The sequence below is a fragment of the Roseibium sediminicola genome, from assembly GCF_023156505.1.
GTDB classification, from domain to species: Bacteria; Pseudomonadota; Alphaproteobacteria; order Rhizobiales; family Stappiaceae; genus Roseibium; species Roseibium sediminicola.
In genome coordinates this window covers 1-90,600 of the sequence record NZ_JALNMJ010000023.1, presented here as the reverse complement: position 1 = coordinate 90,600, position 90,600 = coordinate 1, and the positions used below count along the sequence as shown (strand labels likewise).

The 90,600-nt window shown below is 62.0% G+C and carries 88 protein-coding genes and 1 riboswitch; of the genes, 42 read left to right on the top strand and 46 right to left on the bottom strand.

Annotated elements, in window-relative coordinates:
* Positions 1-128: 128 nt before the first annotated feature.
* Positions 129-875, bottom strand: coding sequence for an orotidine-5'-phosphate decarboxylase (gene pyrF, locus M0H32_RS24370; protein WP_248158577.1), 747 nt, complete (start codon positions 873-875; stop codon positions 129-131).
* 66 nt (positions 876-941) lie between these two features.
* On the bottom strand, positions 942-1,790 hold the full coding sequence (locus M0H32_RS24365) for an SDR family NAD(P)-dependent oxidoreductase (protein WP_248158574.1): 849 nt from the start codon (positions 1,788-1,790) through the stop codon (positions 942-944).
* Between the two features lie 327 nt (positions 1,791-2,117).
* Between M0H32_RS24365 and hisB the strand changes: the two genes are divergently transcribed.
* The 8 genes from hisB to coaA are packed head-to-tail and all read left to right on the top strand — an operon-like array spanning position 2,118 to position 7,074.
* The gene (hisB, locus tag M0H32_RS24360) at positions 2,118-2,711 is read left to right on the top strand and encodes an imidazoleglycerol-phosphate dehydratase HisB (RefSeq protein WP_248158571.1); all 594 of its coding nucleotides are present in this window, start codon (positions 2,118-2,120) and stop codon (positions 2,709-2,711) included.
* A 13-nt stretch (positions 2,712-2,724) separates the two neighbouring features.
* Entirely contained in the window at positions 2,725-3,225 is a 501-nt protein-coding gene (locus M0H32_RS24355) for a DUF2628 domain-containing protein (RefSeq protein WP_248158568.1), read from the top strand.
* Positions 3,222-3,875, top strand: coding sequence for an imidazole glycerol phosphate synthase subunit HisH (hisH, locus tag M0H32_RS24350; RefSeq protein ID WP_248158566.1), 654 nt, complete (start codon positions 3,222-3,224; stop codon positions 3,873-3,875). The genes M0H32_RS24355 and hisH overlap by 4 nt, the downstream gene beginning before the upstream one ends.
* Before the next feature lie 23 nt (positions 3,876-3,898).
* A complete protein-coding gene (locus M0H32_RS24345) occupies positions 3,899-4,186 on the top strand; it encodes a DUF1330 domain-containing protein (RefSeq protein ID WP_248158554.1) in 288 nt (95 codons plus the stop codon).
* Positions 4,187-4,192: 6 nt separating this feature from the next.
* The gene (gene hisA, locus M0H32_RS24340) at positions 4,193-4,936 is read left to right on the top strand and encodes a 1-(5-phosphoribosyl)-5-[(5-phosphoribosylamino)methylideneamino]imidazole-4-carboxamide isomerase (RefSeq protein WP_248158551.1); all 744 of its coding nucleotides are present in this window, start codon (positions 4,193-4,195) and stop codon (positions 4,934-4,936) included.
* Positions 4,933-5,712 (top strand): imidazole glycerol phosphate synthase subunit HisF, encoded by a 780-nt coding sequence (hisF, locus tag M0H32_RS24335; protein ID WP_248158549.1) that lies wholly within the window; start codon positions 4,933-4,935, stop codon positions 5,710-5,712. The genes hisA and hisF overlap by 4 nt, the downstream gene beginning before the upstream one ends.
* 21 nt (positions 5,713-5,733) lie before the next feature.
* On the top strand, positions 5,734-6,057 hold the full coding sequence (locus M0H32_RS24330; RefSeq protein WP_248158546.1) for a phosphoribosyl-ATP diphosphatase: 324 nt from the start codon (positions 5,734-5,736) through the stop codon (positions 6,055-6,057).
* 51 nt (positions 6,058-6,108) lie between these two features.
* The gene (coaA, locus tag M0H32_RS24325) at positions 6,109-7,074 is read left to right on the top strand and encodes a type I pantothenate kinase (protein WP_248158543.1); all 966 of its coding nucleotides are present in this window, start codon (positions 6,109-6,111) and stop codon (positions 7,072-7,074) included.
* Positions 7,075-7,292: 218 nt separating this feature from the next.
* Here the strand turns inward: coaA and M0H32_RS24320 are convergent, their stop codons facing one another.
* The 4 genes from M0H32_RS24320 to M0H32_RS24305 form a co-directional block, all read right to left on the bottom strand.
* Entirely contained in the window at positions 7,293-8,981 is a 1,689-nt protein-coding gene (locus M0H32_RS24320; RefSeq protein ID WP_248158541.1) for a methyl-accepting chemotaxis protein, read from the bottom strand.
* A 179-nt stretch (positions 8,982-9,160) separates the two neighbouring features.
* Complete coding sequence (locus tag M0H32_RS24315; protein ID WP_248158535.1) at positions 9,161-10,999, bottom strand: VHL beta domain-containing protein; 1,839 nt, start codon at positions 10,997-10,999, stop codon at positions 9,161-9,163.
* A gap of 98 nt (positions 11,000-11,097) precedes the next feature.
* A complete protein-coding gene (locus tag M0H32_RS24310; protein WP_248158526.1) occupies positions 11,098-11,655 on the bottom strand; it encodes an ActR/PrrA/RegA family redox response regulator transcription factor in 558 nt (185 codons plus the stop codon).
* Positions 11,656-11,677: 22 nt separating this feature from the next.
* A complete protein-coding gene (locus M0H32_RS24305) occupies positions 11,678-13,075 on the bottom strand; it encodes an ActS/PrrB/RegB family redox-sensitive histidine kinase (protein ID WP_248158523.1) in 1,398 nt (465 codons plus the stop codon).
* Between the two features lie 196 nt (positions 13,076-13,271).
* Here M0H32_RS24305 and secB point away from each other — a divergent pair, with 196 nt between their 5' ends.
* On the top strand, positions 13,272-13,775 hold the full coding sequence (gene secB / locus M0H32_RS24300; protein WP_248158520.1) for a protein-export chaperone SecB: 504 nt from the start codon (positions 13,272-13,274) through the stop codon (positions 13,773-13,775).
* Positions 13,776-13,845: 70 nt separating this feature from the next.
* Here secB and M0H32_RS24295 read toward each other — a convergent pair whose 3' ends face one another.
* On the bottom strand, positions 13,846-14,235 hold the full coding sequence (locus M0H32_RS24295; RefSeq protein ID WP_248158516.1) for a YraN family protein: 390 nt from the start codon (positions 14,233-14,235) through the stop codon (positions 13,846-13,848).
* Positions 14,235-15,146, bottom strand: a complete 912-nt coding sequence (gene rsmI / locus M0H32_RS24290) for a 16S rRNA (cytidine(1402)-2'-O)-methyltransferase (RefSeq protein ID WP_248158513.1) — start codon at positions 15,144-15,146, stop codon at positions 14,235-14,237. The genes M0H32_RS24295 and rsmI overlap by 1 nt, the downstream gene beginning before the upstream one ends.
* A gap of 248 nt (positions 15,147-15,394) precedes the next feature.
* Here rsmI and M0H32_RS24285 point away from each other — a divergent pair, with 248 nt between their 5' ends.
* Complete coding sequence (locus M0H32_RS24285; protein WP_248158510.1) at positions 15,395-16,567, top strand: penicillin-binding protein activator; 1,173 nt, start codon at positions 15,395-15,397, stop codon at positions 16,565-16,567.
* A 297-nt stretch (positions 16,568-16,864) separates the two neighbouring features.
* Entirely contained in the window at positions 16,865-18,091 is a 1,227-nt protein-coding gene (coaBC, locus tag M0H32_RS24280; protein ID WP_248158508.1) for a bifunctional phosphopantothenoylcysteine decarboxylase/phosphopantothenate--cysteine ligase CoaBC, read from the top strand.
* A gap of 10 nt (positions 18,092-18,101) precedes the next feature.
* Here the strand turns inward: coaBC and M0H32_RS24275 are convergent, their stop codons facing one another.
* The 3 genes from M0H32_RS24275 to M0H32_RS24265 form a co-directional block, all read right to left on the bottom strand.
* Positions 18,102-18,890 (bottom strand): DODA-type extradiol aromatic ring-opening family dioxygenase, encoded by a 789-nt coding sequence (locus M0H32_RS24275; protein WP_248158506.1) that lies wholly within the window; start codon positions 18,888-18,890, stop codon positions 18,102-18,104.
* Positions 18,891-19,065: 175 nt separating this feature from the next.
* Positions 19,066-19,647: an OmpA family protein gene (locus tag M0H32_RS24270; RefSeq protein ID WP_248158499.1), complete on the bottom strand. Its 582-nt coding sequence runs from the start codon at positions 19,645-19,647 to the stop codon at positions 19,066-19,068.
* A 22-nt stretch (positions 19,648-19,669) separates the two neighbouring features.
* A complete protein-coding gene (locus M0H32_RS24265) occupies positions 19,670-20,089 on the bottom strand; it encodes a hypothetical protein (RefSeq protein WP_248158498.1) in 420 nt (139 codons plus the stop codon).
* Between the two features lie 176 nt (positions 20,090-20,265).
* On the opposite strand from M0H32_RS24265, the gene dut reads away from it, so the two are divergent.
* From dut to cysK, 3 genes are all read left to right on the top strand, one after another.
* The gene (dut, locus tag M0H32_RS24260; RefSeq protein ID WP_248158496.1) at positions 20,266-20,715 is read left to right on the top strand and encodes a dUTP diphosphatase; all 450 of its coding nucleotides are present in this window, start codon (positions 20,266-20,268) and stop codon (positions 20,713-20,715) included.
* Between the two features lie 270 nt (positions 20,716-20,985).
* A complete protein-coding gene (locus M0H32_RS24255) occupies positions 20,986-21,648 on the top strand; it encodes an HAD family hydrolase (RefSeq protein WP_248158489.1) in 663 nt (220 codons plus the stop codon).
* A 136-nt stretch (positions 21,649-21,784) separates the two neighbouring features.
* Complete coding sequence (cysK, locus tag M0H32_RS24250) at positions 21,785-22,744, top strand: cysteine synthase A (protein ID WP_248158487.1); 960 nt, start codon at positions 21,785-21,787, stop codon at positions 22,742-22,744.
* Between the two features lie 41 nt (positions 22,745-22,785).
* Here cysK and M0H32_RS24245 read toward each other — a convergent pair whose 3' ends face one another.
* The 4 genes from M0H32_RS24245 to M0H32_RS29560 form a co-directional block, all read right to left on the bottom strand.
* Positions 22,786-23,745: an agmatinase gene (locus M0H32_RS24245; RefSeq protein WP_248158485.1), complete on the bottom strand. Its 960-nt coding sequence runs from the start codon at positions 23,743-23,745 to the stop codon at positions 22,786-22,788.
* Between the two features lie 466 nt (positions 23,746-24,211).
* Entirely contained in the window at positions 24,212-24,802 is a 591-nt protein-coding gene (locus M0H32_RS24240; protein WP_248158482.1) for a GNAT family N-acetyltransferase, read from the bottom strand.
* Between the two features lie 9 nt (positions 24,803-24,811).
* Positions 24,812-25,129, bottom strand: a complete 318-nt coding sequence (locus M0H32_RS24235; RefSeq protein ID WP_248158479.1) for a heavy metal-binding domain-containing protein — start codon at positions 25,127-25,129, stop codon at positions 24,812-24,814.
* 103 nt (positions 25,130-25,232) lie between these two features.
* Positions 25,233-25,355 (bottom strand): hypothetical protein, encoded by a 123-nt coding sequence (locus M0H32_RS29560; protein WP_282449525.1) that lies wholly within the window; start codon positions 25,353-25,355, stop codon positions 25,233-25,235.
* 205 nt (positions 25,356-25,560) lie between these two features.
* On the opposite strand from M0H32_RS29560, the gene M0H32_RS24230 reads away from it, so the two are divergent.
* A complete protein-coding gene (locus M0H32_RS24230) occupies positions 25,561-26,601 on the top strand; it encodes a zinc-dependent alcohol dehydrogenase family protein (protein ID WP_248158477.1) in 1,041 nt (346 codons plus the stop codon).
* Between the two features lie 45 nt (positions 26,602-26,646).
* Here the strand turns inward: M0H32_RS24230 and M0H32_RS24225 are convergent, their stop codons facing one another.
* The 7 genes from M0H32_RS24225 to M0H32_RS24195 all read right to left on the bottom strand — a co-directional run bounded on the left by M0H32_RS24225 (position 26,647) and on the right by M0H32_RS24195 (position 32,795).
* Complete coding sequence (locus M0H32_RS24225) at positions 26,647-27,375, bottom strand: hypothetical protein (RefSeq protein ID WP_248158474.1); 729 nt, start codon at positions 27,373-27,375, stop codon at positions 26,647-26,649.
* Positions 27,376-27,405: 30 nt separating this feature from the next.
* On the bottom strand, positions 27,406-27,951 hold the full coding sequence (locus tag M0H32_RS24220; protein WP_248158472.1) for a hypothetical protein: 546 nt from the start codon (positions 27,949-27,951) through the stop codon (positions 27,406-27,408).
* A gap of 109 nt (positions 27,952-28,060) precedes the next feature.
* On the bottom strand, positions 28,061-29,587 hold the full coding sequence (locus M0H32_RS24215; RefSeq protein WP_248158469.1) for a YifB family Mg chelatase-like AAA ATPase: 1,527 nt from the start codon (positions 29,585-29,587) through the stop codon (positions 28,061-28,063).
* A gap of 122 nt (positions 29,588-29,709) precedes the next feature.
* Positions 29,710-30,240 (bottom strand): GNAT family N-acetyltransferase, encoded by a 531-nt coding sequence (locus tag M0H32_RS24210; RefSeq protein WP_248158467.1) that lies wholly within the window; start codon positions 30,238-30,240, stop codon positions 29,710-29,712.
* 15 nt (positions 30,241-30,255) lie between these two features.
* Entirely contained in the window at positions 30,256-30,486 is a 231-nt protein-coding gene (locus tag M0H32_RS24205) for a hypothetical protein (RefSeq protein ID WP_248158465.1), read from the bottom strand.
* Between the two features lie 112 nt (positions 30,487-30,598).
* Entirely contained in the window at positions 30,599-31,792 is a 1,194-nt protein-coding gene (locus M0H32_RS24200; RefSeq protein ID WP_248158463.1) for an MFS transporter, read from the bottom strand.
* Positions 31,752-32,795, bottom strand: a complete 1,044-nt coding sequence (locus M0H32_RS24195) for a hypothetical protein (RefSeq protein ID WP_248158460.1) — start codon at positions 32,793-32,795, stop codon at positions 31,752-31,754. Before M0H32_RS24195 ends, M0H32_RS24200 begins: the two co-directional genes overlap by 41 nt.
* A gap of 158 nt (positions 32,796-32,953) precedes the next feature.
* Here M0H32_RS24195 and M0H32_RS24190 point away from each other — a divergent pair, with 158 nt between their 5' ends.
* Positions 32,954-33,862 carry a LysR substrate-binding domain-containing protein gene (locus tag M0H32_RS24190; RefSeq protein WP_248158456.1) on the top strand — a complete coding sequence of 303 codons (909 nt, stop codon included), beginning with the start codon at positions 32,954-32,956 and terminating at the stop codon, positions 33,860-33,862.
* Positions 33,863-33,890: 28 nt separating this feature from the next.
* Here the strand turns inward: M0H32_RS24190 and M0H32_RS29670 are convergent, their stop codons facing one another.
* On the bottom strand, positions 33,891-34,742 hold the full coding sequence (locus tag M0H32_RS29670; RefSeq protein WP_248158453.1) for a LytTR family DNA-binding domain-containing protein: 852 nt from the start codon (positions 34,740-34,742) through the stop codon (positions 33,891-33,893).
* Between the two features lie 76 nt (positions 34,743-34,818).
* On the opposite strand from M0H32_RS29670, the gene M0H32_RS24180 reads away from it, so the two are divergent.
* Positions 34,819-35,925 carry a linear amide C-N hydrolase gene (locus M0H32_RS24180; protein WP_248158450.1) on the top strand — a complete coding sequence of 369 codons (1,107 nt, stop codon included), beginning with the start codon at positions 34,819-34,821 and terminating at the stop codon, positions 35,923-35,925.
* A 71-nt stretch (positions 35,926-35,996) separates the two neighbouring features.
* Positions 35,997-36,830, top strand: a complete 834-nt coding sequence (locus M0H32_RS24175) for a cyclase family protein (protein ID WP_248158447.1) — start codon at positions 35,997-35,999, stop codon at positions 36,828-36,830.
* Between the two features lie 213 nt (positions 36,831-37,043).
* Here the strand turns inward: M0H32_RS24175 and polA are convergent, their stop codons facing one another.
* Positions 37,044-40,028, bottom strand: coding sequence for a DNA polymerase I (polA, locus tag M0H32_RS24170; RefSeq protein WP_248158444.1), 2,985 nt, complete (start codon positions 40,026-40,028; stop codon positions 37,044-37,046).
* 144 nt (positions 40,029-40,172) lie between these two features.
* A riboswitch (cobalamin riboswitch) is annotated at positions 40,173-40,397 on the top strand.
* 32 nt (positions 40,398-40,429) lie between these two features.
* Here polA and M0H32_RS24165 point away from each other — a divergent pair.
* From M0H32_RS24165 to M0H32_RS24155, 3 genes are all read left to right on the top strand, one after another.
* Positions 40,430-40,600 (top strand): CbtB domain-containing protein, encoded by a 171-nt coding sequence (locus M0H32_RS24165; RefSeq protein ID WP_248158441.1) that lies wholly within the window; start codon positions 40,430-40,432, stop codon positions 40,598-40,600.
* A gap of 1 nt (position 40,601) precedes the next feature.
* On the top strand, positions 40,602-41,300 hold the full coding sequence (locus tag M0H32_RS24160) for a CbtA family protein (protein WP_248158438.1): 699 nt from the start codon (positions 40,602-40,604) through the stop codon (positions 41,298-41,300).
* A 76-nt stretch (positions 41,301-41,376) separates the two neighbouring features.
* Positions 41,377-41,901, top strand: a complete 525-nt coding sequence (locus M0H32_RS24155) for a hypothetical protein (RefSeq protein WP_248158435.1) — start codon at positions 41,377-41,379, stop codon at positions 41,899-41,901.
* A gap of 455 nt (positions 41,902-42,356) precedes the next feature.
* Here M0H32_RS24155 and M0H32_RS24150 read toward each other — a convergent pair whose 3' ends face one another.
* The 3 genes from M0H32_RS24150 to M0H32_RS24140 all read right to left on the bottom strand — a co-directional run bounded on the left by M0H32_RS24150 (position 42,357) and on the right by M0H32_RS24140 (position 44,384).
* Entirely contained in the window at positions 42,357-42,719 is a 363-nt protein-coding gene (locus tag M0H32_RS24150; protein ID WP_248158433.1) for a DUF1636 family protein, read from the bottom strand.
* Positions 42,716-43,747: an acyltransferase family protein gene (locus M0H32_RS24145; protein WP_248158430.1), complete on the bottom strand. Its 1,032-nt coding sequence runs from the start codon at positions 43,745-43,747 to the stop codon at positions 42,716-42,718. The genes M0H32_RS24150 and M0H32_RS24145 overlap by 4 nt, the downstream gene beginning before the upstream one ends.
* 124 nt (positions 43,748-43,871) lie before the next feature.
* Positions 43,872-44,384 carry an FxsA family protein gene (locus M0H32_RS24140; RefSeq protein WP_248158426.1) on the bottom strand — a complete coding sequence of 171 codons (513 nt, stop codon included), beginning with the start codon at positions 44,382-44,384 and terminating at the stop codon, positions 43,872-43,874.
* Between the two features lie 237 nt (positions 44,385-44,621).
* Between M0H32_RS24140 and M0H32_RS24135 the strand changes: the two genes are divergently transcribed.
* The 10 genes from M0H32_RS24135 (at position 44,622) to M0H32_RS24090 (ending at position 60,050) form a co-directional block, all read left to right on the top strand.
* Positions 44,622-45,350 carry a Tim44/TimA family putative adaptor protein gene (locus M0H32_RS24135; RefSeq protein WP_248158424.1) on the top strand — a complete coding sequence of 243 codons (729 nt, stop codon included), beginning with the start codon at positions 44,622-44,624 and terminating at the stop codon, positions 45,348-45,350.
* Positions 45,351-45,463: 113 nt separating this feature from the next.
* Positions 45,464-46,576, top strand: coding sequence for a murein transglycosylase A (mltA, locus tag M0H32_RS24130; RefSeq protein WP_248158418.1), 1,113 nt, complete (start codon positions 45,464-45,466; stop codon positions 46,574-46,576).
* A 3-nt stretch (positions 46,577-46,579) separates the two neighbouring features.
* The gene (locus M0H32_RS24125; protein ID WP_248158416.1) at positions 46,580-47,149 is read left to right on the top strand and encodes a Smr/MutS family protein; all 570 of its coding nucleotides are present in this window, start codon (positions 46,580-46,582) and stop codon (positions 47,147-47,149) included.
* 4 nt (positions 47,150-47,153) lie between these two features.
* Positions 47,154-47,525, top strand: coding sequence for a helix-turn-helix domain-containing protein (locus M0H32_RS24120; protein WP_248158413.1), 372 nt, complete (start codon positions 47,154-47,156; stop codon positions 47,523-47,525).
* A 210-nt stretch (positions 47,526-47,735) separates the two neighbouring features.
* The gene (locus M0H32_RS24115) at positions 47,736-50,570 is read left to right on the top strand and encodes a [protein-PII] uridylyltransferase (protein WP_248158410.1); all 2,835 of its coding nucleotides are present in this window, start codon (positions 47,736-47,738) and stop codon (positions 50,568-50,570) included.
* 32 nt (positions 50,571-50,602) lie between these two features.
* On the top strand, positions 50,603-52,165 hold the full coding sequence (murJ, locus tag M0H32_RS24110; protein WP_248158388.1) for a murein biosynthesis integral membrane protein MurJ: 1,563 nt from the start codon (positions 50,603-50,605) through the stop codon (positions 52,163-52,165).
* Positions 52,166-52,286: 121 nt separating this feature from the next.
* A complete protein-coding gene (gene trpS, locus M0H32_RS24105) occupies positions 52,287-53,366 on the top strand; it encodes a tryptophan--tRNA ligase (protein WP_248158385.1) in 1,080 nt (359 codons plus the stop codon).
* A 419-nt stretch (positions 53,367-53,785) separates the two neighbouring features.
* Positions 53,786-56,200 carry a hybrid sensor histidine kinase/response regulator gene (locus tag M0H32_RS24100; RefSeq protein WP_248158382.1) on the top strand — a complete coding sequence of 805 codons (2,415 nt, stop codon included), beginning with the start codon at positions 53,786-53,788 and terminating at the stop codon, positions 56,198-56,200.
* Positions 56,201-56,489: 289 nt separating this feature from the next.
* The gene (gene olsB / locus M0H32_RS24095) at positions 56,490-57,428 is read left to right on the top strand and encodes a l-ornithine N(alpha)-acyltransferase (protein ID WP_425607362.1); all 939 of its coding nucleotides are present in this window, start codon (positions 56,490-56,492) and stop codon (positions 57,426-57,428) included.
* Positions 57,429-57,791: 363 nt separating this feature from the next.
* Complete coding sequence (locus M0H32_RS24090) at positions 57,792-60,050, top strand: transglycosylase domain-containing protein (RefSeq protein ID WP_248158378.1); 2,259 nt, start codon at positions 57,792-57,794, stop codon at positions 60,048-60,050.
* Between the two features lie 380 nt (positions 60,051-60,430).
* Here M0H32_RS24090 and M0H32_RS24085 read toward each other — a convergent pair whose 3' ends face one another.
* The 3 genes from M0H32_RS24085 to rocF form a co-directional block, all read right to left on the bottom strand.
* Positions 60,431-60,982 carry a hypothetical protein gene (locus M0H32_RS24085; protein ID WP_248158376.1) on the bottom strand — a complete coding sequence of 184 codons (552 nt, stop codon included), beginning with the start codon at positions 60,980-60,982 and terminating at the stop codon, positions 60,431-60,433.
* A 311-nt stretch (positions 60,983-61,293) separates the two neighbouring features.
* Complete coding sequence (locus M0H32_RS24080; protein WP_248158375.1) at positions 61,294-62,379, bottom strand: ornithine cyclodeaminase; 1,086 nt, start codon at positions 62,377-62,379, stop codon at positions 61,294-61,296.
* A gap of 10 nt (positions 62,380-62,389) precedes the next feature.
* Positions 62,390-63,331 (bottom strand): arginase, encoded by a 942-nt coding sequence (gene rocF, locus M0H32_RS24075; protein WP_345779360.1) that lies wholly within the window; start codon positions 63,329-63,331, stop codon positions 62,390-62,392.
* Positions 63,332-63,460: 129 nt separating this feature from the next.
* Between rocF and M0H32_RS24070 the strand changes: the two genes are divergently transcribed.
* Entirely contained in the window at positions 63,461-63,922 is a 462-nt protein-coding gene (locus M0H32_RS24070) for an Lrp/AsnC family transcriptional regulator (protein WP_248158374.1), read from the top strand.
* 246 nt (positions 63,923-64,168) lie between these two features.
* A complete protein-coding gene (locus M0H32_RS24065) occupies positions 64,169-65,086 on the top strand; it encodes a methylated-DNA--[protein]-cysteine S-methyltransferase (protein ID WP_248158373.1) in 918 nt (305 codons plus the stop codon).
* A gap of 77 nt (positions 65,087-65,163) precedes the next feature.
* Here M0H32_RS24065 and M0H32_RS24060 read toward each other — a convergent pair whose 3' ends face one another.
* From M0H32_RS24060 to M0H32_RS24035, 6 genes are all read right to left on the bottom strand, one after another.
* Positions 65,164-65,547 carry an endonuclease domain-containing protein gene (locus M0H32_RS24060; RefSeq protein WP_248158372.1) on the bottom strand — a complete coding sequence of 128 codons (384 nt, stop codon included), beginning with the start codon at positions 65,545-65,547 and terminating at the stop codon, positions 65,164-65,166.
* 11 nt (positions 65,548-65,558) lie between these two features.
* Positions 65,559-66,824 (bottom strand): hypothetical protein, encoded by a 1,266-nt coding sequence (locus M0H32_RS24055; protein WP_248158371.1) that lies wholly within the window; start codon positions 66,822-66,824, stop codon positions 65,559-65,561.
* Between the two features lie 32 nt (positions 66,825-66,856).
* Positions 66,857-68,173 (bottom strand): bifunctional folylpolyglutamate synthase/dihydrofolate synthase, encoded by a 1,317-nt coding sequence (locus M0H32_RS24050; RefSeq protein ID WP_248158369.1) that lies wholly within the window; start codon positions 68,171-68,173, stop codon positions 66,857-66,859.
* Positions 68,174-68,310: 137 nt separating this feature from the next.
* Positions 68,311-69,270 carry an acetyl-CoA carboxylase, carboxyltransferase subunit beta gene (accD, locus tag M0H32_RS24045; RefSeq protein WP_248158368.1) on the bottom strand — a complete coding sequence of 320 codons (960 nt, stop codon included), beginning with the start codon at positions 69,268-69,270 and terminating at the stop codon, positions 68,311-68,313.
* 88 nt (positions 69,271-69,358) lie between these two features.
* A complete protein-coding gene (gene trpA / locus M0H32_RS24040; RefSeq protein WP_248158366.1) occupies positions 69,359-70,192 on the bottom strand; it encodes a tryptophan synthase subunit alpha in 834 nt (277 codons plus the stop codon).
* A gap of 136 nt (positions 70,193-70,328) precedes the next feature.
* Positions 70,329-70,511, bottom strand: a complete 183-nt coding sequence (locus tag M0H32_RS24035; RefSeq protein WP_248158359.1) for a hypothetical protein — start codon at positions 70,509-70,511, stop codon at positions 70,329-70,331.
* Positions 70,512-70,730: 219 nt separating this feature from the next.
* On the opposite strand from M0H32_RS24035, the gene M0H32_RS24030 reads away from it, so the two are divergent.
* The gene (locus M0H32_RS24030; protein WP_248158357.1) at positions 70,731-70,946 is read left to right on the top strand and encodes a hypothetical protein; all 216 of its coding nucleotides are present in this window, start codon (positions 70,731-70,733) and stop codon (positions 70,944-70,946) included.
* 75 nt (positions 70,947-71,021) lie between these two features.
* Here the strand turns inward: M0H32_RS24030 and M0H32_RS24025 are convergent, their stop codons facing one another.
* The 5 genes from M0H32_RS24025 to M0H32_RS24005 all read right to left on the bottom strand — a co-directional run bounded on the left by M0H32_RS24025 (position 71,022) and on the right by M0H32_RS24005 (position 76,469).
* Positions 71,022-71,192 carry a DUF1127 domain-containing protein gene (locus tag M0H32_RS24025; protein ID WP_248158355.1) on the bottom strand — a complete coding sequence of 57 codons (171 nt, stop codon included), beginning with the start codon at positions 71,190-71,192 and terminating at the stop codon, positions 71,022-71,024.
* A gap of 373 nt (positions 71,193-71,565) precedes the next feature.
* Complete coding sequence (gene trpB / locus M0H32_RS24020) at positions 71,566-72,771, bottom strand: tryptophan synthase subunit beta (RefSeq protein WP_248158582.1); 1,206 nt, start codon at positions 72,769-72,771, stop codon at positions 71,566-71,568.
* Between the two features lie 35 nt (positions 72,772-72,806).
* A complete protein-coding gene (locus tag M0H32_RS24015; protein WP_248158354.1) occupies positions 72,807-73,463 on the bottom strand; it encodes a phosphoribosylanthranilate isomerase in 657 nt (218 codons plus the stop codon).
* A 242-nt stretch (positions 73,464-73,705) separates the two neighbouring features.
* Complete coding sequence (locus M0H32_RS24010; RefSeq protein WP_248158580.1) at positions 73,706-73,993, bottom strand: GIY-YIG nuclease family protein; 288 nt, start codon at positions 73,991-73,993, stop codon at positions 73,706-73,708.
* A 196-nt stretch (positions 73,994-74,189) separates the two neighbouring features.
* Complete coding sequence (locus M0H32_RS24005) at positions 74,190-76,469, bottom strand: NADP-dependent malic enzyme (RefSeq protein ID WP_248158352.1); 2,280 nt, start codon at positions 76,467-76,469, stop codon at positions 74,190-74,192.
* 133 nt (positions 76,470-76,602) lie between these two features.
* Here M0H32_RS24005 and mutS point away from each other — a divergent pair, with 133 nt between their 5' ends.
* Positions 76,603-79,317, top strand: coding sequence for a DNA mismatch repair protein MutS (mutS, locus tag M0H32_RS24000; RefSeq protein WP_248158350.1), 2,715 nt, complete (start codon positions 76,603-76,605; stop codon positions 79,315-79,317).
* Positions 79,318-79,339: 22 nt separating this feature from the next.
* Here the strand turns inward: mutS and M0H32_RS23995 are convergent, their stop codons facing one another.
* Positions 79,340-80,446, bottom strand: coding sequence for a hypothetical protein (locus M0H32_RS23995; RefSeq protein WP_248158348.1), 1,107 nt, complete (start codon positions 80,444-80,446; stop codon positions 79,340-79,342).
* 299 nt (positions 80,447-80,745) lie between these two features.
* Between M0H32_RS23995 and M0H32_RS23990 the strand changes: the two genes are divergently transcribed.
* The gene (locus M0H32_RS23990; RefSeq protein WP_248158346.1) at positions 80,746-81,933 is read left to right on the top strand and encodes an MFS transporter; all 1,188 of its coding nucleotides are present in this window, start codon (positions 80,746-80,748) and stop codon (positions 81,931-81,933) included.
* Here M0H32_RS23990 and M0H32_RS23985 read toward each other — a convergent pair.
* Positions 81,930-82,451: a DUF2244 domain-containing protein gene (locus tag M0H32_RS23985; RefSeq protein ID WP_248158344.1), complete on the bottom strand. Its 522-nt coding sequence runs from the start codon at positions 82,449-82,451 to the stop codon at positions 81,930-81,932. The two genes, M0H32_RS23990 and M0H32_RS23985, sit on opposite strands and share 4 nt — an antisense overlap.
* Positions 82,452-82,473: 22 nt before the next feature.
* Here M0H32_RS23985 and nth point away from each other — a divergent pair, with 22 nt between their 5' ends.
* Both nth and M0H32_RS23975 read left to right on the top strand, forming a co-directional pair.
* Entirely contained in the window at positions 82,474-83,286 is an 813-nt protein-coding gene (gene nth / locus M0H32_RS23980) for an endonuclease III (RefSeq protein ID WP_248158342.1), read from the top strand.
* Complete coding sequence (locus tag M0H32_RS23975) at positions 83,283-83,831, top strand: GNAT family N-acetyltransferase (protein ID WP_248158340.1); 549 nt, start codon at positions 83,283-83,285, stop codon at positions 83,829-83,831. Before nth ends, M0H32_RS23975 begins: the two co-directional genes overlap by 4 nt.
* On the opposite strand, the gene irrA is transcribed toward M0H32_RS23975, so the two are convergent.
* Complete coding sequence (irrA, locus tag M0H32_RS23970; RefSeq protein ID WP_248158338.1) at positions 83,832-84,263, bottom strand: iron response transcriptional regulator IrrA; 432 nt, start codon at positions 84,261-84,263, stop codon at positions 83,832-83,834. It abuts the gene before it with no gap.
* A 341-nt stretch (positions 84,264-84,604) separates the two neighbouring features.
* Between irrA and fabA the strand changes: the two genes are divergently transcribed.
* The 3 genes from fabA (at position 84,605) to fabI (ending at position 87,296) form a co-directional block, all read left to right on the top strand.
* A complete protein-coding gene (gene fabA / locus M0H32_RS23965; protein WP_248158335.1) occupies positions 84,605-85,111 on the top strand; it encodes a 3-hydroxyacyl-[acyl-carrier-protein] dehydratase FabA in 507 nt (168 codons plus the stop codon).
* A 135-nt stretch (positions 85,112-85,246) separates the two neighbouring features.
* Positions 85,247-86,470 carry a beta-ketoacyl-ACP synthase I gene (gene fabB, locus M0H32_RS23960; protein WP_248158333.1) on the top strand — a complete coding sequence of 408 codons (1,224 nt, stop codon included), beginning with the start codon at positions 85,247-85,249 and terminating at the stop codon, positions 86,468-86,470.
* Positions 86,471-86,480: 10 nt separating this feature from the next.
* Entirely contained in the window at positions 86,481-87,296 is an 816-nt protein-coding gene (gene fabI / locus M0H32_RS23955; RefSeq protein ID WP_248158331.1) for an enoyl-ACP reductase FabI, read from the top strand.
* A 229-nt stretch (positions 87,297-87,525) separates the two neighbouring features.
* Here fabI and M0H32_RS23950 read toward each other — a convergent pair whose 3' ends face one another.
* A complete protein-coding gene (locus tag M0H32_RS23950) occupies positions 87,526-88,023 on the bottom strand; it encodes an SH3 domain-containing protein (RefSeq protein WP_425607361.1) in 498 nt (165 codons plus the stop codon).
* Between the two features lie 289 nt (positions 88,024-88,312).
* On the opposite strand from M0H32_RS23950, the gene M0H32_RS23945 reads away from it, so the two are divergent.
* On the top strand, positions 88,313-89,299 hold the full coding sequence (locus tag M0H32_RS23945) for a 2-hydroxyacid dehydrogenase (RefSeq protein ID WP_248158325.1): 987 nt from the start codon (positions 88,313-88,315) through the stop codon (positions 89,297-89,299).
* Positions 89,300-89,555: 256 nt separating this feature from the next.
* Here M0H32_RS23945 and dnaQ read toward each other — a convergent pair whose 3' ends face one another.
* On the bottom strand, positions 89,556-90,269 hold the full coding sequence (gene dnaQ / locus M0H32_RS23940; protein WP_248158324.1) for a DNA polymerase III subunit epsilon: 714 nt from the start codon (positions 90,267-90,269) through the stop codon (positions 89,556-89,558).
* Between the last annotated feature and the right edge of the window lie 331 nt (positions 90,270-90,600).

Genomic DNA, 90,600 nt, shown 5'->3' with positions numbered 1-90,600 from the left:
GACGAAACGAAGACGTTCCTCCATTTTGGACACCTCTTGCCACGGCATCTACACCTCCCGAAAAACGGAAAGTGTTACCTATGTGTCCGGAACGTTCTGTCACCTATGTCTCAGGTCGGGCAATGAATTCAGGCCGCCGGGCTCATGTCCTTGAGCGCGTCCTCAATTTCCGCCACCACCGCATCGGCCGCCGCACCCGGATCGCCTGCCTGGCTGATCGGGCGGCCGACGACGAGATAATCGCTGCCGGCCTCGATGGCGTCTTTCGGCGTCATGACCCGGCGCTGGTCGCCAGCGGCGCTGCCGGCGGGGCGGATGCCCGGCGTGACGATCACCAGCTCGTCGCCCAGGATCCGGCGCATCTTGGTGGATTCCGTTGCCGCGCAGACAATGCCGCCCATGCCGGCCGCGCGGGCATCCCTCGCCCGTGCCTCGACCACATCGGCGACCGGGCCGCGATAGCCGGCATCGATCAGGTCCTGTTCGTCCATGGAGGTCAGCACGGTCACGCCAAGAAGACAGAGATCCGGATTGCCTTCCTCGCGAAGGCCTTTCACGGCCGCGCGCATGGTTTTCGGATAACCGTGCAGGGTCATGAAGGTCATGCCCATCTTGGCGACATTGCGGACAGCCTTCTCGATAGTGTTGTCGATGTCGTGCAGCTTGACGTCCAGAAAGATCTTCTTGCCGTCGCGCGCCAGATCGCGGGCGAATTCCAGCCCGCCGGCAAATTGCAGCTCCATGCCAATCTTGTAGACCCCGATCTTGCCCTCGGTCTGCTTCACCAGCCTTTCGGCTTCAGCGACCGTGGGCACATCAACAGGCAGCATCAGGCGGTCGAGGGCGGTCTTCGGGGCGAACGGGCTCATCGGCATCGGCGTATCTCCTGCGGCAAGGGAAGGCGCCCCGTTCCTAGCACCAAGGAATCCAGCGCACCAGAGTTACTTCTTGCCGGTTTTTTCGAATTCCGCGAACGCGTCCTTGTAGTCCGCATGCCAACGGCTCAGAGGCGGCCGGTTCTCGAGAATGTCGCCGATGGCCCATTCCGCGCGGCGCTTGTCGCGGGTGGTGTCGACATCATTGTCCGGGCAGAGAATATAGAAATCGCCCGCCGACATGCGTTCGATGAAATAATCGACCGCCTGCTCGCTGGTCCAGGCGGCGGCCGGCTTTTCCGGAATGAAGCTGGCGATCATGCCGGTATAGGTGAAGCCGGGCACGAACAGATGCACGGAGACCGGCGCGCCTTCTTCGCGCAGCTCATGGGCCAGCTGCTCGCTGAGCACTTTCACCGCTGCCTTGGTGACATTGTATCCCGGATTGCCCGGCGGTGTGGTGATGCCCTGCTTGGAGCCGGTGTTGACGATCACCGCCGGACGCCCGGCCTCGATCATGCGCGGTGTGAAGGCCTGGACCCCTCTGAGAACACCGAAGAAATTGACATCCATCATCTGCGCCCAGTTGTCGAACTTGTCCCAGGTCTTGGTGGGTCTGCTGATCCCGGCATTGTTCATCAGCACTGCGACGGGGCCGTTGGCGAAGGCCTTGTCCGCGAGCGCTTCGACCTGCGCCTTGTCCGAGACATCGGTCGGGACAGCCAGAATGAGAGCACCCGCCTTGGCCGCCTGACCGACCGTTTCGACGGCCGCATCAAGCGTTTCTCCCGGCAGATCCGCCAGGATCACGCCGAGGCCGGCTTCGGCAAACCGTGTGGCGGCAACCAGGCCAACGCCGCTGGCGGCGCCGGTCACGACGGCAACACCGCCATCTGCAACAGCTTCCTTGAACATGTCTGTCTCCCGGGAATGGCAATTGCCGTTTGAACGCGCTTGCCTCCACTACAGCCTCATCCTGAGGAGGATCGCAAGATCCGTCTCTAAGGATCGGCACCCGCACTCTGCGTTTGAGGCCGATCCTTCGAGACGCCGTTACGCGGCTCCTCAGGATGACGTGGTGTTTTAGGCGGCTGCTTAAAAAAATGATTTGATTGTCCGGCCCTGGCAAAACTTCCTTATCGGTCAATCCGTACCATCCTGCGGCGAAGTCGCTATTTTCTTAGCCGTGTCAGGCTGCTACAACACCGCCGGCTCCTCTTATGACTTCAAGGACATCAGCCCATGCGCACTGCGAGTGTATCGCGCGATACCAAGGAAACCCGCATTTCGGTCGAGATCAACCTGGACGGCACCGGCGCCTATGACATTGCGACCGGCGTCGGGTTCTTCGACCATATGCTGGAGCAGCTGGCGCGCCATTCGCTGATCGACCTGAAGATCCGCGCCGACGGCGACACCCACATCGATTTTCACCACACGGTCGAGGACACCGGCATCGCGCTCGGCCAGGCGATTTCCAAGGCCCTGGGCGACATGGCGGGCATCACCCGCTATGCCGACACCCATCTGGCCATGGACGAGGCGCTGACCCGTTGCGCGCTCGACGTTTCCGGCCGGCCGTTCCTGGTCTGGGACGTGGCGTTCGATCGCGACAAGGTCGGCGACTTCGACACGGAGCTGTTCGAGGAGTTTTTCCGCGCCTTTGCCATGAATGCCGGAATCACCCTTCACATCGCCACGCTTTACGGCTCCAATTGCCATCATATTGCCGAGACCTGTTTCAAGGCGGTCGCGCGGACCCTGCGCAAGGCGGTGGAGATCGATCCGCGCCAGGCGAACCGGGTACCGACGACCAAGGGCCAGCTCGGCGGTTAGGCAGGATCCTGCAATGAGCACTTATGTTGTGATGGCACCGCCCGAATTCGACGATGTCGCGGGCGATCCGAACCAGACCGACCGGCTGGAATTCGTTCCGGACGGGTTTTCGACGCTTGCCTTCCTGTTCTCGCTGATCTGGATGCTGGTGCACCGCATGTGGCTGGTTCTGCTCGGCTATCTCGCCGTGACGCTGGTGGTCGAGCTGCTGGCACTTGCCGTCAGCGAGGAGGCCATGGCCGTGGTTGCCTTTGTCATCGCCATCCTGTTTGCATTCGAGGCGCAGGCGCTGCGCCGCTGGTCTCTGGAACGAAAGGGCTGGCGCGTCGTCGGCATTGTCGATGCCGACAGCAAGGCCTCCGCCGAGCTGCGGTTCCTGCACAAGGCCGCCGACCATCTCTCTCCCGAACGCATGCGCCAGTCGGTCCGGCGCCCCGCCCCCAGCCCGATCGTCCCGAGGATCGGCAGCGAACAGGTTGTCGGCCTGACCCTCGGCCCGGAGAACCGTCAATGACCATTGCGATTATCGATTACGGCTCGGGCAATCTGCGCTCGGCCGAGAAGGCGTTCGAGCGCGCGGCCCGCGCCCACGCCCACGTGCCGGACGTGATTGTCACCTCCGATCCCGAGCGGGTGCTGAAGGCGGATCGCATCGTTTTGCCCGGCGTTGGCGCCTTTGCCGACTGCAAACGCGGCCTCTGGGCCGTGGAAGGCATGCCGGAAGCGCTGGAGGAAACGGTTCAAAAGCAGGGCAAGCCGTTTTTCGGCATCTGCGTCGGCATGCAGCTGATGGCCTCGCGCGGCCTGGAATTCGAGACGGTCGAGGGCCTCGGCTGGATCGACGGCGATGTCGCCGCGATGACCCCGGCCGACCCGAGCCTGAAAATTCCGCATATGGGCTGGAACACGATCAATGTGGCGCCCGAAAGCCACAAGGTGTTCGGCGGCATCGACACCGGTCCGGACGGCTTGCACGCCTATTTCGTGCACTCCTTCCACTTTGCCTGCGCCCATGACGCCGACCGGCTGGCAACCTTCGACTATGCCGGCACGTTCACGGCCATGGTGGCCAGGGACAACATGATCGGCACCCAGTTCCACCCGGAAAAAAGCCAGCGGCTCGGTCTCGAGCTGATCGCCAATTTCCTGGACTGGACCCCTTGAACAACGACCCTGGGAGGGACCCAATGAGCAAAGGTTACTGGATTGCCCGCGTCGACGTGCGCGATGCGGACGGCTACCCGGCCTATGTCGAGACCGCAAAACCGGCGTTCGAACGCTTCGGCGCCAACTTTCTGGCCCGTGGCGGCAAGACCAACGCCATCGAGGGCCCGGGCCGGGCGCGCAACGTCATCATCGAGTTTCCGAGCTTCCAGCACGCGGTCGATTGCTACAATTCGCCCGAATACCAGGAAGCGGTCAAAATCCGACAGCAAGTTGCCGATGGCGAAATCGTCATCGTGGAAGGAATTTAAGACGTCATGATCCTCTTTCCCGCCATCGACCTGAAGGATGGCCAGTGCGTGCGCCTGAAACTGGGCGACATGGACCAGGCGACCGTCTTCAACGACGACCCGGGCGCCCAGGCAAAAGCCTTCGAGGACCAGGGTTTCGAGTGGCTGCATGTGGTCGATCTCAACGGCGCCTTTGCCGGCGAGAGCGTCAACGGCGCGGCGGTCGATGCCATTCTGGCGGCGACGAAAAACCCTGTGCAGCTTGGCGGCGGGATCCGCACGCTCGAGCATATCGAGACCTGGCTTGCAAAAGGCATCTCCCGGGTGATCCTCGGCACGGTGGCGGTGCGCGATCCGGCGCTGGTGAAAGAGGCTTGCCGCATGTTTCCGGGCAAGGTTGCCGTCGGCATCGACGCCAAGGGCGGTTATGTCGCCGTCGAAGGCTGGGCGGAAACCTCTGAACTGACGGCCGTCGATCTGGCCAAACAGTTCGAGGATGCCGGGGTGTCGGCGATCATCTACACCGATATCGACCGTGACGGCGTCCTGAAGGGCCTCAACATCCCGTCGACGCTGGACCTTGCGAAATCGGTCTCCATTCCTGTGATCGCCTCCGGCGGTCTTGCCTCGATCGACGACATCCACCGCCTGCTGGAGCCGGACTGCGCCATCCTCGAAGGTGCGATTTCCGGCCGGGCGCTTTACGACGGACGTCTGGATCCGGCGGAAGCGATGGACCTGATCCTGGCGGCGCGAAGGAAAGCCTCATGACCCTCAAAGCCCGTGTCATTCCCTGCCTGGACGTGAAGGACGGCCGTGTCGTCAAGGGCGTCAACTTTGTCGACCTGGTCGATGCCGGCGATCCGGTAGAGGCCGCCAAGGCCTATGACGCGGCCGGGGCCGACGAGCTCTGTTTCCTCGACATCACCGCCAGCCACGAAGGCCGAGACACGATCTACGACGTTGTCCGGCGCACGGCGGAGGCCTGTTTCATGCCCGTGACCGTCGGCGGTGGCGTGCGCACCGTCGAAGACATCCGCAAGCTGCTGATCGCCGGCGCCGACAAGGTCTCGATCAACACTGCCGCCGTCACCAATCCGGACTTCGTGCGTGAGGCGGCGGAAAAATTCGGCGCGCAATGCATCGTGGTTTCCATTGACGCCAAGCAGGTCAATGCGCCGGGCGCGCCGGAGAAATTCGAGATTTTCACCCATGGCGGACGCAATCCAACCGGCATCGATGCCATCGCGTTTGCGAAAAAGGTCGTCGAACTCGGGGCCGGCGAACTGCTGGTGACCTCCATGGACCGGGACGGCACCAAGTCCGGCTACAATATCGCGCTGACCCGGGCGATTGCCGATGCGGTGCCGGTACCTGTGATCGCTTCCGGCGGCGTCGGCACCCTGGATCATATGGTTGAGGGCATCCGCGACGGCCATGCCACCGCGGTTCTGGCGGCGTCGATCTTCCATTTTGGCGAATACACCATTCACGAGGCCAAGCAGCACATGAACGACGCCGGTGTTCCGATGCGTCTCGACGCGTAGCCGGGTTAAGGGACTAGCCGAATGACCGACTTCACATTGGAACAACTCGACGCCATTGTTGCCGCGCGTGCGAACAGCGACGACGAAACGTCCTATACGCGCAAGCTCGTCAACAAGGGCGTCGCCAAATGCGCCCAGAAGCTGGGAGAAGAAGCGGTTGAAGCGGCGATTGCCGCCGTTCAACGGGACCGGGAAGAGTTGACGGCCGAGGCCGCCGATGTGCTTTATCATTTGCTGGTGGTGCTCAATATCTCGAATGTCCCTCTTCAGGATGTTATGAAGGAGCTTAGCCGCCGCACGGGACAGACCGGACTGGAAGAAAAGGCGTCCCGGCCGCAGGAGTGATCTTCACCACTCCTCGATAAAGGGTTCCGGCGAACAGGGACTGCGCGAGACATGGATCAGAAAGTCGCAACCGCCCTGGACATGGATCTGTCCCCTTATCAGGTGTTCACCGAGCGCCAATGGTCGCGTTTGCGCGCGGACACGCCGATGACCCTCGACGCGCATGAGGTGGCCCAGCTGCAGGGTCTGAACGCGCCGGTGTCCATCGAACAGGTCGAAACCATCTACCTGCCGCTGTCGCGCCTGCTGGCCTTCTATGCAGAGGCGACGATCAGCATCTATCAGGCGACGCAGAACTTTCTCGGCACAAGGGACAACAAGACGCCGTTTATCATCGGCGTCGCGGGCTCGGTCTCGGTCGGCAAGTCGACCACCTCACGCGTGCTGCGCGAGCTTCTGGCCCGATGGCCGGCCAGCCCGAAGGTCGATCTCCTGACCACGGACGGGTTCCTGTTTCCCAATGCGGTGCTGGAAGCCGAGGGCCTGATGTCGAAAAAGGGCTTTCCGGAGAGCTTCGACCGGCCGCGGCTCTTGAAATTCCTGTCCGACATCAAGGCGGGCAAGCGTTTTGTGCGCGCGCCGGTCTATTCCCACTTTTACTACGACGTCATGCCGGGCCACACGGTCACCGTCGACCGGCCGGACATCCTGATCGTCGAGGGGCTCAACGTGCTGCAGACGCGCGAGTTGCCCAAGGACGGCCGTGCGGTACCGTTCGTGTCCGACTTCTTCGACTTCTCGGTCTATATGGACGCCGACGAGGATCTGCTGCGCAAGTGGTATGTCGACCGCTTCATGCGGCTGCGCGAAACCGCCTTCCGCGACCCGGGCTCCTATTTCCATAAATATTCGCGCATCACGGACGAGGAAGCGGTGGAGACCGCCAACCGGATCTGGAGCGACATCAACCTGGTCAACCTGCGCGAAAACATCCTGCCGACCCGGCCGCGTGCCGATCTGATCCTGACCAAGAACGCAAGCCACCGCATTTCAAAGGTCGCCCTGCGCCGGATCTGACGGGAACGGAAAACCCGCGGCTGGCAACGACCTCGAGTTGATGAGTTTCCAAACAAACAAACGTCATCCTGAGGAGCCGCGTGAGCGGCGTCTCGAAGGATCGGCCGCTTGTTATCGTCTTCGCGGCGGATCCTTCGAGACGGGCCTGGCGGCCCTCCTCAGGATGACGTTGAATGGGTGGCAGGCACTTTTCTAGATGCCTGTCACAAGCGTCAGGCTTAAGCCACCGAGCGCTTGCGCACTTCCTGGAGGAAGGTGCCGACCTGGTTGCGCAGCATGCCGGCGTTTTCCTTCAGCTGCTGTGCGGAACTGTCGACCTTTTCCGCCGTGTCGCGGGTGTTCTCGGCGGCAGCGGCGACGGTCTCGATATTGGTGGTCACCTCGACGGTGCTGCGCGAGGCTTCGGTTGCGTTGCTGGCAATTTCCTGGGTCGCGACGCCCTGTTCCTCGACCGAGGAAGCGATCGACGAGGCGATCTCGTTCATGTTGTTGATGATCTCGGTCACCGAGGAAATCGCGCTGGCCGCATGACCGGTTTCGTCCTGGATCGCGGTGATCTGGCTGGAGATTTCCTCGGTCGCCTTGGAGGTCTGGTTGGCCAGTTCCTTGACTTCCGCCGCCACGACCGCGAAGCCCTTGCCGGCTTCGCCCGCGCGGGCTGCCTCGATGGTCGCGTTCAGGGCCAGGAGGTTGGTCTGTTCGGCGATCGCCTGGATCAGTGTCACGACCTCGCCGATGCGGCTGGCGCTTTCCGACAGGCCATGCATGCGCTGGTTGGTGGCCTGCGCCTCATTGGCGGCGCGGGAGGCGATTTCGCTTGAGGACTGCACCTGGCGGCGGATCTCGTTGACAGAGGCTGACAGTTCCTCGGCGGCGGCGGCCACGGTTTCAACGTTGTGGGCGGCCTGCGAGGACGCGTTGGAGACCAGGCCGCTCTGTTCCGTGGTCTGCGCTGCGACGCCGGTCATGTCGGCGGAGGCGGCCTGCAGGTTCTGCACCGAGCTGTCGATGATATTGAGCATGTCCATGATCTGGCGGTCGAAATCGCCGCTGAGCTGCTGGATTTCGGCACCCTTGCGCGCGGTGTCTTCCTGCGCGGCGTTCTGCTGGTCCTCCAGGGCACGGCGCTCGGTTTCGTTGCGTACGAAAATTTCCATGGCGCTTGCCATCTGGCCGATTTCATCGCCGCGGTCTGTGCCTTCGATGTGAATATCCGTGTTGCCGTCCGCCAGTGTGTTCATGTTGTTGGTCAGGGCCCGCAGCGGCCGGACCGTGTTGCGCACGGCAACGATGGCGATGGCGATGGCGATCAGGGCGCCGACAAGGGCGAGTGCGATGATGGTGGTGGCGGCCTCCCAATAGGCCGTATCCATGTCATCCACATAGACGCCGGTGCCGATCATCCAGTTCCAGGGTTTGAAGCCCGCACCCCAACCATATTTCTCGATGGCGACCTCACTGTTGGCCCGCGGCCAGTAATAGAGCAGGGAACCACCACCGGCATTGGCGAGCTGGATCATTTCCGCGATGATCCGGACACCGCTCTTGTCGGTGAAGCCCATCATGTTGGTGCCCACCAGCGATGCCTTCGGGTGCACCAGGTTGGTGCCGTCGACATTGTAGACAAAGAGGTAATTGTCACCTTCGAAACGGATGGCGCCGATGGCGGTCATGGCGGCGTTCTGAGCCTCTTCCCGGCTCATCTTGCCCTGTTTTTCAAGGTCATGGTAATGCGCGGCAATGGCAACCGCGCCATTGGACATGTCTTCGATTTTGGCCATGCGTTCGGCGAACATTGCCGAATAGAGGCTGTTGAGGCTGACAACGCAAATGGCTGCCGTGAACAGCAGGATGGTCGCGATCGGAAGGCTGATTTTCCAGGTAATGGGCCAACGGGCGAAAGACATGGTCTTGGAGTTCCTCTAGGGCTATGTCCCCAGAGGATCGCGCTAAATAATTGACCAATTGCTTAAACGTTGAGCTTTTCCGGGAAACTATCTCCATTCTTCCGGTCAGGAGACAGTTTGCCGCAGAGTTCCCGCAACTATTGCGAGAATTTGCTACAGATAAGCAGCTGCTAATAGGTTCATCTGCGGGCGCAGAACACATCCCGCAGGCCGGGGCGCGACCAGGTGGCGTTCTGAAGCTGGCCTTTCAGCACATGACCTTGCGATTCGAAATAGAAGGTATTGGCGCCACCCTGGCGCTGCAGGGTAACGGCGCCATAGCCCATTTCGGCGACGGTGGCCGACTGCATGTCGGGTGAAAACACCACATTGAGGTCAATGCCGGCGGTGCACAGATAGTCGGCGACATTGGCCCGGGCCGTCTGCTGTTGCTGGAAGACCGGCTGGTTGGAGCCCTCAATCGCACCGGGCGGCGTCGGACCGGCCGGGAAACCGTTGCCGGGCTGGCCGTCAAAGCCGCCATTGGGATTGCCCCAGGTGTCGTTGTTCGCGCCGAACCCGTCATTGCCCGGGACACCGCCGGGAACGCCGAAGGTCTTCGGCCCCTGGATCACGACTTCGCGGAACGGGGTGCGCGTGACATAGATGCCCCGGCACTCGCCGCCGGCGCCGCGCACGGTCCAGGCATGGGAGACGTAGGTTTGCTGTTCCAGGATCTGGCCCGGCTCCAGGCGGGCATAAGGCCGCTCGCCGCCCCGGTAATCGACCCAGTGTACCTCGATCGGCTGCTGGCTGGCATTGCGGAAGACGATCTGTCCGGGGCGGGTCGCCTCAACGGAGCGCACGCGGCCAAGTTCGCTGCAGGACAGGTCGGACCCCGGCTCTTCAGCGCCGTAGGCGTCATCGGAAACAATCTGCTGCGGTTGCGCGCATGTGGCCACGAACAGGCGCACCGGATTGGCGCTGCCCTTCAGGGAAACCGCATGTGCCGGCAGGCCTTCCACGGCAATCGACAATTCGGACTGGCGGATCATGGCCTCCCACAGCGGGTCGGTCATCTCGATATTGACTTCAGGCAGCGACACGCCGGCTTCATTGGCGGTCGAGGAGCCGAAGGCGTTGTAGATGTTCTCAAAATCGCCGGCTGTGATGCGCACGGCCTGCGGCATGCCTTCCAGAAGTCCTGCCGGAGCCTGCTGGAACGTGATCCTCGCGAAGCCGGACTGGGTGCTGCAGTCGGCGCGGAAGTCCCGGTCGTCCGTCTGCGGAACGCCATGCTCCAGCAGCGACGGCGATCCGGGCTGGGTGCCGGGTTCGGCAAGCCACTGGCGGGCCTCGTTCGGCGTCACCAGCACAGGCTGGGCATTGGCACCGGCCCCTGAAATGGCATTGCCGACGGTGGTTTCGAAATCGGCCCCGGGCAGCGACGCGGTCTGGGAACCATCGTTTCCGGGAACGGAAATGGGCGTGTCGACCGGTTCCAGCGGCTCGAGGCCACCGCCGTCCTGAGGCGGATCGAGTTTGGTGATCGTGCTTTCCGTCTGCGTCGCGGGTGGCAGCACGGTCGTTTTCGGCGTTTCGCTCGGTGACGTGGTGACCGGACCGGCGGCGGTGCCGGTGTTGGTGCCGACGACACGGGCGACCGCGCCGGGCTTGCCGTCGTTGGAAACATCGACGACCAGCGTGCTGCCGGAGCAGATATTGGCATCCCGGTGAAGCACGCGGCTGTTTTCCAGCGTGACTTCCAGCTTGACGTCACAGCCCGGCCGCTTGCTGTCGCTGCCCTGTGTATCGACGACAACACCCTTGTCGTCCCGGCTGATGATCGGCCTGTATCTCTTGTCGATGGTGATCGACCGGATGCCTGGCTCCGGCGGCTCCACATTGATGCGTATGGTCTCGGGCGCGGATTGCGCCAGAACCGCAGAAGCGGAAACGATCAGAAGGACGCTCGCCGCGGCCAGCAGTCCGGACTTCAGCATGGGGGCAGAATTTGATTTGGCAGCAAGACGCCGCATAAGCGATCTCCGTGGGAGCGCAAGTCTATCACCGTTTGGCAATACTTAGGCAAAGTGGCGGTGAAAGGGCAAGCCTGCAATCGCACGAGACCACGCCATCAGCGCGGCGCACGCTTGGCCAGGATCCGTTGCAGTGTGCGCCGGTGCATGTTGAGCCGCCGCGCGGTCTCCGAAACATTGCGGTCGCAGAGCTCGTAAACCCGCTGGATGTGTTCCCAGCGAACGCGGTCGGCCGACATCGGATTTTCCGGCGGTTCGGCCTTTTCTTCGGGCTTGCGTGCCAGCGCGGCAACAATGTCGTCCGGATCGGCGGGTTTCGCGAGATAATCGATGGCCCCGAGTTTGACCGCGGTGACCGCGGTGGCGATGTTGCCGTATCCGGTCAGCACGATCGCGCGGGCATCCGGGCGTTTCTGGCGGATCTGTTCGATGACATCGAGGCCGTTGCCGTCTTCGAGGCGCATGTCGACGATCGCGAAGGCCGGCGCGGCGCGGGCGATCTTGACGGCCGCGTCCTGAACGCCGTCGGCGGTGTCGATCGCAAAGCCGCGTTTTTCCATGGCGCGCGCGAGACGCTGCTGGAACGGTTTGTCGTCATCGACGATCAGGAGGCTCATGTCCTCCGTGGTGCTCGGGGCTGATGTCTGGTCCGTCATGTCGTCTTACCGGTTTTTAGTCTTACGTCTCGACTTGCGCTCCGGATGAGGCATCCGGTGAAGTATGTACATTTTGTGGCTCTTTGCCGTTATGGGCCGAAAATGGCGTTTCGTCCACTCCGCCATCCTGCTCATAGACAGAGCGCGGCCAGCTGACGCGGATATGGGCACCGGTCTCGGGCGGCGCCACATTTTCCAGGCTCAGCTTGGCGCCGGTGCGCTCCAGCAGCGTTTTGGCGATGAAGATCCCGAGTCCCAGCCCGCCGCCGGTGTCCCGTTGCAGGGATTTGCCGCGTACGGAAACATAGGGGTCGCCGATCTTGCCCAGAATGTCGACGGAAAAGCCCGGGCCGTCATCCTTGATCGAGATTGACAGGGCTCCGGCATCCCAATTGGCGGTGACATCCACGCGCGAAGCGGCGAAATCGACGGCGTTTTCGACAAGATTGCCGAGGCCGTAGCGGATCGCGGCATTGCGCGTGCCGACCGGCTCGGGGCCGGTTCCGGTCCAGTCGGAATGGATCGCCACGCCTGTGCCGCGATGCGGGTCGATCACATCTTCCAGAAGCTGCGAGACGGGCATCCGCTGATAGGTGCGGTCCGTCTCGCTGGAAAGGCTCGTCAGCTGGCGCAGGATGCCGCGGCAGCGCTCCGCCTGGGAATGGATCAGGTCCAGATCCTCGGCCCGCGGATCGTCCGCCTCGAATTCGTCGGCCAGCTCCTTGGCGGCCAGATAGATGGTCGCAAGCGGCGTGCCGAGCTCATGCGCGGCCGCCGTTGCCAGGCCGTCGAGCGCATTCAGATGCTGTTCGCGGGCGAGCACCAGTTCGGTCGCCGCGAGCGCATCGGCCAGCTGACGGGCTTCCTCGGCGACCCGGAAGGCATAGATCGCCATGAAGCCGAGCGTGGAGACCAGCGCGATCCAGATACCGACCGAATAGACGACGGGAAGCGAGAAGTCGCTGCCGACCGGCCAGGGGAGAGGCAGGTGAAAAACAGCCAGAAGGCTGGCGCAGATGGTCGCCAGGATGCCGAGAATGAAGGTGTAGCGCGCCGACAGGCCTGTCGCCGACACCATCACCGGCGCCATCAGCAGGAAGGCGAAGGGATTGCCGAGACCGCCGGTCAGGAAGAGCAGCCCGCTCATCTGCAGAATGTCGTAGGCCAGCTGCAACATCGCGGCGCGTTCCGACAGGCGCATCGCCGACGGCCAGCGGATTTTGAGAAAAATGTTCAGCCACGCAGACAGGGCCACCATGGCAAAGGCGAGGCCGGCCGGCATCGGATAGCCAAGCCCGACATGGACCACCAGAAGCGCCGCGGATTGCCCGCCGACCGCGAGCCAGCGCAAACGCACCAGCGTGTCGAGCTTCAGACGCCGATGCGGCAGGATGATGTTGGACGTCGGTTGATCTGGCATGATGTCCGGAACTGGAAAGCAAACTCTCCCCTTTTGGAGCGGATTCCGGGTTGTGGCAAGCCGTGGCTCTTGTATCCGAAGGTTCTAGATGCTAGCCACCCGCTAAACGGTTGTCCGGATCACGCGGGCCGGCGGCCATCCGGAGGGACTTGTCGTCCACTGTATCCAGTTCAGCACCGCGAAACGGAATGAGATCATGACCGACACCAATGACGGCGGCGCAGAGCCGCAGGCAGAAGGCGCCGCTGCGCCGGGCATGCATATCCTTGGCCAGTACATCAAGGACCTGTCCTTCGAAAACCCGAATGCACCGCGCTCCCTGGCTCAGGGCGAACAGCCGAAGCTCGACATCAACGTCAATGTCGGCGCCCAGCAGATGGGAGACGATCAGTTCGAGGTCATCCTGACGCTGACCGCCAAGGCGGAACGTCCGGACATGGTCATGTTCAATGTCGAGCTGGTCTATGCCGGCCTGTTCAAGATCACCGGCGTGCCGAAAGAGCATATGCATCCGTTTGTGATGATCGAATGCCCGCGGATGGTCTTCCCCTATGCCCGCAACATTCTCTCTGAGGCGACCCGCAACGGTGGTTTCCCGCCGCTGATGCTCGACCCGATCGACTTTGCGCAGCTGTACCGCCAGAACATGGCGCAGCAAGCCGCGGCCCAGAAGGAAGCCGGCGAGCAGAAGCCGAACTAAGGCTTTTTGATTTCGCGATTTTTCGGACCCGCGCTGGCCTCCGGCGCGGGTTTTTTACAAGAAAAGCGCTTTAATCCTGGGCCTCGAAGGCATTTACGATCCGCTCCGGCAGCGCCCAGGGGCGGATGATGACGACATCGAAGCGCAGGGTGTAAAAGCCTGCCTTGGCGTGCTGGGACACGAAGATCTTCGCCGCCCTGACGATCCGCCTCTGGCTCGCCGGCGTGACGGCTTCCAGCGCTGCGCGGCGGCTCTTGCGCGCCTTGACCTCGACAAATGCCACCGTCTTGCCGCGTTTGGCGATCAGGTCGATCTCGCCGGCTTTTGTCTTGTAGCGGTGTTTCAGAACGCGCCAGCCGGTCAGGCGCAGATACCAGGCAGCGAGGGTTTCGGCGTTGAGGCCGAGCGCATGGGCGCGCCGGCGCTTGTCGGTTGCCGGATTGTCCCGCCGCCAGCCCATCAGCCGCCATCCGCCTTCAGTTCAAGCGCACGTTTGTAGACCTCACCGCGTTCCAGGCCGGTGGCCTTGGCCACCTTCTTGGCGGCGGCGCTCACCGGCATGTCGGCTAGCGCTTCACGCAGCAACGCGTCGAGATCGTCCGCAGTTGCTTCCGGTTTTTCTTCCGGCGGCCCGACCAGGATCACGATCTCGCCCTTGACCTGGACATCGTCGAAGCGCTCGGCGAGCTCTTCAAGGGTGCCGCGCTCGAAGGTTTCGAAGCGCTTGGTCAGCTCTCGGGCCACAACGGCCTCCCTGCCAGCGCCGAGTTTCTCGGCCATCAGCGCCAGAGTGGCCCCGGTCCGGTGCGGGCTTTCAAAAAACACCAGCGTGGCGGGAATGCCCGCCAGGTCTTCGAGGCGCCGGGTCTTGGGCCCGCCCTTTTGCGGCAGGAACCCGGCGAACAGCACCGTGTCGCTGGGAAGGCCCGAGGCGACGAGGCTCGCCAGCGGCGCGGATGCGCCCGGAATCGGGATGACCTTGAAGCCCTCGGCCAGCACATCGCGCACCAGCCGGTAACCGGGATCGGAGACCAGCGGCGTGCCGGCATCGGACACCAGAGCCACCGCTTCCCCCGCGGCCAGTGTCTCCAGGATCTTGGGACGCTGCTTGTCGGCATTGTGCTCGTGATAGGCCATCAGAGGCGTCTTCAGCGAAAAGCGCTGGGTCAGGGTTGCCGTCACCCGCGTGTCCTCGCAGGCAATCACGCGCGCGGCCGCCAAGGTTTCCAGAGCCCTGACGGTGATGTCGCCGAGATTGCCGATCGGCGTCGACACGATATAGAGCGCGGGCTCCAGATTTGGCGCGGTAAAGGCATGTTCGGCGAGGCTGTAGCGATTTTTGTCCGCTGCAGCGGCGGAATCGATGCCCATGAGAGGTCCTTTCGCGCCCGGGTATCGGGCGGCAGATCCGTTTGGAGTGATGTCGTTGTCCTTGCGCTACCGCCGCAGGACAACCGATGCAAGGCAAATCCACTATTGATGCGGGCGATATGCCCTTGAAAGACCGCTAAAACTGGACAGGACGGCAACGAATACGTAAGTCTTTTTGAAAGGGTGGATTGACAGATATGGCAAGTGGAATGCAGGGCGACGGGCTGAGGCAACGCAGACGGATTTTCTTGAAAACAGCACTGGCAGGCGCCAGCACGATGCTGCTCGGCGGCTGCATGGGCTCAACCCTCGGCTCTCTGCCGGGCGACCAGGTTCAGCCCGGCGTGCAGCCGCAAATCACCGGTGAGGTGATCGGCACCGGCGGTGTCCGGGTCGGCCTGCTGTTGCCGCTGGCGAGCGCCGGCGGCAATGCCTCGATCGGGACGGTGTTCAAGAATTCCGCTGCCCTTGCCTTGCAGAATTTTCCAAGCGCCGACTTGCAGCTGCTGGTGAAGGACACCGGTGGCACCGCGGAAGGCGGCCGCGCGGCGGCTCAAGCCGCCATCGCGGAAGGCGCGGAACTGATCCTCGGCCCGGTGTTCTCGCCGGCCGTTGCCGGCGCCGCCCAGGCGGCCCGCGCCACAGGCGTGCCTGTGATTGCCTTTTCGACCGATACGTCGGTTGCCGCACGCGGGGTCTATCTGCTCAGTTTCCTGCCGGAAACCGACACCAAGCGCATCATCGGCTATGCCGCCAGCCAGCAGAAACGTTCCTATGCCGCGCTGATCCCCGAAGGGTCCTACGGCGCGGTTGTCGAGGCGGCGTTCCGCCAGGAAGTCGGCCGCACTGCGGGCCGGATCGCGACCATCCAGCGCTACAAGCTCAACGGATCCGATACTTCGGATCTGGTTGCCAAGACGGCAGGGTTGAAATCCGTCATGGGCAATATCGATGCCCTGTTCATTCCCGCGGGCAGCGGCGTGCCGGCCGTGGCCGTGCAGACCCTGGTCAGCCAGGGCGCCAATCTGGGCAATGTCAAGATCCTCGGCTCCGGGCAGTGGGATTCGCCGCAGATCAAGAACAATCCGGTTCTCGCCGGCGCCTGGTTTGCCGGACCGGAGGACAAGGGTTTTCTGGCCTTCGCGCAACGCTACCAGAGCACCTACGGGTCCGCCCCGCCGCGCAATGCCAGCCTGGTCTATGACGGCGTCACGCTCGCCGCGGGCCTGATCCGCTCCGCCGGCCAGCAGCGCTTCGAGCAGCGCATCCTGACCAATCGGGACGGCTTCATCGGCATTGACGGCTTGTTCCGCTTCCAGTCCAATGGCCTCAACGAGCGCGGTCTGGCCGTCTATCAGGTGACCGGCAAGGGCACCCAGGTGATTTCCGCCGCGCCGAGAGATTTCCGCACCGGTTTCTAGGGTCAGGACTCATTAATTTGATCGAAATGGCGCAACAAACAGCAACGAGTTGCAAGGAAAAGCGCGAAAAGCGGGCTATACGCCCGGTTGAGCGGTTTGACGCAGCAGATCGAAGCCGTTTTTGCGTCCCTCCGGGATAGGGTGAATTTGCCCGGCAACGTCGTTGCAAATCTTGGGAAACCGGAAGGTTTCCTGCAGCTTTGCGCCTCGTATCCGAACACATTCATCCCTACCATTTCACTCAAATTAGTGGGTCCTGACCCTAGGGTCACCGCTTTCATCAGGAGTAACGAGTAGATGTTGAGCGGCAAAGAGATCGTGCTGATCATCAGCGGCGGCATCGCGGCTTACAAATCCCTCGACCTGATCCGGCGCTTGAAGGAACGTGGCGCGCGGGTGATCCCGGTGATGACACGCGGCGCGCAGGAATTCATAACGCCGCTGGCCGCCGGGGCGCTGTCAGCGGAAAAGGTCTTCACCAGCCTGTTCGACCGGGAGGCCGAACACGATGTCGGCCATATCCGGCTCGCCCGGGACCACGACCTGATCGTGATCGCGCCGGCGACAGCCGACCTGATGGCGAAGATGGCCCATGGCATTGCCGACGATCTGGCCACCGCCGTGCTGCTGGCAACCGACAAGCCCGTGCTGCTGGCTCCCGCGATGAACCCGAAAATGTGGCAGAACCCGGCGACCCAACGCAATCTGGCGGTGTTGCAGGAACGCGGCATGGCAGTCTGCGGCCCGGCCAGCGGTGAAATGGCGGAAAAGGGCGAAGCCGGCACCGGCCGCATGAGCGAGCCGCTGGAGATCGTCGCCGCTGCCGAGGCCGTGCTCAGGGATACGGCAATCGAGGCAGGCAACCTGCCGCTGGCCGGCCGTCATGTGCTGATCACGTCTGGGCCGACCCATGAGCCGATCGACCCGGTGCGCTACATCGCCAACCGGTCCTCCGGCAAACAGGGCCATGCGCTGGCAAAAGCCGCCTTCGAGGCGGGGGCGCGGGTGACGCTGGTCTCGGGCCCGGTCACCTTGCCCGATCCGGCCAATGTCAATGTCATCCATGTGGAGTCCGCCTCTGCCATGCTGGCGGCGGTCGAAAGCAATCTGCCGGCCGACATTGCCATCATGGCGGCCGCGGTTGCCGACTGGCGGGTGGCGTCGGAAGGCACGCAGAAGATCAAGAAGGACGGCAGCGGCAGGCCGCCCGCCCTGGAGCTGACCGAAAACCCGGACATTCTGGCCACCATCGGCCATCACGGCAGCCTGAGGCCGAAACTCCTGATCGGCTTTGCCGCCGAGACCCAGAACCTGATCGACAATGCGCGCGGCAAGCTGGAGCGCAAGAAGGCCGACTGGATCGTCGCCAATGATGTCAGCCCAGAAACCGGCATCATGGGCGGCGACGCCAACACGGTCCGCCTTGTCAGCCGAACGGGTGTCGAGGACTGGCCGGAACTGGACAAGACGGAAGTGGCCCGCCGGATCATTGAGCGCGCGGCAGAGGCATTGGCGGTGAAATAGCTGGCTTTTTTCAGGCCGCGAACTTGAAATAGCTCATGCTGATCGAGCCGTATTCGTAGCTGCGATGAAGCAATTGTGCCTTTGCGTCCGAACCGCCCGCGCCGAAGGCGAAGAACAATGGCAGCAGGTGCTCGTCCGTCGGATGATTGCGCCGGAAGGCCGGCGCGCGCTCCAGATCGTCGAAATAACCGATCGAGCCGAATTTGAGCCCGTCATCGAGCCAGCGGTCGAAATCGGCCGCCCAGGCCGGCGTCGGTGACCCTTGCGGTCCGAATTCGAGCAGATTGTGCGTCGTGCTGCCGGACCCGGCCAGCAGAACACCCCTGTCCTTCAAGGGCGCCAGGGCTTTACCCAGGGCATAGACCGAAGACGGGGTGCTGCCAAAGGGGAGGGACAGCGCAACCACCGGAATGCTGGCGGTCGGATAGGCGAGCGACAGCGGCACCCAGGCGCCATGATCCAGCCCCCTGTGGCTGTCCAGTTCGACCTCGTGACCGGCGGCCTCCAGAAGACGCGCCGTCTCGTCGACATGCGCCTCGTCGGCTTCGGCCGGATAGGAAATGTCATAGAGCGGGGCCGGAAAGCCGCGGAAATCGTGATAGGTGCGCAAGGGGCCCGGCGCGGACAGTTTCAGGCCCTCCGTCTCCCAATGGGCGGAGAGGATCACGATCGCCCTGGGAATCGGCTGCGACGCGGCAAACCCTTTCAGAAACCGGCTGGCGGCTGTGTCTTCAAGGGCGAGGGTCGGCGCACCATGCGCGAAAAAAACAGGCGAAATGCTGACAGGCGCTGCCGCCATGGAGCCACTCCTTGCAGAATCGGTGTCCCTTAAAAATACGCCTTTTCAAGCGTGGTATTAGATCCGAATTTAGAGAAAGCTCGTTCAGTATTTTCGAACAGTCGTTAAAAAATCCAAAAACTGTTCAAGCGCACCGCTTAGCGCTCGGCAAGCGGTGCGCGTGTGGCAGGGCCGGTTACCGGTAGCCCAGATTGATCAGCTGGACACGCCGGTTGACGGCGGCATCGGGATCGGAGGGATCACGCAGCTGTTCCTCGCCCAGTCCGACCGCAAAGAGCGTATCGCCCGGCACACGGAACGTTGTCACAAGCGCTTCACGCACCGCGATCGCCCGCTTCAGCGAAAGCTCCAGATTGTATTCCCGGGCGCCCTTGGCGTCCGTGTGGCCAACGATGAAGAACGTCTGCCCCTGGAGATAAGGCGTGTGCAGCGCGTCCGCAATCAGGCCGACAGTCTCATAGGATTCCGGCTTGATGCGGGCGCTGTCGAAATCGAAGGTGATTTCAACATTGAACTGTCGCAAGGAGGCCAGCTTGTCCGCCAAAGGCAGGCTCTGGGGCGCGTTGGCGCCCGGATATTTCTCGATGTTCTCCAGGGCGGCCTTCTGCAGCTCGTCGGCGCTGAGCTCGACTTCCTGCTGGGCACCCTGAAGCGAATTGATGATTTCGTTGCGGCTCAGTTTGGTTTGCGCCGTCGCGCCGCTCGCGGAGACGGCAAGAAGGGCGGCCGAAACAGCGGCCAAAAGGATTCTGGTCATAAAACTCTCCCTTGGGGCGCTGTTAGCGGTAGCCGGCCAGATCGATGGCCGTGTTGCATTTCTGGCTGACGGAGGGCTGTGCCTTCAGGAGACAGCGCAGGATGTGGCCGGCGCCCGGTTTCACGCCCTTGCAATATTGCGCGGCATCACGCTCGCAGATTTTCGGTGCGGCTGCCTGGGCGGCGAGGCGTTCCTGGATTAGGGCCACAACGGTGACCCGGTCGGCATTGCATTTCTGCGAGACCTTGGCCTGGTTCTTCTCAAGACACTGCATGATCTCGTTATTGGCGAGCGTCGCAGACTTGCAATGGCTTTCGATGTCCTTGCCGCAGCTGGCCGCCAGGATCTTGATCGCGTCGGCGAAACCGACAGTTTGCGCGATGGCTGAAGGGGTTGTTGCCAGCAAAACGCCGGCGGTGAGGGCAAATATCAATTGTCTCATGTTGCAAATCTCCCGAACACGGCAACATTACGATGCGGCAGAGTGTTTCAGGAGAACCTCACGACTGCAAGTAGATCCCTGATTTCAATTCCAAAAAATCATTCAGGCTCGGCAACCTTGACAGCGGACCGCGAATGTCGTCACTCGCCGGAAACACTCACTGCCGGATGCCTTCAATGACCGTCACGCTGGAACTGAAACGCCTGGACCATGGCCGGGACCTGCCCTTGCCCGCCTATCAGTCGGAGCTTGCCGCCGGGCTTGATCTCACCGCCGCCGTCGAAACGCCGGTGACACTCGCTCCCGGTGAACGGACCCTGGTGCCGACCGGCCTGGCCATGGCATTGCCGGCGGGCTACGAGGCCCAGGTCCGCCCCCGGTCCGGCCTGGCCGCCAAGCACGGCATCACGGTCCTGAACACACCCGGCACGATCGACGCGGACTACCGGGGCGAGGTCAAGGTCATCCTGATCAATCTGGGCGACGCGCCCTTCGAGATCGTCCGCGGCGAACGGATCGCCCAGATGGTGATCGCACCGGTGCTGCAGGCGGAGATCCACGAGGTCGAGGCCCTGTCCGAAACTCTCCGGGGCACCGGCGGCTTCGGTTCCACCGGCCGCAGCTGACCTAAGAGTCTGGCCCATAAATGAAGTCGAAATGGCACAACCCCGATAGGAAGGGTGCGCGGAGCGGGCTTATTGCCCGATCAAGCGCGCTGACGACACGGGGTGAAGCCATTTCCATGTCCTTCGGATTTGACCGAATTGGTCTTCCCCTGCGTCGCAAAAGGCTTGAAAATGAACCACATTTCCTACGCTTTCGCTCCTTGATGAAGACCAATTCGCCTCAAACCATTTCAGCTTCATTTATGGGCCAGACTCTAAGGACGTAAGCTTATGACCCCCAGTCTCGTCATTTTCGATTGCGACGGCGTGCTTGTCGACACGGAACGGCTCACCAACCGCAACATGGCCGAACTGGTCACGGAACTCGGCCACGCCATGACCGGCGAGGACTGCCAGAAGCAGTTCATGGGACGGACGCTGGAGGATGTGCACCGGCGGGTCGAGGCGCTGATCGGCCGGAAACTGCCGGCGGACTGGCCGGACCAGGTGCGCAGGCGCGATCTGGAGAGTTTTGCGGCGGGCGTGCCGGCGATTAGGGGCATTGAGGCGGTGCTCGACCGGCTGGACCACGATAACCTGCCTTTTTGTGTCGGCTCCTCCGGCCGCTACGAGAAGATGCGTACCACCCTCGGCAGTTCCGGCCTGTTGCCACGGCTCGAGGGAAGGCTGTTTTCGGCCGAGGATTGCGCGAATGGAAAGCCGGCGCCGGATGTCTTCCTGCTTGCCGCGCGCAAGATGGGCCATGCGCCAGAGACTTGCGTTGTGATCGAGGACAGCGTTCCGGGTGTGATGGCGGCGCGCGCGGCCGGCATGCGGGTCTATGCGTACGCCGAGGATCCGGCCTGTGACCGGGCAGCTCTGTCGGCGGCCGGCGGCATCCTGTTCGACGAGATGGCGCAGCTGCCGGAGCTTCTTCTTTCCAACAGCCGGTAGTTTTCTGGAAAAAGGTTTCGCGGGAAGCAGTCGCAAAGGCAGTTTGCGCCTCTTAAAACTTTCAGGACGCCGTATTATGTTACCGCTTTCAGCAAAGAATTGAGCCGGATGCTCCGGCCGATCAGGGAGACCAGTCATGAGCAAGAAGACCAGCGGCCGCGGCAAGATCTATGCCTCCATCACCGACACGATCGGCGATACTCCGATTGTCCGGCTGGACCGCCTGGCCAAGGCCCATGGCGTCAAGGCCAACCTTCTCGCCAAGCTTGAATTCTTCAACCCGATCTCCAGCGTCAAGGACCGGATCGGCGTTGCCATGATCGAGGCGATGGAGGCCGCCGGCCAGATCGAAGCCGGCAAGACCACCCTGGTGGAGCCGACCTCCGGCAACACCGGTATCGCGCTCGCCTTTGTCGCCGCGGCCAAGGGTTACCGGCTGATCCTGGTGATGCCGGAAACCATGTCGGTCGAGCGCCGCAAGATGTTCAAGATCCTGGGCGCGGAACTGGAACTGACCGAAGGTCCGAAAGGCATGAAGGGCGCCATTGCCCGCGCCGAGGAGCTGGTTGCCGAAATCGATGGCGCGGTGATGCCGCAGCAGTTCGAAAATCCGGCCAACCCGGAAATCCACCGCAACACCACGGCCGAGGAAATCTGGAACGACACCGACGGCACGGTTGATGTCTTCGTCTCCGGCATCGGCACCGGCGGCACCATCACCGGCGTTTCCCAGGTGCTCAAATCCCGCAAGCCGGACCTTCACGTGGTTGCCGTGGAACCTGCCGACAGTCCGATCCTCTCCGGTGGCCAGCCCGGCCCGCACAAGATCCAGGGCATCGGCGCCGGCTTTGTCCCGGCCATCCTTGACACCTCGGTCTATGACGAGGTCCAGACCGTCGCCAACGAGGACGCTTTTGCCATGGCGCGCGAAGTCGCCAGGACCGAAGGCCTGCCGGTCGGCATTTCTTCCGGCGCGGCGCTGACCGCCGCCATCCGGGTCGGCCAGCGCGACGACATGGCGGGCAAGAACATCGTCATCATCATTCCGTCCTTCGCCGAGCGCTACCTGTCGACGGCGCTGTTCGAGGGCCTCTAAGTCATACTGCCCCGCGAATTCTTCCGGTTTGCGGGGCGGTTTCATTTTTTCCGGTGATGCAGTACCCGGCCGATCGTATTCATCAGGATCTGAGCCGCCAGGATGCTTGTGGAACCGGTCGGATCGTAGTCCGGCGCCACTTCCACCAGGTCGATGCCGACAATGTCACCGCGTTTGGCCAGGCCGTCGATCAGCTCCAGCACCTCGTAATAAAGAAAACCGCCATGGCTGGGCGTGCCGGTGCCCGGGGCGATCGACGGATCGAAGGCGTCGATGTCGATGGTGAGGTAATAGCGTTTGCCTTCCGGGATGCGCGCCAGAAGGCCTTCAGTGCCGAGCTTGCGCACATGGCGCACCGACTGGATGTCCGAGCCCATGCGCCTTGCGTCCTCATAACCGTCCCGCGACGTTGACGAGACATTGCGGATGCCGATCTGGGTGAGCCCTGTCACGTAAGGTTTTTCGGCCGCCCGGCGCATCGGGTTGCCGTGGCCGTAGCGCACGCCATGGCGCTCGTCAACAAAGTCGAGATGGGCATCGATCTGCACCACATGGATCGGGGCTTCGCCGTCGAAGGCGTTGATGCAGGGAATGTTGATCGAGTGATCGCCGCCGAGCACCACCGGCAGGGCGCCCGCGGCGAGGATCTTGCGCACACCGAACTCGATGCGCCTGTGGCTCTCGATCGTGTCGGTGTGCACGATATCCGCGTCGCCGAGATCGACCATCCTTGTGGTTTCCGCCGGCAGGTAGGTGATGTCGTCCTCGAAATCATAGGCCCCGGCATGGCCGAAGGAAAACAGCGTCGAGGCTTCGCGGATTGCCCTTGGCCCCATGCGCGCTCCGGAGCGCCATTGGGTGCCGAAATCGAACGGCGCCCCCAGAACGGCAACATCCGCGTCGATCGCGTCCCAATCCGGCTGATAGGGCGACTTGCCGAAGGTGCAGATGCCGACAAAGGGCAGATTGAGCCGCCCGCCTTCATAGCCGTGTGAGGACATTTTTAGCTCCCGCTGGATGGTTTCCGGCACTAGTTCCCCGAATCTGAAGTTCGTCTTATTTCCCGGCACACTCGGAACGAGCTTCAGATTCAAAAGGGTGACTAGCAAGCATATGTTTCTAGTGTGGTTTTCGAATTTGAAATTCACTTCGATGGTCGCTGCAACAATGAGGCGAATTTCAAATTCACCACACTACAGCATCAAACTTGAAGGTGTGAAAGGCGGCATAAGGTGTGTCGTCGCGATAAACCGATTATCAGGGCCGAGGCATCACTCCAATACTCAGTGTCACCCCGTGCGAGCGAAGCGAGACCCGGGACCCACTCATTTCCAGAGAGTGGTTTGGGAGGCGTTCGCTTAAGTGATAGCGCTATGGCTTCAGCAGGCGGACCTGCGAGTAGGCCCCGGATCTGCGCTCCGCTTGTCCGGGGTGACAAGCAGGTTGTGACTTCGCAAAGAGCCCGCCCTAAACCGTCCGCTCCATCCGCGTTGCTGACGAAAAACCGAACAGGACTTCCAGAACCCCGGTCTTTTCCTCGCTAACAGCCTTGAAACCGGCACGTTCATAAAGGGCTCTGGCACGCGGATTGGTGTTGATCACATCCAGGCGGACACGGGCGAGACCGCGCTCGCGCGCTTGCGCGCAGACCGCCTCAAGCAGGGCGCTACCGACACCCTGACCACGGGCTTCTTCGGCAACGAAAATCCCATCCATGAGCAGGCAATGCGGTTCCGTTTCCCGTTCCAGGACGTCCAGCAGAAGCCCGCGGCATGTTCCGCCCAAGGTGCCATAGACCGCAATCATGTCCTCGAGGCCGCCTGCCACGAGCGCACCCTGATCCGTCTTGAAGCCGGCAAGCCCGAGCAGGCGACCGTCCGGCGACAGAGCGCCCAGCGCAAAGCCCGGATCGATCACCCGGTCGAGAAACCTGAGCGCTTTTTCCTCCGGCCCCATGACTGTGCCAAGCTTTCCGGAAAAGGCCCGCCAGAACAGGCGAACGGCAACGGGCCGCTCGGTCTCGGGAAAACCGGGAACGATCCGGAAGGCCTGGCGCATTGTCAGCGATCAGCGCACGATCACCGCTGTTCCGGTGGCGCTGACCATCAGCATAGAGCCGTTCTGGCCGACGGTTTCATAGTCGAGATCGACGCCGATGACCGCATTCGCGCCCATCGCCTGAGCCTGCTGGCACATTTCCTCAACCGCGATCTTGCGCGCCTTGGCGAGTTCTTCCTCATAGGCGCCCGAGCGGCCGCCGACGATGTCGCGGATCCCGGCAAAGATGTCCTTGAAGAGGTTCGCCCCGAGGATCGCCTCACCGGTCACCAGGCCCTTGTAGTCCAGATCCCGGCCTTGAATGGTGTTGGTGGTGGTGACCAGCATATCGGTTCTCCTCAAAAGATGTGACGATTACAGAGATGGGATGCGGCCCTTGCCGTTGCAAGGAAAGTGCGCCGGCGCAGCAGAATGCGCGCAGCCCTGACCTTCAGAAGATATGCGAGAAAATGGCCGCCAGCGTCACGGCGATGCCCGTGGCAACCGCAAGCGTGTAGATCGTCCAGCCGGTCTGCGTGTCCGTGGTCTTTTTCGGTTTCACTCCGTCCGACATGAGGTCCTTCCGGTCCGGGCGAGGTCTTGGGTGTGCGGCGGCAGTGTGTCAGGCAGATCCTAACAAGTCGCTTATCCGCCGCGTGTCCCGCCCGGCGTTTGGCCTTGGGGACCAATAAAGGCTGGTGGACAGGCCGTGACAATGGCAAAGCTCGTAAGGACCATATCGTTCAAATCCATTCGTTCAGTCTCCGACAGGAAATCCTATGAGAGCCGTGCTTTATGAAACCTTCGCGCAGGCCCCGAAGCTCGCAACGGTGCCCGATCCAACACCGGAGGCCCATGGCGTGGTGCTGAAGGTCGAGGCGACCGGGGTTTGCCGCAGCGACTGGCATGGTTGGATGGGCCATGATCCGGACATCACGCTGCCGCATGTGCCCGGGCATGAACTCGCCGGCACCGTTCTGGCGACCGGCAAGGATGTCCGCCGCTGGAAGGAAGGCGATCGGGTCACCGTGCCCTTTGTCGGCGGCTGCGGTGCCTGCCCGGAATGCCATGCCGGCCACCAGCAGGTCTGCGAGCACCAGTTCCAGCCCGGCTTCACCCATTGGGGGTCGTTTGCCGAATATGTCGGCATCCACCAGGCCGACCTCAATCTGGTCGCCCTGCCGGAGACGATGACTTTCGCCACCGCCGCCAGCCTCGGTTGCCGCTTCGCGACCTCGTTCCGGGGCGTGATCGACCAGGGCCGGGCGTCAGCCGGCGAATGGGTCGCCGTTCATGGCTGCGGCGGTGTCGGCCTCTCGGCGGTCATGATCGCCGAGGCCGTCGGTGCCCAGGTGGTTGCCATCGACATTGCCGAGGACAAGCTGGCCCTGGCAAAGGACCTCGGCGCTGTGGCAACGGTCAATGCCGCAGCAATACCGGATGTTGCCGGGGCGGTGATCGAGATCACCGGCGGCGGCGCCCATCTTTCGATCGATGCTCTGGGCCACCCGACCACCTGCTTCAATTCGATCCAGAACCTGCGCCGCCGCGGCCGTCATGTGCAGATCGGCCTGATGCTCGCCGATCACGCCACGCCTGAGATCCCGATGGCCAAGGTGATCGGCTGGGAACTGGAGATCTTTGGCAGCCACGGCATGCAGGCCCACCGCTATGGCGCCATGCTGGATATAGTGAGAACAGGCAAGCTGAAGCCCGATCGCCTCGTCGGCAGGGAAATCAGCCTGGAACAATCCATTGAAGCACTGACGGGGATGGACCGGTTTGAGGGCGTCGGGGCGACGGTGGTGACGCGGTTCTGAGGGGGCGGATAAGGCAAAAGCGCCCTGTCCGCTCTTGAATGGCCATCAAGACTTTTTAAGCAGATCTGTTGGTGTTGAAGTGGTCCCGAGAAAATCTGCTTCTTTCACGATCAGAAGATCATTGCCGTCAATATTCACCATGGCGCCCGACCATTTACCTAAGAGCACGCGATCACCTGCCTTCACATCGATGGGAACGAAGTTTTCCGATTTAGCTTGGACGTCGCTGATTACGTGCCATACCGCAGCAGCTGAGGTGTCAACATGCTTGGGGCGGGGCAGGTAACCGACACTGCTTGCAACTTGAGCTGTACCGTCTGTGCGGAAAATCAGGGTTTTCACGGGCTCAACAACCCAATTTGATTCCACGCCTGGCAACACATTCTCGACATAAGCTACAAATGGCTCAGCTTCGTTTTCTATTGAGTATAGGTCAGCGGTCTGCGCAACCGATTTTGAGATTTCAATCTCCCTTTGAATTTCGGCCGCAAAATCGTCTTGAACACCTTCGAAAAATACGTCCAGGACATCTTGCCCAATCCGGCTGAGAGCATTGCCGATCCGCTGTGCGCCGACTTTACGCAGCACACCGAATGTCGAAAGATTGCGACCTAGTACAAAGATTTCGTCTTCGAAGGGGCCTTCGTCCAATACGGAATGTGCCAACAACGCTTCCAGCGAGCCCACGAAGTCCGCAAGCTTTTCATCATCCTTTGCTGCGATGTCATCCGCTAAGGACCGGAGTTGTTTCGGGGATGCGTTCGCTAAGTCCATGAGATGTTTACCTCTGGGCAGAATATAACGCTATTCAGTGCCTATATGTAGTCCCATTTCCATAAAGAGGGAGTGAACGGCCGCCAGGTGGGCATCGGTTTGATGTGATCGGACGCCATATCGTCCTGACAACCGGTTGATCTTCCAATGGAAGGAGTCATTGTCCTCAGGCCTGAATCGTATTTCTCCGCCTATGCGTGCGGCGCGTTTGCCGGCAAGCAGCGAAGGGTGCCCCAAACGTCCAATGCGCCCTCCGTTGATTTCGTGATTTAGGCGATTTGTGACCAGACTTTCGCGAAAATACGGCATCAAATAACTGCCATCATGACCGTCGATGAGTTCTTCAAAAGCGATGAAGATGTTGCCGGGTTCATCCATCACCCATAGAATGACGACTTTGCGGTGTATCACTGCCGGTATCTTCAAGAACAGTGCGCTTTCAAAGTATTTCTGCAGGCTGGCAGCGGTGTCTTTGGTCAGTTGTTGGAGAGAGTTTGGCTGAAATTTGAGTTCCAATTTGGATATGGGTCGTTCTGTTTCTAGACACGGGCCATAAAGAGTATCCAGTTTCGTCATAAGGCTTTCTCGCAAACATAAACGGGCTTGATCTTGATGCTTCGAAAAATGTCTGAACAGACCAAAGACTTGGCTACCCATGTCCTGGATTTGAGACCTACGGATCATTTCAAGCCGCCCGCCGCGACACGTCCTGACCGCGGTAGCTCATCGCTTCGGCAAGATGAATGCGGCCGACCTGGTCGACGCCGTCGAGATCGGCGAGGGTGCGCGCGAGTTTCAGAACCCGGTGGTAACCTCGGGCGCTGAGGGCCAGCCGTTCGGCGATGTCGCGCAGGAAGGCGAGGCCCTTGTCGTCCGGCTTGGCCATGGTCTCGACCACGGAGGCCGGGGCCTGGGCGTTGGTGCGGCAGGCAACGCCGAGCTCCAGGAAACGCTGCAGCTGGATGGCCCGCGCTTCGGCGACCCGGGCGGCGACCTTTTCGGAGCTTTCGCTTTCCGACGGGCCGATCAGATCGGCGGCGGTCACCGCCGGCACCTCGATCCTGACATCGATCCGGTCGAGCAGCGGCCCGGAGATGCGCGCCTGATAGTCGGTGACGCAGCGCTCGCCACGGCGGCATTGATGGCCCGGTTCGCCGGCATGGCCACAGCGGCACGGGTTCATGGCCGCAACCAGCTGGATCCGCGCCGGATAGGAGACCCGGTGATTGGCCCGGGCAATCACCGCTTCGCCGGATTCCAGCGGCTGGCGCAGGCTGTCGAGCACCTGGGGCGTGAATTCCGGCAACTCATCGAGGAAGAGCACGCCGTTATGGGCCAGCGATACTTCGCCCGGCCGGGCCTTCAGTCCCCCACCGACCAGCGCGGCCATGGAGGCGGAATGATGCGGAGCCCGGAACGGCCGCCGGTCGGTGAGCTTGCCCTCCGCCAGTTCACCGGCGAGCGAGGCGATCATGGAGACTTCCAAAAGCTCGCGCGGGGTCAGCGGCGGCAGGATCGACGGCAGGCGGCTCGCCAGCATGGATTTGCCCGAGCCCGGAGGCCCGGTCATCAGGAGATTGTGGCCGCCCGCCGCGGCGATTTCCAGGGCCCGGCGGGCCGTTTCCTGGCCCTTGACCTCGGCAAGGTCCGGCAGGGATCCGGGATGGCCCTGCAGCCGGGCAACCGGACGGGACAGCACCTGGGTGCCCTTGAAATGATTGGCGAGCTGGATCAGCGAGCGCGGCGCCAGGATATCCATATCCGGGTCGGCCCAGGCGGCCTCGCTGCCGCTGGCTTCGGGGCAGATCAGGCCCTTGCCGATCGCGCTCGCGCCCATGGCGGCGGGCAGCACGCCGGCGACCGGCGCCAGCGTGCCGTCGAGGCCGAGTTCGCCCAGAACCGCATAACCTTCCAGAAACTCGCCCGGTATGGCGCCGATGGCGGCCATGATGCCAAGCGCGATCGGCAGATCGTAATGGGAGCCTTCCTTGGGCTGATCGGCGGGGGCGAGATTGACGGTGACGCGCTTGGCCGGCAAGGCGAGGCCAGAGGCGGAGAGCGCTGCGCGCACCCGCTCCCGGCTTTCGGCGACCGCTTTGTCCGGAAGGCCGACGACATTGAAGACGACCGCGCCCGGGCCGACATGGACCTGCACATCCACCGGCACCGCTTCGATGCCCTGAAACGCAACCGTCGTGACCCGGCTGACCATGCCCCGCCCTCTACCTGAAGATGCAAGTCAGGCAATCATATATTTTCGGGAGTTTCAAGAACAAAGATGGAACAATGACAGGAATGCCGGTGAAAGACGTGGCCGGCCGCACACGGAGGCGCTCACTCCGGTGTGAGCGTCAGGCATTTGCCGGTGGCAGTCGGCAGGTCGCGCCAAGTCCGGAACCCAAGGGCGGAATAGTAGCCGCGCCCGGCAAGGTTCGACTTGCCGATGGTCGCGTCGATCCTGGACAGCCCGGCGCGTTTTGCGGCTTCAAGCGTTTGCGAAAACAGCAAGCTGCCGACGCCCTTGCGTCCCGAACACAGGCTGACATAGGTGCCGATGACGCCCCAGCCCGCCGGCAGGTCGTAGGCGTTGCCCTGTCTGGCCAGCTTCAGGGACTGAAAGCCTTTCAGGCGGCCGTTCGGCGCAACAGCGACGGTGCAGGCCAGCGAGTCCGGATGCTCGATATAATATGCGCGCACGTGATCGGGATCGCCGGGCCGGTCGCTTTGCCAGGATTCGAGAATTTCTGACAGAATACGGCTCATGGCCGTTGCATCGGCGCTTTCAGCCGGACGGACAATCATGAATGTCTCAAAACACCAGGTATGGACGCCAGAAACCGGACCGAAGGCGGTCCACCGCGTCATGGATCAAGCTTCAGGTCAGGACACCAGAACACGCAGGCGCCGGCTCGGCTCCTTCGCGCTCTCCGCGCGCGCAAGCACAACCTCGAGATAGGTCGGCACCTGGAAATCGTCTGAAGGGGTCAGCCGATTGACCTCCAGCCAGTCGGAAACCAGCTCAAGCAGCCTGTCCGGGTCTTTTTCGAACATGGCCCGGCACAACTCCATGTCGAGGCGTGCACCGGGATTGGTGGAGGGGGCGATAATCATGGATCCATTCACAATTCTTCAATCAATCATAGCGTGCTACAACCATGCATGCAATTTTTGAGAAATGCCAGCAAATTGGGGTTATGCGCCGTGTCGAGATCATAACCAGCTGTTATGCCTGCGCCTCCGTTCCGGCGGAAGTCCGGACCAGCGCCAGCGCGCAACAGGTCAGACCGGCGGCAAAAAACAAGGCGGACTGGCCGGTTACAGGGATCAGGAAGCCGCTCACGATCGGTCCGACGCCTTGCCCAAGCGAGAGCAGGAAAAAGGTGAAACCGAAGCCGATGGACGGCGCGGCGCGGAAAATCCGCATGCTCCACATGCCGAACAGAGCCGTCATGACGATGAAACCCGAGCCGAAACAGGCGGCGGAGAGGAAGATGCCGAGCTTCGTTTCCACCAGCAATGGCAATGTACCGATGGCACCGCCCACCAGAAGGGCCAGCAGGAGGTAGGCCCGGCCGAGGCCCCAGCGATTGACCAGGCCGCCGGCGAAACAGCCGGTGACACCGGCGATGCCGAGCACGATCCAGAACTGGACCGCGTCGCGCGGATTGCCCGTCAATGTCGTCAGCAGGTCGACCGCGTAGGTCCAGTAGATGGCCGAGACGATGCCGAACAGGAAGGCCGACAGGAACAAGGTCCGGGCCGAGCGCTCCATCAGGATCCACAAAGAGACCTTGCGCGGTCCGGTCTCCAGATGCGGGCTGCGCCGGGGCAGGGCGAAGCCGTTCCAGACGGTGATGGCGAGCGCCAGGCCGGCGAAGACCAGCCAGGCCAGCCGCCAGTCGCCGCCCGCATAAAGCGCCAGCGGACCGGCAAAGGCGACGCCGAAGCCGGTGCCGGAATTGATCCAAGCATAGACGACATTCTGGCGGCCCGTTTCCGTATGCCGGACGATGACATCCGAAAACGGCGGATAGGCCAGACCGGGACTCGTACCGGCGATGAAGACGCCGACGGCCAGTGCCAGCGGTGTCGGCGACCAGGCGATCAGCGCCATACCGGTGGTCGCGGCGATGCCTCCGAGCAGGATTGGCAGGCGCGGCTCGAACACCGTCGACAGCCAGGATCCGGCAAAGGTCGCCGCCAGATAACCCATATAGGACAGGCCGGCGATCAGGCCGATCATCTCGGATGAAAGACCGAATTCCAGACGGATATCGGGCAGGAACAGGCCGAAACAATACCGCGCAAGACCATAGGTGGCGGCCACGATGGCAAGACCCGCCGCCGTCAGGCCGCGGGTCCGCGCGAGGCTCATCTCATACCCGGCGGGAGAGCTGGAAGTGAAGTGTTTGGTCATCCGTGGAGCTCTCGCCGACAATCGTGAAATGGCCACCCTCCTGCCGGTAGTGGCGGTACTGATCGAGGGTAAGTTTCAGGCAGAAGTTGGAAACATGCAAGTTTCTTGCACTGATTGAACCGGCATATTCTTCAGCCAGAATGGCCACTTGCGCGCTCTGGCCGTCGCGGAAGGCGACCGGCAGCAGAAAGAACCGGTTGAGTGTCGGCAGATTGCGGTCGACGGCCCGCTCAAAGGCGATGCGCGAGAACCTCTGCATTGCCGGATGGGCATAGAAGCCGGAAATCTTGTCGACCTGACCGGTGGTGTAAAGCTGGCTTTCGGAGAGCAGCAGGTCACCCGGCCGGGCGATGCCGGCAAGCCAGTCATTGACCACGAAGGGATCGTCATTGCCTTCCTGGAAGCCGAGCATGGTGATGACAGCGCGCGGCGCGCCCTGTTCAACCGCGTCGGCAAGCCGGAACTCCTCGAAGGACGAGGTGACAAAGGTCAGGGGCGTTCCCGGCAGGATTTCCGCCAGCGCGGCCTTCATGGGGCCGGCGGATTTCGGATTGATGTCGACGGCGATGTAGCGGTCGATGACAACGCCCAGCCGCAGCAGCGTTTTCAGAATGAAGCCGGTCTTTATCGGTTCGGGACCGAGCTCGACATAGATCAGCGGCTTCCCACCGAGCGTTTCGGCAATGGCCACGCAGCTTTCTTCCAGCGCTTCGCGGAAGGAACGTCCGGTCTTGGCGAGACGGCCCAGGGTAGGCGAGGCGATGCCGCCTTCGTTGAGCTGGCGCATCAGCTGGAACACCTCGTCCAGATGTCCGGTCGCAGTCTCCTGTGACCCGGCATTGGTGTATTTGACCCGGTTGTCCTGGGTCAGGATGCGGTCAAGACTGAATTCGGTATGAGCGGCGATCGCCCGGTGGACTTTTTGCTGCAAAGAGGTTTCTGCGGAAAAACGGTGGTGGTCTGGCCGATGCTCCGGCTGGCCAAAGGAAAGCGCTAAAGTCATGGCGGCTACCTGTTTTGACAAGGAGACTCCCGGATTACGGGATTTTTTACCCCTGTTTAAATTTATAATTGAAGCGCATCATAATAGAACGTTATGCTTGTCCAGCGCTGACCTGGTGGAAGAGTTAACGGAGCAGGCGCTAAAACGGAGGCAGGGAATTGACCATCGGCCGTTTTAACATCGAGTTGCTGGAAGCGTTTGTTGCCGTGGCCGAAGCCGGCAACGTCACCCACGCGGGGACCCGGCTCAACCGCACCCAGCCTTGCGTCAGCACCCAGCTGCGCCGCCTGGAGGACAGGGTCGGCAAACCCCTGATCGAGCGCAACGCGCGCACCATGAACCTGACCCCCGCGGGCCGGATCCTCTATCAGCACGCCACGGAAATCCTGCGCTCCCACGAGGAAGCCCGTCTGCGCCTCTCCGCGCCCGAACTCACCGGCACGGTCCATGTCGGCCTGCCGGAATGGTACGCCACCGGCCAGCTGCAGTCGATCTTCTGCAATTTCGTGCGCATCCATCCCAATGTGAAGCTGGAAATGACGGTCGCCGACAGCGCCACCTTGCATGAAATGCTCACCAACAACGAGATCAACCTGGCAATCGCCCTGGTCACCGCCTCCAAGGCGTTGCCGGACGAAGTGGTCGAGGAGCCGTTGCACTGGGCCGTCAGCGACACCTGCCAGCTGACCGATCCGTTGCCGCTGATCCTGTTTCCGCAACCCTGTCCATTCCGCGAGATGGCCTTCAGCGCCCTCGCCCGCGCCGGCCGGCAATGGTATGAGCGCATCACCACCACCAGCGTCGCCGCCGCCCAGGTTGCGGTCCTGTCCGGCGCTGGCATCTGCTGCCTACCGACGGGCGCGCTCCAGGACGGCATCAAGGTTCTGAAGGAACAGGACGGTTTTCCGAAACTGCCGGCAACGCAGCTGGCCATCTACACGCAGTCGACCACTCAATCGCCGATCGTCGATTATCTGGAAGAGCATCTCAACGACCTCCTGCAAAACGCCATCGCGCCGCGCTCCGTGCTGGCGGGCAAGATCTCGCCGGAACTGCGGGTGGTGTGAAGGTCTGACCGGAGGACGCGCTGCCGAGCTACACCGTTCCAGTGCCGGAAAATGACGTCCGCTTCCGATTGGCGCGGGCACTGGTGGATCCATCCGGATTGCTCAGAGCCGCCTTCACCGCCGGGTCAAAGGATCGGCCAATCGGAATGAAATCTCCGCCCGATAGCGTCAGTCCGGCCCGGCCATTCTGCCGTGCGCGGCCGGTAACGGTGTGCAGGGCAACCCAGTGGGACCGGTGGCACTGAATGCCCGATTCCGGCTCGGTCTCCTTGATGGCATCGCGAAATCGCAGGGCGATAAGCTCCCGTCCCTTGTCGGTGACCACCTCGACATAGTGGTCCTGTGCCGACAGGCGCATGAGGCGACCCCGTTTGGCCGGTGGCAGACGCCGCAGAACCACCGGCGTGTCGCCGGAGTTCTGTTGTTGCGCCGAAGACACGGGCGGTTCGGCCAGATGGAACACGGTGACGATGGCACCCATCACCGCTGCGCATTGCAGATAAAGAACCGGCAGGTCGTGGTGAAACGGGTTGAAGCCGAAGGCGAGGCTCACGAGGGCGACAACCAGTGAGACAGGCAGCGCGGCCAGCAGCGCGATTGCGGCAAGTTCCAAAGGGGCAGGCACCTGCCTTTGACGCAGAAACCGCTCAAGGCCCGATGCGGATGCGTGGCCGACGGCAGCCGTTAGGCTCGCGACCGCGCTCCAATAAAGGAAACGCAAGACTGTCGGATAGGCGTCAAAGGTGCCGAAGGGCCCAACAAGGCCGGCCAGTCCGGCGAGTGTCACAAGCAAGGCCAGGCTGCGGCGGGACGCGAACGGGGCGACGAGGTCGTGCCGAATTTGCGTGACATGCGTGTTGTTCACGAAACTGAGCTGCACTTGGCGAAATCTCCATTGGTCTTGGCGCTCAAACGGATCATGGCTGAGACCCTAATCCAACCGAGATGAGGAAACCATGACAGGTCTCAAATCGCGCCGCCGATCCGCCATGCCACTGCTGCTGCCGGTGATCCTTTCCCTACACTTTTTAACCGCCGCTCCGGCCGGGGCCTGTTCCACTTTGGCTTTCCCCGACCCTGAGCAACCGGTTCTGGCCTTCAACTTCGACTTTGCCGAGACTGGCGCCGGGTTCCTGATCGTGAACGTCGAAGGGATCGAGCGCCGCTCGGTCATGGACGGCAATGGCGCACGCTGGTCGGCCCGCTACGGCAGCGTTACAGTCAACCAGGTCGGACCTGGCATGCCGACGGCCGGGATGAACACGGCAGGCCTCGCGATCACGCTGATGTGGAACGAGGCCGCGATTTACGGTGGTTCAACCGATGCACCGACGGTGAGCGAACTGGAATTCATCCAGTTTCTGCTCGACACGTCCGGGTCGGTGGAAGAAGCGCTGGCGAAGCTAGAGACGGTCCGGATCGAGGGAGTGGTGCCGATCCACTATTTCCTGTTCGATCGGACGGGCGCCGCCGCAATCCTCACTCCGGCCCAAAATGGGCTTCAGGTTCACACAGGCGACAGCCTGCCGGTGCCGGCCCTGACCAACACCAGCTACGCTGCGGCGATCGAGCACATTGGTAAAATGCAGGGCTTCGGAGGCAAGGTGCCCATGCCGGAGGAACAGAGGCCGGGTGAAACCAACAGCCTTGACCGCTTTGCAATTGCCGCCGGTCTGACCGGAGCGGCAAAAACCTCATTCGACCCGCAGAGTGCCTTTGCCGCGCTGGACCGACTGGCCAATCGGGAAACGCGCTGGCAGGTGGTGTTCGAACCGCAAAGCCAGGCGATGCGGCTGCGTTTGAAAGGACATGCTGAAGATCTGGTGATTGATCTCGGTTCTCAGAATTTTGCCTGCCGGGGTGCTCCGGTCGGCGCGGCCCTGAGCACACTGACACCGGACACGTTGCAGGACGTGCTGCAGCCCCTTGAGGGCAGCGGCCTGGCGGCCAGCCTTGCCGAGGTGCTTGGTTCCATGTCCGAGACCGCCCATCTCGGCCAGCCCGAGGTCGCCCGGGGCCTGGCCGCCGGGTTGATCGCCGCCAGCAGCTGCACGCCTGAGTAATTGCTGCTAATCTTTGCAAGGCAGCTGGTCAGCGCCATTGGCAGAGTGCCGTCTCAACCGGAGGAGTTTTCATGTGCGATCTATGCGTCATCCAGTCGGTCAAGCAGCGCATGCTGTCTCGCCGCGATTTTTTCAAGGCAACCGCGGTCGGCTCCGGTGTAGCGGCAACGGCCGCTCTGACAAGCACGGTGACCGGTGCCCTTCCGGCAATGGCCCAAGCACCGTCGACAATCGCCGATATGACCCATGAGCTTCATGCAGCGTTTCCGACCTTTGGCGGCGAACCGCAATTCGAGTTGAGCCAGGTCTTCGACATTGCCAAGGACGGCTACAATCTCTTCGAGCTGAAGGTGAACGAGCACACCGGCACCCATCTGGACGCGCCCTTGCATTTCTCGGCCGACGGCATGTCGGTTGCGGAAATCCCGGTCGAGAACCTGGTCGCGCCGCTCTGCATCGTCGACATCAAGGCGAGGGCCGCCGAGAACCCGGACGCGCAGGTCACACCAGACGACCTGAAAGCCTGGATCTCCGCCCATGGCGACATCCCGGCCGGTGCCTGCGTTGCCATGAATTCCGGCTGGGACGCCCATGTGGCGACCGACAGGTTCCGCAACGCGGATGCCAATGGCGTCATGCATTTCCCGGGCTTTCACGCGGAAGCAACGCAAATGCTGATGGAAGAGGCCGATGTGGTCGGCATTGCTGTCGACAGCCTGTCGCTCGACCACGGCATGTCGCAGGATTTCGCCGTGCATTATTCCTGGCTGCCGAGCAACCGCTGGGGTCTGGAATGCATCGCCAACCTCGACGCCCTGCCGGTCAGCGGCGCCACGCTGATCGTCGGCGCACCGAAGAACAGGGGCGGCACGGGCGGCCCGAGCCGGGTGATGGCGATGGTGTGACGATTGCCTCTTGAGGACACTTCCAACCTTGAAGCAACCCTACCGCCGTCATCCCGGGCGCAGCGCAGCGGAGACCCGGGATCGGGGAGCCGGGGCGTGTCGATAGAGGAAGATCAGGAGGCTAAAAGCACTTGCCTCTCCAGTCCCGCCGCGCGCTTCGCTTGGCCTGGATGACGCCGGAGAGGACGTGCCTTTGTGAAAATGTCGAGGCGCCTAATGCGCCTCGTCCCAATTGTCGGCCGCCCTGGCATCGACCTGCAGCGGCACGGTGAGTTTCAGCGCCGGGTCGCAGGCGTTTTCCATGACGTCCCTGATCACCGGAATGGTGTCCTCGACCTGGCCTTCCGGCACTTCGAAGATCAGTTCGTCATGGACCTGCAGCAGCATCTGCGCGTCGAGCTTTGAGTTCGCCAGGCGGTCCTCCATGCGCACCATGGCACGGCGCAGGATGTCGGAGGCCGAACCCTGGATCGGGGCGTTGATCGCCGCGCGTTCATAGAAGGCGCGCATATTCGGGTTCTTGGTGTTCACCTCCGGATAATGGGCCTTGCGGCCGAAGATCGTGGTGACATAGCCGTTGGCGTGCACCTGTTTCTTGGTCGCTTCCATATAGTCCTTGATGCCCGGGAAGCGCTCGAAATAGGTCTTGATATAGTCGCTTGCCTCACCGCGCGGGATGCCGAGCTGGTTGGCGAGGCCGAAGGCGGAAATTCCGTAGATGATGCCGAAATTGATGGCTTTCGCCTGGCGGCGGACCATCGGGTCCATGCCCTCGATCGGCGTGCCGAACATCTCGCTCGCCGTCATGGCGTGAATGTCGAGCCCGTCCTCGAACGCCTGTTTCAGCTGCGGGATGTCGGCCATATGGGCCAGCACGCGCAATTCGATCTGGCTGTAGTCGGCCGAAATCAGCTTGTGGCCCTTTTCGGCGATGAAGGCCTTGCGGATCTTGCGGCCTTCCTCGGTCCGGACCGGGATGTTCTGCAGGTTCGGCTCCGAAGAGGACAGGCGCCCGGTCGTGGTCGCCGCCAGCGCATAGGACGTGTGCACCCGGTTCGTCTCCGGGTTGATGTAGCCGGGCAGCGCATCCGAATAGGTCGATTTCAGCTTGGACAGCTGGCGCCAGGAGACGATTTTCGACGGCAGTTCATGACCCTCGGCGGCCAGGTCTTCCAGCACCTGGGCCGAGGTCGACCACGCGCCGGTCTTGGTCTTCTTGCCGCCGGGCAGGCCCATCTGGCCGAAGAGAATGTCGCCGAGCTGTTTCGGTGAGCCGATGTTGAAGCTTTGGCCGGCGAGCTCGTAGATTTCCGATTCCTTGGCGGCCATGCCTTGCGCAAAATCGCCGGAAAGCCGCGACAACATCTGCCGGTCGACGGAAATGCCGCGCTTTTCCATGCGCGCCAGCACCGGCACCATCGGCCGTTCCAGGGTCTCGTAGACGGTCGCCATCTTGTCGCTCGCCAGCCGCGGCTTCAGGATCAGCCATAGGCGCAGGGTGACATCCGCGTCCTCGGCGGCATAGGCGGTCGCCTTGTCGATCGCCACCTTGTCGAAGGTGATCATCGACTTGCCCGAGCCGCAGACCTCCTTGAACGGGATCGGCTTGTGATCGAGCCAGCGCTCGGAGAGCTCGTCCATGCCGTTGCCGCCCTTGCCGGCATCGACGGTGTAGGAGAGCAGCATGGTGTCGTCATAGGGCGTGATGTCGACGCCGTAGCGGGTCATCACCAGCCAGTCATATTTGAGGTTCTGCGCGATCTTCAGGACCGAACGGTCCTCCAGCATCGGCTTCAGCACCTCGATCGCGTCCTTCAGCGGGATCTGGCCCTCGACCAGGCCGCCGCCGCCCAGAAGATCGCCCTCGCCGTCCACATGGGCAAGCGGCACGTAGCAGGCCTTGCCCGGTTCGGTCGACAGCGACAGGCCTACCAGCTCCGCCTGCATGGCATCGAGCGAGGTGGTTTCCGTGTCGAAGGCGATATAGCCCTTTTCATAGGCCGCGTCGCACCATTCCTTCAGCCGGTCGAGGCTGGTGACGGTTTCATAAGCGCTGGAATCGACCGGGATCGCCTTGATGCGCACCGCGCGTGCATCGGCGACCGTCTGTGGCACCATCAGCCCGTCGGGTGCCGGCGCCGCGTCGCCCGGCGTCTTGGCGGCTTCCGAGCCGCTGCCGGTGGCGGCGCGTTCCATCATCCGGCCCTTGTGGTCGGGCACGTCCCAACCGGGAACCTGAAAATCGGCCGCGTCCACATTGGCAAGGTCCGCGCCTGTTACTTCCGCAACACGCTTGGTGAGTGTGCTGAAGCCCATCGCCTTCAGGAAGCCGACCGCCTTTGGTCCGTTGATTTCGGTCACGGAGAGATCGCCCACGGGCACGTCCACCGGAACGTCCTGTTTGAGCGTCACCAGTTCCTTGGAGACTCGCGCCTGATCGGCGAATTCGATCAGGTTTTCCCGGCGTTTGGTCTGCTTGATCGTGTCGGCCTGCGAAAGCAGGCTCTCCAGATCGCCGAATTCGTTGATCAAGAGGGCTGCGGTCTTCAGGCCGATGCCCGGCACGCCGGGCACATTGTCGACGCTGTCGCCCGCCAGCGACTGCACCTCGATGACCTTGTCCGGTCCAACGCCGAATTTTTCAAAGACTTCCGCCTCGCCGAAGACCTTGTTTTTCATCGTGTCGATCATGCCGACTTTCGGCCCGATCAGCTGCATCAGGTCCTTGTCGCCGGAAACAATGGTGACGCGGGCACCCTGATCGGCGGCCTGGCGCGCATAGGTCGCGATCAGGTCGTCGGCCTCGAAACCCGCCTGCTCGACGCAATGGACGGAGAAGGCGCGCGTTGCCTCCCGGATCAGGCCGAACTGCGGCACCAGGTCTTCCGGCGGTTCCGGCCGGTGGGCCTTGTATTCCGGATAGATGTCATTGCGGAAGGTCTTCGCCGAATGGTCGAAGATCACCGCAAAATGCGTCGGCTCGTCGCCCTCTTCCGGGGTCAGGCCCTCCTGCAGCAGCTTCCACAGCATGTTGCAGAAGCCGGAGACGGCGCCGACCGGCAGCCCGTCCGGCTTTCGTGTCAGCGGCGGCAGCGCGTGATAAGCGCGGAAGATGAAGGTGGAACCGTCGACCAGGATCAGGTGGTCATCGGCGGTGAGGGCGGGGGAGGAATCTTGCGTCGACATGGCGCGGATCATGCCCGGAGCCTCGCCCGGAGGAAAGGCCTAAAGTGACAAATTTTAGGCCTCGAAAACCGGCTCCTGACAGGACTGGGGCGCGGTGCCCGGCTCCGGAAAACAACGCAATGTCGCATTTGTGCTTTCGCGGAAAAGGCAAATGGTCCATTATATCCTCTGCTTGGTTTTCCGATCGGCACAAAGTGCCGGGAAACGAACAGGGAATTCGGACACGGCGGACCCAATTAGGGCGCTGGATGCCGAAGCCGCCCCCGCGACTGTATGCGGTGAGCGTTGACCCATTGCACCACTTGCTCGTCGAAGCAGGGAAGGTCGGGTCAATTGCCACGACCCGCGAGCCAGGAGACCTGCCAGGCAAGACCCGAAACACGGCCGTCGGGTGTGACGGCAATGAGGACAACATGACGACTCAAACTGTTAAATCGACCCTTTCCGCCACCAAGATCGTATCGCTGGCTTTTGCCGCCATTCTCGGTGTGGCCATCATTTCCGTCACGGGTCATGTGCAGGCCGGCGCCCTGCACGACGCGGCGCACGACGTGCGCCATGCGACCGGTTTCCCCTGCCACTAAGATGCTGACACGTCTTCTGGTCAGCGGCCTGTTCGCTGGCGCTGGAGCGGGGCTGATTGCGGCCCTGCTGCAGCTTTTTTTCGTTCAGCCGGTGCTGCTGCACGCCGAACTCTATGAATCCGGCGCGCTGGTGCATTTCGGGGCGGAGGCGGTCAGTGCCCACCAGGATCTCGGCGGCTTCGAGCCGGTGCGAGATGGCCTGAGCATCGTTTTCACCATGCTCACCTATACCGGCTATGCCTTCATCCTGCTGGTCGGCATGGCGCTTGCCGAAATGCGCGGTGCCAATGTCAACGGCCGCAACGGCCTTCTCTGGGGCCTCGCCGGCTTTGTCGCCTTCCACTTTGCGCCGGGCTTCACCCTGGCGCCTGAAGTGCCAGGCGTAGCCGCCGCCGATGTGGCCTTGCGTCAGGTCTGGTGGTGGGCAACCGTGGTCACGGCGGGTGCCGGCCTCTGGCTGATCGCCTTCGGCCGCAACTGGCTGGCCTGGGGCGCGGCAGCAGTCCTGCTTCTGGCCCCGCATGTCGTCGGCGCGCCGGAACCGGACACGTTCACCGGACCGGTCCCGACCGAAATCGGCGCTCTGTTCGCCAGCCGCGCTCTTGGTGTCGGCATGGCCGCCTGGCTTCTGCTCGGCTGTTTTGCCGGGTTCTTCTGGCAGCGCGAAGGCGCCCGGGACGGCGCCCGTCAGCCGGCCTGATCCGGCAGACACATCGAAAGAACGGGCGGGACCAAGGTTCCGCCCGCAGTCTTTCCAAGGAAATACTGGACATCTTATGGAACGTTCCCTCGCCCTTTTTGTCATCGGGCTGATCTTTGGCGGCGGCATCGGTTTTGTCACGGCGGCAGGCTATGGCGTCACCTTTGACGGCCATGACCATACCGACCCGGCGGCGCATCAGGCGCAGGCCGCCAGTACGCAGTCCCACGACGCCCATTCCGGTCACACCACGACCGGCCACAATCACGATGAGCTGGTCTCCGTCGCCGCCGGCCCCGACGCACCGGCACTGACAATCAGCGTCTCTCCGGACCCGGCCAGCGGCTACAACCTGCATCTCGTGACCCGGAATTTCACCTTCGCGCCCGAACGTGCCAGCCAGGACCACGTCGCCGGCGAAGGCCACGCGCATGTCTATGTCAATGGCGAAAAGATTGGCCGGCTTTACGGCTCCTGGATGCATCTTGCGTCCCTGCCGGACAATGCCGAGGTGGAAGTGACGCTGAACACCAACGACCACCGCATGCTCGCCGTCGACAACCAGCCGCTCAAGGCGTCGGTAACCGTCAGCGCGGACTAAAGCATTTCGAGATTTGTTTGAAACAAGCAATGCCGACTTTTGCGTTCGAGGCAGAGCCGAGAGGCAGCTAAAGTCGGCTCAGACTTTTCTCGAAATGCTGTAGGTAAGCGAGCCTGGATTTGCCGTTCACTCCCTATGCCAGAAGAGGACGGTGGCTACATTTGCAATTCCAGGTCTAAGCTGCTGAAAAAAAATCACTTTCGGTGTCATCCCGGCAAGCGCAGCGCGCGCCGGGCCCACTCGCAGTTCCGCATGCCAAAACGTGTGCCGCGTCTTCTTGGAGGGCCTTCACTGCAGCTCTCTGCAAACGAGTAGGCCCCGGGTCTCACTTTGTTCGCCCGGGGTAACACCGATGTTTGCGGCGTGCCTGTTTCCCAAGCGATTGATCCCGTCCTTCGGGGAAAGGCGGTCTCGAAGGGTGACGCGCCTTTTGGTCTTGCAAAGCTGAGAAAACCCTAGACGGCATCATCCGGCTTCATCGCCGGGATCCGGGCCCGGAGGCAAAAGCGGAGACGGCCGCAGGAGCGGGCGTCCTCGATCCAACCGTCCTTTGCGCCCAGATAGGTGCGGGCTGTGGCGACGATGTCGTCAATGTCGTCTGGAAACCGGAGACCGGAAAAGACGAAAGTCGCGCGGTCCTGGCCCTGAAAGGCCAGCGACACGGGCTGTTCGCAGGCGCCCATGCAATCGACGGTGCCAAGGTCCAGGTCGCGATCGAGCCCAACATTCTCAAACGCCTGTTTCAGGGCGCTCAAGGCGTTGTCAGCGGTGCTGCCCGCCTCGTGCTGGCAGGTCCGGCAAAGAAGGAGACGGCTCATTCGGCGGCCTGCGCCTGGCGTTTGCCGCTGAACGTGCCGCGCAGATAGGCCCATTGCGGGCGCCGGAACAGGAACCGCAGCATGTTTGTCCGCTGGATGATCCAGAACAGGATCATCGGGCTGACGGCGGCGACGAGGGTGACAATCAGGGACATCGTGCCGATGTCCAGAAAGCCGAGTTTCAAAAGGGTCACGCGGGTCACACCCATCGGGAAGAAGAAGGCAAGATAGATCACGATCGAGTTCTCGCCGAAATGGCGCAGAAAGTCGAGACGGCACCATCTGACGATCAGCGCGCTGGTCAGGATGATGGCGCCGGCACCGGCCGCACCGAGCACCAGGGCAATCCCGGGCGCCGCCGCCCAGCCGGCATAGACCAGGCCGCCATTCACCAGACCCCAGGCCAGCAGATATCCGAGGCTGACACCGATGCGCTCGCGCGCCCAGCCAGCCAGACGGAAGATGTGCGGCGCAAAGACGTAACCGGCGTAGAAGAACACAAAGCGGGAGGCGAATTCGTCGACCAGCAGCCAGCCGGTATGGATCGGCGCGATCTGAAGCAGTGCGCCAAGGGCCAGCACCACCTGCCAGGGGATGCCGCGGTCATTGGCGATTTTGCTGACCACGAAGAAAATCGGCAGCATGTAGATGAACCACAACGTGCCGAACGGCTCAATGAAGCTGAGAAGATAGAGGTCGAATGTTGCCCCCGCGCCCATCTCTTCAATGAAGACCGGTGCCTTTATCACGAACTGGATTGTCATCCAGAGCACGTAAAAGTAAGCGAAATGCACCACCTTGCGGTCGAGATAAAGCTTCCAGTCGCGGGTGATGACATTGGACAAGAACAGGCCGGAGATCAGGAAAAAGTCCGGCATGCGGAACGGCGCGGCAAAGGCGACGACCGCATGCATCCAGCCGGTCTCGCCGGCCGCGGCTTCGACGCCCAGCACGGAATGCATCATCACAACGAAAATGATGCAGATGCCCTTGGCCGTATCCACCCAATCGACGCGCGGAGCGCTCATTCCCTGATGCCTTGCTTGCCGGGTTCGCCCGGAGAGTGTTCTGTTCGGGCTCAGGCCTAACCATAACTGGTAGAAAATACGAATACACTAACTGTCACGATTTGGTGACCGGCGCGCGCTCGCGTCAGGGTTTCGCGCCGCCCGATCCGTCCTGCCAGGGGCTCAGTTTCGGCTGGTCCGTATCAGCGCCCGCGCCGTCTTTCTTCTCGGACCAGTCGCCGCTGTCCAGATCGACAACGCCCTCTTCCGGCCGGCGGGCACCCGTGCCGCCCTCGACGATCACCACGTTCGAGCGGTCAATGATGAACCGGGCCAGCGCCTCGCGCACAGGCGGCACAAACAGCAGCAAACCGATGGCATCGGTGACGAATCCGGGGATCAAGAGCAGAATGCTCGCCAGCACAATCATGGCTCCCTGCATGACCTCGTTGCCCGGAGACCGGCCGGCATCCAGCTCTTTCTGCATGCGCATCAGCAGCGACAGGCCTTGCTGGCGCAGCATCAAGGAGCCGGCCAGCGCGGTGACCACGGTCAGGAGTATCGTCGGCAAAACACCGATCAGGCCCCCGATCCAGATGAACACCGCGATTTCGATCAGGGGCAGAAGCAGGATGGCGGCAATGATATAAAGTCCCACGGGACCTCCAACGTCTGATAAGCTGTTTGCTCATAAGGTAGACATTCAGTCGCAAAAATGCGAGCAGCAGCGCGTCGAATGACGATATTGGGATAGATTGGGTCTTGCTCTTGGGTCTGGATGCTGGTTGAAGAACCCCCTACATAAGAACCTGACAGACGACGAGCGGTGCGCGGGCCTGCCCTGATCAAGAATGCAGGCGGCTCCAGTGGTTCAAAAGGATAGCCGGAAGTTACGATGAACGAGATTTTTGACCCGTTGAACCTCCTCCTGATGGGACTTGCCGTATTTATCCTGTTCAGGCTGCGGTCTGTTCTGGGCAAGCGCACCGGCAATGAACGGCCGCCTTTCGATCCCTATTCGAAGCCCGAGCAGAAGAATGACCGCAACACGGCCAACGGCCAGGACAACGTCATTCCGCTGCCCAACCAGACCAACGAGGAGCTTGAGCCGGTGGAAGCACCGGGTCCTGGCGGCGATGTGGTGATCGACAAGGTCGCTCCGGCCGGGTCGGCGCTCAACAGCGCCCTGAAGCAGATCCTGTCGGTCGACCGAAGCTTTGAGCCGGAACCGTTCCTGGAAGGCGCGCGCGCGGCCTACGAAATGATCGTCATGGCCTTTGCCGACGGCGACAAGAAAGCTCTCAAGAACCTGCTGTCGCCGGAAGTCTATGACGGCTTTGTCGCGGCGATCGAAGACCGAGAAAAGCGCGGTGAATCGATCGATTCGACCTTTGTCGGCATCGACAAGGCCGAGATCGTCGAAGCCGCCCTGAAAGGTTCGACAGCCCAGGTCACCGTCAAGATCCACAGCCAGCTGATCTCGGCGACCCGCGACAAGGCGGGCGAGATCGTCGAAGGCGATCCGTCGAAGGTGACGGAAGTGGTCGATATCTGGACCTTCGCCCGGGACACCAATTCCCGCGATCCGAACTGGAAGCTGGTCGCGACCGAATCCGCCGAATAATCATGGCGCGGTGGAAAGGCTCTGCACGGCCGGGCGCCGCCCGCCGTCTTGCCAACAAGTTTATTGGCGCGGTCCTGGCCGCGCCGTTTTTCATTTCAGGAGCGATTCCTGCCATGGCTGACGGCCCGCACATCCCGGACCTTCTAAAAGAAATCGCTTTTGCCGACCTTGCCGGCTGGGAGGCGGACGATCACCAGGCTGCCCTCTCCAGCTTTGCGCGGTTTTGCAAACGTGAGGCCCTCGGTGAAGCGGCCGCGTTTTACAAGATGCCCGTCCCGGACCTTTATGATCTCTGCCTCAGGGCGGAAGTGAGCGGCCGGGGTTCCAGAGCAGAGGCCCGGCGCTTCCTCGAAGTCCATTTTACGCCGTACCGGGTCGCGCATGACGGTTTTGTCACCGGCTATTTCGAGCCTGAATTGTCTGCCTCGCGCGAAAAAACCGCCGAATACGCAACGCCGCTTCTAAAGAAACCCGCCGGACTTGAGCCGGTCAGCGCGGCCAACCGGCCCAAGGACTGGCCGGATCAACTGAGCCACGGCCGCCACCTGAACGGCAAGCTGACCGAGATGCCCGACCGGGGCGCCATCATGGACGGTGCACTGGACAAGGAAAGCCTCGAACTGGTCTGGCTCGCCGACCCGGTCGATGCGTTTTATGTCCACGTCCAGGGGTCCGCCCGCCTGCGCCTCACTGACGGTACTGTCATGCGGGTCGGTTATGCCGGCAAATCCGGCCACCCCTACACAGGCATCGCGCGTCTGCTGGTCAAACGCGGCGAAGGCACGCCGGAGGAGTTTACGATGGCCGGGACGCGGGCCTGGCTGGAAAAGCACCCCGAAGAGCGCGACGCACTCTTCAAGGAGAACCGGTCCTATATTTTCTTTCGCGAAGTGACCGAAGTCGGCGACGGAGAGGGCCCGGTCGGAGCCGCCGGCCTGGCGCTCACCGCCGGCCGCAGCCTGGCCGTTGATCCGCACCATGTTCCCTATGGCGGCCTGGTGTTTGTCGATGCGGATCACGACCAGCCTATGGCGGGTGGACCCTTGCAGCGTCTGATGGTGGCGGACGACACGGGATCGGCGGTCAGGGGCCCGGCGCGCGGCGATGTCTTTGTCGGGTCCGGCGAAGCGGCCGGCGCAATCGCCGGGGACATCCGGCACAGGGCCACGTTCACGCTGCTCGTGCCCGAAGGAGCATTTGGTTCCGGTACGGTAGTAACGGACTGAGCAATGAAGCGGCGGGGCAAAAAGGGGTCACTTTCACCGGAAGACCGGGAACTCTGGGGCAAGGTCGCCAAGACCCTGACGCCGCTGGATCCGGACCGGGCGAAACACCTTCAAGACGAATTGGCCAAAACGCTGGCAGATGCGCCCGCCAGGCCTGTCGACACGCCCAAAACCGCGACCGCCATCAAGGCACCCGCCGCCGTCAAGCCGCCCAACGCCCCGTTGCCGCTGCATCAACTGGAGCACCGCTACCGCCGCAAGGTGGTGCGCGGCGTCAAGGCGATTGACGCGCGCATCGATCTGCATGGCCTGACCCAGCATCAGGCGCATGACCGACTGCGCGGGTTCCTCTACCAGGCCCAGGCGCGCCGGTATCAGATCGTGCTGGTGATCACGGGCAAGGGTGGGGGGCCGGAGCGCGCCTATATGGACGAACGCGGCGTTTTGCGCAGAATGGTGCCGCAATGGCTGGCGATGCCGGATCTGCGCGCCGTGGTAATTGGTTATGAGGAAGCCCATGCGAGCCATGGCGGCGCCGGCGCGCTCTATGTCCGCATTCGCAGGAAAAGGTAGGACCGTGACACCGCTTGGGGCAAAAATCCGGGAACTCAGGGTAAAACGCGGCGTGTCGTTGAAAGAAATGGCGGCGGCCCTGTCCGTATCGAGCGCCTATCTGTCCGCGCTCGAACATGGCAAGCGCGGCAGGCCGACCTGGTTCCTGGTGCAGCGGATCATCACCTATTTCAACGTCATCTGGGACGAAGCGGAAGAGATCCAGCGCCTGGCCGAACTTTCCGACCCGCGTGTCACCATCGACACGGCCGGCATGGATCCCAAGGCAACGGAACTTGCCAACCAACTGGCACTGAAGATCGGCGGCCTCTCGGAAGATTCTCTAGCCGCCCTTCTCCACCAGCTCCGCGTCGCCGCCGTGAAGGATGATGTCTAGAGGGAGAACCCGCCGAGGCGTTGATCGGTCAGACAGCGTTGCGCCTTGTCAAAGATCCTCTGTCGTTGCCGGGCATGACGGAGGCGGGTGATGAACGGCCATTGCAGATTGTGAGGGGCGCCCCCCTCAAAAGGATTTACGTGTCCTTCAACTGCGAACTCTATATAAACGCCAACAAACCCGCGCTTATGAACGGAATACCGGACCAGCATGAGACTCGCCCAGGAAGACCTTGACGGACTGATCGATGCCGATGACCTCAGACATCGCCTGACCGCGCTGACCGCCGCAACGGACGGCGACGGCTCGGACATGAAAACCCGGTCGGCGGTGCTGGCCGAGTTGAAACAGGTCGTCAAGACGGCGAGGAGCACGGTCGAGGAGCGGCTCAACGACGATGGCCACGGCCTGATCTGCGCCGCGCGGCTCTCATTTGTCCAGGACGAGCTGATCCGGGTGATCTACGATTTCGCCCTGCATCATGTCTACCGGATCAAGAACCCGTCCACGGCGGAACGCATGGCGATCGCAGCCGTCGGCGGCTATGGCCGCGGCACGCTTGCGCCCGGCTCCGATATCGACCTTCTGTTCGTGCTGCCCTACAAGCAGACGCCGTGGGGCGAGCAGGTCGTCGAATACATTCTCTACATGCTGTGGGATCTGGGCTTCAAGGTCGGACACGCCACGCGCAACATCGAGGAATGCCTGCGCCTGTCCCGGTCCGACATGACCATCCGCACGTCGATCCTGGAAGCCCGCTACATCTGGGGCGACGAAGCCCTGTTCGAGGAGCTGGTACAGCGTTTCGACAAGGAAGTGGTCGAGGGCACCAGCTCCGAATTCATCGCCGCCAAGCTGCTGGAACGGGACGAGCGCCACAAGCGCCAGGGCACCTCACGCTACCTGGTCGAACCGAATATCAAGGAAGGCAAGGGCGGCCTGCGCGACCTCAATACGCTGTTCTGGATCGCTAAATACCATTACCGCGTCAACAGCCAGTCGGAACTGGTCAAGAAGGGCGTGCTGACCCGCTCCGAATACTCGCGGTTCAAGAAGTCGGAGGATTTCCTCTGGGCGGTGCGCTGCCACCTGCATTTCCTGACCGGCCGGCCCGAGGAACGCCTGTCCTTCGAGGTCCAGCGTGAGATCGCCATCCGTCTCGGCTACACCCAGCATCCGGGCATGAAGGATGTCGAGCGCTTCATGAAGCACTATTTCCTCGTGGCCAAGGATGTCGGCGACCTGACCCGCATCATTTGCGCCGCCCTGGAGGAAGAACACGTCAAGGAGCCGCGCGGCAAGGGTCTGACCGGCATGATGCGGCGCCTGCGCAGCGGGCGCCTGTCCAGCACCGCCAAACCGGTGGAAGGCGCCTCGGGATTCGTGGTCGAAAACAACCGGCTCAACGCAACGTCCGACACCGTTTTCGAGACCGATCCAACCAACCTGCTGCGCGTGTTCCAGATCGCCGACAAGCATGACTACAACATGCATCCGGACCTGACCCGGCTGATGCGCCACTCGCTGAAGCTGGTCGATGCGGACCTGCGCGCCGACCCGGAAGCCAACCGACTTTTCCTGTCGATCCTGACCTCCCGGCACACGCCGGAAAAGGCCCTGCGCAAGATGAACGAAACCGGCCTCCTCGGCCGCTTCGTGCCCGAATTCGGCAAGGTCGTGGCGATGATGCAGTTCAACATGTATCACCACTACACGGTCGACGAGCACCTGATCCGTTCCATCGGTGTGCTGGCCGATATCGAGCGCGGCAATTCCGGCGACGACCACCCTCTGGCGACCGACCTGATCCTGACCCTGCAGAACCGCAAGGTGCTCTATGTCGCCATGTTCCTGCACGACATCGCCAAGGGCCGGCCGGAGGACCATTCGATTGCCGGCGCAAGAGTGGCGCGCAAGGTCTGTCCGCGTCTCGGCCTGAACGAGGCCGAAACCGAAACGGTCGCCTGGCTGATCGAACATCACCTCGACATGAGCACGATCGCTCAGTCACGCGACCTGTCGGACCGCAAGACCATCACCGATTTCGCCCATACGGTGCAGTCGCTGGAGCGGCTCAAGCTGCTCCTGATCCTGACGGTGGCTGATATCCGGGCCGTTGGTCCGGGCGTTTTCAACGGCTGGAAGGGCCAGCTGCTGCGCACGCTTTACTACGCCACCGAGCCGCATCTCTCCGGCGGCCACACCAAGATGTCGCACAGCCAGACGATCGAACAGGCCAAGGAAGAGCTGAGCACCAAGCTGGAGCATTGGCCGGCCAAGGACCGCAAGGCTTACATGAAGCGGCATTACGCGGCCTATTGGCTGCGCACGGAACCGGACCGGCTGCTCGCCCATGCCGAATTGCTGCACGCCGCCGACAAGGACGGCAAACGCCTGGCGTTTCATGTGATCCCGCGTGAATTTGAAGGCGTGACCGAACTCACCATCATGGCACCGGACCATCCGCGGCTGCTGTCGATCATTGCCGGCGCCTGTTATACGACCGGCGCCAACATCGTCGATGCCCAGATCGACACCACCACCGACGGTTTCGCGCTCGACACGATCTTCATCGGCCGCGAATTGCCCGATGACATGGATGAGCGCCGCCGCGGCGAACGCATTGCCAAGTTGATCGAAACGACCCTGCGCGGTGAGCAGCGGCTGCCTGAGCCGGTGTCGAAAAAGGCGGGCATGAAGGGCCGGATGAAGGCCTTCAAGGTCGCCACCGAGGTTCTGGTCAACAATGCCCTGTCGGACGACTATACGGTGCTGGAGATTTCCGGCCTCGACCGTCCAGGCCTTTTGTTCGACCTCACCCGCTCGATTGCGACGCTGAACCTCAACATCGGCTCGGCCCACATTTCCACCTTCGGTGAAAAACTGGTCGACGTCTTTTACGTCACCGACCTGACCGGACAGAAAATTGCCAATATCGGCCGTCAGGAAATCATCCGGGAACGCCTTTCCGATGCGGTGGAAGGGCATGTGGAACTCGACCCCGCCGCACCGGCGACCCGGAAAGTCCAGCGTCAGGCTTCGTAAATGAACAAGATCCTTGCCGGAGTGCGGCCCGAATGAGTCTGGTGCGCAACTTCGCGACCGTGGGCGGCGCGACCCTGGCCAGCCGTTTGCTCGGCTTCGTCCGTGACGTGCTTCTTGCGGCCGCCGTCGGCGCCGGGCCGGTCGCCGACGCCTTCGTGGTCGCCTTCCGCTTGCCCAACCTGTTCCGGCGTCTCTTTGCCGAAGGCGCCTTCAACTCCGCCTTCATTCCACTGTTCGGCCGGGCGGTCGAGGAGGAAGGCGACGACGGCGCCCGGCGCTTTGCCGGTGAAATCGGCGCCGCGCTGCTGTTCTGCCTGCTGGCGCTGACCGCCCTGGCGCAGATCTTCATGCCCCTGGTGGTCTGGGCGCTAGCGCCCGGCTTCGTTGAGGACCCTGCCAAATACGATCTGACCGTGCTGATGTCGCGGATCGCGTTTCCCTATCTGATCTTCATGTCGCTGCTGGCCTTTATCGGCGGGATCCTGAACACCTATCAACGCTTTGCCGCGGCCGCGTTTGCGCCGGTGATGCTGAATGTGGTGATGAGCCTGGTGCTCGGCGGGGTGCTGCTCGCCGGCGTCAAGACCGACGTCACCCTCGGCATCATTCTGTCGGTTGGCGTTACGGTCGGCGGCATCGTCCAGCTGCTGGTGGTGATCATCGACCTGAAACGGCTCGGCTTCCGCATTCCGGTCTACCGCCCGCGCTACACCAAATCGGCACGGCGCCTCCTGATCCTGGGTATTCCCGGCGTGGTCGCCGGCGGGGTGACGCAGATCAACATCGCCGTCGGCCAGATCATCGCCTCCATGCAGGAAGGCGCCAATGCGCTGCTTTATTTTGCTGACCGGCTCTATCAGCTTCCCCTCGGCGTGATCGGCATTGCCATCGGCGTGGTGCTGCTGCCGAGCCTCACCCGCCAGCTCCGGGCGGGCGAGACGGCCGCCTACCAGCACAGTCTCAACCGGGCGCTGGAATTCTCCCTGGTGCTGACGTTGCCAGCCGCCGTTGCCCTTGCCGTCATTCCTCACGAGATCGTCTCGGTGCTGTTCCAGCGCGTACGTTTCGATGCCGCCGCCGTTGACGGCACGGCCGCTGCGCTGACAGCCTTCGCCTTCGGCCTGCCCGCCTTCGTGCTCAACAAGGTGTTCTCGCCCGGCTATTTTGCCCGCGAAGACACCAAGACGCCGATGCAGTTCGCGATCGCCGGCATGGTGGTCAATGTTGTCCTGTCGATCGCGCTCTTCCCGGTGCTCAAACATGTCGGCATTGCGCTGGCAACCACGCTGGCCGGTTGGGTCAACACCGGTCTCCTGATCGTCGTGCTCTGGAAACGCGGCCATTTCGCGCCGGATCTCAAGCTCTTGCGGCGGCTGTCGCTGGTGTTTATGGCCAGCTTGCTGATGGGGGTCGTGGTCTATTTCGCGGCCGAGGCCCTGGCGCCCTGGCTGACCGACACCTGGCTGCTGATCCGGGCCGCGAGCCTCGTTGTGCTCGTCCTCATCGGCATGATCACCTTCGCGGTGGTCACGCAGGTCAGCGGCGGCTCGAACCTTCTCGGCATGCTCAAAGCGTTGACACGGCGCAACACCTGAAGACGAAACGCGTTTTGCCGCCGTTTCCAGCTTGCATAAGGCCCGGTGCGGGCTTACACCCGGCGCGCCCAAACAGTCTACAGCGCCCTTCCAACCGGCCGCACCAATAAAGGGATATATAATGGCGGAGTTCCAGCCCCGTGTCTTTTCCGGCGTCCAGCCGACCGGCAATCTCCATCTCGGCAACTATCTCGGCGCTGTCTCGCGCTGGGTGCCGCTGCAGGACCAGATGCCGACCATCTTCTGCGTCGTCGACAGTCACGCCATCACCGCCGGCTTCCCGGATCCGCACGAGCTCGCCAACGCGACGCGCGAAGTGACCGCCGCCTATATGGCCGCCGGCATCGATCCGAAGAAATCGATCATCTTCAACCAGTCCCAGGTGCGCGAACACGCGGAACTGGCCTGGATCTTCAACTGCGTTGCGCGCATGGGCTGGCTCTCGCGCATGACCCAGTTCAAGGAAAAGGCCGGCAAGAACCGGGAAAACGCCTCGGTCGGCCTGTTTGCCTATCCGAACCTGATGGCTGCCGACATCCTGGCCTACCGGGGAACGCATGTTCCGGTCGGCGACGACCAGAAGCAGCATCTGGAACTGACCCGCGACATCGCCGCCAAGTTCAACAACGACTTTGCCGAGCGGATCAAGGAGCTGGGCATCGGCGTACCGAACCCGACACCGTCGCCGGAGCTGCCGGAATATCTCTATTTCCCGATGACCGAGCCGATGATTGCCGGACCGGCAACCCGGATCATGTCGCTGCGCGACGGCACCAAGAAGATGTCGAAGTCCGATCCGTCGGACCTGTCACGCATCAACCTGACCGACGACGCCGAGACCATCGCCAAGAAGGTCAAGAAGGCCAAGACCGATCCGGACGCGCTGCCGAGCGAGACCGACGGTCTGCAAGGCCGCCCGGAAGCGGACAATCTGGTCGGGATCTATGCGGCGCTCAATGGCCAGACCAAGGAAGAGGTGCTTAAGGAGTTCGGCGGACAGCAGTTCTCCGCCTTCAAGCCGGCCCTGTCCGATCTTGCGGTGGCGAAGCTCTCGCCGATGACCGACGAGATGCGCCGGCTGATGGAAGACAAGACGGAAATCGATGCCGTTCTTAAGGTTGGCGCGGAAAAGGCTTCGGCCATCGCCGAACCGGTGCTGAAGGATGTCCGCAAGATCATCGGCTTCCTGGACGTGCGCTGAGGCTGAGGTTCGGACCAACAAACACAGAGCCCGGCCTCGTGCCGGGCTTTTCGCTTGCCGACAAGGATATCTGCCTTTCCGCGTCCTCCCGGCCAAGCGAAGCGCGAGCCGGGACCGGGGAGCCCGGACCTTGGGCATCTTGATCCGTTTCCAATTCCACACCTTGGCTCCCCGGTCCCGGGTCTTCGTTGCACTTCGCCCGGGATGACGAAATGAAGGTTTGTCATCCGGCTGGCCAAATAGGTGCTGCGCGGGCCTTTTCATTTTGGCAGGAACAGGCGCGTCGTTTCACCCGGATGTCAGGCAACCGCCCGGATTAACAAAGTCCAAAAGATCATCGGCAGTTTTGTCAATGAAACGGTTTTTCAAAGTTTAGACGGCACTCTCTCGGCAACTGGGTCTTGTAGAGAGTAGTGATCTTGGTCAGTCAAAACAGCGATCGCGCCGCCAAAGCCGTGCCGGAAGCCGACGAGGCGGAAGACCGTCCCGTTGCCGGTGAACGCAACCGCTCTCCACGCGACGACCTGACCGCCACGCCCTCGTCACGGGCTCTCGATCCGGAAAGTCTTGACGAGGACGGGCCCGAAGTCGGGCCGGGCCGCCGGGCAACAGACCTGCCGGTCTCCGCGCCCACCAGGTCGCTGCAGCATCTGGCGGTCGCCGGGCTCGTCGTCGGCCTCGTCGCCGCATTCCTGATGGTCTCGACCGAGGGCATCAACCGCTTTTTCAGTGTCGGTCTTGCGTTTTTTGCCGGTGGCCTTGCCGTCTGGCGGCTGTTTGCCGACGACATGCATCGCGCCATCCAGGCCGTGCAGCTGAAGGACGACAAGATCCGCCGGCTGATGGCCCGTTGCGAGGAACTTGAGGACCGCGCCTGGGAACTGGGCGAATCCGACGAACGTCATGCCAGCATCCTGGCCACACTCGGCGATGTCGTCATCCGCCGCGACCAGGACGGCATCATCACCTATGTCAATTCGGCGGCCGACGATGTTTTCGGACCGGTTCACCACCTGCAGCCGGGCAGTCCGATGGCGCTGCCGCTCGTGGAAGACGACCGCAATCGCGGCATGGAAACCGACGCACCGGCGGCAAATTCGGCAGGTGTGGGGTTCCAGGACTTTTACCTGGAAACGGCTCAGGGACGGCGCTGGTTCTCGCGCATCGACATTCCCGTGCGCGACACCACCACCGACCGCCAGCTGGTGCAGACGGTTCTTCGCGACGTCACCGAGCGCCGGGTGATCGAAGAGGAACTGCTTGCCGCCCGCCATTCCGCGGAAAGCTCCAACGAAGCCAAGTCGCGTTTTCTGGCGACCGTCAGCCATGAGATACGCACGCCGTTGAACGGTGTTCTCGGCATGGCCGCGCTGTTGCGCGACACCCGCCTGACCAAGGAACAGGGCGCCTATATCGAAGCGCTGGAAACCTCCGGCGAAACCCTGCTACTGCTGATCGACGAGGTGCTCGATTTCTCCAAGGTGGAAGCGGGCAAACTGGACATCCAGGCATCGCCCGTACGCGTCGGCGCGCTGGTCGAGAGCGTCGTCGAATTGCTGGCGCCCAAGGCCCATGCCAAGAAACTCGAGATAGGCGCCATGCTCGATCCGAGCCTGCCGGAAGAAGTGACGCTCGACGCCACGAGAGTGCGCCAAATCCTGTTCAACCTGATCGGCAACGGTGTCAAGTTCACCGATGAAGGCGGCGTGGCGATCGAATTGACCGGGCGGCCCAGTCCGGCCGGCGGCAGCTACCTCGACATCGACGTGCGCGACACCGGCATCGGCTTCGACGCCGAGGAGGCCGAACGCCTGTTCAAGGAATTCGAGCAGGTCGATCACGGTCCGGCCCGCAAATTCGGCGGTACGGGCCTTGGTCTTGCCATTGCCCAGCGGCTCGCCGGCCTGATGGGCGGCGATATCTCGGCAAGCCCGTCCGGGGACGGCGGCGCGCTGTTTCGCGTGTCCCTGCCAATCCCCGAAAACCTGACGAGGGAGCGGGATCCGCGCCTTGCAAAAGTGGCCGGCCGGAATATCGTTTTTGTCAGCAGCAGCCAGATCGAATGCCCGCTGCTCGCCGAACGTCTCAAGCGGCACGGCGCGCATGTCTCGGTTCTGACCCCAGGCAATCCGGATCTCGACACCGGTCTGGCGACGGCGGATCTTCTGGTGGTCGACAACGCAGCCCTCTCCGACAGCGGCGGCTGGCTGGCCTCTGCCCGCCTGACGGGCTGCCGGGCACCTGCCATCGTGATGATCGCCCCGCCGGAGCGCGAACGCCTGGAGCATCTGCGCGAGGCGGGTTATGCCGCCTATCTGATCCGGCCGGTGCGCATCGAGACGCTGGTGCAGATCTTTGCCGGCCTGCTCGACGATGCCGGCATGGAACATGCCTGGGATGTCAGCGCGGAACCCTTCAGCAACGTCTTTTTGGCCAACCGGCACAAGGTGCCGGCGAGGCCCCTGCGTCTGCTCGTTGCCGAGGACAACGACATCAACCGGCTCCTGAGCGAGGCCATGCTGCGCAAGCTCGGCCATGTGCCCGTCATGGTGGTCGATGGCGAGAAAGCAGTCGAGGAAGCCGCCAGCGGCTCCTATGACGCGATCCTGATGGACCTGCACATGCCAGGTCTCGACGGGTTCCAGGCGATCCAGCAGATCCGTGCCGACGAACGCAGCAGCGGCCGCCCGTCCGTGCCGGTGCTGATCGTCACCGCCGATGTCATGAAGGATGCGCGCGACAAGGCCACGGAGGTCGGTGCCGCCGGCTATCTGACCAAGCCGCTGTCCGTCGAGGCCATTTCCGACGCTCTTGCGGAAATCGGCCGCGGCTGACATCGGGAACCAGCCGCCACGCTTCGCCCTTAGATTGCAGAAATACCGGTAATTCGCGCCAAATTCACAAAGCGCTCGGACTGGGGTATCTTGCCTCTGGAGAACATCCGGAAAAAAACCGGATGTCATCCAGTTGTCGGAATAGTATGATCTACGGCAGGGTCGAAACACCATTTCCAACGCCGGGGATGCTATTCCGGCGAAGGTAAATTGGCAGGTGAAACAGTCTTCAAGCTGTGAAACCGGCCGGTGTGCCCCATAAGGAATACAAGAGGGTGGAATGTCCATAATGCGGCAAGGGCTGTTTTCTCCGAGAAAACTGGTTCGCAAATTCACACCGGCAATGCGCCCCGGCGCCGCCATGGCCAACGGGCAGCGCCCAACCGCCGCCCTCCGCACCCCGGTCAAGACAGGCGAAACGCTTGGACGCATCGGCTCTTTGGAAGTCCGCATGGCGCGGAACTTCAAGGAGGTGAAAAAAGCGCAGCGGCTGCGCTACCAGGTCTTTTACGAGGAAATGTCGGCAATCGCGGACGCCCACACGCTGGCAACGCGGCGCGACGCCGATCCGTTCGACGCCTATTGCGATCATCTGCTGGTGGTCGATCATGCCTCGCTGAAACGCAACAAGCTGGGCCGCCTCAAGCCGGAAATCGTCGGCACTTACCGGATCCTTCGCCAGGAAGTCGCCAACCGGCACAGCGGCTTCTACACGGCCGCGGAATATGACATCCAGTCGCTGATCGATGCCAATCCGGACAAGCGCTTCATGGAACTCGGCCGTTCCTGTGTTCTGAAGCCCTACCGCAACAAGAAGACCGTCGAACTGCTCTGGCACGGCATCTGGTCCTATGTGCTACGCCACAACATCGACGTCATGCTCGGCTGCGCCTCTATCGAGGGCACAAATCCCGATGCCCTGGCCGGCCAGCTGTCCTTCCTGCATCACAATGCCCGCGCGCCGGAACAGTGGCGCGTTCGTGCCGTCCAAGACCGCTACGTCGAAATGAACCGCATGGCCGCCGACGAGATCAACTCCAAGGAAGCCCTGCGCGCCCTGCCGCCGCTGGTGAAGGGCTACTTGCGCCTCGGCGCCTTTATCGGCGATGGCGCCGTGATCGATCACCAGTTCGGCACCACCGACGTCCTGATCATCATGCCGGTCTCCGAACTGAACACGCGCTACGTCAACTATTACGGCGCCGACGCCAGCCGCTATTCCAGTTAGGTCTGGCACGGACGGAATCCCAACCACCGTGTCGCCCCGGTTCTCGCTCCTCTTGCCCTGGGTGACACCTATCCAAACCTCTCGTACGTCATCCCGGCCAAGCGAAGCGCGAGCCGGGACCGGGGAGGAAATGTCGTTTCCGCTTCATCCTGAAATCGAAAGCCAGCGGCTCCCCGATCCCGGATCTTCGCTGCGCTGCGTCCGGGATGACGATCAAGAGCATAATAGATCGGGGCCACACGATCCAAACCGCTCCTTCCCCCGCAAAAATCCGAAGCCTTAACGCCCCCTTAAATTGCCGCAATCTAGGATCATCACCGGGGAAACCGGTGGTTAGCCGGCATCGACAAGGGAAAGGGATCAATGGCGACTCGGGCGAAACGCCAGCCGCGTATTGAGCCGACATTCGGAGAAAGCGACAGCAGCCTGCTGGACCTGCGTCTGAGCCCGCGGGACCGGCCGAGTGCGCCTTCCGGCAAGACCTCTTCCAAACCGAAGTCCCGCAAGACATCAAAATCCGGCACCGCCAAGAAAACCGCTGCCAAAAAACCTGCCTCCGGTGGCCGCAAGCCGTCCCGCGGCGGGTCCGGCAAGGCCAGAAGTGGACGGTCCGGTGCCAAGCGGCGTGCCGCCAAGCGCAAGAACCGCTTCCAGGCGCCGACGGCCCTTGGACGGCTGGTCAAGCGTGGCCTTTACTGGAGCATGGTGCTCGGCATCTGGGGCACCATAGCCGTTGTTTGCATCGTCGGCTATTACGCCGCCTTCCTGCCGCCAACCTCTGAGTGGCAGGTGCCGGCGCGGCCACCCAACGTGAAGATCGTCGCCAGCAACGGCGCGCTGATCGCCAACCGGGGCGATACCGGCGGCGAGGCCGTGCGGCTGGAGCAATTGCCGCCCTACCTGCCCAACGCGGTCATTGCCATCGAGGACCGGCGATTCCGCTCCCATTTCGGCGTCGACCCGATTGGCCTGGCGCGCGCCATGGTCACCAACCTGACCTCCGGACGCCTGCAGCAGGGCGGGTCGACCCTGACCCAGCAGCTCGCCAAGAACCTGTTCCTGGAGCAGGACCGGACCATCAAGCGCAAGATCCAGGAACTGGTGCTCGCCTTCTGGCTGGAAGCGGAATATTCCAAGGACGAGATCCTCGAAATGTATCTCAACCGGGTCTATCTCGGCTCGGGCGCTTATGGGGTCGATGCCGCCGCGCGCCGCTACTTCGGCAAGTCCGCACGGCTGATGACCGTCGCCGAGGCAGCGACGATTGCCGGGCTCCTGAAGGCCCCCTCGCGCTATTCGCCCGCCCGCAACCCGGATTTGGCCGAGGACCGGGCCCAGCTGGTGCTCGCGGCGATGAACGAGGAGGGCTATATCACCGATGACGAGGCCAAGAACGCACTCGCCGCACCGGCCAAGGTCGTGCGGCGCTACACCACCGCCAGCGAGAATTACGCGGCGGACTGGGTCATGGACGTGCTGCCGCATTTTGTCGGCTCCATTGAAAAAGACATCATCGTCGACACGACCATCGACCCGGCGATGCAGCAGGCGGCCGAACAGGCCCTGCGTGCCGCGCTGAAAGAGAACAGGCAGAAATACGGCGTGACCCAGGGAGCCGTTGTCACGCTCGATACGGCCGGGGCGGTCAAGGCGCTGGTCGGCGGAGCGGATTATTCCAAGAGCCAGTTCAACCGCGCCGTCTATGCCAAGCGCCAGCCGGGTTCGTCCTTCAAGCCGTTTGTCTATCTGGCGGCGCTGGAAAACGGCATGAGCCCGCAGACCGTGCGCCAGGACCGGCCTGTCCGATACGGCAACTGGTCGCCACAGAACTATACCAAGGAACATTACGGTCCGGTGACCCTGACACGGGCGCTCAGCCTGTCGCTCAACACGGTGGCGGCGCAGCTGGCCCACGAGGTCGGCGCCGGCACGGTGGTGGCCACGGCCAAGCGGCTCGGCATTTCCTCGGAAATGAAGAAGAACCTGTCCTTGTCGCTGGGCACATCGGAAGTCACGCCTCTTGAAATCGCCGGCGCCTATGTGCCGCTGTCCAATGGCGGCTACGGCGTGCTGCCGCATGTCATCCGCCGGATCAGGACGGTTGACGGCAAGACGCTCTATTCCCGCTCCGGAGACGGCCGCGGCCGGGTTGTCGACCGCCGCCTGGTCGGCGAGATGAACCTGATGATGTCGGAGACCCTGATGACCGGCACCGGGCGCAAGGCCCGCCTGGAGAGCGGCCGGCCCGCCGGTGGCAAGACCGGCACCAGCCAGGATTTCCGCGATGCCTGGTTCATCGGTTATACCGGCAACCTGACCACGGCGGTCTGGCTCGGCAATGACGACAATTCACCGACCAGAAAAGCCACGGGTGGCGGACTGCCGGCGCTGGTGTGGAAAGAGGTGATGGACAAGGCCCATGACGGCTTGCCGGTCGCGGACCTGCCGGGCGTGCCCAACCTGCCGGCCACGGTCTCCGCACCGCGCAAACCGGTCCCGGCGGCCAATGTCGGCTCCGGCAGCGAACCCCTGCCACCCGCACCGATTGGTGGAAGCGGCGAGGGTTCCGGCGAACGCCGCGGCCCGCTCAACCTTTTGCGGAACCTGTTCGGCGGGGGTTAACGCAATTGACCGCCCGTGCCCTTAGAGCATGTCGCGCTTGTTTGGGTTCATTTGACCGAGACAATTTTGGTCTCCGGCGAGGCGGTTTGCACGCCGTGGTGTCGCCCACCACAAGTGCAAGCCAACGACGCAGGTGGCCAAAATTGTCCGGCCCAATCGAAGGCCAAAGCCCGGAGTTTCGCACTTTTCCAGGTGGTGCGAAACGGCCCATCGTCAGCGTTGCGCCGCTTGCCCGATGCACCGCATCGCGCTGCGCGACGCGCCTTGCCGAGTGAACCGTTTCGCGCCATCAAATGAGCCCAAACAAACGCGACATGCTCTAATCGACTGGTTGCCTAGGGCGCCCAGCCTTTCTGCAGGAAAATCATTTGCAGTGGCATTCAGTCGACAACACCGTCGACCGGAAAGCCGCATTGTTCGGCGACCTTGCGGTAGGAGGCGGTGAACCCGCTTAAAGACGCCGTATAGACAAGGCCGCCGGGACCGGTGATGTCGATCTGACCGTTCCGCTGCATGGCCTGCAGCACACGCTGATTGTCCTCGAAAGCAAAGCTGGTCTGCGCGAAGGCAAAGCCGTCTTCGTCGAAATCCGCGTAGACGGTCGCCGGCGCGCTGTCGCCGTCATCGAAGACAAATGTCACTTTTTCATCGTTCTTGAGAACGGTTGCATGACCGCGGATAGCCCGTTCCATCAGCTGTACGCCCGGAAAATAGTCGGGCGGCAGGGCGTCGCCGTTAGACACCGTGAACCCGACCGTCGGGTCGCCGTCGCCGCCGGTCCACATCGAGCAGGTGATGCGCAGGTCTTCGCCGGTGTCGACCGCCTCGACACGAACGGTCCAGTCCTTGTAGTCGAAATACTGTTCGGCCGCGTGGGCAGAGGCGGCGGTCATCAGGGCAAGGCTGAAAAGGGCAATCCGTCTGGAGAACATGGAAGATCCTTGGATAGGGAGGTCATGGCTTGAACGCAGGATCGCCAGTAGACACGGGAAAGGTCAGGAAAAGCCAGTGCTGAATTTGAAGGGACAGGTGGATATGAGGCCCGACGCAACATCTTCGTCACTTTCGGACCTCCGTCCGACCCTTTTGCACCCCCACCCTAGCCCTCCTCACAAGGGGGAGGGCTAGGGTGGGGTCAACTGCAATGCCACTAAAAAGGCGTTGCCGGAGCGTTCTTCCAAAAAAAACCACCGCCGAAGCAGTGGTCGAGTTTGCTACAATCACGTGAGTTTTTTTGACGAGGTCACGCGGCCTGATTGTCGTCGTTGGCGCCGGAGCGCAGCAGCATGCCGTAGAGATCGCGGGGATCGTCCGGGTCGGCGAGGAGGTCGAGTTTCTCGAAATGACCGGTCGACGGCAGGATGTCGTGGATGTAGCGCAGGGCGGCGAAGTCCTCGATGGCGAAGCCGACGCTGTCGAAGAGGGTGATCTGGCCTTCCGACGTCCGGCCCGCGGCCTTGCCGGCATAGACCTGCCAGAGCTCGGTCACCGGGTGATCCTCGGCCAGCTGCTGGCATTCCCCCTCGATGCGGGTCTGTTCCGGAAATTCCACGAAAATGTCGGAACGCAGCAGAATGTCCTTGTGCAGCTCGGTCTTGCCCGGACAGTCGCCGCCGACCGCGTTGATGTGCACGCCCGAGCCGACCATGTTGTCGGTCAGGATGGTCGCCAGTTTCTTGTCGGCGGTCGCCGTGGTGATGATCTGGGCGCCTTCGATGGCGTCTTCCGGGGTCTTGCAAATGGTCACGTTGATGCCGGACCCGGCAAGGTTGCGCGCAAGGCGCAGGCTGGCCTCGGGCTCGACGTCATAGGCGCGGATTTCGGTGATACCGAGCTGGTCCTTGAAGGCCAGGCACTGGAAATCCGACTGGGCCCCATTGCCGATCACCGCCATGGTGGTCGAGCCTTTCGGCGCCAGGTATTTCGCGGCCAGCGCGGAATTCGCGGCCGTGCGCAGCGCGGTCAGGATCGTCATTTCGGTCAGCAGCAGCGGGTAACCGGTGGTCAGGTCGGAGAGAACCCCGAAGCCGGTCACGGTCTGCTTGCCCTCGCGGGTGTTGCCCGGATGGCCGTTGACATATTTAAAGCCGAAGGTCTTGCCGTCGCTGGTCGGCATCAGCTCGATCACACCCTGGGGTGCATGGGCCGGAATGCGCGGGATCTTGTCGAAGCTTTCCCAGCGCAGAAAGTCCTCTTCGATATAGTCGGCGATGCCGCGCATGACGGTCTCGACGCCAACGGCGCGCACCATGCGCATCATGTTGTCGACGCTGACAAATGGCACATAGGCGAGTTCTGACGGGGCGAGGTTGATGGGGCCTTTGGTCATGACAAGTCCTCTAGAAGCTTCTGGTCGGGCGATCGAAGACCCGGCGGCCGAACAGGCTGCCGGTCAGCTCGACCATGAGACGCGCGGTTTTTCCGCGTTCGTCCAGGAAGGGGTTCAGTTCGACAAGATCGAGCGAGGTGACGAGGCCGCTGTCGTGGAGCATCTCCATCACCAGATGGGCCTCGCGGAAGGTTGCGCCGCCCGGGACCGTCGTGCCGACGGCCGGGGCAATGCTCGGGTCGAGAAAATCGACATCGAGACTGACATGAAGCAGCCCGTTCGCGGCCTTCACCCGGTCCAGGAAGGGTTTCAGCAGGTTGTGTATGCCGGCTTCGTCGACCCGGCGCATGTCGCTGACACCGACGCCGTGGTCGAGCAGCAGCTTGCGCTCGGCATCGTCGATGGAGCGCACGCCGAGGATCTCGACATTTTCCGGTTTCAGCGTGTGCTCGAACGGCGCTCCGAGCAGATCGTCAAATCCCGGCAGGCCGCACAGGAAGGCAAGCGGCGTGCCGTGCAGGTTGCCGCTGCCGGTGCTGTCCAGCGTATGGAAATCCGAATGGGCATCGAGCCATAGCACGAAGAGCGGCCGGCCCAGCTCTGCTGCCGCCTTTGCCTGACCGGACACAGTGCCGGCGGCCAGCGCGTGGTCGCCGCCGAGATAGATCGGCACGACAGGTCCCTCGCCAAGCTCGGCCGCCTTGGCATGCAGGGCCCGCGTCCAGGCGACATAGGCCTTGTAGTTCTTCAACACCGGATTGGGCGGCGTCAATTCGCCGATGTCCAGGGGCCGGATGTTGCCATGGTCGGCAACCGCGTGGCCCAGCGCTTCCAGGGTCTCGGCGAGGCCTGCCGTGCGGTAGGCGTCCGGGCCCATCAGGCAACCGGCCTGACCTGCGCCTTCATCCACCGGCGCCCCGACCAGAGCTATCTGTTTCTTGACGACGTTCACGTCCTACTCCGCCTGCAATCCAAGTTTCGGAAGTGTGCGGAAACGCCGCGGCGGAGTAAATCCGGACACTTGATCAAATACGCAGCCAAATTTATCATTTTGATAGGTTCAACTGAGCGGAATGGAAAAATGGACGATCTCGATCTGCGTTTGATCTCGCTTCTGCGGCATGATGGCCGCAGATCGGTGTCCGAATTGGCAAGTGACCTGAAAGTCTCCCGGGCGACGGTGCGCGCGCGCCTGGATAAGCTTGTCGACAGCGGAGAGATCCTCGGCTTCACCGCCGTTCTGCGCGACGACTGGCGCGACCTGCCCATACGGGCGGTGACCCTGGTGGTGGTCGACGGCCACAACACCGACCCGGTGATCCGCCGCTTGAGCGCCATGACGGAAGTGCGCGCGATCCATTCGACCAACGGCAAATGGGACCTGGTGCTGGACATCGCCACCAGGGACCTGGTGGCCTTTGACGACGCGCTCAACCGGATCCGCCTGATCGAGGGCATCACGGGAACGGAAACCAATCTTTTGCTCAATACGCGCAAGGGCCCGGCGGCCTCGGCCGGCGAGTTCAAGGATGTGTTGGGGTAACCAGCTGTTTTCCTTCATCCCCTCCATCGTCACGGCCAAGCGAAGCGCGAGCCGGGACCGGGGGCCCTTGAGCTGTCGGCTGAATGATTGCGGACGCGCCTCGGCTCTCCGATCCCGGATCTTCGCTGCGCTGTGTCCGGGATGACGGAGGAGGAGGCGTGTTGTCATTGGGATCGCAAATCGGGTCGCGCGGAGCTTCCACGCCGACTAGGATCGGATCATATCAAGAGACGTGATGAGACGACCATGACCAGAGCCATCGACCTTGCCAGCCTGACCTCCGACCCGACGCCGATCTCGGTCGGCGCGGAAGCCGCCGAGAACTATGGCGTCGTCCGCCAGACGCTGAAGCGGATCACAGAAGACTGGCGCGAACAGCCGAGCCTGGAGCAGCTGGCCAAGGAAGTCGGCATGCAGCCGATCCAGCTGCAGCGGGTGTTCTCGCGCTGGGCCGGGCTGACGCCGAAACAGTTCCTGCAGGCGATCACGCTGGACCACGCCAAGGCGCTCCTGCGCGACTCCGCCAGCGTGCTCGACGCAACCTACGAGGTCGGCCTGTCCGGTTCCGGCCGGCTGCACGATCTATTTGTTACCCATGAAGCCATGACGCCGGGCGATTATCGCAACCGCGGCGCCGGGCTGAAGATCGCCCATGGCTTCCATCCCTCGCCCTTCGGCCAGGTGCTGGTGATGGCGACGGACAAGGGTCTCGCCGGCCTTGGCTTTGCCGATCCGGGAGACGAGGACAATGCCTTGACCGACATGTGTGAGCGCTGGCCCGCGGCACAGTTCGTCCAGGACCAGGAGGCAACGTCCGGCTATGCCCAGCGCGTCTTCGACCCGCAGAAATGGCAGGAAGACCAGCCGCTCAACATCGTCATGATCGGCACAGACTTCGAAATCCGCGTATGGCAGACGCTTTTAAAGATCCCGATGGGCGCGGCGACCACCTATTCCGATATTGCCGCCTGCCTCGGCAATCCCAAGGCGTCCCGTGCCGTCGGCACCGCTGTCGGCCGCAATCCACTGTCCTTCGTCGTGCCCTGTCACCGGGTGCTCGCCAAGGGCGGCAAACTCGGCGGCTACCACTGGGGCCTCACCCGCAAACGGGCGATCCTGGGCTGGGAAAGCGGATTGTCCGGGCCGGTGCTGGAGTGTGTTTAGGGGGAATACAGAGCGCCTTCGTGCATTGTTTGCATGAGGTACCCCCACCCCTAACCCCTCCCCCTTGTGGGGAGGGGTTAGGGGTGGGGGTACCCCGTCACCTCAAGACCCAGACGCAGTCGAACGGCCGTGACGACCCCTTCCAAATTTTCCTCGACCTCGGTCGCCTGGAATCGAAGAACATCGAAACCTTCTTTTTGAAGCCAGGCATCTCGCTTTGCATCATGCAGTTTTCGTGCGGGAAAGCCGTGCAAATCACCATCGATTTCAATGACGCGTTTATTTGAGAAAACAACAAAATCAGCAACATAGGAACCGATGGGCGCCTGCCGGCGGACTCGAATTCCTTCCGCCTTCAACTCCCGCAAAGCGCGCCACAGGGCGCTCTCGCCCTTTGTCTGCTCCCTTCTGAGCCGCTGCGCGAACCGCCTTGTCTTCGGGTTGATTCCCGTCGGAGACACCAGTCTGTCCTTTAATGCACGGGTCCTGCCGGCATCGGGTAGTTGCCGGTGATCTCCCAGCCGAAGGCCGTGAGGCGTTCGGCGGCGATGGGGGTGAGATCGCCGGTGATCAGGAAATCGACACCGGTCGGCGGGAAGGGCAGGTTCGCCAGGCCTTCATGCATCGCGGAGAAACTGCGCGCCACATTCTGCGTCCAGGAGACCATGTCGAGCGGCAAGACGATGGCCGCGATACCGTCGCGGCGGATGGCGATCGGGAATTCCGAGACATTCTTGATATCACCGAGACCGGAAACCGTGCGGTTATAGGTTTCCAGCAGCACCACCCGGCGCAGCTGGAAATAGGCAATGTCGCGGCTGTCGGCGTCCCCGGCCTTGGAGGCAATGATGTCGAGATCATTGACGCCGGGCATGGCCTGAAGCTGGTAGGCGAGCGCCGCCTTTTCCGAGATCGTGTAGAACGGATTGGCCGCGATCCTGGAAATCGTCGCCTCGGACACCCCGGCCTTGCGGAAGGCGGCCGCGGTGCGCTCTTCCAGTTCCGCCGGAGTGCTGTCGACGATCAGATTACGGAAGTTGTCCGCCTGACGCGCCACGTTGACGATCAGGCCGCCGGGCAGGAGGCTTGTGATCGCGCTGACCGTCCAGGTGCCCGCCGTGGTCACGCTGGCGGTCTCGTTGAGCTTGTCCGACAGGGGCTTGTAGAACGTGTAGGGGTCGACATCCAGCTGAACGGCCAGTTCGCGCTCAGCCTTGGCCTGGCCGGTGATCGACTTGGCAAGATCCGCGGGCGAGCCGCCCTTGCCGCTGACGGCTGCCTCAACGCCCTTGCCGATCCTGGAGAACATGCGGCCAACCCCCGTCACCGTGCTCTTGGCGGTTCCGACCGGGTCCGTGACGGTGCTCTCGACGAATTCGACCGGTTTCATCGCGGCCTGTTTCAGACCATCGACGAAACTGGCGTCGTTCTTGAGGCTTTCCAGGGCGACCAGAACCTTCAGCTCCGACAGGCGCAGCTTCAACAGGCCATCGCCCTCGATGCGCTCGATGCCGAGATCGGTCTGCAATTGATAGATGCGCAGGAAGCCGTCGCTGCGCACAGGCGAGAGAACCGCATAACCCGGCCCGAGCTGCTTGCCGTCCAGGACCTTGGCCGGGTCCTGTTCGGGCGGGGTCTCGTAGTTTTCTGTGAGGGCCTGGGCGCCGCCGCACATCAGCGTGGCGGCGACCAGAAGACCCGCCACAGGGGCGGAAAACAGGTTGTTCTTAAACGTCAAACGGGCCTCCCTGAGACGGATGCCGGTTTTAATCAGGCGGGCGCCAGTCCGCTGCGCGCCAGAACCTCACCGGCGAGGTAGAGCGAGCCGCAAATCAGAATCCGGGGCGCTTCGCCATCCCTTGCTGCACAGGCTGCCACATCTGCCAGTGCCGCGTCCAGCGTTTGAAACGGTGTTGCCTCGAGGCCCGCGCAGCTTGCCAGATCGGCAAGCTCTTCCGGTGTGCGCCCCGTCGTCGTCGACAGGATCGGCACGGTGCCGACATGGCGCACCAGACCGTCAAACGGCCGGAAGAAACCGACTGGATCCTTGGTGGTCAGCATGCCGGCGACAAGATAGAGCGGACGCGGCGCGCGCTCTTCCTGTTCGCCCATGAACTGGGCGATGGACAGGCCCGCACCAGGATTATGGCCGCCATCCAGCCATATCTCTGACCCTTCCGGACACATTTCGACAAGGTCGCCATGGGTGATCGGCTGCAGACGGCCGGGCCAATTGACCGATTTCAGGCCCTGGGTGATGACCGCCGCGTCCGGCAGCAGACCCGCGGCCTTGAGGGCGGCGATCGCAAGGCCGGCATTGGCGAACTGGTGACGCCCGCCCAGAACCGGCAGCGGCAGATCGATGAGTTCGTCCTCGTCCTGAAAGGCCATCCGGCCCTGGTCTGCCTGGGCGACAAAATCCTGACCGAAAACCTTCAAGGGCGCGCGATTGCGTGCCGCCTGGCGGGTGATCGTTTTCAGCGCGTCGTCTTCCTGGGCGGCGCAGATCACCGGCGCATCAGGTTTGATGATACCGGCCTTCTCAGCGGCAATCGCGGCGAGATCGTCGCCGAGGAATTTCTCATGATCCATGGAGACCGGCGTGATCACCGTTGCCAGCGGATGATCGATGACGTTGGTGGCGTCGAGACGTCCGCCAAGGCCGACTTCCAGCAGCAGAACATCCGCGGAATGTTCGGCAAACAGCAACAGGGCCGCGGCTGTGGTGATCTCGAAAAAGGTGATTTCCTCGCCGCCATTGGCCTCTTCGCAGCGGTGCAGCGCCTCATACAGGACCGGGTCGGAGACGAACCGGCCATCGCTGCCAAGACGGATACGCTCGTTGAACGAGACAAGATGCGGCGAGGTATAGACATGGCAACGCTTGCCGGACGCTTCCAGAATCGCGCGCATGGTCGCCGTCACCGAGCCCTTGCCATTGGTGCCGGCGATATGAATGACCGGCGGCAGGCGCCGTTCCGGATGACCGAGGGCTGCCAGCAGGCGGTGCATGCGGCCAAGGGAAAGATCGATTTCCTTCGGATGCAGGGCCAGCAGGCGGTCCAGAATTTTCGTGACTTGATCCAAGGCGCCCTCCGCAGGGTCCCTTTGTTCCGTTAAAGGCTCAATACGCCTTTACGGGATAGCCCACCCGGACACAAGCGGACGGGCTGGAAACGTCGTATCACGCCGAATTCGCGACGTATTTCGGGTGGCTGCCGGACCTAACTCGCCGGCCCCGCCTCTTTGTTGGCCGGGTCTTCGGCCTTTGCAGCCTGTTCGGCCGAAGCTTCCGGCGCCGGTTCCTTCGGGGCCTCGAGTTTCGGCAACTCGATTTCACGCTTCATCAGGATGCCGCAGATGCGCGCCAGGGTCTCGCGCATTTTCTGGCGCGGCACCACCATGTCGACCATGCCATGGTCAAGCAGGTATTCGGCGGTCTGGAAATCGTCGGGCAGCTTTTCACGCACGGTCTGTTCGATCACACGGCGGCCGGCAAAGCCGATCTGCGCGCCCGGCTCGGCAATATGGACGTCACCGAGCATGGCGTAGGACGCGGACACGCCGCCCGTGGTCGGGTTGGTCAGGACGACGACATAAGGCAGGCCGGCCTCGCGCAGCATCTGCACGCCCACGGTGGTGCGCGGCATCTGCATCAGCGAAAGTATGCCTTCCTGCATGCGGGCACCGCCGGATGCAGCGAACATGACAAACGGGGTCTTGTCCTGAACCGCCTTCAACATGCCGGCCAGGATGGCCTCACCGGCGGCCATGCCGAGCGAACCTGCAATGAAGTCGAAATTCTGGACGGCGGCGGTAAACGCCATGCCGTTGATCTGGCCCTGGGCGACCAGCACGGCTTCTTCTTCGCCGGAACGGGCGCGGGCTTCCTTCAGACGTTCGGAATAACGCTTGGAATCGCGGAACTTATGCGGGTCGGCGTGGACTTCGGGCGTCTTGACGTTGTCGTATTTGCCGCCATCGAACAGGGCTTCCAGGCGCTTGCGCGCCGGCATCCTCATGTGATGGCCGGAATTCGGGATCACCCAGAGATTGGCTTCCAGATCCCGGTGAAACACCATTTCGCCGGTTTCCGGGCATTTGATCCAGAGATTTTCCGGAACCTCACGCTTCTTCCAGAGATCGCGGATCTTGGGGCGTACGATAGAGTTGATCCAGTTCACGTCAGACGCGTCCCGTTTGTTCAAGAACACATGCAGTGTTCGGGTTGTTCATGGGCGGAGATATGGGGTCCGCCGGAATTCCTTCAATTCAGGCCGTGCGCGCGCGGGCGCAGCCGGACGCCAGATCGGCGACAACGTCGGTCACAGCCTGCACGGTCCTGTCGGTCGCCTTGCCGGCCTCGTCGAGGCTGTCGCGAATGGCGTTGACCAGAACCGAACCGACCACGACGCCATCGGCATCCTTGCCGATTTCCGCGGCCTGGTCGGCGGTCTTGACACCGAAGCCGACGGCCACCGGCAGGTCGGTATGCCCCTTGATCCGGTTGACCGCCGTGGTCACCCGGCCGGTATCGGCAATATTGGCACCGGTGATGCCCGTCACGGAGACGTAATAGACGAAACCGGACGTGTTGGCCAGAACGGCGGGCAGGCGCTTGTCGTCGGTGGTCGGGGTCGCCAGACGGATGAAATTGAGCCCGGCCTCGAGCGCCGGAATGCACAATTCGTCGTCGGCCTCGGCCGGAATGTCGACAATGATGAAGCCGTCGACACCGGCTTCCTTGGCGACCTGGACGAATTTTTTGGGGTCGCGGACATAGATCGGATTGTAATAGCCCATCAGGATGATCGGCGTGTCCTGATCCTGTTCGCGGAAATTGCGCACCATGTCCAGCGTCTTGTCCATGGTGTGACCACTGGCCAAAGCGCGCTGGTTGCCAAGCTGGATCGGTATGCCTTCCGCCATCGGGTCGGAGAAGGGCATGCCGAGCTCGATGACATCGGCGCCGGCGGCGGGCAGCGCGTTGAGGACGGCTTGCGAAGTCTGGAGATCCGGGTCGCCCGCGGTGATAAAGGTGACCAAGGCCGGCCGGCCGGCTTCCGCACAGGCTTTAAAACGGCGGTCGATACGCGTTTCCGTCATTCACAGCTACCCTTTTTCACGCCGACCGGAGGATCCGGGGCGTTTCCCGTGTCTGCGATGTACGAGGGCAGCGCGGGCCGTGTCAATCTATCTCGTGCAGTTTCGCCCGTCCGCGGCCGAATCCGGGCCCTGACGGTTACCTGCTCGGATAGTCGATCAGGCCGATCGCCCTGAGGGCGGAGTCGGCGCGGTAGATATGTTCGCTGCCCATGGATTTTAACCGGCCGATGCGCGCAACCGGTCCACCCGTGCCGCGAAGGACGGTAGCGAGGGGCGCTGCCGAGGGTGCGCTCAGTTGAAGTGCCTGCAAGGTGCTCATTTCAAAAACCAAAAAAAACGGGCCTCAGCCGCGTGGAATCATCACCGGCCGACATTTAGGTTTTTTTTGCAGTGCAGCAACCTGAGTCCGTGCAGACCAGATCCGCGTTTTTCGCATGGCTGCTGTGTGAGATACGCAACGTCAGGCACTAGAAAAATGCACTCTGTGCGCTTAAGTTCAAAGACAGTTCCAAGCCAGCAAAACAATAAGGAGCTATAATTGGCCCATTCCCTGTTCGAGCCTGCCCCTGAACCCTTGAGCGAAAAACTGTGGCGCCGCATGAAGGATCTGAGCCGGTCGGCCGTCGCCTTGCCGGCGCATTCTTCTGTGGCACAGACCGATCCGGCGCTGCTTTCCCAGGCGGATCAACTGGATGCCCGTGGCCGCCAGCAGCTTCTGGAAGCCGTGCTGACCACGAAGCCGATCAAAAAATAAGGCTGCGCGGCGAAGCCGTGCAGCCAAACTTTCCGTATCACTGACTGGCCTGCGCGAGACAGGCGCCGAGCGCGATCAGCGCTTGCGGTAATGCTTCCGGAAAGCGTGATCGGTGATTTCCGTGCGCTCCAGGCCAAGGTCGGCCAGCTGGGCAGCATTCAAGTGGTTCAGGCGCGCGATTTCGCCGGCGACCCGGCGGGTCGCGCGAAAGTCGCGGACAAATCCGGTCAACAGATCGAAGGCCATTTTCTTTTTCCTTTGGAGCGGACCGGCGCGGGGAGCCGGTCATCGATGTCTACGCGGCTCCATTTAGCTATTTTCGCCCGTTTCACAATGCATGATTTTGCATTGCAGCAATACTGGACTCGCGGGGCTGGTTAACCGGGGGGATTTGTCTTCCACGACTTTCCGTCGTCGTCCCGGACGACTGAAAGGAGATCCGGACCGGGGAGCCTCAATGCCACGAAAGGTCCATGTTCTTCTCGTCCAAACGCAGCGGCTCCCCGGTCCCGGCTCGCGCTGCGCTTGGCCGGGATGACGAAAGAGAGGGAAACACATAAAACAAAAAAGCCGCACGCTTTTCAGCGCACGGCCTTCAAAAACGCGACAGGTACGATCCTTACAGATCAAACCCGAGCATCTGACCAACGGCGAAGACGTCCTTGTCTCCGCGGCCGCACAGGTTCATGACGATGATCTGGTCCTTGTCCATCTGCGGCGCCAGCTTGACCACATGCGCCAGAGCATGGGACGGCTCGAGCGCCGGGATGATGCCTTCGACACGGGTCAGCATCTGGAAGGCGTCCAGGGCTTCATTGTCCATGATCGGCACATAATCGACACGGCCGATTTCCTTCAGCCAGGAATGTTCCGGACCGATGCCCGGGTAATCGAGGCCTGCGGAAATCGAATGACCTTCGAGGATCTGGCCGTCATCGTCCTGCAGCAGATAGGTACGGTTGCCGTGGAGAACGCCCGGCTTGCCGGCCGTCAGCGACGCGCAATGCTCGTCGCCATCCAGGCCGTGGCCGCCGGCCTCGACGCCGTAGATCTTGACGTCCTTGTCGTCCAGGAACGGGTGGAACAGGCCGATGGCGTTGGAGCCGCCGCCGACGGCAGCCACCAGCGCGTCCGGCAGGCGGCCTTCGGCCTCCATCATCTGCTCGCGCAATTCCTTGCCGATCACAGACTGGAAATCACGCACCATTTCCGGATAGGGATGCGGACCGGCCGCGGTGCCGATCAGGTAATAGGTGTCCTCGACATTGGTGACCCAGTCGCGCAGCGCCTCGTTCATAGCGTCCTTCAGCGTACCGGCGCCGGCGGTGACCGGGACGATCTCGGCGCCAAGCAGCTTCATGCGGAAGACGTTCGGCTTCTGCCGTTCCACGTCGGTCTTGCCCATATAGACGACGCAGGGCAGGCCGAAGCGGGCGCAGACGGTGGCGGTTGCCACACCGTGCTGGCCGGCGCCGGTCTCGGCAATGATCCGGGTCTTGCCCATGCGCTTGGCGAGAAGGATCTGGCCGAGGCAGTTGTTGATCTTGTGGGAGCCGGTGTGGTTGAGCTCGTCACGCTTGAAATAGATCTTGGCGCCGCCGAGTTCATTGGTCAGGCGCTCGGCGAAATAAAGTGGCGAAGGACGGCCGGTATAGTGCTTGTTCAGCGTCTCGATCTCGGCGTGGAAGGCCGGATCGTTCTTGGCGTCCTTGTAATGCTGCTCCAGGTCGAGGATCAGCGGCATCAGGGTCTCGGCCACGTAGCGGCCGCCGAAAATGCCGAAATGCCCGCGATCGTCCGGACCGGTCCGGATGCTGTTGGCCATGTCGTTCACGCGAAAACTCCTTGAAAACCGGCTTCTCAGCCGGGAACCTTGACGCCTTTGGCCGCAGCCAGAAAAGCGCGAATGAGATCACTGTCCTTGACGCCCTTTTCCCGTTCGACACCGGACGAGACATCCACCGCCGTCACGCCGCTGACCCTGATGGCCTCGGCGACATTCTCGGGATCCAGCCCCCCGGAAAGCATGAAGGGCTTCTTCAGGTCAAGATCTTTCAGGATCGTCCAGTCATAGGAAACGCCGTTGCCGCCAGGCAGCTCCGAGCCTTTCGGAGGCTTGGCGTCGAACAGCAGCCAGTCAGCTACAATAGCGTAGTATTGCGCGGCTTCCAGATCCGCCTTCTCGGAAATCGACATGGCCTTCATGACCTTGGTGCCGTGCATCACCTTGGCCGCCGCCAGGGATTCCGGGGCTTCTTCCCCATGAAACTGGATGATGTCCGGGTTCACCAGTTCCTTGATCCGCGACAGGCCGTCGAGATCCATATTGACGGTCACCGCCACGATGTCCGCCTTGCCGCGGGCCATGTCGGCCAGCTTGCAGGCTTGGCTCAAGGTGACATGACGCGGGCTCTTCGGAAAGAACATCAGCCCGACCATATCCGCCCCGGCGTCCAGCGCGGCCGCCATGGTGTCCTCGGTCGAAAGACCACAGATTTTGACTTTGATATCCGACATGGTTCCGAGGTATCGCCGGTGGCGCGGGGTTTGTCAAAAGGGGAATGCGGAAAAGCGGCTCCGCTCTTTGAGTTGACGCACTTTTTCTCCATCGTCATCCCGGCCAAGCGCAGCGCGAGCCGGGATCGGAGAGGCACAGGCCTTTCTCGGAAAATCACGGTACGCTCTCGGCTCCCCGGTCCCGGATCTCCGCTTTGCTGCGTCCGGGATGACGATGGAGAGGTTTTGGGGCTGGTGAGCTGTCACCGATTGAGAAGAAGAAACAAATCCTGCCAGTCCGGGTTCAACGTCTCGATCAGGTCAAACTTCCATTGCCTTCGCCAACGTTTGATCTGTTTCTCGCGCATGATTGCGGGCACGAGTTCATCATAGATTTCATACCAAACGAGAGTTTTGGTTCCATATCGGTTCGAGAACCCTTCGATCAGGCCTTCCCGATGCTCGTAAACCCTTCTGGACAGATCCGTCGTGACACCCGTGTAGAGCGTTTCATAAGGGCGTGACGCCAGGATGTAGACCCAGGCGGTCAGCTGCTCTTCTCCCTAAATCACAAAACTCTCGGGCTCCCCGGTCCCGGCTCGCGCTGCGCTTGGCCGAGAAGACGATGGAGAGGTATTACACTTATCCTATCCGTCGTCATCCCGGACGACCAACGGGAGATCCGGGACCGGGGAGCCCAGATCGTTGCCGTTTTTGCCTTCCCAGAAATGCATTTCTTCCCCACCCTCACGTCACATTAAACGCCGCGATCGCCGCCATGTTGACGATGTCCGAGTCCTTGGCGCCGAGGGGCACGATCTGGATCGGCTTGTCGAAACCGACCAGGAGCGGGCCGATGACGGTGGCGCCGCCGAGTTCCTGCAGCATCTTGGTGGAGATGGAGGCGGAGTGGAACGCCGGCATGACCAGAACGTTGGCCGGGCCAGACAGGCGGCAGAACGGATAGGAGCCCATGCGGTCCATGTTGAGCGCCACATCGGCGGCCATTTCGCCGTCATATTCGAAATCGACCCGGCGCCGGTCCAGGATCTTCACTGCCTCGATGACCTTTTCCGAGCGCTCGCCCTTCGGGTGGCCGAACGTGGAATAAGCGAGCATGGCCACGCGCGGCTCGTAGCCGAGCTTGCGGGCGACATGGGCCGCCTCTTCGGCGATATCCGCCAGCTCTTCCGAAGTCGGCATGTCGATCACGGCCGTGTCGGCGATGAGGACGGTGCGGCCACGGGCCAGCGCCAGCGACACGCCGATCACCCGGTGGCCGGGCTTCGGGTCGATGGTGGCCTTGACCGTATCGAGCGCCACGGAATAGTTCCGGGTGACGCCGGTGACCATGGCGTCGGCATCGCCGCGGGCGACCATGATCGCACCCCAGTAGTTGCGGTCATTGTTGACCATGCGCTGACAGTCGCGCAGCAGATAGCCCCGGCGCTGCATACGGCCGTAGAGATATTGCGCATAATCGCTGTTGCGGTCGGAGAGGCGCGCGTTCTGGATCGAAAGCCCCGCCTTGCCGAGATCGATACCCGCCTGTTCGGCCATTTGCCGGATCTCGTCCTCGCGGCCAATCAGAATCGCCTCGCCTAGCCCCTGGGACACGAAACTTGCGGCGGCGCGGATCACAGGCTCTTCTTCGCCCTCGGCAAAAACCACGCGCTTGGGCTGCTGGCGCACCTTGGAGAAAATCCGCTGCAGCGTGCCGGCCACCGGATCGCGGCGGGCCGACAGCTGGTGCTTGTAGGCTTCCATGTCGACGATCGGCCGGCGGGCAACGCCGGAATCCATCGCCGCCTGGGCAACCGCCGGGGGGATGGCAGAAATCAGGCGGGGATCGAAGGGCACGGGAATGATGTATTCCGGGCCGAATTTCGGACGGTTGCCCCGGTAGGCCGCCGCGACCTCGTCCGGCACTTCCTCACGGGCGAGTTCGGCCAGCGCATGGGCACAGGCCACCTTCATGTCGTCATTGATGGTGGTCGCCTGAACATCGAGCGCGCCGCGGAAGATATAGGGAAAGCCGAGCACGTTGTTGACCTGGTTCGGATAGTCCGACCGGCCGGTGGCGACGATGGCGTCGTCGCGCACAGCATGGGCCTCTTCCGGCGTGATTTCCGGATCCGGATTGGCCATGGCGAAGATGATCGGGTTCGGCGCCATGACCTTCAGCATGTCCGCCGTCAGCGCTCCCTTGACCGAGACGCCGAAAAAGACATCGGCGCCTTTCAGCGCGTCATAAAGCGAACGGGCCTTTGTCTCGATGGCATGGGCGGATTTCCACTGGTTCATGCCCTCCGCGCGGCCCTTGTAGATCACGCCCTTGGTGTCGCAGAGCGTCACGTTCTCATGGGGGATGCCCATCGCCTTGACCAGTTCGATACAGGCAATGCCGGCGGCGCCCGCACCGTTACAGACCACCTTGGTGTCCTTCATCTCGCGCCCGGTCATATGCAGCGCATTGATCAGGCCGGCGGCGGCGATGATCGCGGTGCCGTGCTGGTCGTCGTGAAAAACCGGGATGTCCATCAGTTCGCGCAGGCGCTGCTCGATGATGAAACAGTCCGGCGCCTTGATGTCTTCCAGATTGATACCGCCGAAGGACGGCCCGAGATAGCGCACGGAATTGATGAATTCCTCGACCTCCTGGGTGTCGACTTCCAGGTCGATGCTATCGACATCCGCAAAACGCTTGAAGAGAACCGACTTGCCCTCCATCACCGGTTTGGAGGCAAGGGCGCCGAGATTGCCGAGACCCAGGATTGCGGAGCCGTTGGAAATCACGGCGACCATGTTGCCCTTGGTGGTGTAGTCATAGGCACGGCTGGGATCTTCCGCGATCGCCAGCACCGGCACGGCGACGCCCGGCGAATAGGCCAGCGACAGGTCCCGCTGGGTGGCCATCGGCTTGGTCGGCGCGATTTCCAGCTTGCCGGGCCGGCCCTCCTGGTGAAACTGCAGGGCTTCCTGATCGGTGAAGCTGATTTGGGACTTGGCGGATTTATCGGAGGGCATGACGCGGACGTTTCCTTTTGGTCGCTCTCTTGACGGGCGGGAGCCAAACCTTATCCCCTGCAAAATGAAGCCTCAAGCCAAGATGGCTTACCCCCTTGGTGGAATGGCGCGCCCAGTTTGCTAGTACTCTCCTATGAGTGGACAGAGCGCACAATCACTGGCCCCGGCGGATGCCAAAGTCACGCCGATGATGGCCCAGTTCCTGGAGATCAAGGCCGCCAATCCGGACAGTCTGCTGTTTTACCGGATGGGCGATTTCTACGAATTGTTTTTCGAGGACGCTGAAATCGCCTCCGCGGCGCTCGGCATCACGCTGACAAAGCGCGGCAAACATCAGGGTGAAGACATCCCGATGTGCGGCGTTCCGGTCCATGCCGCCGACGATTATCTGCAGAAGCTGATCGCCAAGGGTCACCGGGTTTCCGTTTGCGAACAGACCGAGGACCCGGCGGAAGCCAAGAAGCGCGGTTCCAAATCTGTCGTTCGCCGCGAGGTGATCCGTCTGGTGACGCCCGGCACGCTCACCGAAGAACGGCTTCTGGACGCCTCGTCGTACAACTACCTGATGGCGCTGACCCGGCTGAAAGGCGGCTCGCTGCAGGGCGACGCGGTCTATGGCCTTGCCTGGATCGATATGTCGACCGGCACGTTTCAGGTCTCTGAAACCGATCACCAGCGCCTTGCCGCGGATCTGGCCCAGGTCAGCCCACGCGAGTTGATCCTCGCGGACAATTTGCTGCAGGAAAGCGAACTGCGGCTTCTGGCGGAACAGTCCGGCAGTGCGCTTTCGCCGGTGCCCCGGGCTTTTTTCGACAGTTCCACAGCCACTGACCGGCTGGCGCATTATTTCGGCGTGAAGACCCTGGACGGGTTCGGCACCTTCAGCCGGGCGGAACTTTCGGCCGCCGCCGGCATCCTGTCCTATATCGAAAAGACCCAGCTCGGCGAACGTCCGCCGCTCGATCCGCCGGTCCGCGAGGCCGGTACCGGGCGCATGCTGATCGATCCGGCCACCCGCGCCAATCTTGAACTCTCTAGAACGCTTTCAGGCGAAAAGCAGGGTTCGCTGCTCGCCACCATCGACCGCACGGTCACCGGCGGTGGCTCCCGGCTTCTGGCGAGCCGTTTGGCCGGTCCACTCATCCATGTCGAGGCCATCCAGCATCGGCACGATTCCGTCGGCTTTTTCCTCGACAATGAAATCATGCGCGAAGGCCTGCGCCAGACGCTGAAAGGCGCTCCGGACATGGCCCGCGCCCTGTCGCGGATCGCGCTCAACCGGGGCGGCCCGCGCGACATTCTCGCCATAGCGCAGGGGTTGGAGGCGGCCCGGGCCGTGCTGGACCAGACCGGATCGAGCCCGGCCGAGATCCCGGCGGAAATTGCTGCGGCGAGGGCCAGTCTTGAGCAGGCGCCGCATGAGCTTGGCGCCGAACTGGTGGCGGCCATCAAGAAAGAGCCCCCGCTTCTGAAGCGCGACGGCGGTTTCATTTCCTCCGACTTCAACGCCGATCTCGACGAGCTCCGCGCGCTCCGGGACGAGAGCCGCAAGGTGATTGCCAAGCTCCAGGCCGACTATTCGGAAGAGCTGGGTCTCAGGTCTCTCAAGATCAAGCATAACAACGTGCTCGGCTGGTTCATCGAGGCTCCGTCCGCACAGACCGAAAAGCTGACCGCCGATCCCGGCCGGTTCATCCACCGGCAGACCATGGCCGGCGCGATGCGTTTCACCACCACCGAGCTGGCCGATCTGGAGTCCAAGATCGCCAGCGCCGGCGAGCGTTCGCTGGCCATCGAGCTGGAAATCTTCGACCGGCTGGCCCAGGCGATCATCGATGCGGGCGACGCCATCAAAGCGGCTGCCCAGGGCCTGAGCATTCTCGATGTCTCGGCGGCCTTGGCAAAACTCGCCCAGGAAGAGAACCATGTCCGGCCGACCGTCGACGACAGCCGCGCCTTCGACATCAAGGGCGGCCGCCACCCGGTGGTGGAACGGGCGCTGAAAAAGTCCGGCGGCGAGAGCTTCGTCGCCAATGATGCCGATCTCGGGCCGCAATCGGGCGAGGATATCGGTCATATCTGGCTGATCACCGGTCCGAACATGGCCGGTAAGTCAACCTTCCTACGCCAGAACGCGCTGATCGCAGTGCTTGCCCAGATGGGTGCCTTCGTTCCGGCTGCAGAAGCCCATATCGGCGTGGTCGACCGGTTGTTTTCCCGTGTCGGGGCGGCCGACGATCTTGCCCGAGGCCGCTCCACCTTCATGGTGGAAATGGTCGAGACGGCGGCGATCCTCAATCAGGCCGGCGACCGCTCGCTGGTGATCCTCGATGAAATCGGCCGCGGCACGGCGACCTTCGACGGGCTGTCCATTGCCTGGGCGACCATCGAGCACCTGCACGAGGTCAACCGCTCCCGCGCTCTGTTCGCCACCCACTATCACGAACTGACAGCGCTTTCGGCCAAGCTCGGGCGCCTGTCCAACGCGACCGTGTCGGTGAAGGAATGGAACGGCGAGGTGATCTTCCTGCACGAGATCGTGCCGGGCGCCGCCGACCGCTCCTACGGCATCCAGGTGGCCAAGCTTGCCGGTCTGCCGGCAACCGTGGTGGCCCGCTCGCAACAGGTGCTCAGTCAACTGGAGGAGCAGGACCGCCGCTCTCCGGCTGAAAACCTGATCGATGAGCTGCCACTCTTCGCCAGCATCGCCCCGCCGCCGCCCAGCGCGGCGCCTGCCGCCGGGCCGGATCCAGTCACCGAAGCGCTCGGCGAGATCGATCCGGACGACATGACGCCCAGAGAAGCTCTGGAAGCCTTGTACCAATTGAAGTCGTTGACCGTCCGCTAGAGCCTTTCCCGGTTCTACGCGTTCAGGATTTTTTTCCTGCGGCAGAGGTCTCTTGCTCGATGTTTTTTGACTCCTCAAACACCAGCATGAACGCCTTGGCGAGCTCATCCGTGCGATCGGCGCTTGTTTGCGGCTCGGGTTTTGCCTGACTGCCCTTTTCCTCGACGAGTTCCGGATTCTTGCCGGAAAACGCCCGCAATGCGCTGACCAGCCCGGAGAGGTTGTTGAACACCCGATACCAGAAGGGTCCTCCAAGAGAGATCAGAAACCCGGCAACAAGCGTGAACACAAACCATCTGACAGGCTGCAGAGCCGCTGCCCAAGTTTCCGGATTCTCGATTTTTCCATTATCGCCAAAGGGGTAGTAGTCCCAGCCGATCGGCAGCCCAGCCCCGGAAAGAGCATCGATTGATATTTTGGTTTGCTTCAGTTGCTCCGTCAGGTCCGGAATCAGTTTTTTGGCATCATCATTGCCAAAATTGGGATCAGACAGTTTCTCGATTTCGTCCGACAGCCTCTTTTCAAGATTTTCGAGATCCTTGTAGAGGTTCTCATTCCCCTCAATACTGGCGATGATTTCCTGCCTGACGTCCGGGCTGTTCAGCAGTTTTGTGAATATCGTTTCGACGTTGATATTGAACAAGAATGCAAAAACAATTGCTGCTCCGAACGTCAAAACATAGGCGTTCTTGCGAAGTGTCTCGCTGGAAGCTGCGGCATATCTGTCGTAGGTGTTTTCAAGATATTCTATCCGTTTTTTCAAATATTCCTGATATAATTCACTACCCTTTTCTCCCGCCTTTTTCTCTAATTCATCAATAATTTTTTCCCCGACCTCGGTTTTTGCCAGTCTTTGAAAAAAAGCCTTGGTCGAAAGCCAGTCAATGCGCGAGGAATTGGAGAAAAACGACAGCTTCGATCCGACAACCGGGTTTTTCACCAGAGCTTCAACGATCTTGTCCGGATTTGCTGCCTTGAGCTCCTCCTTCACAAATGATCGCAACATGAGTTCCAGGTTGGAAGATCTGAGACGAAAGAATCCGATTAAGGATTCAACGATGCCGGATACCAGTGTCGAAAACACAATCATCAGGCCAGCGAACGCGAGAATACTTGAGAGAATATCCATTTTCGATCTCCAACAACCGGAGCGGCGTTGAAACCAGAAATATAAGTATGCCCCACTCCAACCGGAGGTAATCTTAGGAGCTGTTTCACAAAACGTAAAGTTGCTTGCCTGAACAGAACGTATCTAAAAGTGCAAGTACCGTCGGCAACCCGGTCACGCAGTCGATCCAAGGACCCGATGACTCGCTTCGACCGATAACCGTGACGATCAGTCCGGAGTGCCAAGAAAAGCCGTGACGACAGGAAGTTGCAGGTCTAGGTTGGCGGCCTTGCCTGTCCAAGATCCAATCGGCGCTTTTCATGAATTTCGTTCCGCAGCTCCCCCGTCAGGTGGCGCTGATCCTGTTGCTTCAGTTCACCAACAGCCTTGGCGTATCGGCGCTTGTGCCGATGATGAGTTTTTTCATCGTCGAAGGCCTGAAGGCCGAACCCTGGCAGATCGGACTCTATTCCGGTCTGGTCATGCCGCTGACCCTTGCGGTCAATCGCTGGGCGGGCGAACGGCTGGACAACCACTTCCCGGTCAAACGGCTGCTGATCGTCTCCGTCCTGGCCTATATCACCCTGTCCGCCCTGCTGACCCAGGTCACCAGCCTCTTGATACTGCTGGTGCTGATCGCTCCCCTGATGAGCCTCTCCAACATGGGGGCCGGGGTCGTCTTCACATTCGGCCGTCTTTATGCCGAGCAGCAGGGTATGGATGTCGCCCGGGTGAATTCCTGGCTGCGCATGATGGTTTCGCTCGCCTGGATGATCGGTCCGGCGGTTTCGTTTTCCGTTGTTGCCCGTTTCGGCTTCGTATCCGCGTTCCTGTCCGCCTTCGGCATCGGGATCGTCTATCTGACCCTCTGGTACATCGTCATACCTTCGGGGTTCCGGTCGACACGGGAGCGCAGGAAAACAACGGGCCGGGAGCCGATCAACTGGGGCCTGCAGATCGCCGGCCTGACCTGCCTCGGTTTCGTGATCACCAATTCCCTGTTCGTTTCGGCGATGCCCCTGTTCTTTGTCCACGAGACCGGGTTGCCCGGAGCAACCCCCGGCCTGTCGCTGTCCGTGAAATGTCTGCTGGAAGTGTTCGTGATCTTCGGTTCCGTCCGCCTCGCGGAGCGGATCGGCACACGGCAGGTGCTGATGCTGGCCGCGTGTCTCGCCGCGATCAGCATGGTGCTCTTCGCCCAGGTCACCGCCCTGTGGCAGGCCCTTGCGATCTCCGTCCTGGAAGGCGTGTATTACGGCCTCTTTGCCGGTGTGGCGATCTCGTTCGTGCAGAGCTATGCGCCGGATCGCCCGGGCCGGGCGACGGCCGTCTACATGAACAGCCTGTTCCTGGGCGGAATGATCGGAAGTGTCTCGATGGGTTTCATCGCCAGCGCGACAAGCTTCCAGACCGTGCTCTACACGGCAGCCTTTTCCGCGGTCACGGCGCTGTTTGTGCTCATTGCAACGTTGAAGGTGCAGCCGAAGGCCGTTGACGGCAGCGTCTAAATGCCGCCTGCCTTGGCCACGGCCAGCGCATTGGCGATCGCGCCGGCGAAGCTGGTGCGGTCGTCCGGATTGAGGAAATTGCCGAGATCCACGGTCTCGCCGCGGCTGGTCAGGGCGATCTTGACGACACCCTCATCGTCCAGCCGATACACCTTCAGCCGGACCCAGACCGGATTGAACCGGTATTCCTGGAAGCGCCGGCCCGGCCCGACCTTTCGGATGGCAATCTCGCTGCGGGAGACCGCGACTTCCTCGAACGTTCGCGCCGAGCGGTAGTTCATGTGGAAGGCAAACCAGAAGATCGCGATGTCCAGGCCAAAAAAACCGAATACCGGCCAGGCGCCAATGCGCCAGAACAGGATCCCCGAAACAAAACAGACCAGTCCGAAAAATCCCATCAGGATCAGAAAGCCTTTGGGACCAAGCGAGCGGTAAGGCGTCAGCACGGCCGTGAAGAACGGCTGGTCCCGCCCGTCAAAATCTTCCTTCCGCTCGGGTTTCGGATTGTTCTCGCTCATACGGAGTGATTATAGAGAGAACATGACGCAAGCAAAGAGCCCCGCCGCCAAGGCAACCAAACGCCCTGCCGCCAAGGCAAAACCGAAACGCAAGGCCCCGTCCGTCGACAATCCCGGCAAGGTCCTGAAACGGTCGCGTTATTCCAAGGCCGAGACCTACGCCATATTCCAGCGCTTTCATGCCGATAATCCGGAGCCGGAAGGCGAACTGGACTACGTTAATGCCTACACGCTTCTGGTCGCGGTCGTCCTGTCGGCGCAGGCAACCGATGTCGGCGTCAACCGGGCGACGAAACACCTTTTCCAGATTGCGGATACGCCGGAAAAGATGCTGGCGCTCGGCGAGGACAGGGTGCGCGAGGAAATCCGCACGATCGGGCTCTACAAGACCAAGGCCAAAAACGTCATCCTCCTGTCCGAACAGCTGGTGCGCGATCATGGCGGCGAAGTTCCGGAAGACCGCGAAGCGCTGGAAAAGCTGCCCGGCGTCGGCCGCAAGACGGCCAATGTGGTGCTGAACATCTATTTCGGCCATCCGACCATCGCGGTCGATACCCACCTGTTCCGGCTCGGAAACCGCATCGGCATCGCGCCCGGCAAGACCCCGCTCGACGTGGAAAAGGCGATGGAGAAGGCGGTGCCGGCGGAATATTCCCTGCATGCCCATCACTGGCTGATCCTGCATGGGCGCTATATCTGCAAGGCGCGCAAGCCCGAGTGCCGGCGCTGTGTCATCTACGATCTGTGCCGGAGCCCCGAGAAGGAACCGTTTGATTCCCTTCCGGAAATCGCGGTGCGCACCAAGGCCCTGGTCGACAGGGAGGCCGCGTCGTGACCTTTCCGCTCGGTCCCTTTCCCGCCAGCGAACGGCTTCGCTTTCGGCTGCCGTCGCTGAATGACGCCGCTTTTTATCAAAAGCTGATGTCGGAACCGGACTACAAGCGCTTCATCCATGACTACGGCATCGAAAGCCCGGAAGACGCGGCCAGCTTTATCAAGTCCAAATCCCTGGCCCGCTTTGCCGCCCAGGGGGTCGGACTGTGGCTGGTGGAATTGAAGGAGACGGGCGAACCGGTCGGTATATGCGGCCTGGTCGTGCGCAAGGAACTCAAATATCCGGATCTCGGCTTCGCATTTCATTCCGACTATCGCGGCAAGGGCTATGGCCGGGAAGCGGGCCAGGCTGTCCTGGACTTTTGCACCAAGGAACTCAATCTGCGGACTCTTTGCGCCATCACCCATCCGGACAATGATCGGTCCGCCAACCTTCTGACAAAACTTGGCTTTGAAGCGAGCGGCCAACGCCACCTCGCTGAAATCGACTCCACCGCCAATTATTATGTCTGGAAGCTTCGCTATGTCGAAGCGGGATTGGGTTGATCAGCGCTTTTCGCGCACCCGCACGACCACATCCACCCGCACGACTTCCATGCCTTCCGGCACCTGCGGCAGCCGGCCGATGCCAACGCCCTCACCCGGAATGTCGATCACCCGGTTTTCGCCTTCGATGAAGAAGTGGTGATGATCGGAGGTGTTGGTGTCGAAATAGGTCTTGTTGCCGTCAATCGCGACTTCCCGCAGGAGGCCAACCTCGGTGAACTGATGCAGCGTATTGTAGACGGTGGCCAGCGACACAGGCACATCGGCGGCAACGGCTTCCTCATGCAGAAGCTCCGCGGAAATGTGGCGGTCGCCCTTGGAATAAAGAAGTTCGGCGAGAGAAACACGTTGGCGCGTCGGCCGCAGACCTGCCGTCCGCAGCATGTCGGTCACATCCTTGCCGGCGGTTTCGGTTGCCATATGTGTCGTCATTCCGATCCGATCCAAGTCTTCAATCGCGGCTGCGGAGCCCCGTTTCAACGCGCTTTTTGAGCGCAAACAGGGCTATATTTCCGCTGTCTTTCGCCTATATCTGCCATTTCTTGCACCCAAGATGCAAGTTTTAAACGACTGTGGTTACCTGCCAATTGAGGCGGACGAATGCCGGTTTGGGTGTATTTCCGGGCAAAAGACCTGAAAAAACCCAGCAACTTCGCGCAAGTGACATCTTTCAGTCATGGTTCCCCTGTGTTACGAAGGCGCCTCAAACGAACCGAAAACAAACCAATCCTGCCCGTCCAGACAATGCGCAGGACGCAAAAAACGGATCCTGAATGACCGAGCGCCGCTCCAGCTACGATTATGAAGACCTTCTCGCCTGCGGCCGCGGCGAGCTGTTTGGCCAGGGCAATGCCCAATTGCCGCTTCCTCCGATGCTGATGTTCGACCGGATCACGGATATTTCGGAGACCGGCGGCGAGTTCGACAAGGGATATGCCCGCGCCGAATTCGACATCAAACCGGATCTTTGGTTCTTCCCGTGCCACTTCCAGGGCAACCCGATCATGCCTGGCTGTCTCGGTCTAGACGCTCTTTGGCAGCTGACCGGCTTTCACCTTGGCTGGCAGGGCCTTGAAGGCAAGGGCATGGCGCTGTCGACCGGCGAAATCAAGTTCAAGGGCATGGTTACCCCGGACGTGAAGCTGGTTGAATACGGCATCGACTTCAAACGTGTCATGAAAGGCCGCCTGGTGCTCGGCATTGCCGACGGCTGGCTGAAGGCTGACGGCGAGCAGATCTACAAGGCCACCGACCTGCGCGTGGGCCTGTCGAAGGCCTGATGCCCTTTTGCACGATCGACTGTTTGGCCGGCGCTTCTTTCTGACTGGAAGCGCCGGTTTGCTTATTATCCTCATGCTGGCGGGCCGAACACCCCTCATTGCCGCGCCGCGCAGAAATAGACATAGGAGACCGCAATGAGACGCGTTGTCGTCACCGGTTTGGGAATCGTATCTTCCATCGGATCAAACGCACAAGAAGTGCTCGCCAGCCTGCGCGAAGGCAAATCCGGCATCAGCTTTGCGCCGGATTACGCCGAACACGGCTTCCGCAGCCAAGTGCACGGCATGCCGAATATCGACATTCCCTCGCTGATCGACAAGCGCCAGCTGCGTTTCATGGGCGACGGCGCCGCCTATAACTACATCTCCATGCAGCAGGCGATCGCCGACAGCGGCCTGGAAGAGAGCGATGTCTCCAATACCCGCACCGGCCTGATCATGGGCTCGGGCGGTCCGTCCACCAAGAACCTGTTCCAGGCGCACCAGATCGTCCTGGAAAAGGGTTCGCCCAAGCGCATGGGCCCGTTCATGGTGACCCGCGGCATGAGCTCGACCAATTCGGCCTGCCTCGCGACCCCATTCAAGATCAAGGGCATCAACTATTCGATCACCTCGGCCTGCTCGACCTCCGCGCATTGCATTGGCGCGGCGACCGAACAGATCCAGTTCGGCAAGCAGGACGTGATGTTCGCCGGCGGCGGCGAGGAACTCGACTGGACCCTGTCCTGCCTGTTCGACGCCATGGGCGCCATGTCCTCCAAATACAACGACACGCCGCAAACCGCGGCCCGCGCCTATGACGCCACCCGCGACGGCTTTGTCATTGCCGGCGGTGGCGGTGTCGTGGTTCTGGAAGAGCTGGAACATGCCAAGGCTCGTGGCGCCAAGATCTACGCCGAAGTCACTGGCTATGCCGCCAATTCCGACGGCTACGACATGGTGGCGCCTTCCGGCGAAGGCGGAGAGCGCTGCATGCGTCTGGCCATCGAGACCCTCGGCGACCGCAAGGTCGACTATATCAACACGCACGGCACCTCGACCCCGGTCGGCGATGTCGGCGAGATCGAGGCGATCCGCCGGGTGTTCGGCGAAAACCAGCCGCCTGCCTCGTCCACCAAGTCGCTCACCGGCCACAGCCTCGGCGCGACCGGCGTGCAGGAGGCCATCTACTGCCTGCTCATGCTGCAGAACGATTTCATCACGGCGTCGGCCAATATCACCGAACTCGATCCGGCGATCAAACCGGGCGAGATTGTCACCGAACGGGTCGACAATGCCGGTCTCGATACCGTGCTTTCCAACAGCTTCGGCTTCGGTGGCACCAACGCCTCCCTGGCGCTGTCGCGTTATCACGGTTGAGGAGTTTTGAATGTCTGACCTGATGAAGGGCAAACGCGGGCTGATCATGGGCGTTGCCAACGACCATTCGATCGCCTGGGGCATTGCCAAGACCCTTGCCGACCATGGCGCCGAACTCGCTTTCACCTATCAGGGCGAAGCTTTCGGCCGCCGCACCAAGCCGCTGGCGGATTCCGTCGGCTCCAAGATCCTGGTGCCGTGCGACGTCGAGGATATTTCCTCGGTGGATTCGGTGTTTGACACCCTGAAGGAAGAGTGGGGCAGCATCGACTTCCTGGTGCATGCCATCGCCTTTTCCGACAAGTCGGAGCTCCGCGGCAAATATGCCGATACCACGCGGGAGAACTTCACCCGCACCATGATGATTTCCTGCTTCTCCTTCACCGAGATTGCCAAGCGCGCCGCGGCCATCATGCCGAATGGCGGTTCGCTGGTCACGCTGACCTATGGCGGCTCGACCAAGGTGATGCCGAACTACAATGTCATGGGCGTTGCCAAGGCCGCTCTGGAATCCTCCGTGCGCTACCTGGCGGTCGATTACGGCGAGCAGAATATCCGGGTAAACGCGATCTCCGCCGGCCCGGTGCGCACTCTGGCCGGCTCCGGCGTCTCCGACGCGCGGCTGATGTTCAACTTCCAGAAGCGCAACTCGCCGCTTTGCCGGACCGTCTCGCTCGACGAAATCGGCGGCACCGGCCTCTACCTGTTGTCGGATCTTTCCGGTGGCGTGACCGGCGAAGTGCATTTCGTCGACAGCGGCTACAACATCATGTCGATGCCGCGTCTGAACGAATTGAAGGTTCAGGAAGAGGTCAAGGCGGACTGACGCCGACAATCAACGGACAAACGAACAAGGCGGCCTCTGGCCGCCTTTTTTGTTTCCGTTACCTCTCGATCGTCGTCCCGGCCAAGCGAAGCGCGAGCCGGGACCGGGGAGGCAATTGAACTGGCGTCTTCAAACAGACAGTCCCCGGCTTTCCGATCCCGGATCTTCGCTACACTTCGTCCGGGATGACGTTGGAGAGGTACCTGTCAGAAAACCGCCGCTTCCAGAATCAGTCCTCGATCAGCTCGTCCGGATAGACACCAAAGAGCCGCGTCTGGTCGAGCCAACCGTCATAATTCTCGCCATTGACCCGGCACCAGCCGCCCGCGCATTGATCGACGGAAGTCAGCACGAAGGGTTCCAGCTCGGCCACGATGTCGGCGTCGGAGCGCGACCGGGCTCTGAGCGGCGTGCGGTCCGACTTTTCCCAGGGTGTGACCAGGGCAGTGCGACGGCCGGAGAGGAGCGAATGGAACACCCAGCCCGTCTTGCCTTCCCAGTCGCGGATCTGGCGCCAGTTCTCGAATTCCTGGATGATTTCGACGGGCAGGCCGGACTGAACGAAGGTCCAGGCGATCTTGTGTTCGCGGGACGGGCCGATCCGCACGTTGACCCGGTCTGATTTCAGGCTGACAAAGCGCGGCAACGGCAGGTCGGTCGGCCGGGTGGCGCTGCCCTGCGCCCAGGCGGAGACGGCTCCACCACTCAGCCCGAGAACAAGTGCCATCGCACACAGAATGAGCCGGGGCGCTGAGTACGTAAAAGCCATTATGTCCGGTAGTCCAATTGTTATTGATCGCTGTTCTGAGGCAAAGCTGTACCGAATAAATCGCACGAAAACCAGCGTTCCGAATTTGGCCGCCCGGTAATCCGCAGCGATTGAAACCGATCCCTTGTTTCTGCCGAACCATCTGGTAAGGAAAGGGGATGGTCTCTTCCGCCCGCGTTACGCGCGGCGTCAAGGTGGTCCCGTTGAGGTTAACAAGTCCTTAACGAAGCGCGAAAGGCAGTTGGGTATGGTGAAAAAGAAGCCTGTCGTTGTTGTCACCCGGAAGCTTCCGGACGTGGTCGAGACGCGGATGCGCGAGCTTTTCGAAACACGGCTCAATGAACATGACAGGCCCTTCAGCCAGGCCGAACTGGTCGAGGCCGTGCGCAGCGCCGATGTGCTGGTGCCGACGGTGACCGACCGGATCGATTCCTCGGTTCTGTCCCAGGCCGGCGAAAACCTCAAGCTGATCGCCAATTTCGGCAATGGCGTCGACAATATCGACGTGGTCAGCGCCAACAATCGCGGCATCAACGTCACCAACACGCCGGGCGTCTTGACCGAAGACACCGCCGACATGACCATGGCCCTCATGCTGGCCGTGCCGCGGCGTCTTGCCACGGGCATCAAGGCGCTCGAAAGCGGCGACTGGGCCGGCTGGTCGCCGACCTGGATGCTCGGCCACCGGATCTGGGGCAAGCGGCTCGGCATTATCGGCATGGGCCGGATCGGCCAGGCCGTTGCCCGCCGCGCCAAGGCCTTCGGCATGTCGATCCATTATCACAACCGCCGCAGACTGCCGGAAAGCGTCGAGGACGAGCTCGAGGCGACCTATTGGGACAGCCTCGACCAGATGCTGGCTCGCATGGATGTGGTTTCGGTCCACTGCCCGCACACGCCGGGCACATTCCATCTTCTGTCCGCCCGCCGTCTGAAGCTGCTGAAGGAAGACGCCTACGTGGTCAACACGGCGCGCGGTGAGGTGATCGACGAAAACGCCCTCATCCGGATGCTGGAAGCCGGTGAACTGGCGGGCGCCGGCCTTGACGTGTTCGAACACGAACCGGCGGTCAACCCGAAGCTGGTCAAGCTTGAGAATGTTGTCCTGCTGCCGCATATGGGCTCGGCGACCATCGAAGGCCGTATCGAGATGGGCGAGAAGGTGATCATCAACATCAAGACCTTCATGGACGGCCACCGCCCACCGGACCGTGTCCTGCCGTCGATGCTTTGAGCTTTCGGTCGGATCGTGGCCGAACCTTAAACCGAAGTTGTTCCGAACGGTCTTTCGAGACGGTACGGTGGCTTCTGGACTGACGAAAGTCCAAACCTCAAGCCGTCATCCTGAGGAAGCGCGACCGCACTGTCTCGAAGGATGGGCCGCTTGCTTTTGAACAAGTTGCCGATCCTTCGAGACGGACCTGTCGGTCCTCCTCAGGATGACGCCGTTTTGCAGAAAAGCTCGGAAGACGGCCTATGACACAGCTGTTTTAACCGCCGAATTTTCCCCAGAGCGCATTCTCACCCATGCCAGCGATAAACGCCTTGTGGGCTTCCAGTTCGCTCTCGAGCAGGGGCCGTTTCAACGGCGCCGGACGACGGCGGGCGTTGAAGGTGCCGAGTTCGCCAGGTTCGCTTGAAGCGTTGTCCGACGAGCTGCTGTCTTCCTCCGGCATCAGGCCAAGGCCCCGTTGCCGGCCGCCGATCAGCTCCAGATAGACTTCCGCCAGAATTTCCGCATCGAGCAGAGCGCCGTGTTTGACGCGCTTGGAATTGTCGATGCCATAACGCGAACACAAAGCATCGAGGGAATTCGGCCCGGAAGGCCGTTTGCGGCGGGCCATTTCCAGGGTGTCGAGGACCTGATCGTTGGAAATGGTCCGCCGGCCCGCGCGCTCAAGCTCCATGTTGATGAAGCCCATGTCGAAGGCGGCGTTGTGAATCACCAGCGTCGCATCGCCGACAAATTCCAGGAATTCATCGGCGACGTGCTCGAACAAGGGTTTGTCCGACAGAAACTCCGCAGACAGGCCATGCACCCTGAAGGCTTCTTCGGGCATGTCGCGCTGCGGGTTGAGATAGACATGATAGACGTTGCCGGTCGGGATGTGGTTGATCAGCTCCACCCCGCCGATTTCCACCAGCCGGTCGCCACCGCGCGGATTCAGACCCGTCGTTTCCGTATCGAAGGAGATTTCACGCATTTTGCCCGCCTTTGCCTCGTTCAGTCACTGTGCAGGTTGGTGGGTAGGAGGCAAGGGCGTCGACCCGATTTCCACGGTGTTCCGGGGATAATAGCTGGCAACAGAGCATCTACATTCTTCGGCGTCATCCTGAGGAGGACCGCAAGGTCCGTCTCGAAGGATCCGCGGCAAGCACCCAACAAGTGGCCCGTCCTTCGAGACGCCGCTAACCCGCATTTCTCACAGTGTTGTCGCTTGATGGGTTTCCGTCGGGCAGTTTTCTGATTGTGTCGGGTTACCGGTTTCAGGCCGAGCGGTGCCGCCGCCGCGTTTTGCGGCGGTCGGTTTGTCA

Excerpts from the sequence above, each read along its gene's own strand:
- pyrF (WP_248158577.1), bottom strand. The coding sequence starts at position 875 with ATGCCGATGAGCCCGTTCGCCCCGAAGACCGCCCTCGACCGCCTGATG.
- M0H32_RS24365 (WP_248158574.1), bottom strand. The coding sequence starts at position 1,790 with ATGTTCAAGGAAGCTGTTGCAGATGGCGGTGTTGCCGTCGTGACCGGC.
- hisB (WP_248158571.1), top strand. The coding sequence starts at position 2,118 with ATGCGCACTGCGAGTGTATCGCGCGATACCAAGGAAACCCGCATTTCG.
- M0H32_RS24355 (WP_248158568.1), top strand. The coding sequence starts at position 2,725 with ATGAGCACTTATGTTGTGATGGCACCGCCCGAATTCGACGATGTCGCG.
- hisH (WP_248158566.1), top strand. The coding sequence starts at position 3,222 with ATGACCATTGCGATTATCGATTACGGCTCGGGCAATCTGCGCTCGGCC.
- M0H32_RS24345 (WP_248158554.1), top strand. The coding sequence starts at position 3,899 with ATGAGCAAAGGTTACTGGATTGCCCGCGTCGACGTGCGCGATGCGGAC.
- hisA (WP_248158551.1), top strand. The coding sequence starts at position 4,193 with ATGATCCTCTTTCCCGCCATCGACCTGAAGGATGGCCAGTGCGTGCGC.
- hisF (WP_248158549.1), top strand. The coding sequence starts at position 4,933 with ATGACCCTCAAAGCCCGTGTCATTCCCTGCCTGGACGTGAAGGACGGC.
- M0H32_RS24330 (WP_248158546.1), top strand. The coding sequence starts at position 5,734 with ATGACCGACTTCACATTGGAACAACTCGACGCCATTGTTGCCGCGCGT.
- coaA (WP_248158543.1), top strand. The coding sequence starts at position 6,109 with ATGGATCAGAAAGTCGCAACCGCCCTGGACATGGATCTGTCCCCTTAT.
- M0H32_RS24320 (WP_248158541.1), bottom strand. The coding sequence starts at position 8,981 with ATGTCTTTCGCCCGTTGGCCCATTACCTGGAAAATCAGCCTTCCGATC.
- M0H32_RS24315 (WP_248158535.1), bottom strand. The coding sequence starts at position 10,999 with ATGCGGCGTCTTGCTGCCAAATCAAATTCTGCCCCCATGCTGAAGTCC.
- M0H32_RS24310 (WP_248158526.1), bottom strand. The coding sequence starts at position 11,655 with ATGACGGACCAGACATCAGCCCCGAGCACCACGGAGGACATGAGCCTC.
- M0H32_RS24305 (WP_248158523.1), bottom strand. The coding sequence starts at position 13,075 with ATGCCAGATCAACCGACGTCCAACATCATCCTGCCGCATCGGCGTCTG.
- secB (WP_248158520.1), top strand. The coding sequence starts at position 13,272 with ATGACCGACACCAATGACGGCGGCGCAGAGCCGCAGGCAGAAGGCGCC.
- M0H32_RS24295 (WP_248158516.1), bottom strand. The coding sequence starts at position 14,235 with ATGGGCTGGCGGCGGGACAATCCGGCAACCGACAAGCGCCGGCGCGCC.
- rsmI (WP_248158513.1), bottom strand. The coding sequence starts at position 15,146 with ATGGGCATCGATTCCGCCGCTGCAGCGGACAAAAATCGCTACAGCCTC.
- coaBC (WP_248158508.1), top strand. The coding sequence starts at position 16,865 with ATGTTGAGCGGCAAAGAGATCGTGCTGATCATCAGCGGCGGCATCGCG.
- M0H32_RS24275 (WP_248158506.1), bottom strand. The coding sequence starts at position 18,890 with ATGGCGGCAGCGCCTGTCAGCATTTCGCCTGTTTTTTTCGCGCATGGT.
- M0H32_RS24270 (WP_248158499.1), bottom strand. The coding sequence starts at position 19,647 with ATGACCAGAATCCTTTTGGCCGCTGTTTCGGCCGCCCTTCTTGCCGTC.
- M0H32_RS24265 (WP_248158498.1), bottom strand. The coding sequence starts at position 20,089 with ATGAGACAATTGATATTTGCCCTCACCGCCGGCGTTTTGCTGGCAACA.
- dut (WP_248158496.1), top strand. The coding sequence starts at position 20,266 with ATGACCGTCACGCTGGAACTGAAACGCCTGGACCATGGCCGGGACCTG.
- M0H32_RS24255 (WP_248158489.1), top strand. The coding sequence starts at position 20,986 with ATGACCCCCAGTCTCGTCATTTTCGATTGCGACGGCGTGCTTGTCGAC.
- cysK (WP_248158487.1), top strand. The coding sequence starts at position 21,785 with ATGAGCAAGAAGACCAGCGGCCGCGGCAAGATCTATGCCTCCATCACC.
- M0H32_RS24245 (WP_248158485.1), bottom strand. The coding sequence starts at position 23,745 with ATGTCCTCACACGGCTATGAAGGCGGGCGGCTCAATCTGCCCTTTGTC.
- M0H32_RS24240 (WP_248158482.1), bottom strand. The coding sequence starts at position 24,802 with ATGCGCCAGGCCTTCCGGATCGTTCCCGGTTTTCCCGAGACCGAGCGG.
- M0H32_RS24235 (WP_248158479.1), bottom strand. The coding sequence starts at position 25,129 with ATGCTGGTCACCACCACCAACACCATTCAAGGCCGGGATCTGGACTAC.
- M0H32_RS29560 (WP_282449525.1), bottom strand. The coding sequence starts at position 25,355 with ATGTCGGACGGAGTGAAACCGAAAAAGACCACGGACACGCAGACCGGC.
- M0H32_RS24230 (WP_248158477.1), top strand. The coding sequence starts at position 25,561 with ATGAGAGCCGTGCTTTATGAAACCTTCGCGCAGGCCCCGAAGCTCGCA.
- M0H32_RS24225 (WP_248158474.1), bottom strand. The coding sequence starts at position 27,375 with ATGGACTTAGCGAACGCATCCCCGAAACAACTCCGGTCCTTAGCGGAT.
- M0H32_RS24220 (WP_248158472.1), bottom strand. The coding sequence starts at position 27,951 with ATGACGAAACTGGATACTCTTTATGGCCCGTGTCTAGAAACAGAACGA.
- M0H32_RS24215 (WP_248158469.1), bottom strand. The coding sequence starts at position 29,587 with ATGGTCAGCCGGGTCACGACGGTTGCGTTTCAGGGCATCGAAGCGGTG.
- M0H32_RS24210 (WP_248158467.1), bottom strand. The coding sequence starts at position 30,240 with ATGACGCGGTGGACCGCCTTCGGTCCGGTTTCTGGCGTCCATACCTGG.
- M0H32_RS24205 (WP_248158465.1), bottom strand. The coding sequence starts at position 30,486 with ATGATTATCGCCCCCTCCACCAATCCCGGTGCACGCCTCGACATGGAG.
- M0H32_RS24200 (WP_248158463.1), bottom strand. The coding sequence starts at position 31,792 with ATGACCAAACACTTCACTTCCAGCTCTCCCGCCGGGTATGAGATGAGC.
- M0H32_RS24195 (WP_248158460.1), bottom strand. The coding sequence starts at position 32,795 with ATGACTTTAGCGCTTTCCTTTGGCCAGCCGGAGCATCGGCCAGACCAC.
- M0H32_RS24180 (WP_248158450.1), top strand. The coding sequence starts at position 34,819 with ATGACAGGTCTCAAATCGCGCCGCCGATCCGCCATGCCACTGCTGCTG.
- M0H32_RS24175 (WP_248158447.1), top strand. The coding sequence starts at position 35,997 with ATGTGCGATCTATGCGTCATCCAGTCGGTCAAGCAGCGCATGCTGTCT.
- polA (WP_248158444.1), bottom strand. The coding sequence starts at position 40,028 with ATGATCCGCGCCATGTCGACGCAAGATTCCTCCCCCGCCCTCACCGCC.
- M0H32_RS24165 (WP_248158441.1), top strand. The coding sequence starts at position 40,430 with ATGACGACTCAAACTGTTAAATCGACCCTTTCCGCCACCAAGATCGTA.
- M0H32_RS24160 (WP_248158438.1), top strand. The coding sequence starts at position 40,602 with ATGCTGACACGTCTTCTGGTCAGCGGCCTGTTCGCTGGCGCTGGAGCG.
- M0H32_RS24155 (WP_248158435.1), top strand. The coding sequence starts at position 41,377 with ATGGAACGTTCCCTCGCCCTTTTTGTCATCGGGCTGATCTTTGGCGGC.
- M0H32_RS24150 (WP_248158433.1), bottom strand. The coding sequence starts at position 42,719 with ATGAGCCGTCTCCTTCTTTGCCGGACCTGCCAGCACGAGGCGGGCAGC.
- M0H32_RS24145 (WP_248158430.1), bottom strand. The coding sequence starts at position 43,747 with ATGAGCGCTCCGCGCGTCGATTGGGTGGATACGGCCAAGGGCATCTGC.
- M0H32_RS24135 (WP_248158424.1), top strand. The coding sequence starts at position 44,622 with ATGAACGAGATTTTTGACCCGTTGAACCTCCTCCTGATGGGACTTGCC.
- mltA (WP_248158418.1), top strand. The coding sequence starts at position 45,464 with ATGGCTGACGGCCCGCACATCCCGGACCTTCTAAAAGAAATCGCTTTT.
- M0H32_RS24125 (WP_248158416.1), top strand. The coding sequence starts at position 46,580 with ATGAAGCGGCGGGGCAAAAAGGGGTCACTTTCACCGGAAGACCGGGAA.
- M0H32_RS24115 (WP_248158410.1), top strand. The coding sequence starts at position 47,736 with ATGAGACTCGCCCAGGAAGACCTTGACGGACTGATCGATGCCGATGAC.
- murJ (WP_248158388.1), top strand. The coding sequence starts at position 50,603 with ATGAGTCTGGTGCGCAACTTCGCGACCGTGGGCGGCGCGACCCTGGCC.
- trpS (WP_248158385.1), top strand. The coding sequence starts at position 52,287 with ATGGCGGAGTTCCAGCCCCGTGTCTTTTCCGGCGTCCAGCCGACCGGC.
- olsB (WP_425607362.1), top strand. The coding sequence starts at position 56,490 with ATGCGGCAAGGGCTGTTTTCTCCGAGAAAACTGGTTCGCAAATTCACA.
- M0H32_RS24090 (WP_248158378.1), top strand. The coding sequence starts at position 57,792 with ATGGCGACTCGGGCGAAACGCCAGCCGCGTATTGAGCCGACATTCGGA.
- M0H32_RS24085 (WP_248158376.1), bottom strand. The coding sequence starts at position 60,982 with ATGTTCTCCAGACGGATTGCCCTTTTCAGCCTTGCCCTGATGACCGCC.
- M0H32_RS24080 (WP_248158375.1), bottom strand. The coding sequence starts at position 62,379 with ATGACCAAAGGCCCCATCAACCTCGCCCCGTCAGAACTCGCCTATGTG.
- M0H32_RS24070 (WP_248158374.1), top strand. The coding sequence starts at position 63,461 with ATGGACGATCTCGATCTGCGTTTGATCTCGCTTCTGCGGCATGATGGC.
- M0H32_RS24065 (WP_248158373.1), top strand. The coding sequence starts at position 64,169 with ATGACCAGAGCCATCGACCTTGCCAGCCTGACCTCCGACCCGACGCCG.
- trpA (WP_248158366.1), bottom strand. The coding sequence starts at position 70,192 with ATGACGGAAACGCGTATCGACCGCCGTTTTAAAGCCTGTGCGGAAGCC.
- M0H32_RS24035 (WP_248158359.1), bottom strand. The coding sequence starts at position 70,511 with ATGAGCACCTTGCAGGCACTTCAACTGAGCGCACCCTCGGCAGCGCCC.
- M0H32_RS24025 (WP_248158355.1), bottom strand. The coding sequence starts at position 71,192 with ATGGCCTTCGATCTGTTGACCGGATTTGTCCGCGACTTTCGCGCGACC.
- trpB (WP_248158582.1), bottom strand. The coding sequence starts at position 72,771 with ATGGCCAACAGCATCCGGACCGGTCCGGACGATCGCGGGCATTTCGGC.
- M0H32_RS24015 (WP_248158354.1), bottom strand. The coding sequence starts at position 73,463 with ATGTCGGATATCAAAGTCAAAATCTGTGGTCTTTCGACCGAGGACACC.
- M0H32_RS24005 (WP_248158352.1), bottom strand. The coding sequence starts at position 76,469 with ATGCCCTCCGATAAATCCGCCAAGTCCCAAATCAGCTTCACCGATCAG.
- mutS (WP_248158350.1), top strand. The coding sequence starts at position 76,603 with ATGAGTGGACAGAGCGCACAATCACTGGCCCCGGCGGATGCCAAAGTC.
- M0H32_RS23995 (WP_248158348.1), bottom strand. The coding sequence starts at position 80,446 with ATGGATATTCTCTCAAGTATTCTCGCGTTCGCTGGCCTGATGATTGTG.
- M0H32_RS23990 (WP_248158346.1), top strand. The coding sequence starts at position 80,746 with ATGAATTTCGTTCCGCAGCTCCCCCGTCAGGTGGCGCTGATCCTGTTG.
- M0H32_RS23985 (WP_248158344.1), bottom strand. The coding sequence starts at position 82,451 with ATGAGCGAGAACAATCCGAAACCCGAGCGGAAGGAAGATTTTGACGGG.
- nth (WP_248158342.1), top strand. The coding sequence starts at position 82,474 with ATGACGCAAGCAAAGAGCCCCGCCGCCAAGGCAACCAAACGCCCTGCC.
- irrA (WP_248158338.1), bottom strand. The coding sequence starts at position 84,263 with ATGACGACACATATGGCAACCGAAACCGCCGGCAAGGATGTGACCGAC.
- fabA (WP_248158335.1), top strand. The coding sequence starts at position 84,605 with ATGACCGAGCGCCGCTCCAGCTACGATTATGAAGACCTTCTCGCCTGC.
- fabB (WP_248158333.1), top strand. The coding sequence starts at position 85,247 with ATGAGACGCGTTGTCGTCACCGGTTTGGGAATCGTATCTTCCATCGGA.
- fabI (WP_248158331.1), top strand. The coding sequence starts at position 86,481 with ATGTCTGACCTGATGAAGGGCAAACGCGGGCTGATCATGGGCGTTGCC.
- M0H32_RS23950 (WP_425607361.1), bottom strand. The coding sequence starts at position 88,023 with ATGGCACTTGTTCTCGGGCTGAGTGGTGGAGCCGTCTCCGCCTGGGCG.
- M0H32_RS23945 (WP_248158325.1), top strand. The coding sequence starts at position 88,313 with ATGGTGAAAAAGAAGCCTGTCGTTGTTGTCACCCGGAAGCTTCCGGAC.
- dnaQ (WP_248158324.1), bottom strand. The coding sequence starts at position 90,269 with ATGCGTGAAATCTCCTTCGATACGGAAACGACGGGTCTGAATCCGCGC.